We start from the raw sequence: 113,662 nt of genomic DNA on the forward strand, positions 1-113,662 counted from the left end.
CTGTTGGCATAGGTCGGCCACCGCCGACATGCGTTCTCAGTCTTTCGTCCGCCGCCGTTTCGCGGATGGTTATCCGGACGTCCCGGCCAATTACTGATCCAGAGGTGAGCTTTTTGGATAGGCTCGAGGCTCACCAGGGCCACGCCCTAGACAAGACGGCGCCAAAACGTAGCCTAGTTTGAGGGCAGGGATCTATCATCGCTCCTGGCCAGCGACTCTGGCTGTGACCCCAAATCTCTTGCAGCAAGCACCCATTCGAAAGGTTCGACGATGAGTTGCATTTCCTTGCCCACCGCCAAGTCCGTGATCGAGGCCGCGACCGCGAAGGCGCAGGAAATCGGGCAGCCGATGAACATCGCGGTGGTCGACGACGGCGGTCACCTGGTGGCGTTCGTCCGGATGGATGGTGCGATCAAGGCCAGCATCGATATCTCGATTCGCAAGGCGCGTACCTCGATTCTGATGAATGCGCCGACGGGCGCGCTGATGCCACTGGTCCAGCCGGGCGCCGAGCTGTACGGCCTTGAGCAGACTTCAGGGGGCATGGTGATCTTCGGTGGCGGTATCCCCCTGACGGTCGACGGTGTCGTGGTAGGGGCGATCGGAGTCAGCGCGGGCAGCGTCGAGCAGGACTGCACTGTTGCGCAGGCAGGCGTCGACGCTCTCTAACCGGCAGTGATGGCGTCGACAAGGACGGGCCACTCCGGCCGGACGGCGGCTCTCAGGTAAGGCCCATCCAGACCGACGAATGTGTCGCAACGGCGTACCGCAATTCGCTTCGCAGCCAGACGTTTCCGCGTCGCCTCGGCATCGGGGACGGTGAACAGCACAAACGGCGCGACGCCATCGGTGACCGTGATACCCACCGACCGTAATCCGGCCACCATCTCGCTGCGCACCTGCCCGACCCGCGTCGCAGCGGCCTGTGCCTCGGCGATCGCCTCCGGTGCACAGCACGCCGCGATGGCCTCCATCTGCAGTGTCCCGACCGGCCAGTGCGGCCGCTGCGACGTCAGCCGGGCCAGCAGCGCCGGCGCTGCGAGCGCATAGCCGACCCGCAGACCGGCCAATGCCCAAGTCTTGGTGAGGCTGCGTAACACGAGCACGTCGTCGAGGTCACCGTAGGCATCGCCGGCCACCGATTCTGGTTCGCCGGGGACCGCATCGGCGAAAGCCTCGTCAACGACCACAATCCGCCCGGGCCGCCGCAGGGCGAGAATCTGCTCGCGCGGATGAAGAACCGAGGTTGGATTCGTGGGATTGCCGACGATGACCAGATCCGCTTCCTCGGGCACGGCGGCATCGACCAGCTCGAACGGATCCGGCAGCGTCACATGACTTATCGGGATCCCGGCCGCGGTGAGGACCGCGTCGGGCTCGGTGAACGACGGCGCGATCAGTGCGGCGAGCCGGGGCCGCAGGTTCGGCAACAGCGCGAATCCTTCGGCGCCACCGGCGAGGAGGAGCACTTCGTCGACGGCGCGGCCGTGTCGGGCGGCAACCGCTGCGACGGCACGCCGGTGGTCGTCCCCGCCCGGGTAGCGGCCGAGGTCGGCCAGGCGGGCGGCCAACCGCTCGATGAGCCACGGCGGCGGCGCCGCGGCGCGAACGTTGACGGCGAAATCGACCATGCCCGGCGTCGCCGCCTGGTCACCGTGGTAGCGCGAGGGCAGGTGCATCACAGCACGGGAAGGAGCTGTCGGACGAGGCCCGCCGAGACCGCCGCGACGCCCTCGGCGAATGCGCCGAAATCGACCGCGGAATCACGACCGGCCAGGTCCGACAGTGCGCGGATGATCACCCATGGCACCCCGAACACTTCGCAGACCTGGGCTACCGCACCACCTTCCATCTCGATCGCGAGGGCAGCGGTGTCGCGGTGTAGCCGATCTCTGGTGCTTTCACAGTGCAGGTACTGATCGCCGGTCAGCACAGTGCCGTACGCGATGTGCGGTGGGCGGTCCCGGCCGCCGGCCGCCGCCGCCAGCGACGGCAACGTCACGACGTCGAGGTGGGCCCTTATCCGCGCGAGGATGTCGGGGGCCATGCGGTAACCGAGCTCATCGGTCGGGTTGATGAACGCGACGTGCCCGGCCTGGTACATGAGCAACTGCTCATTCTCGATGCGTCCGACGTCATGCTGGATCACCCGGTCGGCGATCACGACGTCGCCGATGTGCAGGGCCGGGTCGAGACCGCCGGCGACACCCGACAACACGATGACACGGCAGCCGAACCTCTGCGCCAACAGCGTTGTCACGATGCCGGCGTTGACTTTTCCCATTCCGGCGCCGACCAGCACGACCTGGTGGCCGTCGAGCACACCCTCGTCGAACCGCAGCCGGGCCACCTCGACCGTGGTCACGTCGGTCAGCACGTCGCGCAGGTGGGCCAGTTCCTCCGGGATGGCGCAGATCAGCCCGATCATGCGAGGTGGGCGTGCTCAGTGGCGGTGAGCGCTACTGAGCACGCCGAAATCGCGATCAGGAGACGTCGACCCAGTCCAGCGTCCGCTGGACGGCTTTCTGCCAGCCTGCGTAGCCTTCGGCCCGCTTCTCCTCGGACCAGGTCGGTGTCCAGCGCTTGTCCTCCTGCCAGTTCGCCCGCAGATCATCGGGGCTGCCCCAGAAGCCGACCGCCAGCCCCGCCGCATAGGCCGCACCGAGGGCAGTCGTCTCCGCCACAACCGGTTTCACCACGTCGACACCGAAGACGTCGGCCTGGATCTGCATGCACAGGTCATTGGCGGTGATACCCCCGTCGACCTTCAAGACTTCCAGGTGCACACCGGAGTCTCGCTCCATCGCGTCGACGACATCGCGGCTCTGGTAGCAGATCGCCTCCAGAGTGGCGCGCGCCACGTGCGCGTTGGTGTTGAACCGTGACAGCCCGACGATCGCGCCGCGGGCGTCCGAGCGCCAGTACGGCGCGAACAGCCCCGAGAACGCGGGCACGAAGTACACACCGCCGTTGTCCTCCACCTGCCGGGCCAGCGACTCGCTCTGCGCGGCGCCGCTGATGATGCCCAACTGATCCCGCAGCCACTGCACGGCCGACCCCGTCACCGCGATCGAACCTTCAAGGGCGTAAACGGGTTTCGCGTCACCGAACTGGTAGCAGACCGTGGTCAGCAACCCGTTCTCCGAGCGGACGATCTTCTCACCGGTGTTGAGCAACAGGAAGTTACCGGTGCCGTAGGTGTTCTTCGCCTCGCCGGGGGCCAGGCAGACCTGTCCGACCATCGCGGCCTGCTGGTCACCGAGAATGCCGGTCACCGGCACCTCGCCACCGAGCGGGCCGGTCGCCAGCGTCACGCCGTAGGGTTCCGGTGATGACGACGGTTTGATCGTCGGCAGCATCTGACGCGGAATGTTGAAGAACGACAACAGTTCGTCGTCCCAGTCAAGGGTCTCCAGATCCATCAGCATGGTGCGACTGGCGTTGGTGACGTCGGTGACGTGCACGCCGCCGCGAGGTCCGCCGGTCAGATTCCACACCACCCAGCTGTCGCTGTTGCCGAAGATCGCGTCACCGCGTTCCGCGGCTTCGCGGACCCCGTCGACGTTCTCCAGGATCCACTGCACCTTGCCCGCGGAGAAGTAGGTGGCGGGTGGCAGCCCGGCTTTCCGGCGGATGACGTCACCACGGCCGTCCCGGTCCAGCGCTGACGCGATCCGGTCGGTCCGGGTGTCCTGCCAGACGATGGCGTTGTAATACGGCCGGCCGGTCTTCTTGTTCCAGACCAGCGCGGTCTCACGCTGATTGGTGATACCCAGTGCCGCAAGGTCGCTCGGCTGCAGATTGGTGTCGTTGAGGACCGAGGTCAGCACCGACGAGGTGCGCTCCCAGATCTCCACCGGGCTGTGTTCGACCCAGCCGGCCTGCGGCAGGATCTGCTCGTGCTCTAACTGATGACGGCCCACTTCGGCGCCGGCATGATCGAAGACCATGGCGCGGGTACTCGTGGTGCCCTGATCGATGGATACGACAAAATCAGCCACATTGCTCCTTTGACGAGTGGAACTCACTTAGCGCACCGGGCAGGCCTCGACCACGTCGGCCACGACGCTTGAACCGGTATTCGGGATTCGTCCGCCGCGCTCGAACGCTACACCCGCCTGCGCTCCCGTCACAGGCGTTTGTGCCTGCAACGGCTCCGATTTCCGTTTCGGTGAAGGCCCGCCCCCCGTCAGAAAGCGCACATCCGCCGGCGAGGACCTATCGCAGCAGCCGCCGGACTGGTGAAACATCAAGGCGCCGTGACGCTCTTGTGATGTCGTCAGCAGTTCGACGGCCGCTGCGGTGATCAACGCCCGGGATGGGGCATCAGGTATCAATGGGATCTGCTATCCCTGGCGCGCGATCAGAAAAAGCCTTGCGCCTTGTTGCTGTAGGAGACGAGCAGGTTCTTGGTCTGCTGGTAGTGATCCAGCATCATCTTGTGGTTTTCGCGACCGATACCGGACTGCTTGTAACCGCCGAACGCGGCGTGCGCCGGGTACTGGTGGTAGCAGTTCGTCCACACACGCCCGGCCTTGATATCACGGCCGGCCCGATAGGCGGTGTTGCCGTCACGGCTCCACACCCCGGCCCCGAGGCCGTAGAGGGTGTCGTTGGCGATCGACATCGCATCGTCGTAATCGGTGAACGACGTCACCGCGACAACGGGTCCGAAGATCTCCTCCTGGAACACCCGCATCTTGTTGTGGCCGGTGAAAATCGTTGGCGCAACATAGTATCCGCCGTTGAGGTCGCCGCCGAGCTGCGTGCGCTCACCGCCGGTGACCACCTGCGCACCCTCGCTCTTGCCGATCTCGATGTAGGACAGGATCTTCTCCAGCTGGTCGTTGGAGGCCTGTGCGCCGATCATCGTCTCGGTGTCCAGCGGATCGCCCTGCCGGACAGCCTTGGTGCGGATCGCGGCCTGGGCGAGGAACTCGTCGTAGATATCGGCCTGGATCAGCGAGCGCGACGGGCACGTGCAGACCTCGCCCTGGTTCAGGGCGAACATCGTGAAGCCCTCGAGGGCCTTGTCCTGGTAGTCGTCGACCGCGGCCATCACGTCGTTGAAGAAGATGTTGGGGCTCTTGCCGCCGAGTTCCAGGGTGACCGGGATCAGGTTCTGGCTGGCGTACTGCATGATCAGCCGACCGGTCGTGGTCTCACCGGTGAAGGCGATCTTGGCGATCCGGTTGCTCGACGCCAGCGGCTTACCGGCCTCGACGCCGAACCCGTTGACGATGTTCAGCACGCCCGCGGGCAGCAGATCGCCGATCACCGAGATCAGGTAGAGGATCGATGCCGGGGTTTGCTCGGCGGGCTTGAGGACGATGGCGTTGCCGGCGGCCAGCGCGGGCGCCACCTTCCAGACCGCCATCAGGATCGGGAAGTTCCACGGGATGATCTGACCGACGACGCCGAGCGGCTCGTGGAAGTGATAGGCGACGGTGTCGTCGTCGATCTGGCTCAGTGAACCTTCCTGCGCGCGGATGGCTCCGGCGAAGTAGCGGAAGTGGTCGACCGCCAGCGGGATGTCGGCGTTGAGGGTTTCGCGGACCGGCTTGCCGTTGTCCCAGGACTCGGCAACGGCGATCGACTCGAGGTTCTCCTCGATGCGGTCGGCGATCTTGTTCAGGATGATCGCGCGCTCGGCGGGCGAGGTCTTACCCCAAGCCGGGGCAGCCGCGTGGGCGGCGTCGAGCGCCTTCTCGATATCGGACTCGTCGGACCGGGCCACCTCACAGAAGACCTCGCCGGTGACCGGGGTGGGGTTCTCGAAGTATTTACCGGCGGTGGGCGCCACCCATTCGCCGCCGATGTAGTTCTCGTAGCGCGGCTGGAAAGACATCACGGAGCCTTCAGCGCCGGGACGCGCGTAAACAGTCATGGGAAAACCTCTCGTGCATAGAGACGACAAATGTGTCGGTCGTCACTCAGGGTAGAAAAAACAGGGTTGCACCACCGTTGCACCCCGCGAGCAGACGCAAACTAACCCCGTTTGGCCTGGAAAAGGGCCACTTTATGTCTGTTCGCGGGGGGTCTCAGCCCAACTCGAAGTCGAGCCCGGCGAGATGCCCGCCGGCCTGCGCACGCCCCACCGGTCCGACCGCGGCGCTGGTGTGCAGCACCTGCCAACCGTCGCGGTCGTCGCGGCCTTCCGGCGAGTCCAGCCAGCGCCGCAGCGGAGCCAGGTTGCCCCGGTGGCATTCGGCCAGGACCGCACCCCGCACGCTGGCCGACAACTGGGTGCGCAGCCGGGCGATCGACGGCGACACCGATTGCGGAAGCAGTGGGCCGTGGTAGGCGGCGAGCGCCGATTCGACATCGCCGATGTCCAGCGCGTCGAACACCTCACCGATATCGCTGGTGATCGGCATGAGCAACCGGTACGGCCGCGATTCGAGGAGTTCGGCCCCGATCACCTTGCGCAGCCGCGACATCTCGGCGCGCACCGTCACCACGTCGAGGTCCCTGTCGTCGAGCAGGACCGCGAGGTGATCAGCACTGAGCCCCTCGGGGTGGCGGCTGAGCAGGACGAGGATGTCGGCGTGCCGGCCGGTGAGCATGGCAGCCCGCAGGTGACCGTATTCGTCGGTGGTCACCCACCGGGGCCGATCGGCACCGAGCACGACCAGGTGGGGTTTGCGGGTCGCCGGTTGCACGGTGGTGCCGGTCAGCCGCAGCAGCGCCAAGTGGTTCTCCACCGCGAGCGCCGTCGCCCGCACCAACGCCAGGGTCTGCGCGGCAGCGGCCTGCGGTCCCCCGGTCAGGTCGATCGCACCGAGCAGGGCGCCGGTATCGGGATCGTGCACCGGGGTCGCTGTGCAACTCCACGGCTGGACGATGCGCGAGAAGTGCTCTGAACCGTGGATCTGGAGTTCGCGATCCAGCGCCAGCGCCGTTCCGGGCGCGTTGGTGCCGGCACTGCGCTCACTCCAGTCCGCGCCGGGCACGAAATTCATCGCCTCGGCCCGCCGACGGGCCTTGGGGTCACCCTCCACCCACAACAACGTGCCGTCGGCCGCGGTGACGGCAACGACGACACCGGAGTCGACGGCGTCGTCGACGAGCAGTCGACGGATCACCGGTAGCGCCGGGGCCAACGGATGTGCGTCGCGCAGTCGGGCGATACTCAGCGCGGCCGACGACGGGCGCGCACCGTCCAGATCCGGATCGACGCCCTTGGCCAGGCTGCGCTGCCAGCTCTTCGCGACGACGGGCCGCACCGTGGTGGAATCCAACGTGGAGACGTCGACTTCACCGGAGACGAACAGTTCGTGCACAGCACGCAGGGCCCGGGAGGACTCCCGGCCGCTGGGACCTCTTAACGTTCGCACCGTGTTCACGCTCCTGGCAGCGCCGGGCCCCATAATGCCCGGCCGCGTGCCGACACCATAGTCCCAATCCGAGCTCGATGGCACCTACCTGTGGAGATTTCTTGGTGGTTGCTGTGCGGCCCCGAAGGCTCTCCACACCTGGCGGGGCCGCACAGCGGTCTGGTGCCGCCACCGGCAGCGGGTCAGTGCGCACCCCAGGCATTGGCGGCCCGCCGGTCGGTCTCGGCGACTTCGTCCGCACCGTCGCGGACAGCATTGCCGAGCCGGGTGAGGATGTCGTTGAGCGCGGCGGCGGCCTGGTTCCAGTTGGCCTGTTCGACGCGGTAGGCCGCGGCGGCCTCGCGGGTCCAGGCCTCCTGCAACGGGGCGATGCGCGCGACCAGGTCGCCCAGCGCGGCGTTGAGCCGAGCCGATGTGACGTGGATGTCCCCACGCACGGAATGCTCGATCGCGGCGAAATCGTAGGACAGCACGGGATCCATAACCTGCTCCTCTGACTGGTCGATCGGGTCAGGAGACCCGCAGGTCCGCCGCGGTGGCGCCGATCTGCTGGGCATGCTGCTCCGCGGCCTGCGTCAGGGCTCGCTCGTTGTACCGGATGGTCTCGGCGATGGTGTCCAGCGCCTGGCACAGCCGAGTGGATTCCGAATTCCACTGCTCCACAACATTTTTGAACCGAGTCGCAGCGGCGCCACTCCATACCGATGGCGGTACTGCGGCCATCCGCGCGATGAATCCCTGTAGCAACGCGCGGATCTCCGCGGATCGCGAATCCGTCGCCGCGGCAACAGTGCGCATGAGCGCGAAGTCGGTCGCCAGTGCGCCCTGCGATGCCGGTGAACTCATCTCTGCCCCTAGTGCGTTCGCTGTGCGGGTTGTTCCGCACCATCTTTCTATTTGACTGTTGCCGAGCCCATTTGGTTCCCATTGCGGCGAAGGAAAATCGCGATCAACGAATCTCGTGCGCCGACCGGACCGCCTCGTCGCAGGCAGCGCTCACGTCCAACGAGGTCACCGCGCTCTGGCATCCGATCGCAATCCGCGTACCGCCGTCGACGACCACCGCCCACCGGATATCGTGGCCCGGCCTGATCTCCCGGTACGTGATGGCCGCCCGGCCGGCCCGCTCGTCGCCAGGATCGAAGTCGACGAAGATTCCCGCCGGCTCCGCGTCGATGCCCCGGCGGAGTATTGCCGCCGCGGCAGCCAGGCTGTCATCCCGCACAGCCGCCTGCGTCAGGTGCAACACCGACTCGCCGTCGGTCGGCGATACCACTTCCACCCGAGCCGAACCCGGGCCCGTGGTGATCCGTCGAACCGACCAATCTGCCGGAATCTGCATCGTGACATGCCCTTCCACCAATGCTGCCATCAACACAGTCGGAGCACCGACGGAATCGGCGTCCCCCGCACCGGCCCAGATCCCAGTCCCCAGGGCGGCCGCCGCGGCAACGGCACCAGCGGCGGGGAGCAGTCGGCGGCGCCCCCGCCCGGATGCCTCGACGGGGCCCTCATCGCAGTCCACCATCGCTGTCACCGCATCGAACAGCCGGCTGTCCTCGACTCGGCGCACCACGCGCCCCTCGCCGCGCAGCCGGTCGACGATCTGGACGGCCAACGCGTCCGCGCCCGGTATCCCGGCCGGGGCATCGAGCCATACCGGCGCCCGTCCGGAATTCCGAAGTACCGCGCGCACCACGGAATCTGCGACGTCAGGCGGGGCGGCAGCCCGACGCAGAACACCCGACAGCGCACCGCCATCGGCGGTGATCGTGACGATATGCGGTCCGATCTCCACCAGCGGCGCAACGCCGACTACCCCGGCCAGCAGCCAGGACCGCGGTCTGATGCTGACCTCGGAGCAGAGTCGGCGCGCGACTTCACGCACCGGGCCGATCCGCGTGGCGGGCCACCACGACGGGTGCACCAACACGGCGGGGGCATCGGCGTCCAGCAGCGGTTCGAGTACCGCACACCACACCTCGTCGAGTGCCACGGGCCGGGCGCCGACCAGAACCACCGCATCGTCACAGTCGAGTGCTGCCACGGCCAGCACCGCGTCACCCGACTGCGCCGATTCGACTGCGCCACTGGATAATCTGCGCACATGGACCGGTCCGATCTCACATACGGTGCCCACGGTCAACGCGACGCGGTCCACGCCACCTGCACCACCTGCTCGGGCGCCGCGCCGGTCGACAACGTGCCCCGCCCTGGCGGCAGTGGTCGCGCTCGAACCGCACCCAACACCGCCCCCTCCTCCGGGGATCCGCTCAGCTGCAAGCCCACTGCGCCGAGGTCGCGCACTGCGGCGAGGACCGGCTCGTAGAGCGCCCGCGCCGCGCCGGCGTGACGCCGGGCGATCACCATATGCAGGCCGATGTCCGCGGCATGCGGGAGCACCTCAAGGATGGGTGCCAGCGGGTTTGCGCCTGCGGTCGCGACCAGGTCGTAGTCGTCGACCACCAGGTAGATGTCGGGACCGGTCCACCAGGTCCGACCGCGCAGCTGGTGTTGCGAGACCGTGGCATCCGGTATGCGATCGCGCAGCAAGGACGTCATCGCGGGCAGCTGCGCCAGCACCGCGGCGGGCGTCGCGAGGTAGCCGGCGAGCCGGTCGAACGCCACCTCGTCGAGCAGTGTCCGCCGCGGATCGACCAATATCACCTGCGCCTCCAGAGGCGTTGTGGTGCGCAGGATCTCGCGGCACAGTACCCGCAGCGCAGTCGTCTTGCCGCTGCCCGGGTCACCGAGAATCACCAGGTGCGCTCGGGCGAGGTCGACCGTCACCGGGGCCAGCCGGCTCTCGCCGATACCCAGCAGCATCGCCGAACTGTCGGTCACCGCGGCCTCTCCGAGCAAGCCGTCGTAGTCAACCCGGCCGGGCAGCAACCTGATTGCCGGTGCGCACCGATCGCCGTGGCGGCTTCTGAGCAGCTCGGCGACAGCGGCCGGGTCGGGCGGTACGGCCGCCACGAAAGGCAAACCGCCCGGTGCCAGCCCGTGCCCGGGCCGGCCCGCCGGTACGGCCCGCGCGCGTGTGCGATCGACCTCGGAATCCGCCGGATCGCCGAGCCGTAACTCGATGCGGGTACCCAGTTGGTCCTTCAGCGCGGGGCGGATATCTGCCCAGCGCGCAGCGGTCATCACCACATGCACACCGTGGGACAGCCCTTCTGCGGCGATCGCCGTGATCGCCTGTTCCAGACCGTCGGCGTCCTGGCGGACTGCGTGCCAACCGTCGACCGCGAGGAACACCTCGCCGTAGCCATCCGGTCTGTCGCTCGTGGCGGCGTACTGCCTACCGCGAAGTACCGCGGCGATCTCGGCGACTGTCCGCCGCGCCAGATCTGGATCGTGTCGTCCCGCGACGGCGCCGACATGCGGCAGATCCTGCAGACAGGCGAGTCCGCCGCCGCCGAAGTCCAGACAGTAGAACGTGATCCGGCCCGGGTCGTACTGCACCGCCAACCCCGTCACCAGCGTGCGCAGCAGCGTCGATTTACCCGACTGCGGACCGCCGACCACCGCGACGTTGCCGGCCGCACCGGACAGCTCCAGCGCCAGTGCGCTGCGGCGCTGGTCGAACGCGTTGTCGACCAATCCGACCGGCACCGTGAGATCGCCGCCGTCCCGGGGTTCGGCGAGCACCGCAGTCAGCGCCGGCGATTCCACCAGTGGCGGCAACCAGATCCGATGTGCCGAGGCTCCATACCCGACCAGCCCGGCCAAGACGATGTCGGCGACACTGCTCGCCGGGCCGGCGCGCTCGTCAGGATGCGCCGGGGCGACGATCCGTCCCACGGGGGCCGCGGTGAACACTGTCGGTACCGTCACCGGCACCAATTGTGACGCGGCCGGCGGGCTCGCCGTTGGTCCGGACACATATGCGGCCTGAAACCGGATCGGCTCGGCAGCAGCGATTTTGAGATAGGCCGCACCAGGAGCACCGGGTAGCTCGTAGGCATCGGGCACTCCGATGGTCATCCGGGATTCACCCGCCGAGAGCGTCTTCAAACAGATCCGATACGACAGGTGCGCGTCGAGGCCCCGCAACCGGCCGTCGTCGAGACGTTGACTGGCCAGCAGCAGGTGCATGCCCAGTGACCGCCCCAACCGGGCGATCGCGACGAAGACGTCGAGAAACTCCGGTTGTTGAGCCAGCAGCTCGGAGAATTCGTCGACGATGATGAACAACGCCGGAAGCGGGGCGCCCGGCCGGCCGGCGCGGCGGGACCGCTCGTATTCGGTGATGCTCGCGAGGTTGCCCGCGCTGCGCAGGATCTGCTGTCGTCGGTTGATCTCACCGGTCAGCGCATCGCGCATGCGGTCCACCAGATAGGCCTCGTCGGCAAGGTTGGTGATGACCGCGGAGACGTGGTTGGCCCGATCGAGGCCGAGAAACGTCGCCCCGCCTTTGAAGTCGATCAGCACGAGGTTGAGCGCCTCGGGCGGATGGCGCGCGATCATCCCGAGGGCGATCGTCCGCAGTAGTTCGGATTTACCTGAGCCGGTGGCACCGACGCAAAGCCCATGCGGACCCATCCCGCCGTGCGCCGCCTCCCGGATATCCAGTTCGAGCGCGGCCCCGTCCGGCGTGGTCCCCAGCGGGACCCGCAGCCGATATTGATCGACGTTGGCCCACAGGGATTTCCAGTCTTGACCGACCGCAGAGGCGCCGACCAGCTCCCGCCACCCGCCTCCTGTCGCAGGCACATCCCCAGGGCCGGGCCGATGGCCTGCCAGACGTCGCGCGCAGACGACGGCATCCTCCGGCGACAGCAGGTCCGGCCGCGCAACGTCGACGGCACCGTCGGGGCCCGTGACGATCAGTTGGGTGGGTGTCACCCGCAGGCCCGGTTCCACCGCGTCGCCGGGGCCGATCCTCAGCACCGTGACCTCACCGGCGGGCGCCTCGCCGCTTTCGACACCGTCGGCGATGACGACGGCGCAGCGACCCAGCGGACATGCCGCCAGGGCGGCGGCCAGACTCGGATAGACCAGCCTGAGTGAGCCCACCTCGTCGACGACACTGGGATGTCGATGGTGCGGCAGCCATTTCAACCAGTCCCAATGATCCGCAGCGCGGGCATCGACCGCGGCGAGCACCACCAGATCGGCGGGGCTGTGCAGGACCGTGAGCTGACAGACCATGGCTCGTACCAGCGAACGAGCATCGGAGCTTTCACCGTCGATCGTGACGACCGGAGTTTCCGGCAGCGCGATCGTGACCGGCGTCGAGGCCACCGTCGAATACGCCAGAAGGAACCGGCGCAGTGCCGTCCACGTCACCGGATCAGCCCGGTCGTCGGGTTCGGACTCCGGCCCGATCGGCACCGTCTCCGCTGCCACGGCTCCCACCCCGATCCGCACCCGGCCGAAGTCGGCGTCACCGCGCTGGCGCTCCCACATCCGCGGCCCGCCCACAAATGTCCACAAGGCATCCGGCGCCGGGTGGCGCGCCCACAGCCACTCACGTTGTGCCAGCGCACTATCGACGAATGTGGCAGCCAGCCCCCGCAGGTGCTCCAAATAGCGGGTACGGTCGGCATCCAGTTCGGCCGCCCGCTGCCTGCTGCCGCCCTGAATCGCGGAGACAACGGCAGAGCCGACCATCATGATCGGAAACAGAGCGAACATCGGGTTGCGGGGTATCGACGCCCCCGACATCACCACCGCGGCCACCATCCCCAGCCCGGCCAGCAGCGTCACCGCGGGCATCAGCAGCCGGACCAGGGTGCCGGCGCCACCGGACCGGGGCACGGGTGGCGGCGCCGCGACAGCTATCTCGTTCACCGGCCTCCTGTCGTTATCGACGGACCGTAGGCGCGACCACCCACCGCCGCAATTCACCTGTGCATCGATGTACACACGGCCGGGTCCGCCGCCGTTAGCGTCACCGCGTGATCGCGGGAACCGAAGGCGATATGTGTCGAGTGTCCGTCTCTGCCGGCGCTATTCAGGCCGATATGGCGTTGCCATCCACGGTCCCGGTGGGGCAGCTGATCCCCTCGGTCTACGACATCCTCGGCGGAACCGGTCGACCACCAGCCGTGTTTCCACTCGGTTTGTATCCGCCGGGCAAGGCGGCACTGAACCCGTCACAGTCGTTGTCCCAACTGGGAATTGGCGACGGAACCCTGTTGATCTTGGCGCCGGTCGGATCGGAGACGGCAGCCGACCCGGTGGTGCAGGCCGCAGATGTGGTCGAGCGCGCCGCCGAGGCCGAACCGGGCGCATGGACGTCGTCGCAGTCGCGACTGGCCGCCCTGCTCATCGTGATCGCCCTGGCCGGGACGACGGGTTTGGTGGTGGTCCCCGACGGGTTCGGAGCGCCCAGCCTGCTGCTGGGCGCGACAGCAACCGCGGCGACGGCCACGATCGCCACCCGCGCCACTCGGCATGGCCGCACCACCCTGCTGGCGACGATCACCCTGGGAGTTCTCATCGCCGCGGCCGCTCTCGTCTCGACGCTGTTCGACCTCCGCGCATCGGCAGCGGGCGCGGTACTGGCCACGATGTCGACCGCCGTGTTGAACGTTCCCGGCCGACTGACCGTGATGGTGGCCGGACTCTCGACATCGATAGGCGGAGATCTCGATCCCGATACCGCCCGGTCCAGCGGTGAGCTCCGGAGCAGGTCGGCGCGCGCCCAGCAGGTGCTGACCGCGCTCGTGATGGGTGCGTCGTTCGCTACGGCATCGGGCGCCTTGGTGATCGTCGACGGCCGAGACCCGCCCGATTTCGTTCTCGCCGGGACCCTCGCGGTGCTGCTGATTCTGCGGTCCCGGGTGCATCACCATCTCCTCCGCCGGTCGGGCCTGCTGTTCGCGGGAACACTTTCCACCACAGCACTTTTCGTGGCGCTGTGGTGGACCGACCCAGGGTTGGCCCCATGGCTCTGCGGTGCAGCAGCCGTGCTCGCACTCGCCGCGATCTGGCTCGGGTTCGCTCCGCCCGCCGCCGCCAGTGCACCACCGCTGCGGCGGTGTCTGGACCTGCTGGACTGCCTCGCGGTGGCGGCTCTCATACCGTTGGCTTGCTGGAGTTCCGGCGTGTTCGACCTCGTCCGCGGGATGAGCCTGTGAGGCCCTGTCGAGCCGTCAGTGTCGCGACGGTCGGCATGATCACCATTGCGCAGTGCTGTGCACCGCCGGCCCGCGCGCTCACTCCCCCGCCGATCGACAGCAGCAGGTTGCCCGCTGCGGCGCTGCCCGCGCCACCGCAACCGACCGAGCAACGCGAGATGTGCACGGTACCCAGGCAGACCCGCGCGACGTCGCCGGCGGCCAACCCACTGCATACCCTCGACATGACCTCGGTGTGGCGACTGACCCGCGGTGAGGGGCAACGGGTTGCCGTCATCGACACCGGAGTGAACCGGCATCCGCGGCTGGCCCATCTCGAAGCGGGCGGTGACTACGTAGCGGCGGGCGACGGCGCCCAGGACTGCGACGGACACGGCACGATCGTGGCCGGCATCATCGCCGCGGCACCGGACTCGACAGACCAGGTGGGATTCGCCGGCCTGGCCCCCGCTGCGACCGTGCTCTCGATCCGGCAGTCCAGTACGAAATTCGGCCCCACCGCGAATCCGTCGGTCACAGGGTTCGGCGACGTCGACACGATGGCGATGGCCGTTCGCACCGCGGCCGACCGCGGCGCGACCGTCATCAACATCTCGTCGGTGGCCTGCGCGGCCGGCCCCCTCGACGACCGTGCCCTCGGCGCCGCACTCGCCTATGCCGTCGATGTGTTGGATGTCGTCGTGGTCGCCGCCGCAGGCAATGTGGGTGGTGCGAGCCAATGCCCCAAGCAAACCGAGACCACCGGATTGAGCTGGGACACTGCCACTGTCGCGGTCAGCCCGGCCTGGTACGACGACTATGTCCTGACGGTCGGCGCCCTCGGGACCGACGGATCCCCGTCGTCGTTCAGCCTCGCCGGACCGTGGGTCGACGTCGCGGCCCCCGGGGAGGACATGGTGTCACTGGATCCCGCGGGGAGCGGGATTGTCGACGGGCTGACCGTGTTCGACCGCGACATCCCGATCTCGGGAACCAGTTACGCCGCACCCGTGGTCAGTGGACTGGTCGCTCTGGTGCGCGCCAGGTTTCCGGAACTGACGGCCCGCCAGGTGATGCAACGGATCGAGGCGACCGCCCATCGACCGGCGGCTGGATGGAATCCGGTGGTGGGAAACGGCACCATCGATCCGCTGGCCGCGGTCAGCTCCGACTCGATCAGCTCAGGTACCCCGGTGACCGAAGCTCGACCGATCGACCTCCCACAGGCACCCGCGACGGCCCGCCGCGCCAGCCGCGCCGCGCTCTTGGGCGCCGGCGTTTGCGCGGCGGTGGCCGCCGCAGCGCTGGCCCTGTCAGCCGCCCGCTCCCGGCGGGCCGCTCGGCTGGACATCACGCGCGAGTAGTGCGGCGTCCCTGCGCAATTCCGGTCCCGACGGGAGCATCGTCACCAGCGGCCACGGTGCGGCCTCCGGATGATCGGGCAGCCCGAGCACCCGGGCGGCATCGGTATCGGCGACCGGGTAGCGCACCCCGGTATCGGCGACCAGCGATCCCGTCACAGCGGCGGCACCCGTCGAGCCGATGTAGGCGCTCCGTCCCGGCGGTAGGAACACCGCATCGACCGCGGCGCCGGCGCCGTCGCCCTGCGCCAGTGGAATCGGCACCTGCGTCTCCCGCAGCGGTAGCCCGCTACCCGCGTAGAGGGCGGCTTTGCCCGCCAGCCAGGAAGCGCACAGGACCGGGACATCGTCGGCCAACAGTGCGCCCACCCGATCGGGAAACTCCGCAATCGGAAGTATCCCGAGTGTCGGCATATCGGATACGGCCGACGGCGCAACCGCGGTGATGTCGGCACCGGGCCGTGCCGCGGCGAACTGAATGAGATCCGCCGCCACGGCACCGATACGTTGCACACCACCGGCGAGGACGACGAAATACTCAGTGGCCGAAGCCTGTTCGACGCGGAAGACATCGCCGACAGCAAATCCGGGGAGCGCCAGCGGTCCGTGACTGCCGCGGTCCGGGATGACCGGCGCCGCGATCGGCGGCAGTTCCGGGATCACGTTCAGTAGTGCCTGGGACGCAGGTCGCGGGGTACGCCCATCGAGATGCAGGGCACGAACAGTCACGGCGTCGGTCATGTCGATGAGCGCCCGGCTGCCGTTATAGAGCAGGTAGGTGCTACCGGAGCGACTCGACACCAGCACCGACTCGTCCACGGGCAGTGCCCGGGTCTTCCCCTCGCTGGACAGCGGCCCGGCGATCACGGTGGTGGCCGGGCTGTCGCACACCGTCCAGCCGGATTCCTGCGCCGATAACGCCGGGCCGATGGCCGCCGGTGCGCCCGGAATACCGAGTAGCGGTCCGCGTTCGACTCCTGCCAGGTCGGCGGCCGCCACCTGGCGAGGGGCGTCGTCAACACCGGTGATCAGCCGCGCCGAGGTGAGGTTCATGACGGGATGGACCGTGGCCCCGACCCGGACATAGAGCGCCCCGGAAGCCCGGTCCATCAAGATCGAATCGTCACCGAGACCCGCGGCCGGCTTGATCCAGCCGAACAGTGCACAGCCTGCGACCCCGAGCACCGCCAACAATGCGCCCACATAGAACGAAACGGATTGCAGCCGAACCGGGTCGGCGTCTGCATCCGATTCGCCGAGCAGGACCGCACGCTCGAGCCTGCGCATCAGGAACCGGTGGCCACTCAGCTGTAGCCGGGCGCTCGGGTACCGTGCCACGGCCTCACGCTAGACGCGCGGCAGCACTAGGTCCGTCAGCGATCCACAGGCTGGCGCCATCGCCCGGCAGTGTCCCCTGTTACCCGCACCACATTCGGCGCGCAGTGTGAGCCCTTCGTCATGACCGAAAATGATTTGACGCGTGACCTGGCCGACCTTATCGTCATTACCAAACGAACTTTTACTCATTACACCTTTGAGGAGGTGCCTCATGCTGATGACGAAGCCCGCTCTCGACAATTTCCGGCTCGGCCTACTGTTCGCGGTCGGGTCCGCGTTCACCTTCGGCATGTCCGGCCCCTTCGCAAAATCGCTCATGGAAGCCGGTTGGAGCCCGACAGCGGCGGTCACCGCGCGACTCGCCCTCGGCGCCGTCGTGATGGCGATCTTCGCGACAGTGGTCAAACCGGATTGGTTCCGCGAAGCGATCGCGCATTCGAAGACCGTGGTGGTTTACGGCCTGATCCCGATCGCGGGTGCCCAACTCTGCTACTACAACGCCGTCGCGCACGTCTCCGTCGGCGTGGCACTTCTGCTGGAATACACCGCACCACTGCTCGTGGTCGGCTGGCTCTGGGCCACCACCCGGCGCAAGCCCAGCAACAAAACACTCGCGGGTGTCGGCCTGGCCGTCGCCGGAATCATGATGGTGCTCGGCATCATCGGCGAACACGGGTTGGCCGGCGCCCACATCAATGCCATCGGCATCGCGTGGGGCCTCGGCGCGGCCGTCTGCGCGGGCTTCTACTTCATGATGAGCGACGAAGTCAGCTCCGATGGCACCGGCCTGAACTCGATCACACTGGCTGCGGGCGGGCTGATCGTCGGCGCCGCGGCGGTGGCACTGCTGGGCCTGACCGGCATCATGCCGCTGACGTTCACCACCAACAATGTCGTCATCGCCGGCATCACCACCTCGTGGCTGGTCCCCGTGATCGCGCTCGGCGTCGTCAGCACGGCCGTCGCCTACACCCTGGGCATCCGCGGCGTCGCCCGGTTGCGGCCGAGCTTCGCCTCCCTGGTCGGCCTGGCCGAGGTGCTCTTCGCCGTGCTGTGGGCGTGGCTGCTGGTCGGTGAGGCGATGACCACCGCGCAGGCTTTCGGCGGTGCCGTGGTGCTGGCCGGTCTGGCGCTCGCTCGCCAAGGCGATAAATCGGGCGTCGTCACCGCCGCGACGTGGCCAGACGCCGGCGTCGTCGAGGATCTCAGCACTGCACGTTTCGAGCTGCCGCCCGTCGCTTTGCGGACCCCGGACGGTAGCGGCCGTTAAACTGCTGACGTGATGACTGACCGTTTCCGCCGTACCGCCGTGGGCGCCACCGTCATGGCTGCCGTCCTGGTGACCGCGTCGACTGTGCTACCCACACAGTTCGGCGTCCCCAAGGCGCATGCCGCGTGCTCGGATGTCGAGGTGGTCTTCGCCCGCGGCACCGATCAGCCACAGGGCCTCGGGCGGGAAGGGCAGGCATTCGTCAACGCCCTCAAGCCGCAACTGGGCGGGCGCTCGCTCGGGGTGTACGCGGTGGTCTACCCCGCAACCTACGACTTCCTCGCCGCCGCCGATGGCGCCAACGATGCCAGCGCCCACATCCAGGGCACGATGGCCGACTGCCCGGCCACCAGGATCGTCCTGGCCGGCTATTCACAAGGCGCGGCCATCGTCGACGTGCTGGCCGCGGTTCCGTTCCCAGCCATCGGATTCAACGCGCCGCTGCCTCCCGACGCACCCGATCACATCGCCGCGCTGGCAGTCTTCGGCAACCCGAGCACCAGGCTCGGCCTGCCGTTGACCGCCAGCCCGGTCTACGGATCGCGGTCCATCGATCTCTGTATCGCCGGCGACCCGATCTGCTCCGACGGGAACGACGTAGCCGCACACAGCAACTATGTCTCCGCCGGACTGGTCCAGCAGGGCGCGAACTTCGTCGCCGGGCTCCTCTGACGCGTCCGTCAGAGATCGCCCGCGATTTCGGTCGTGTCCTAGCCGTGTGTGAGAATTAGTTCTATGAGCTCAGTAACGGCTGCTGCAGCAGCTTTCCGGTTTTCGGCGCCTGCTCGCAGGCTGTTGACCGCACTCGCGGCCCTGCCCGCGGCGGCGATACTGCTCATTGCCCCCGCCGTTGTCCCCACGCCCGCGGGCATCCCGTCGGCCAGCGCCGATCCCTGCCCCGACGTCGAGTTGGTGTTTGCCCGCGGCACCAGCGAACCCGCCGGAATAGGCCGGGTCGGGCAGGCCCTCGCAGACAGCCTCACACCACTGCTGGGCAACCGCACCCTCGGCACCTACGGGGTGAACTACCCGGCAACCTACGACTTCCTGGCAGCCGCCGACGGTGCCAACGATGCGACCGCCCACATTCTCTCCATGGCGCAGACCTGCCCGTCGACCCGGATCGTGCTCGGCGGCTACTCGCAGGGCGCTGCTGTGGTCGACATGCTCGGCAACATCCCGCCGCTGGGCAACAAAGTCGGCGAAGTCGGGTCGGCAGCACCTCTGCCCGGCAGCGTCCTGGGCAATATCGCCGGCGCCGCCGTCTTCGGCAACCCCTCCGCCAAATTCAGTGTGCCGCTCACCAACAGTGCTCTGTTCGGGGGCCGCTCCATCGACCTGTGCAGCGACGGCGACCCGATCTGCAGCGACGGCCGCAATCCATTCGCCCACACCCATTACGAGTCGAGCGAGTTCCCCGGCCAGGCAGCCAACTTCATCGCCGGTTTGGTGTAGCTCGCCCTCTCCTGAGAATTCTCCGGCCATGTCAGTTACTTCGTTAGCATGAGCCTATGAGCCGGCTGCGAACTTGCTGCGCAACACTGATCTCCGCCATCACGGCGGCAGCGACGCTTTTTGTTGCTCCCACCCTGGTGACCGGTATCGGTATCCCGTCTGCTTCCGCAGCGTGCCCCGATGTCGAGGTGATCTTCGCCCGCGGCCGACTCGAACCGCCGGGTGCCGGCCAGATCGGCAATGCGTTCGTCAGTGGGCTGCGATCGAAAACCGGCAAGAACATCAACCTCTACTCGGTGCAGTATCCCGCCGACAATCAGGTCGATATCGGCGCCAACGACATGAGCCAACGCATCCAGAGCACTGCCGCCACCTGCCCGAACACCAGAATCGTGCTCGGCGGTTACTCCCTTGGCGCCGCCGTGACCGACGTGGTGCTGGCCGTGCCGATGGGCTTCATGGGATTCAAGAATCCGCTGCCCGGCGATATGAGCGACCACATCGCAGCTGTCGCCGTCTTCGGCAACGGGTCGCAGTGGGTCGGCCCGCTCAGCAATTTCAACCCGGTCTACGGCGACCGGACCATCGAGCTGTGCCACGGCGACGACCCGATCTGCAACCCGACGGATCCCAACAACTGGCAGGACTACTGGCCGCAACACCTGGCCCCGGCATATATCGGAGCCGGAATGGTCGACCAGGCCGTCGACTTCGTGGCGGGCCGGCTCTGAGCTACTACAACGGGGGACGCACGACCTTGGTCACCTGGATCCGCTCCGCCAGCTGATCGTCGCTCGGATAGTCGACGCCGATCATCGTCAGTCCCTTTGCGGGCGCCACGCTGTAATCGTTGGCACGCCGGGCCGCACCAAGCAGCCCACTCACCCAATCCCGTTGCCTGCGTTGCTCCCCCACAGCCGTCAGCACACCGATCAATGACCGGACCATATTCCAGCAGAACGCATCCGCGGTTACCGACGCGGTGATCAGATCGCCGTCGCGGACCCAGTCGAGGCGTTGCAACTCCCTGATGGTGGTGCCGCCTTCCCGGTACCGGCAGAACGCAGCGAAGTCGTGTAGCCCCAGCAGATCGCGCGATACCTCGTTCATCGCGTCAACATCGAGCGGCCGCGGCCAAGGCACGACGAAGCGGGCCAGCTCCGGCTCCACACCGTGGTGGGCCGTCGAGATACGGTAGATGTAGTGCCTACGTAGTGCCGAGAACCGCGCGTCGAATCCTGTTGGCGCCCTGACGATATCGCGAACCCGGACATCGTCTGGCAGGATCCGCCCCAGCCGTCGGACCAGAGACTGGAACTCCGGGTCCTGTGGGCGCGGCGTCCGTGGGTAGGCCCGCGCGATCGCATCGGCCGGGATGTCGACATGCGCGACCTGCCCGGTGGCATGCACACCGGCATCAGTGCGGCCGGCCACCTTCAGTTCCACCGCCACCCGGAATACCAGCGACAACGCGTCACCGAGCACCCCGGCCACCGTACGCTGACCGACCTGCGCCGCCCACCCCGCGAAATCGGTTCCGTCGTAGGCAATGTCCAGGCGCAGACGAATATGCCCGCCATCGGAGTCGATGGCGGGCATATTCGGTGCGTCTGCGTTACTTGGCGTCATCCTCGGCCGGAGCCGCATCAGCCGCTTCCTCTGCGACCTCGGCGGTCTGCGCGTCGGCGATCGATTCATCCTCGGCTTCGACCTCTTCGAGCGGGGTCTCGGCGGCCTCCTCCACGGGGGCTTCCTCGGCGACCGGCTCGGCCTTCTTGGTCGACGCGACGCGACGGGCCCGATCGGCCTCCGAGGTCACCGTCTTCTCCCGGACCAGCTCGATGACGGCCATCGGCGCGTTGTCGCCCTTGCGGTTCTCCACCTTGATGATGCGGACATAACCACCGGGACGATCAGCGAAGAACGGGCCGATCTCGGCGAACAAGGTGTGCACGACATCCTTGTCGCGGATCTTTTTCAGCACCTCACGCCGGTTGTGCAGCGTGCCCTTCTTGGCATGGGTGATGAGCTTCTCCGCGTAGGGCCGCAGCGCCCGCGCCTTGGGCTCGGTCGTCTTGATCCGGCCATGCTCGAACAGCGAGGTGGCCAGGTTGGCCAGCAGCGCCTTCTGGTGCGAGGACGACCCGCCGAGGCGAGGACCCTTTGTGGGCTTGGGCATTGCGACTATCTCCTAAATGGGGCCGGCCCCCGTATCAGGTAGGGCCGGGACGGATTGTGTTAGAGCTGTTCGGTTTCGGCGAAGTCCTGGTCGGTGTCCAGGTCATAGCCGGCATCGCTGTTCCAGGTACCGGTGGCGACGTCATAGCCGGCAACCTCGGACGGATCGAAGGTGGCCGGACTGTCCTTGAGCGAAAGACCCAGCTGGTGCAGCTTGATCTTGACCTCGTCGATCGACTTCTGGCCGAAGTTACGGATGTCCAGCAGATCGGATTCCGTGCGGGCGACGAGCTCGCCGACGGTGTGCACACCCTCGCGCTTGAGGCAGTTGTACGACCGGACGGTCAGGTCCAGATCGTCGATCGGCAGCGCGAAGCTGGCGATGTGATCCGCCTCGGCCGGTGACGGGCCGATCTCGATGCCCTCGGCTTCGATGTTGAGTTCGCGGGCCAGACCGAACAATTCGACCAGCGTCTTACCGGCCGAGGCCAGCGCGTCCCGCGGAGTGATCGAGTTCTTGGTCTCGACGTCGAGGATCAGCTTGTCGAAGTCGGTGCGCTGCTCGACGCGGGTCGCCTCGACCTTGTAGGTCACCTTCAGCACGGGCGAGTAGATGGAATCGACCGGGATACGGCCGATCTCGGCGCCCGAGGCCTTGTTCTGCACGGCGGGGACATAGCCACGGCCACGCTCGACGACGAGCTCGACCTCCAGCTTGCCCTTGTCGTTCAGGGTGGCGATATGCATTTCGGGGTTGTGCACGGTGACACCGGCCGGCGGGACGATATCGCCCGCGGTGACCTCACCCGGGCCCTGCTTGCGCAGGTACATGGTGACCGGCTCGTCCTCTTCGGACGAGACGACCAAGCCCTTGAGGTTCAGGATGATGTCGGTGACGTCTTCCTTGACCCCCGGCACGGTGGTGAACTCGTGCAGCACGCCGTCGATGCGGATGCTGGTGACCGCTGCGCCCGGAATGGACGACAGCAGCGTGCGCCGCAGCGAGTTGCCCAGGGTGTAGCCGAATCCCGGCTCCAGGGGCTCGATGACGAACTGCGAGCGGTTGTCGGCGATGACCTCTTCGCCCAGGGTGGGCCGCTGAGAAATCAGCATGGTGTTTCCTTCTCCTTCTCGGCACCCACTATTTGATGCCGATAGATGGCCCCTGGACCCGCGCCCTCGTGATGAAGGCGCGGAGCCGGGGGTACTGCCTTACTTCGAGTAGAACTCGACGATCAGCTGCTCGGTGAGCGGAACCTGGATCTGAGCACGCTCGGGCAGCTGGTGCACGAGGATGCGCTGGCGCTCCCCCACGACCTGCAGCCAACCCGGGATCGTGGTCTGGCCGGCGGCCTGGCGGGCAGCTTCGAACGGCAACGTGTTGATCGACTTCTCGCGGATGTCGATGATGTCGTACTGCGACACCCGGTAGCTGGGGATGTCGACCTTGACGCCGTTGACGGTGAAGTGACCGTGGCTGACCAGCTGGCGAGCCATGCGACGCGTGCGGGCGAGCCCGGCGCGGTACACCACGTTGTCCAAGCGGCTCTCGAGGATACGCAGCAGGTTCTCGCCGGTCTTGCCCGACAGGCGGTTGGCCTCTTCGTAGTAACGGCGGAACTGCTTCTCCATCACGCCGTAGGTGAAGCGGGCCTTCTGCTTCTCCTGCAGCTGCGTGCGGTATTCGCTCTCCTTGATGCGCGCGCGGCCGTGCTGGCCGGGCGGGTAAGGACGCTTCTCAAAGGACTGATCTCCGCCGATGAGATCGACGCCGAGGCGACGCGACTTGCGGGTCGCGGGTCCGGTATAACGAGCCATGTCTCTCTATCTCCTCTAGACCCGGCGCCGCTTGGGCGGGCGGCAGCCGTTGTGCGGCTGCGGCGTGACATCGGAAATGGCGCCAACTTCGAGGCCGGCCGCCTGCAGTGAACGAATAGCAGTCTCGCGGCCCGAACCCGGGCCCTTCACGAAGACGTCGACCTTCTTGACGCCGTGCTCCTGCGCCTTGCGGGCAGCGTTCTCGGCGGCGAGCTGAGCGGCGAACGGAGTCGACTTACGCGAGCCCTTGAAGCCAACGTGACCCGACGACGCCCAGGCGATGACGTTGCCCTGGGGATCGGTGATCGAGACGATGGTGTTGTTGAACGTGCTCTTGATGTGTGCGGCGCCGTGCGGGACGTTCTTCTTTTCCCTGCGACGGGTCTTCTGCCCCTTCTTGGGAGCAGCGCCACCCTTCTTTGCTTGTGCCATCCGGGGTTACCTGGCCTTCTTCTTGCCGGCGATGGTGCGCTTCGGGCCCTTGCGGGTGCGCGCATTGGTCTTGGTCCGCTGACCGCGCACCGGGAGGCCGCGGCGATGCCGCAGGCCCTGGTAGCAGCCGATCTCGATCTTCCGGCGGATATCGGCCTGGACCTCGCGGCGCAGGTCGCCCTCCACCTTGAGGCTGGCTTCGATGTACTCGCGCAGCTGACCGAGTTGATCGTCGGTGAGGTCCTTGGTGCGCAGGTCCCGGCTGATGCCGGTGGCTTCCAGGATTTCCTGGGAGCGGGTACGGCCAATGCCGTAGATATAGGTCAGGGCGATCTCCATGCGCTTGTCGCGCGGGAGATCGACGCCCACTAGACGTGCCATCAGGCAGTGATTCCTTTTCGTTGCGGAGGTCTGATCCCAGTCCGTTCCCCGTCTTTACGGGGTCCGGCCTCCGTGCCGGACGTGAATGAGAGGCCCATCTCTAAAGATGCCAGCCACTCACTGGTACTGGGAGTTCTGCATTCAGTTGTGGGGTACTGCTGCGATCTGACGGGGACTTAGCCCTGGCGCTGCTTGTGGCGCGGATCAGAGCAGATCACCATGACCCGCCCGTGCCGGCGGATCACCCTGCACTTGTCGCAGATCGGCTTGACGCTCGGGTTCACCTTCACGGCTGTCGCGATCCTGTCTTTGTCTGGAGTGATAGGGATTCAAGCTGATATTCGCGGCCTGAATTTCTTACTTGTACCGGTACACAATGCGGCCACGGGACAGGTCGTAGGGAGACAGCTCCACTACCACTCGGTCCTCGGGCAGGATGCGGATGTAGTGCTGCCGCATCTTGCCGCTGATGTGCGCGAGCACCTTGTGTCCGTTTTCCAGCTCAATGCGAAACATCGCATTGGGCAGGGGCTCGACCACGCGGCCCTCGACCTCGATGGCTCCGTCTTTCTTGGCCATACTTTCCGGCAATCCTCTGTTCTGCTTCGGGTTCTTCTCTGGTTTCGTATCTGAATGCTGTTCGTAGCGCGCCGTGCTCGGCGCAGCATCAGCTCCGACTGCAAATAACGTAAGCCAGGAGTCGGAAATTCCGAGAACTTCTACAACAGGCACGCAAAGAGTCGGCGCGAAAACCGCACCGTTGATCTACGATACCCGCTCGGCGGCCAGGCTCCAAAACTGCCGCCACCAGCGACGGGCAGCGGATACAGGGATCGTAGCGGGCAGCCGGGCTGCGGCAAGTCGGCCCGCCGGCGGCCACCGAGGTGGTGGAGTCGCCGACGGCGTCCGGAATCGATCGGGCCGCCCCGCTTACCCAGCGGGACCCCGGCGGTTTCGCCAACCGAGTAACGCCGCTTCCCACCTGTGACTACCGCGCCTGCCCGGCGCATACTTACAAGCGATGACCGGATCTGAAAAACAGGCCCCAAAACCCATAATTCTCTCCGTCGACGACGATCCCTCGGTATCGCGAGCGGTCGCCCGTGATCTGCGTCGGCACTACGGCGAGAGCTATCGGATCGTGCGGGCCGAGTCGGGGCCTGACGCCCTCGACGCCCTGAAGGAACTCAAACTGCGGGGCGAGACCGTCGCGGTCTTCGTCGCCGACTACCGGATGCCGCAGATGAGCGGGATCGAGTTCCTCGAGCAGGCGATGGACCTGTTCCCGCTGGCCCGTCGCGTGCTGCTGACCGCCTACGCCGACACCCACGCGGCGATCGACGCGATCAACGTCGTCGACCTGGACCACTATCTGCTCAAACCGTGGGATCCGCCCGAGGAGAAGCTCTACCCCGTCATCGACGGTCTCCTGGATGCCTGGCGAGCGGCCGGCGACCGACCCATCCCCCACACCAAGATCATCGGGCATCGATGGAACGCCCGGTCGGCGGAAGTGCGGGACTTCCTGGCCCGCAACCGGCTGCCCTACCACTGGTTCATGGCCGATGAGCCCGAAGGTCAGCGAATGCTGGAAGCCGCGGGACTGGACGACCGAACCCTGCCGGTGGTCATCACCGAACAGGGCCAACCCATGGTCAACCCGTCCGAGACCGAACTGGCCGACCGGCTGGGCCTGTCGACCACCCCGTCCGAGGAGTTTTACGACCTCGTCGTCATCGGTGGTGGCCCCGCCGGCTTGGCGGCCGCGGTCTACGGCGCCTCGGAGGGTCTCGACACCGTCCTGATCGAACGCACCGCCACCGGTGGCCAGGCGGGACAAAGCTCCCGGATCGAGAACTACCTGGGCTTCCCGGACGGGGTGTCGGGCAGTCAGCTGGCCGACCGGGCCCGTCGGCAGGCCGAGAAATTCAACGCCGAGCTGATCACCACGCGGGAGGCCGTCGCGCTGGAAGTCAACGGACCGGTGAAAACCATCAAGTTCGCCGACGGCACGTCGATCGACGCACGCGCGGTGATCCTCGCGACCGGAGTCTCCTACCGGCAGCTGCAGGCCGAAGGTTGTGTGGATCTGACCGGTAAAGGCATCTACTACGGCGCCGCGAATTCGGTGGCGTCGGAGTGTGAAGACGAAGACGTCTACATCGTCGGCGGAGCCAATTCCGCCGGCCAGGCGGCGATGTACCTGTCGCGCGACGCCAGATCCGTCACCCTCGTGGTCCGCGGCCCGTCGTTGGAAGCGTCGATGTCCTACTACCTGATCCAGCAGATCGAGGCCAACCCCAGGATCACCGTCCGCACCTGTACCGAGGTTCAGCGCGCCGCAGGGGACGGCCACCTGGAGAACCTCTATCTGGTGAACCGGAATTCAGGGGCGGTCGAGGAAGTCAGCGCCGCGCGGTTGTTCATCTTCATCGGCGCGGCCCCGCTGACCGAATGGCTCGACGATGTCGTCGCCCGCGACGATCACGGATTCATCCTGGCCGGACCCGATCTGAAGGCCTGCTCCCGGTGGCCGCTGGAACGTCCACCACATCATCTGGAAACAAGTGTGCCCGGTGTGTTTGTTGCAGGAGATGTGCGTTCGGAATCCGCCAAGCGGGTTGCGGCCGCCGTAGGCGAAGGATCGATGGCGGTGATGCTCGTCCATCGGTATCTGGCCGAGGCGTAGAGGCAGGGCGAAATAGCCCCTGAGCTGTGAAAGGACGGTAGGACTATGGGTGATCGGTGTCTACCCGAAGAATTGCGGACATTGTTCTTGTTCGAGTCGCTGTCCGACGAGCAGCTGGCCACGTTGTGCAAAAACGGCCATATCGCCACCTTCGAGCCGGGCCCGATCTGCGTCGAAGGTGAGCCCGCGACGTGCTTCTACGTGATGATCGAGGGCGAATTGGTGATGTCCAAGCGCTCCGGCGGCGACGACATCGAAACCAACCGCACGTCGCAGCGCGGCGTGTACTGCGGCGCCTGGAGTGCCTTCGTACCGGATGTGCCGCAGCTCTACGAGTCCTCGGTCCGGGTCACCAAGCCGTCGAAGTTCTTCGTCCTCGACGCCCACGCCTTCGGTCACTTCGTCAAAGAAGAGTTCCCGATGGCGGTCCATCTGCTCGACGGCCTCAAGGTCGGCGGGCTGCGGCAGCGGCAGATCATCGACCAGCGGGAGAAACTGCTCGCGCTGGGCAACATCACCGCGGGCCTGACCCATCAGCTCAACAACCCGGCCGCCGCCACCGCTCGCGCCGTCTCGGACCTGCGGGAAAAAGTCGCCGGGATGCGGCACAAGTTGGCGATGCTGGCCGACGGCAAGTTCAGCCCGGAAGGTCTGCGCGTCCTGGTCACGATTCAGGAGGAAGTCGCCGAACAGGTGGCCAAATCCAAGGCCCAGGAGCTCACCGCGCTGGAGGCCTCCGATCGCGAGGACCAGATCGGTGACTGGCTCGACGACCACGACATCGTCGGCGCCTGGGACTATGCCCCGACATTCGTCGACGCCGGGCTCGACACCGACTGGCTGGAACGCATCTCCGCATCGATCGACGAGGTCGACGCGTCCGCGTCACTGCAGGGCGCGATGGGCTGGCTGAAGTACACCATCGACTCCGAGCTGATGATGAATCAGATCACCGAGGCGTCCAAGCGCATCTCTGCGCTGCTGGCCGGTGCGAAACAGTATTCGCAGATGGACCGGGCACCGTTCCAGGTCTCCGACATCCATGAGCTGCTGCACAGCACGCTGATGATGTTCGCCGACCGGATCGGCAAGGACAAGCCCATCAAGTGTGTCAAGGAGTACGACAAGACACTGCCTGAAATCCCTTGCTTCCCAGGCGATTTGAATCAGGTATGGACGAACATCATCGACAATGCCATCCAGGCGATGAGCGGCAGCGGCACCTTGACGGTACGCACCATGCGCGAAGGCGATATGGCGCGCATCGAAATCTGCGACACCGGACCGGGCGTGCCCGAGGACATCAAGGGCCGGATCTTCACGCCGTTCTTCACGACGAAGCCATTCGGCGAGGGCACCGGCCTCGGCCTGGATCTGGCGTGGAAGATCGTCGTCGAGAAGCACCATGGCGATCTGCGCGTGCGCTCGGAGCCCGGCGACACCCGCTTCATCATCCTGTTGCCGCTGCAGTCCCCCGTAACCACCGAGGCCACCGACGCCGACCTCAAGGCCGCGGAAGCCTAATCCTCCTCCGCGGCCCGGTGACCGCCCGCATCCGGAATACCCGCCGCAACCTCAGAGGTTGCCACCACCATGACCAAACCTGATCTCGGACGTTTCGGCGTATTCGGCCGCGGCGCCAGCCCCGCGGAAGCCAAGGACATCGAGGCGCTGGGCTACGGCGCCCTGTGGGTCGGCGGTTCACCGCCCGCCGAACTGGAATGGGTCGAACCGATCCTGGCGGCGACCACGAACCTCAAGGTCGCGACCGGCATCGTCAATATCTGGACAGCCGCGGCCAAGCCCGTCGCCGAGTCCTTCCACCGCATCGACAAGGCATATCCGGGGCGCTTCCTCCTGGGCATCGGTGTCGGGCACCCGGAGGCGCACGCCGAATACCGGAAGCCCTACGACGCTCTCGTCGAATACCTCGACGAACTCGACGGGTACGGCGTGCCCGCCGACCGCCGAGTGGTCGCGGCACTGGGGCCGCAGGTGCTGAAGCTCTCGGCCCGACGCAGCGCCGGCGCGCATCCCTACCTGACCACGCCCGAGCACACCGCGCAGGCCCGCGAACTGATCGGACCGGACGCATTCCTGGCCCCGGAGCACAAGGCCGTGCTGACCACCGACGCCGAAGCGGCCCGGGCAGTCGGCCGCAAAGCGCTGGAGATTTATCTGAACCTGGCGAACTACACGAACAATTGGCGCCGGCTCGGCTTCACCGATGGCGATATCGCCAAGCCCGGGAGTGACGCTCTGGTCGACGCCTTCGTCGCCTACGGCACCCCGGCCGCCATTGCCGCCCGGCTCAACGAGCATCTCGATGCCGGTGCGGACCATGTGCCAGTCCAGGTGCTGACCTCACCTGAGAAGCTGGTGCCTGCACTCGCCGAATTGGCTGACGCCTTAGCTCTCCCCTAAGTCAACCCCTGGCATCCGCCATCGAGAGGATTCACGCTGTAATGACCGAATCGCATGATCTAAAAACGGACGTGGCACTCAAACCCGACCTCGGCCGTTTCGGAGTATGGACCGGCGGCCCGGTAACTCCGGAGCAGGCAGTCGAGATCGAGAAGCTCGGGTATGGCGCAGTCTGGGTGGGCGCCTCGCCGGCAGCCGACCTGTCATTCGTCGAGCCGATCCTCGAGCGGACCGAGACACTGCAGGTCGCCACCGGGATCGTCAACATCTGGTCGGCGCCCGCGGCAGAGGTCGCGGAGTCCTACCATCGCATCGAAAGCGCCTATCCCGGAAGGTTTCTGCTCGGCGTCGGCGTCGGGCATCCCGAACACACCCAGGAGTACAAGAAACCCTACGACGCCCTGGTCGAGTACCTCGACGAGTTGGACGCGGCGACGGTGCCGACGAGTCGGCGGGTGATCGCCGCGCTGGGCCCGAAGGTTCTGCAGCTTGCGAAAGACCGCAGCGCCGGCGCACATCCGTACCTGACGACCCCGGAGCACACGGCGCAGGCGCGCGAACTCGTCGGCAACACCGTGTATTTGGCGCCCGAGCACAAGGTGGTCCTGACCACCTCACAAGAAGGTCAAGCGGAGGCAGCCAGAGAACTCGGCCGCAAGACGGTCGGCTTCTACTTGGACCTGAGCAACTACGTGAAGAACTGGCGGCGGCTGGGTTTCACCGCCGACGATGTAGCCAAGCCAGGTAGCGACAAGCTGATCGACTCCGTCGTCGCGCACGGCACGGCAGAGCAGATCGCCCACCGCCTGAACGAGCATCTAGACGCGGGCGCCGATCACGTCACCATCCAAGTCCTCGGCGATCGCGAGCAACTGATCCCCACGCTTGCCGCGCTGGCCGGACCACTCGGGCTCTGAGCGCCCCTCGCTGAGGGATTCGGCGCGCTTTTCGTCACTCGTGAGCGACGAAGAGCGCGCCGAATTCTTTTGCCAGCATGAGCCTGATTTCGGCGTGTTCGTGACCGCTCAGCGGCGGTGCGCACGCCAAAATCGCTGCCCCTTGCGTGGCGCCCGAAGTATTTACTAGGATATCCAAGTATCTCACTCGCCCAGCTCACCGGGATGGATCATGACCACGCAGATTCCGCATTTCATCGATGGCAAGCGCACGACGTTGGACTCGACCCGGACCGCCGATGTGCTCAACCCGAGCACGGGTGAGGTGCAGGCGCAGGTCGTGCTGGCGTCGACAGCTGATGTCGACGCCGCCGTCGCCGTCGCCGTCAAAGCGCAGAAGGAATGGGCCGCCTGGAACCCGCAGCGCCGGGCGCGGGTCATGATGAAGTTCGTCGAGCTGGTCAACAAGAACGCCAACGAACTCGCCGAACTGCTGTCCCTGGAACACGGCAAGACCCTCGCCGACTCCCTCGGCGATATTCAACGCGGCGTCGAGGTCATCGAATTCGCCATCGGCATACCGCATCTCCTCAAGGGCGACTACACCGAAGGCGCGGGCGGCGGCATCGACGTGTACTCGCTGCGCCAGCCCCTCGGCGTGGTCGCCGGGATCACCCCGTTCAACTTCCCGGCGATGATCCCGCTATGGAAAGCCGGTCCCGCGCTGGCCTGCGGCAACGCGTTCATCCTCAAGCCCTCTGAGCGTGACCCATCGGTACCCGTGCGGCTGGCCGAGCTGTTCCTGGAAGCCGGCCTGCCCAAGGGTGTCTTCCAGGTGGTCCAAGGCGACAAAGAGGCCGTCGACGCCATCCTGCATCACCCCGAGATTCAGGCCGTCGGGTTCGTCGGCAGCTCCGACATCGCCCAGTACATCTACTCGACCGCCGCGGCCAACGGCAAGCGTGCGCAGTGCTTCGGCGGCGCCAAGAACCACATGATCGTGATGCCCGACGCCGACCTCGACCAGGCCGTCGACGCGCTGATCGGAGCGGGTTACGGCAGTGCAGGCGAACGCTGCATGGCCATCAGTGTCGCCGTTCCGGTGGGCAAGGAGACTGCGGATCGGTTGCGCGCCAGGCTCGTTGAACGGGTCAACAACCTGCGGGTCGGCCACAGCCTCGATCCCAAGGCCGACTACGGCCCACTGGTCACCGGCGCCGCACTGGCGCGGGTCAAGGATTACATCGGCCAGGGTGTGGAAGCGGGCGCCGAGGCAGTCGTCGACGGCCGCGAGCGGGCCAGTGACGACCTGACGTTCGGCGACTCGAGCATCGAAGGCGGCTACTTCATCGGGCCCACCCTCTTCGACCACGTCACCACCGACATGTCGATCTACACCGACGAGATCTTCGGTCCAGTGCTCTGCATCGTCCGGGCCGACACCTACGAAGAAGCCCTGGCTCTGCCGTCGGAGCACGAGTACGGCAACGGCGTGGCGATCTTCACCCGCGACGGCGACACGGCGCGCGACTTCGTCTCCCGGGTGCAGGTCGGTATGGTCGGCGTCAACGTGCCGATCCCGGTTCCGGTGGCCTACCACACCTTTGGCGGCTGGAAGCGCTCCGGGTTCGGCGATCTCAACCAGCACGGACCCTCGTCGATCATCTTCTACACCAAGGTCAAGACGGTCACGCAGCGGTGGCCCTCCGGCATCAAGGATGGCGCCGAGTTCGTCATCCCCACCATGAATTAGAGCGCGCGATGGCTATGCAGATGTTCGGCCTCAACGAGGACGAACGCGTGATCGTCGAGACGGCGGGTGCGTTCGCCGCCAAGCGGATCGCACCGCACGCGTTGGATTGGGATGCGGCCAAGCACTTTCCGATCGACCTACTACAGGATGCCGCCGAACTCGGCATGGCGGCGATCTACTGCTCCGAGGATGTGGGCGGCAGCGGATTGTCCCGACTCGATGCTGTCCGGATTTTCGAGCAGCTCGCCAGTGCGGATCCGACCATGGCTGCGTTCATGTCGATCCACAACATGTGCGCGTGGATGGTCGACAAGTACGGCACCCGCGAACAGCGCAAGACCTGGGCACCCAAGCTGGCATCGATGGAGGCGCTGGCGAGCTACTGCCTCACCGAGCCCGGAGCAGGATCCGATGCCGCCGCCTTGCGCACCAGGGCGGTCAGGAGCGGTGACTCCGCGGGATCAGACTGGGTGCTCGACGGTGTCAAACAGTTCATCTCGGGAGCCGGGGTGTCCGACGTCTACGTCGTGATGGCCCGAACCGGGGGGGACGGTCCACGCGGCATCTCCGCGTTCGTGGTCGAAAAGGACACGCCGGGGCTGAGTTTCGGCGCCAACGAGGAGAAGATGGGCTGGAACGCCCAACCCACCGCACAGGTCATCTTCGACGGCGTCCGGGTACCTGCCGACGCCATGCTGGGCGGCCCGGAAGGTGAGGGCACCGGTTTCGCGATCGCGATGAACGGGCTCAACGGTGGGCGGATCAACATCGCCGCCTGCTCACTCGGTGGGGCTCAAGCCGCCTATGACCGGGCAGCTGCCTACGTCAGAGATCGGGAAGCGTTCGGCGGCTCACTGCTCGACGAGCCCACCATCCGCTTCACCCTCGCCGACATGGCGACCGGTCTGGAGACCTCGCGATCCCTGTTGTGGCGAGCCGCCGCCGCGCTCGACGCCGGCGACCCCGAGAAGGTCGAGTTGTGCGCGATGGCCAAGCGCTACGTCACCGACACCTGCTTCACCGTCGCCGACCAGGCACTGCAGCTGCTCGGCGGCTACGGATACCTCCGCGAATACGGCATGGAGAAGATCGTCCGTGATCTGCGGGTGCACCGGATCCTGGAGGGCACCAACGAAATCATGCGGGTGGTGATCGGGCGGGCAGAAGCCGCCAGAGCCCGCGCCAGCGCGTAGAAGGGGTTCATCGATGAGCACAGTGGCATTTCTCGGTCTGGGCAACATGGGCGGTCCGATGGCCGCGAATCTGGTCGCGGGTGGACACACCGTCCGGGCCTTCGATCCGGTACCGGCGCTGGCCGAAGCGGCAGCGAGCAAGGGCGCCAAAACTTTTGGCAGTGGCGCCGAGGCTGTCGCCGACGCTGACGTGGTGATCACATCACTGCCCAACGGCGACATCGTCAAGCGCTGCTACGCGGAGGTACTCCCGGCCGCCAAGCCAGGCGCGTTGTTCATCGATACCTCCACGATCTCGGTGGACGACGCGCGACAGATCCACGCAGACGCGATCGCCGCAGGCTTCCAGCAGATCGATGCCCCGGTGTCCGGTGGCATCAAGGGTGCGACGGCTGGCACGTTGGCGTTCATGGTCGGCGGCGAAACCGATGCGGTCGAGCGGGCCAAGCCGGTGCTAGACCCCATGGCGGGCAAGGTGATTCACTGCGGCGACGCCGGCGCGGGCCAGGCCGCCAAGGTGTGTAACAACATGGTGCTCGCGGTGCAGCAGATCGCAGTGGGTGAAGCATTCGTCTTGGCCGAGAAGCTGGGACTGTCGGCGCAGTCGCTGTTCGACGTGATCACCGGCGCCACCGGCAACTGCTGGTCCGTGCACACCAATTGCCCTGTGCCCGGACCGGTTCCGACGTCCCCGGCCAACAACGACTTCCGGCCCGGGTTCGCGACCGCATTGATGAACAAGGATCTCGGTCTGGCCATGGCCGCGGTGTCCTCGACCGGGTCCGCGGCGCCGCTGGGCACCCACGCCGCCGAGATCTACGCCGAGTTCATCGGTGCTGCCGCCTCCAACGCCGACAAGGACTTCAGCGCCGTGATCGAGATGCTGCGCAGCTCCTAGAAATCGCCGGCGCTGCGGCGCATCGTCTCGATCGACGACACCAGTGCCCGCGACTCCGCCTCCGAAATACCGACGTCGGCGAACACCTTTTCGTTCAGTGTCACCGTCGCATCCTCGACGGTGGATCGGCCGAGGGCGGTGATCGACACCAGCGTCGTGCGGCCGTCGGTGGGGTGCGGAATGCGTTGCACCAGACCGTTGGCTTCCAGCCGGCGAATCGCATGCGTGACGCTGGTGACGTGGACTTGCAGCCGGTCCGAGGCCTTCGTGATGGGCAGCGCACCACTGCGACTGAAGGCCAGTAGCCGCAGCAGTTCGAACCGCGAGAAACTCAGGTCGTAGGGACGCAGCGCGTTCTCCACCTTGGCCAGCAGGATCTGATGTGCCCGCATCACCGATGTCACCGCCACCATGCCGTCGGCGACATCGCCCCAGCCGGCCCGCTCCCAGTTGGCACGGGCCTGCCGGATCGGGTCGCCGTTCTCGGCAGGCTCCGGCGGGATGGGGGTTTCGGCTGGGTCAGGCATCCGCCCATTCATACCGCATCTGCCCGGCGGACAACGACAATCCAGCGCCTCCCGCGTCGGTGTCAGATGCTGCGCTGCAGCAGCACATCGCCGGTATCGGCGGAAACCACTTGCACCGCAACGATGTCCTCGATCGGCATGGATGTGCTGCCGCTCGTCACCGCGGTGGTGCCGGATAGCGCCATCCAGGTCGCCAGCTGAGTGTGGTTGCCGTCGCGACCGACGGCGACCATCGCCAGTTTGTCGCCGGCGTCGGCGTCCTCGCGCTCATCTGCGGAGTCCCGCTCATACGTGCAGGCCATCTCGACCCTGGTCCCCCAGCCCTGGCTGGTCAGCGTCACCGTGGCATCCAACGACGACGGCATCACCGGCGTCATCGTCAGCGCGGCCGCCGATACCCGCGGCGGGTCGGCAGCCGGTACCACCTCGCCGGGCCGGATCGCGACGAAGACGCCGACCGCCAGTACAACGGCGGCCGCGGCGGCCACACTCCACGTCAGCCACCGGGTCCGGCGCCGCCGCCGAGTCACCTTGTCCAGCAGCGCAGTCAGCACCTCGGGTCGCAGCGGCGGCGGTTCCGCCGGTCGGTCATCGTCGGCGCCGGCCATCTCGCCACGGTCGAGCAGAGTCAGCAGAGCGGGAATCCCGCTCAGTTCCGCTACGGCGGCCCGGCAGGAGGGGCAAGCAGTCAGGTGATTCTCGTACTCGCGGCGCTCGGTGCTCGACAGCGAACCCAGCACATACGCGGCATCCCACAGCGCGTAGTGGTCCTGCGTGTCGGTCGTCGATACGCCAGCGTCCCGGTGGTCGGCCGTCATCGCGTCACCCCCATCTCCTGCAGCGTCAGCCGCAGCGCCCGGACGGCGTAGTGCAGCCGCGACTTCACGGTCCCCTCGGCAATGTCGAGGTCGGCCGCAATCTGCGCTGTCGTCCAACCCAGATAATAGGACCGCCGGATCACCGCACCGTGTTCGGCGGACAATTGCGCCACCGCGTCCCCGATCAGCAACCGGTCCAGTGCGGCGTTCACCTCGTCGGGTCCGGTGTTCTCCGGTTCGCCCGCCGCTTCCAGGTTGCCCGACTCTTTGCGGAATCGCGCGCTGCGCCGCTCGTCGATGATCATGTTGCGCGCAACGGTGAACAGCCAGGCCCTGGCCGAGCGTTCGCTGTCCTCGGTCACCTCGGGATGTGCCCATGCGCGGAGCAAGGTTTCCTGCACGACGTCCTCGGCGCGGGCCCGATCACCGGTCAGTCGCACCGCGTAGCGCCACAACGCTGCCGCGTGCTCGTCATAGAGCACCCGCATCAAAGCAGTCTCTGGATCGTCGCGACCACCCGAGGCCCTGTCTAGGCTCACGTCAACCTCCCGCCAGTGACACGCACGGGGAGGCCGATCGGTTCATCTAGAGAGCGGTCAGAATCCTGGGGCCGTCCTCGGTGACCGCGACGGTGTGTTCCCAGTGCGCCGCGCGTGTCCCGTCGGCTGTGACGACGGTCCATTCGTCGTCGAGTACGACGGTCTTCACTGTGCCCAGCGTGAGCATCGGCTCGATGGCCAGGACCGATCCCGGCGCCAGCACGGGCCCGCGGCCGGGCGCCCCTTCGTTGGGCAAGAAGGGGTCCATGTGCATCTGCCTACCGATGCCGTGGCCACCGTAACCAGCGACGATGCCGAACTTCCTGTCGTAGCGGACTTCGGCGGCTCTGGTGCCGAGCTCGATGGCATGCGAGACGTCGGACAGGCGATTACCGGGAATCATCGCCGCGATACCGGCTTCCATCGACTCCCTGGTCGCCGCGGACAGCGCCGCGTCGACCGGTATCAGCGCGCCGACCCCGAAGGTGATCGCCGAATCGCCATGCCAGCCGTCCACGATGGCGCCGCAGTCGATCGAGACCAGGTCCCCCGGCGCCAGCTTCTCGCCGGCAGAGGGGATGCCGTGCACCACCCGGTCGTTCACCGACGAGCAGATCGAGGCCGGATAGCCGTGATAGCCCAGGAACGACGGGGTTCCGCCGCCGCCGCGGATGACGGCTTCGGCGATCTCGTCGAGATCTTTGGTCGATACTCCCGGTGCGGCGGCCTGGTTGACGGCGGCCAAGGCGGCAGCCACCAGAGCTCCCGCGACGGCCATCGCGTCCAGCTCCCCCGCGCTACGTTGCGGGACGACCTTGCGGCTGCGCAGTCCGGGCAGGGACACCATCGACAGACTTAGCGGCCGAGGGCACGCAATGCGCGGGCGAAAACCTCGTCGACCGGGCCGACCGCATCGACAGTCTTGAGCTCGTGGGCGTAGAAGTCCAGCAGTGGCGCCGTCTCGTCGCGGTAGACCTTCATCCTGTTGAGGATGACGTCATCGGTGTCGTCGGCCCGGCCGCGTTCCTTGAGTCGCTTGAGCAGCTCGTCCTCGGAGACCTTGAACTCGACGACCGCGTCCAGCTTGAGGCTGCGGCGCTCCAGCATGTCGTGCAGCGCTTCGGCCTGCTCGACCGAGCGGGGGAAGCCGTCGAGGATGAAGCCGGCGGCGGCATCCTCGTCGTCGAGCCGGTCGTCGACCAGAGCGTTGGTGAGGGTCGCGGGGACCAGGTCACCGGCGTCGAGGTACTTCTTGGCCTCCAGGCCCAGCGGGGTACCGGTACTGATGTTGTGCCGGAAGAGATCGCCAGTGGAGATCTGCGGGATTCCGAGCTTTTCCGCCAGCTGTACCGCCTGCGTACCTTTGCCCGCACCGGGCGGTCCAAGCAAAACGATTCTCACTTGAGGAACCCTTCATAGTTGCGCTGCATGAGCTGGCTTTCGATTTGCTTAACAGTGTCCAAACCGACGCCAATCATGATGAGAACCGCTGTACCGCCAAACGGCAAGTTCTGGATGCCGCCGCCATTCCCGAAACCGAGGAAGACGTTGGGCAGAACGGCAATCAGACCCAGGTAGATCGACCCGGGCAGGGTGATTCTGCTCAGCACGTAACGCAGGTAGTCCGCGGTCGGCCTGCCCGGGCGGATGCCGGGGATGAAGCCGCCGTACTTCTTCATGTTGTCGGCTTGCTCGTCGGCGTTGAACGTGATCGACACGTAGAAGTACGTGAAGAAAATGATCAACGCGAAGTAGATGCCGATGTAGATCGGGTCGGTGGAGTTGCTGAGGTGGTTGGCCACGAACTTCGACCACCAGCCTGTGCCGGGATTGCTGCTGTTGCTCTCGACCAGCTGGGTGATCAGGTGCGGGATGTAGATCAACGAGGACGCGAAGATCACCGGGATGACGCCGGCCTGGTTGACCTTCAACGGCAGATAGGTCGAGCTACCGCCGTACATGCGGCGGCCCACCATGCGCTTGGCGTACTGCACCGGGATACGGCGCTGCCCCTGCTCGACGAACACCACGCCGACGATGATCACCAGTGCAGCCACGCACACCGCGGTGAACACCAGGCCGCCGCGGCTGTCCAGGATCGACTTGCCTTCGGCCGGGATCCGGGCCGCGATGCCGGCAAAGATCATCAGCGACATGCCGTTGCCGATACCGCGCTCGGTGACCAGCTCGCCCATCCACATCACCAGCGTCGCGCCTGCGGTGAGCACCAGCACGATGACGACCAGCGAGAAGATGCTCTGGTCGTTGATGATCTCCAGGTTGCAGCCCTGCAGAAGGTTGCCGCTGGCCGCCAGCGCCACGATGCTGGTGGCCTGCAGGATCGCCAGGGCGATCGTCAGATAACGCGTGTACTGCGTCATCTTGGCCTGGCCGGACTGGCCCTCTTTACGCAGCTGTTCGAACCGCGGGATCACCACCCCGAGTAGCTGCACGATGATGCTCGCCGTGATGTAGGGCATTACGCCCACCGCGAACACCGTCAGCTGCAGCAGGGCACCGCCGGAGAACAAGTTCACCAGGGAGTAGATCTGCGCGGAGTCGCCGCCGCTGACCTGCTCGATGCACTGGTGCACGTTTTTGTAGTTCACCCCTGGCGACGGCAGTGAAGCACCAGCGCGGTAGAGGATAACGATGCCCAGCGTGAACAGAATCTTTCGCCGCAAGTCGGGTGTCCGCAGCGCAGAGATGAAAGCCGAGAGCACTCTTCCTCCTGGGCAGCCGGGCTCTATCGCGGCGTGCCATTGGGGCTGGCCTTGCCAGCGTTTGGTAGTCCTGCGTCTTGCGCCGAAACCGGCAGGCCACACGACCTACGGACTCACGCGTCAAACAGTCTACGAGAGTAACAGTTGGCCAAGTTAAACCACTCATCGCCAGCGCCCCGCGAACCCACAGGGGTTGCTCAGATTCGCGGGCGTACCCTCGACCACAGATCGTTATACAGACTAATTAACAAGCTCAGCATGGGAGGCTTCACGATGGCACGAACCGACAATGACACCTGGGACCTGGCGTCAAGCGTAGGTGCCACCGCGACGATGGTCGCCGCCGCGCGGGCGTTTGCCACCAGGGCCGACAATCCGGTGATCGACGACCCGTTCGCCGAACCCCTGGTCAAGGCGGTCGGCGTCGACTTCTTCACCAAAATCGCCACCGGTGAACTCGGCATGACCGATCTGGACCCGGACGGGACCGGCGGCGTGGGCAACATGAACCGGTTCGCCGACGGCATGGCCGCACGCACCCGGTTCTTCGACGACTTCTACGCCGACGCCGGGAAGGCCGGGATCCGGCAGGCCGTCATCCTGGCGTCGGGACTCGACGCCAGGGCCTACCGCCTCAACTGGCCGGCGGGCACGGTCGTGTTCGAGATCGATCAGCCCGAGGTCATCGAGTTCAAGACGAGAACGCTGGCCGATCTCGGCGCCGAGCCGACGGCAGATCGTCGCGCCGTCCCGGTCGACCTGCGCAACGACTGGGCGACCGCCCTGCGCGACGCCGGCTTCGACACCACCGCGCCGACTGCGTGGATCGCCGAGGGGCTGTTCGGCTACCTACCGCCCGAGGCGCAGGACCGGCTGCTCGATCAGATCGACACGCTCAGTGCGCCCGGCAGCCGGCTTGCCGCCGAAGGCGTCGTGCACGATGCCGACCTGGATGAGGGCGAAGCGCGCCAGAAGATGCAGGCGGCATCTGATCAGTGGCGGAAGCACGGATTCGACCTGGACTTCTCCGAGCTGGTCTACCTCGGCGACCGTGCCGACGTCACGGACTATATGGAAGGCCACGGCTGGACGACCTCGGCGATCACAGCCAGGGATCTGATGATCAAACACGGCCTCGCCGTCCCCGAGGACGGCGATGTGCACTTCGCCGAGATCATCTACAGCACGTCGACGAAGTAGTCCCGACCGATGGAACGCACGGATGCCGACACCTGGGATCTCGCCTCCAGCGTCGGCGTGACCGCGACGATGGTCGCGGCCGCGCGGGCGCTGGCCACCGCAGAACCCGACGCCATCATCGATGACCCCTATGCCGCGCCCTTGGTACGGGCAGTCGGGATCGACTTCTTCACCCGGATGGTCGACGGCGATATCACCCTGCCCGAAGGACAAGGCGAGAACTCGGCGGCCGCCGATGGTGTCCGGCTGATGACCGACGCCATGGCGGTGCGTACCCGCTTCTTCGACGATTTCTTCATCGCAGCGGGCGCGACGGGTATCGAGCAGGCAGTGATCCTGGCCGCCGGCCTCGATTCCCGCCCCTACCGGCTGCCGTGGCCGCCACACACAGTCGTCTACGAACTCGATCAGCCTCGGGTGGTGGAGTTCAAGTCCTCGACGATGGCCGCACTGGGCGCCGAGCCGACCGCGCATCGGCGCGTCGTCGCCGTCGACCTGCGTGACGATTGGCCGACAGCGCTGCGCGAACAGGGTTTCGACCCGGGCCGTCCGTCGGCGTGGAGCGCCGAGGGGCTGCTGATGTATCTGCCGCCCGACGCCCAGGACCGGCTGTTCGACCACATCACCGAACTCAGTGCCCCTGGCAGCCAGGTGGCCACCGAATTCCACAGCGGCAACTTCGGCGCCACTCTTGGGGAACGTGCCAAGGACATCATCGGGCAATGGGGCAGCCAGGGATTCGACCTCGATATCGGGCAGCTCTTCTACGACGGCGCCCGCAACCATGTCGTGGACTACCTGCAGGCCCGCGGCTGGGAGGTCACCACCCGGAGCCGGCCCGACCTGTTCGCCGATTACGGCCGTCAGTTCCCCGATCAGACATCGATGGCACCGCTGCGTGACTCGGTAGCCGTCACCGCACTCCGCAAGTAAGGAAACCCATGGCAGAGCACAGTTCTGTACGTTCCGACGGTGACAGCTGGGACCTGGCCTCCAGTGTGGGCGCCACCGCGACGGCCGTCGCGGCCGGTCGCGCCGTCGCCTCGCAGGGCCCCGACGCCCTGCTCGACGACCACTTCGCCGAACCGCTGGTTCGGGCGGTCGGCCTCGAACACTTCGTTCGCATGGTCGACGGCGAGGTGTTCCTCGAAGACGACCCGGTACTGAGCCGGCAGGCGATGAAGGAGCAGATCACGGTTCGGACCCGGTTCTTCGACGACTTCTTCACCGACGCCGTCGGCACCGGCATCCGCCAAGCCGTCATCCTGGCGACCGGTCTCGACACCAGGGCCTACCGGCTGACGTGGCCGGCCGGCACGGTCGTCTTCGAGGTCGACCAGCCGCAGGTCATCGAATTCAAGACCCGCACATTGACCGAACTGGGCAACTCCCCTTCGGTCGACAGCCGCACGGTGGCCATCGATCTGCGCGAGGACTGGCCGACGGCATTGCGCGGGCAGGGTTTCGACGCGAGCGTGCCGACCGCGTGGATCGCGGAGGGCCTGCTGCCCTACCTGCCGCCGGAAGCCCAGGACCGGCTGTTCGACAACATCACCGCGCTCAGCGCCCCGGGCAGTCGGCTGGCAACCGAGCATATGAACATGTCGACCCTGCCGGATGACTGGGCGGAGAAGCTCACCGAACGCACGCGTCGACTGGGATCCGGCCTCGACCTGGCCGGGCTGTTCTACACCGGTGAGCGCAACAGTGCCGGTGACTATCTGACCTCACACGGTTGGGAGGTCACCGTCCGGTCGACCGAGCAGTCGTACGCCGCCAACGGCTTCGCGCTGCCCGACGACGAGCTGACCCGACTGGTCGGTGACTCGGGCTATCTGTCGGCGACTCTAAAGTAGGTGCCATGGCTGGCAGTGGATCGCAAAGACAAAGCGGAGACACGTGGGACCTGGCGTCGAGCGTCGGCGCCACCGCAACGATGGTCGCCGCAGGGCGCGCCGTCGCGACGGCCGACCCGCGCGGCCTGATCGACGATCCGTTCGCCGATCCACTGGTCCGCGCGGTCGGGATCGACTTCTTCACCAAGATGCTCGACGGCGAACTCGATGTCACCCAGTTCCCCGACGGCTCACCGGAGCGGGTGCAGGCCATGATCGATTCAATGGCGGTGCGCACCAAGTACTTCGACGACTACTTCACGGCGGCGACAGGCAACGGTGTTCGGCAGGCGGTCATCCTGGCGTCGGGCCTGGACTCGCGGGCGTACCGGCTGCCGTGGCCGGCCGGCACCGTGGTCTACGAGATCGACCAGCCCAAAGTCATCGAATTCAAGACGCAGACCCTGGCCGATATCGGTGCGGAGCCCACCGCAACGCACCGCACCGTCGGTATCGATCTGCGTGAAGATTGGCCTGCCGAGCTGGCGGCGGCGGGTTTCGACCCTGCTCTCCCGACCGCCTGGCTGGCTGAGGGGCTGTTGATCTACCTGCCACCCGCGGCGCAGGACCGACTGTTCGACCAGATCACCGCGTTATCTCCGCCAGGTAGCACCGTCGGTACCGAATACGCGCCCGGCATCGTGGATTTCGATGCCGAGAAAGCCAGCGAGATGTCGGAGCCGCTGCGCGCGCAGGGGCTCGACATCGACATGTCCGCCCTGGTCTACGCGGGCCAACGCAGCCATGTCATCGAGTACCTACGCGAATTGGGTTGGCAGGTCACTGGTACGTCGCGAACGGAGCTCTTCGAGAACCTGGATCTGCCCGAGGTGCCGCCCCGTGAGGGCGGCGACCCGCTGGGCGAGATCGTCTACGTCAGCGCCAACTTGACCTGACCGGTGCCGGAGGTCAGAACCGCGACTCCCCCAGCCACAGCACGGTGGTTCCCGTCACCGAAGCCTGTGCCTGACTGACCATTCCGACCACGGATCGGCCGAGCAGTCCCGCGATTGCCCCGGGCAGCGACGCCGCCGGCATCGACGACGGCCGCGGCTTCACCCGCTCCAGCAGCGACGAGCCCGGATAGTTCACCACCTTGACGTCGTCGTCCTCGTCCAGGCCGGCCAGTACCTTGGCGCGCCGGAGCGCCGTCCGCAGGCCGCCGAGCTCGTCGACCAGCCCATGCCCCAGCGCGTCGGCACCGGTCCACACCCGGCCGCGGGCCACCGCGTCCACCGCGTCCACGGTCAGAGACCGGCCCTGGGCGACCCGCTGCACGAAATCGGTATAGAACAACTCGGTTTCGGCTTCGACATGCGCATGCTGCTCGGGAGTGAACGGCGCGTTGACCGACCAGGCGTCGGCGTTCGCGTTGGTGCGGACACCGTCGGTGCCGACGCCCAACCGGTCCTTGAGACGGCGGGCCACGAGCTTGCCGGTCAGCACACCGATCGACCCAGTGATCGTGCCGGCATTGGCCACGATCGCGTCGGCAGCCATCGACACGTAATAGCCGCCGGACGCCGCGACCGCACCCATCGACGCGACTACCGGGGTGCCCGCCTTGCGGGCTCGCACCACCTCCCGCCAGATGGTCTCCGACGCAGTCACCGAGCCGCCGGGGCTGTCCACCCGCAGCACGATCGCCGCGACGGCGTCGTCGGCAGTGGCCTCCCGAAGCGCGGCGGCGATGGTATCTCCACCGGCGCTGGAGTTCCCGAACGGCGACAGTTGCGGACCGCCCCGCCCGCTGACGATGGGTCCGGCCAGGGTGACCACGGCGATCGTCGGCTTCGTCTTACGGCCGGGAACCGGTGGCAGCTGCGGGCCGTTACCCGAGGTGGCCTTGGCGTACCGGGCCAGGTAGAGCCGCCGCGGCGCATCGCCGGAGTCCGGATCGGCGTCGCTGTCGACATCCACGGTCTCCGGCGAAATCCCTTCGGCGCCGACCCATTCCGCGATGCGGGCGTACGCCTCGTCGCGGAATCCGATGCGGTCGACCAGGCCGCCGGTGACGGCATCGCCGCGCAGCAGCGGCGCCTGGTCGGCCAGCACATCGACAGCCGCCGGGTCGATGTTGCGAGAGACCGCCACTGCCTCGCGCACCTGGGCGTACAGGCTTTCCACCAGTCTGGTGTCGGCCTCCCGGTGTGCATCGGTGTAACTGTTCTGGGTGAAAAGGTTTGCCGCGGACTTGTATTCGCCACGGCTGACGAACTGAGCTTCGATACCGGCCTTGCCGAGCGCGTCGCGCAGGAACGTCGCGTTGGTGGCAAAGCCGACCAGCCCGACGGTGCCCGAGGGCTGCATCCACACCTCGCCGAAAACCGACGCCAGGTAGTACGACAGTGTCCCGGGATAGGTCTCGGCCCACGCCAGCGACGGCTTGACGGCGGTGAACGCCGCGATCGCCTCCCGCAACTCCTGCACCGGGCCCGCCGCCGCGGCCGGGATCTGGATCCGGGCGATCAGTCCGGCCACTCGAGGGTCCTCAGCCGCTCGGTGGATCGCGGCCACCGCCTCACGGAGTAACAACGGCCGACTGGACCCCAGTACGCCTGACAGCACTGCCAACGGATCGAATCCCCCGGTCTCCGAGGGCACGACCTGCAAGTCCAGTTCGAGCACACAGCCTTGCGGAACACCGTGGTGACGGGCGGTGTCCACGTGGCGGGCGAGGGCGCGGACATCGGACATACCGGGGATTCCGGAGAGAGCGAACATTCTTCGAGACTACCGACGGCGCGAACGTCACCGAAGGTCGCCGAGGTCACCCAGGCCACCGTCGTACGGTGGTCGGATGAGGTTCTCGATCTCCATTCCCCAACTCGACGACGGTGTCTTCGACGGCGCCGGGCTGCGGTCCTATCTGCGCCGGGCCGAGGACCTCGGCTTCGAGGGCGGCTGGACGTTGGAGCAGACCGTCGGGCCCGGCCCGTTGATCGCCCCGATGGAACTGCTGGCCTACGGCGCGGCGTGTACCGAACGGCTACGCCTCGGGGTCGCCGTCCTGATCACCTCACTGCACGACCCGCTACAACTCGCGTCAATCGCAACCGCCGTCGACCGGCTGTCCCACGGCAGGCTGGACCTCGGTGTGGCGCCGGGAGGCGGCTTTCGTCAGTTCGACGCATTCGGGGTGGATGGGGCGACGTTCATCAGCTCGTTCACCGAAGGTCTTGAGTTGATGAAGGCCGCCTGGTCCGATAAGCCCGAAGTGACGTTCCACGGCAGATTTCGCACTGTCGACGACGTCACGGTCACGCCGAAGCCCGTTCAGCGGCCGCATCCGCCGTTGTGGTTCGGCGGCCACGCACCCAAGGCTCTGGCCCGCGCAGTCCGACTCGGCGATGCCTTCATCGGCGCGGGGTCCTCGACCATCGCCGACTTCGCCGATGTGGCGGCGGGCATTCGCCGCGAGCTCGAGAAGCAGGACAAGGACCCGGCGCGGTTCACCATCGCCAAGCGGGTCTATCTGATGGTCGACGATGACCCCGGTCGGGCCCGCGACCGCGTGCTGGCCGGGCTGAACCGCATCTACGGGCCGCGTCCTGGCAACGCCGATATCGCGATATCGGGCACCCCCGCTCAGGTGGCCGGCGCGGTCGCCCAAGTCATCGACGCCGGCGCGCAGATGGTGCTGCTCAATCCCATCGGCGCCGGAGTGGCCGAGGACCGTGAGCAGCTGGAACGCCTTGCTGCAGAGGTTATTCCGCAGTTCGGCTGAGCCGCAGAACCGAGCCCGTCACCGTCCGAGCAGCGCGGCGTGTTCCGGGCAGTAGACGCCGGTGGCGGCCCGCAACAGGCCCCCTGCCTGGCCGCGACTGAGGCCGCCGCTTTGCAGCTGTCGCACCACGCCTCGAACGACCGGCACCGGATCGACACTGCTCTGCAGACCGGTGTTCAGCATGTTGCAGATGCTGTGCCCGACGTCGGGCAGGCTCACCCCGGGCTCGGGCGGAATCCCCAGCTGCGTAACCGCATCCGCGAATGCGTCGTCCTCCGGCGTGGCCCCCGCACCCGCGGCGCTCGACAGGGCCGTCAGACTCAGGCAGGCCCCCACCAGGAATGCGGTGACGGTACTGCTGCGACGGTGGCGAATCATTCCAGCTCCTCGGTCTCGACCGCAGCAGCGTAAGCGCTGCCGCGTCACAGTGTCATCTCCGGGACGGCACCGCGCGTTACGGTGTGCGGACTCGGTTCGGTGCCGGCCCACGCCCGCGAACAGAAGCAAAAAGTCCCCGACACGCCGAGCGTGCGGGGACCCTTGCCTGTTTTCGCGCGTTACAGCTCGGTGGCGCTGCCGCCGGCGGCGGTGATCGCCTCGCGGGCACTGCCGCTGAACTTGTTGGCGGTGACGTCCAGCTTGACGGAGAGCTTTCCGTCGCCGAGCACCTTCACCAGCGTGTTCTTCCGAACCGCGCCCTTGGCCACCAGTTCGTCGATCCCGACGGTGCCCCCCTCGGGGAACAGCCGCGACAGGTCACCGAGATTGACCACGGCGTACTCGGTGCGGAACCGGTTGCGGAAGCCCTTGAGCTTGGGCAGCCGCATGTGGATCGGCATCTGCCCGCCCTCGAAGGTCACCGGCACGTTCTTACGCGCCTTGGTGCCCTTCGTGCCGCGGCCGGCGGTCTTACCCTTGCTGCCTTCGCCACGACCGACGCGCGTCTTGGCCGTCTTCGAACCGGCGGCCGGCTTCAGGTCGTGAAGCTTGATCGGACTGCTCATTTCGCAACCTCCTCTACCTCGATGAGGTGGTGCACGGACTTGATGAGTCCGCGCGTCTGCTCGTTGTCCTCACGGACCACGGACTGCCGGATCTTGCGCAGTCCCAGGGTCCGCAGGCTCTCGCGCTGCTTCCAGCGGGCACCGATGATGCCGCGCACCTGGGTGATTTTCAGGTCTGCCATGGCTACGCCGTTCCCTCACGCGCTGCCGTGGCGGCCAGCGCTTCGCTCTCCCGACGTGCGCGCAGCATTGACGGCGGCGCGACGTCCTCGATCGGCAGACCACGACGGGCCGCCACCTCTTCGGGACGCTGGATCATCTTCAACGCGGCCACCGTGGCATGAACCACGTTGATCGCGTTGTCGCTGCCCAGCGACTTGGCCAGGACGTCGTGGACGCCGGCGCATTCCAGCACCGCGCGGCACGCGCCGCCGGCGATGACACCGGTACCGGGGCTGGCCGGCCGCAGCATCACAACGCCTGCCGCAGCTTCGCCCTGCACGGGGTGCACGATGGTGCTGCCGATCAGCGGGACACGGAAGAAGTTCTTACGAGCCTCCTCGACGCCCTTGGCGATCGCGGCAGGCACCTCTTTGGCCTTGCCGTAGCCGACACCGACCATGCCCTTGCCGTCGCCGACGATGACCAGCGCGGTGAAGCTGAAGCGCCGACCACCCTTGACGACCTTGGAGACGCGGTTGATGGTGACAACCCGCTCCAGGTAGTTGCTCTTCTCGCCGCCGTTGTCGCGGCCGCCGCGGCCGCCGCGGTCGTCACGACGACCACGGCCGCCGTCACGGTTGTCGCGACCGCCGTCGCGGCCTCCGCCGCGCGTGTCCGCTGTGCCGGCGGCTCCGGCACTCGAGGCCGCCACGGCGCCCTCGGTTGACGTCTGCTCCGCCATCATGCGGTCCTTCCGTTGATATGCACTAGAACTTCAGTCCGTTCTCACGGGCAGCGTCGGCCAGTGCCGCGATCCGCCCGCCGTAGGTGTTTCCGCCGCGGTCGAACACGACGGCGTCGATACCGGCTGCCTTGGCACGTTCGGCGATGAGCTGACCGACCCGGACGCTGTGCGCCTTCTTGTCGCCCTCGACGCCGCGGACATCGGCTTCGATGGAGGAGGCGGCGGCCAGCGTCGTACCGGTCAGATCGTTGACCAACTGGACGTGGATGTGCCGCGACGAGCGGTTGACCACCAGGCGGGGCCGCTCAGCGGTGCCGGTGACCTTCTTGCGCAGGCGATTGTGCCGACGCAGGCGCGCAACCCGGCGCGTGGCCGAGATGTTCTGCCCCACCGGCTTGTGCACGCCGTTAGTGGTGGATTTTCCGTTTTGAGTAGATGCCTGAGCCATGACTACTTACCTGTCTTTCCGACCTTGCGGCGGATCTGCTCACCCTCGTAGCGCACGCCCTTGCCCTTGTACGGGTCGGGGCGACGCAGGCGGCGGATGTTCGCCGAGATCTGGCCGACCTTCTGCTTGTCGATGCCGGTGACCGAGAACTTCGTGGGGGTCTCCACCGCGAAGGTGATGCCCTCAGGAGCCTCGATGACGACGGGGTGGCTGTAGCCGAGCGCGAACTCCAGGTTGCTGCCCTTGAGTACGACGCGATAGCCGACGCCGAAGATTTCCATCTTCGTCGTGTAGCCCTCGGTGACACCGGTGACCAGGTTCGCCACCAGCGTGCGGGACAGGCCGTGCAACGACCGGCTGCGCCGTTCGTCGTCGGGACGGGCGACCACGATGGCACCGTCTTCGGCCCGGGAGACCGTGATGGGCTCGGCCACGTCGAGCGCCAAGGTGCCCTTGGGCCCCTTGACCGATACGTTCTGGCCCTCGATGCTGACGTCTACACCAGCTGGGATCGGGACCGGCTGCTTACCAATACGCGACATAGTTCCGTTCTCCTATCCCGCTACCAGACGTACGCGAGGACTTCGCCGCCGACGCCCTGACGGGACGCCTGGCGGTCGGTCAGTAGACCCGAGGACGTGGAGATGATCGCCACGCCGAGGCCACCCAACACGCGGGGCAGATTGGTGTTTTTTGCATAGACGCGAAGACCGGGCTTGCTGACCCGGCGGAGGCCGGCGATGCTGCGCTCACGGCTGGGGCCGTACTTGAGCGAGACCACCAGCGACTTGCCCACGCGGGCATCTTCGGTGCGGTAGTCGTTGATGTAACCCTCGCTCTTGAGGATCTCGGCGATGTTCGCCTTGATCTTCGAGTGCGGCAAAGTCACCTCGTCGTGATACGCCGAGTTGGCGTTACGCAGACGCGTCAAGAAGTCTGCGATTGGATCCGTCATTGTCATGACAGCGGTGTCACCTTCCTCGCAGCGGTTCCCTGCACATACTGTGCGGGCCTACTGCGCACCTTTAACTAGGGTCTGTGGGCCGGAGTGTTCCGGTTACCAGCTGGACTTCTGGACGCCGGGCAGTTCGCCGGCATGTGCCATCTCGCGCAGGCAGATGCGGCACAGCCCGAACTTGCGGTACACCGCGTGCGGACGGCCACAGCGGTTGCAGCGGGTGTAACCGCGCACCGCGAACTTCGGCTTCTTGTTGGCCTTGTTGACCAATGCCTTCTTTGCCATCTGCTCAGTTCTCCTTGAACGGGAAGCCGAGGGCCCGCAGCAGCGCCCGACCTTCATCGTCGTTAGTCGCCGAGGTGACGACGGTGATGTCCATGCCACGGGGACGGTCGATGGAGTCCACGTCGATCTCGTGGAACACCGACTGCTCGGTCAGACCGAAGGTGTAGTTGCCGGTGCCGTCGAACTGCTTGGCCGACAGGCCACGGAAGTCACGGATACGCGGCAGCGCGATCGAGATGAGCCGGTCGAGGAATTCCCACATCCGGTCGCCGCGCAGGGTCACCCGCGCACCGATCGGCATGCCTTCACGCAGTTTGAACTGGGCGATCGACTTGCGGGCCTTGCGGATCTCCGGCTTCTGGCCGGTGATCAGCGCCAGGTCGTTGACCGCGCCGTTGATCAGCTTCGCGTCGCGGGCGGCGTCACCGACACCCATGTTGACGACGACCTTCACCACGCCCGGGATCTGCATCACGTTGGCGTAGTTGAACTCGGTGTTCAGGGCGGGGCGGATCTCTTCGCGGTAGCGGGTCTTCAGCCGCGGCTGTGTTTTTTCCAACGGATTGGTTTCAGTCTCAGCGGTTGTCATGTCAGATGTCCTTGCCATTGCGCTTGGAGACGCGGACGCGCTTGCCGGACTCCTCGTCGGTGCGGTAGCCGATGCGGGCCGGCTTGCCGTCGGAGTCGATGACCATCACGTTGGACACGTGGATCGCGGCTTCCTGGGTGACGATGCCGCCCGAGGACGCGCCACGCTCGTTCTGCGAGACGGCGGTGTGCTTCTTGATCCGGTTCACGCCCTCGACGAGGATGCGGTTACGGGTCGGGAACGCCTGCAGGACCTTGCCCCGGGCGCCCTTGTCTTTGCCTGCGATGACCAGAACGGTGTCGCCCTTATGGATCTTCATCTACAGCACCTCCGGAGCCAGCGAGACGATCTTCATGAACTTCTTCTCGCGCAGCTCGCGGCCGACCGGGCCGAAGATGCGGGTGCCACGCGGATCGTTGTCGGCCTTGATGATGACGGCCGCGTTCTCGTCGAACTTGATGTAGCTACCGTCGGCGCGGCGGCGCTCTTTGACGGTGCGGACGATGACGGCCTTGACCACATCGCCCTTCTTGACGTTGCCGCCGGGGATGGCGTCCTTCACGGTCGCCACGATGACATCACCGATGCCGGCGTAGCGGCGCGACGAACCACCGAGCACCCGGATGCACAAGATTTCCTTGGCACCCGTGTTATCGGCGATCTTCACCCGCGATTCCTGCTGAATCACTAGATCTCCTCGACCTGGTTACTGTGTGCACGGCAGATGCCGACCTGACGTGCGCGGTCTTGTTACTGAAGCGGCCACCCAAAGAGCACGCAGGGTTCGTGATGAACCGAGGTCTGCTCAAGGCAACCCCTAGATTCTAGGGGACGACCAGGTAATACCCAAATCGTCCCAGGTCGGCCTCAGAACCGGTCGACCACGCACCGGAATCCGATATGCGTCGTCGAGCTGTCCTGGGACTGGGGCGAACGGGCGGCGGGACGGTATCGGTGGCAGTACTCCGGCGCGCACAGATGCGATCCACCCTTGAGGGCCTGATTCACCGCCGGGTCCGCAACGGCGGGCGGCGGGCAGCAGGAGGCCTGCGGTGCGGACTCCCCCGGCCGATGGTGTGCACCGAACCACCTCTCGTACCTGGTGGAAGTCCATTCCCAGACGTTGCCGATCATGTCCACCAGGCCGAGTCCGTTGGCCGGGAACGCGCCCACCGGGGACGTGCCGACCCAGCCCGCGGCACCGTCGTTGCGGTAGGGAAAGCGCCCCTGCCAGGTGTTGGCCATCAGCACCCCGCCAGGCGCCGGCTCATCGCCCCAGGCGTAGACGGAGGTGGCCCCGCCACCAGCGGCGTACTCCCACTCCGCTTCGGTGGGTAACCGCCGGCCCGTCCACCGCGCATAGGCGACGGCGTCGGGATAGGCCACCTGCACCACCGGGTGGTCGAGCCGGTCCTGCACCCCGCTGTCCGGCCCGAAGGGGTGTCGCCAGCACGCGCCGGGCGTCCAGTCCCACCACTGCCGCCAGTCGCGCAGGTCGACAGGGGCCGCCGACGGCCGGAAGGTGAGCGCACCCGGCAGGAGATCCGCCTCGGCAACCCCGGGATAGAGCGCCGGGTCCAGCGGTTGTTCGGCGACGGTGACGTAGCCGGTCGCGTCAACGAAGTCGGCGAACTGCGCGTTGGTGACCGGGTGGCGCTCCATCGCGAACGACGACACCGTCGCGGTACGGCACGGTGCTTCCTCGGGGTAGAACCGCGTCGACCCCATCTGAAAGGACGCGCCTGGCACTTCGATCAGCTCGCTGAGCACGTGTTCAGGGTATTCGGATGCCGAAGTTCGCCATCAGCTGCGACTCTGCGGCGTCGAATCCCGCCGTGTCGCCGGGCCCCTGCAGATGGATGGCAACCAGATAGTTCTTCGTGTTGGTCCAGATGTGCGCGATGCGGTCGCGGAATTCGACTGCCTGTCCCGGCTTGTCGGCCACACTTCCCATCAATCGCTGCCCGCTGTAGCCACACAGATCGCCAGGGAGAACACTGAGGGAGCTGTACTCCTTGTTTCTGGTGATGCTGTCGGCGTACTTCTTGAATGCGGCCTCGGGTTCCAGATCGGTGGCCGCGATCGTGACGGTCGCCGACATGCGGTCCGGTCCTGGCATCGTCGCAGCGATATCACCCTCCCCCGACGACGGCAGGAATCCGGCGGGCACCGCCACCACGATGTTCGGCGCGGCCGGATCGGCGACGTTGGCCGCGAAAGTGACGGTTCCCGTGTTGTCCGCCTTGCAGGTATCGGCGTTCGGCGGCAACGGGGTTCGCGTGGTGGGTTCGACACCGTAGGCCGGCATCTCCACGGCGTCCGACGACGTCGTGGACACCGAGGTCGGGCCGGGCATCCCCGCGGTGGCCGGCGGTCCGGCGGATGCAGTGGTGGTGGTGAGCTCGGTCGCGTCCCCGCCGCAGCCGGCGACGAGCAACGCCGAAGCCACCGAAACCGCGCCAAACCAACGCATGTCAGTCTCTGGCGAAGGCTGCCGCCAGTTCCCTCTCGGTGTCGATGTACGGCGTCCCAGAGGTGTCGACGACGACTTTGACGATGGTGCCGCCGGTGAACGGGTACGGCGCCTGATAGGCGCTGCACACCGCCTGCCCGTCGTTGCGTCCGACGCCCACTCCACCGCCTGCCAGCCCGAACATGCCGGGATGGATCTGCACACCACCAAGGGTCGTCACCACCTCGTCGTCGATGTAGAGCGAGAGTTCCCCCAGCGGGGTGTGGCTGCCCTCGACGGTGCCGGTGCGGTCATAGCGAACCCCGAATACGTGACTGCCCAACGGAACTGGATCCGCTGACCACATGCGCTGCTCGAGCTCGCCCATGAAGTTGTAGACGTAGTTCAGCTGGCCGTTCTGGATGAACAGCACGTGCCCGCCGTGGCCGGCGCCGTGTTTGAACAGCACCCCTGCGGCGTCAGGTGAATCGACGACCACCTCGGCGAGCACCGAGTAGGACTGGCCGCGCAGTTCCACCGCCGCTCCGATCCCGACCTCGGCGGTACCCGGGTAATAGGTGAAGTTCTTGCGGTCCACCGACAGGTAGGGCCGCGGACGCATCATCGTCTCGAGAATGTTCAGATCGGCCAGTGGGAGGCCGTTGTACTTCTGCGCCTCCGAGAACCACAGCGCCTTCAGCTCCGCCAATTTCTCCGGCTGCTCGGCGGCCAGGTCGCGGCACTGACTGCGGTCTGAGGCAATGTGATACAGCTCCCAGCGGTCGTCGTCGAAATGGCCCCAGCCGGCCGGGCTGGCGGCGTGAACAGTGTTGGCGAACCAGCCCTGATGCCAGATACCGCGGGTGCCGAGCATCGTGTAGAACTGGGTGGTCTTGCCCGTCGGCGTATCCGAATTCTGCAGTGCTGCACGGAAACTGACACCTTCGAGCGGTTTCTGCGGAATACCCCGCACGGTGGCGGGCGGAGTGATGCCGAGCAGGTCCAACACCGTCGGGGTGATATCGGCGACGTTGACGTAGTTGTCGTGCACTTCACCTTGTGCCGCAATGCCGTTGGGCCAGGAGATGATGGCCGGATCGGCGATACCACCTTCGTGGGAGGCGTAGCGCTTGAACAACTTGTAGGGCGTGTTGAAGGCCATCGCCCAGCCGGTCGGATAGTGGTTGTACGTCGCCGGTTCGCCGAGCTGATCGAAAAACCGCATGCTTTCCTCGACGGTGTCGATATAGCCGTTGAAGAACTTGACCTCGTTCACCGATCCGTTGGGGCCGCCTTCGCCGCTGGCGCCGTTGTCGGAGATCACCACGATGATCGTGTTGTCCAGCTGGCCGGACTCTTCCAGATAGTCCAGGACCCGGCCGATCTGGTCGTCGGTGTAGCTCATGAACCCGGCGAACACCTCGGCCATCCGGGAGAACAGCCGCTTCTCCTCGTCGTTCAGCGAATCCCACGGGCGCACGGTGTCCTGCAGTGGCCACGCTTCGCCGTTGGCGCCGGTGGCCTCCGCGTACGGATTGATCGGCGACAGTTCGGTGTCGGACGGGACGATGCCCATCCGTTTCTGGTTCTCCAGCACGATTTCGCGGTACTGCTCGTACCCCATGTCGAAACGCCCGGCGTAGCGGTCGGCCCACTCCTTGAACACGTGGTGCGGTGCGTGTCCCGCACCGGGACAGACATAGGAGAACCATGGCCGGTCGGGCGCGATCACCTTGGCGTCGCGGATGAATTCGATGGTCCGGTCGGCGATGTCCTTGGAGAGGTGATAGCCCTCTTCCGGGGTCGCGGGCGGCGCCACCGGATGGTTGTCGTAGACCAGCTCCGGATACCACTGGTCGGTCTCGCCGCCCATGAAGCCGTAGAAGCGCTCGAACCCACGCGAGAGCGGCCAGTGCCGTTTGGTCGAGGCGAGATTGGACTCCTCCAGCGGCGTCAGATGCCATTTGCCCACGCAGTAGGTGTTCCAGCCCCGCTCGGAGAGCACCTCGGGCAGCAGGGCGGTCTCGAACGGAATGCGGCCGCTGCAGTTGGGGAATCCGTCGGTGAACTCCTCGATGGTCGCCATCCCGACGCTGGTGGGATTGCGCCCCGTCAGCAGCGACGCCCGGGTGGGCGAGCACAAGGCGGTGGTGTGGAACTGCGACAACCGGACACCGCGTTCGGCAATCCGGCTCATATTCGGCATATCGACCAGGCCGCCGAAACAGTCCCAGGTGGCGATCCCGGTGTCATCCCACACCAGGTAGAGCACGTTCGGTGCCCCCTCAGGAGCGGTCGGCGCCGCGAACGGACCCCAATCTGGTTCTGAATCACGGATATCGAGCTCGATCTTGCCCTGGAACTCAGTGGCCATCGAAGACTCCGTTCTCGTTGTGGCGGAGTCGCCTTCGCTATCCCACCGTCGCCCGCACAGTACACCGACTATTACTCACCAACAGGGCAATCGCCGACGGCGCCCGCCACGGCCAGCCGTCCCTGCTATCGCTTCGGCACCGGCTCGTTCACCCGGTACAACCGCCAGTTCGGCTGGCTGTCACCATCGTTGGGAATTTCCAGTTCCAGCGTCGCGATATCGGCGCCGGTCTCATACAGCGTGGGATAGCGCCGGTTGAGCGCGTCGGCGGTACCGCGGCCCGACGGCGGCACCGCGAGTAGGTATTTCACCCCCAATTCCGAGGGGCTGTTGAGCAGCGCGGTGAAGTCCGGATCCGAGGGGATGACGAAGGTATCAGGGCGCTCCGATGCCGCGATGATCGCGAATCCGTAGATGGTGTCGGTGATCACCGAACTCTTGGGGAGGTTCAGCCCCTCCAGGTACCGCGCGATCTCGCGTTCGGTGGAGAACGACGCCGCGATCCGGTGTTCGAGCGCCTTCTGGTCGCTGACACTGTCCGGTTGGGGCGCCAGCACCGCCCCGAGTGCGTATTCCTGGGGAGCGTATTTCGGCTGGCCCATCCCCCAGGCCGTGATCGGGATGGTCAGTGCGAATGCGACGGCAACCGGTACGTAGCCGAGCCAAAGCCGTCGCGGCCGCGGTTCCGGCGGAGCCAGCGGCGGTGCGTATCGACCGCGGCGCTTCGCGGGCACCAACACCCCGTCGGGCACGGCGAGGATGGCCAGACAGGCGGTGAGCGGAATAGCGATGATGTAGAACCGCAGGAACGGGAACGTCGACCCCGATGCATAGCTGTAGGCCTGGAATGCCAACGCCGAACCGTAGATCAGCAGCGGAACCAGCAGCACGGGCCAGTTGGGTCGGCCCCACCGGCGGATCACCGCCCAGGCTGCGATCGGGACCAACGTCGGCGCCAGGAGGAAGGTGCAGGTAGCCGCGAACCCTAGTCCCGTGCCGAAACTGGGCTTCGTCTGACCGGATTGCTCGAGGATGGCACTGTTGCCGTACTGCGAGGTGAACTGCGCGAAAGCTTCGCCGGTGATCAGCCAACTGACGGCCGCCCACCCGACGAACGACACGAAGCCGGGCACGCTGACCATGATCAGATCGAGCATTGCCCTGCGGACCCGCGGTTCCTTACGGGCCCGCCGGTAGGTGGTGATGCCGACCAGGAAACCCGCCGAGGCGATACAGGCCACCGCGTCGTAGCGGGTGAGATACGCCAGACCCATGGCGATCCCGCCCGCGGTGACCAGATGGTGGACGTCGTCGTCGAGCGTCCACAGGATCAGCCGCCGGACCGCCCAGGACATGAAGAAGATGAACGGCGCCTCGCTCATCCCATTGGAGCCGTAGAAAAGGATCATCGGATTCAGCGCGAACAGCGCGGTGATGGCCAACGTGTAGCCGCGCGGTAAGCCCCGGTCGACGCCCATCGTGAGGATCTGCGCGACAGCGGCGGCCATGAAGAACGCGGACATCATCGTGCCCGAGTACGCCCGTGCGGCGATATCAGGCCACAGTGGTGCGAACAAGATCGGCGGAACCTGGGCCAGCGCCGTCAGCGGGGTGAAGATGAAGCCGATGGCGGCCAGGTGTGGGTCTCGGCTGAACACCACGGCCTGTGCGGCCGATACCCGGGACAGCGCGTCGCCGAGGATGAATCCGTTCTGCACCTGTAGCCAGTACCCCACCGCTAGGTAGATCGCGAACGCGATGAAGAAGGCCGAGAGCTTGAGTCTGCGGTCAGACCAGCCGATCGTGGTCATGTCTTCTCGGCCGACTCCGCGTCGAGTTCGTCGAGGTCGACCTTCGCGGTCAACCCGTGGAAAGTCTTCTCCCAGTAGGACGGATTGCGGATCATCTGGTAGACGCCCTTGGCGGCGGCGACGCTCATCATCACCCAGAAAACGGGCACCGTGAGAGCAGGCACCAGTAGATCCGACCGGTCGTCCTCGCGCAGGGCGATCAGGTTCATGTACAGCGTCGCCGCGTTGCCGAGTACCAGCGCAACCAGCGCCGGGAAGTAGATGACCGGCGGGAACACGTCTTCGACGATGCCGGGCTGACCGAGGAACCACAGTGCGGTGATCAACCAGAACAGCAGATTGAGCACCGCGATGATCGGCGTGCCGGCCAGCACCAGATTGAACCGGACGAAGTTGCGAAAGCCGATGGTGCGCAACAGCCGGATCGGTCGCCGGATCTGCACCAGCCAGGTCTGCAGGTAGCCCTTGTACCAGCGGGAGCGCTGCCGGATCCAGTTGATTCCGTCGCTGTTTGCCTCTTCGAGCGTGATCGAGTCGATGACGGCGGTGCGATAGCCGTTCGCGGCGATGCGTAGACCGAGGTCGGCATCTTCGGTGACGTTGAACGGATCCCAGGCGCCGATCTTGTCCATCACCTCTTTACGGAGGTGATTTGAGGTGCCGCCCAACGGGATCGGCGATGAGCTGCCCATCATGCCCGGCAGCAGGTAGCCGAACCACAGACCGTACTCGGCGGTGAACCATCCGGTGAGGATGTTCTGATGCCCGTTGTGGTACACCAGCTTCGCCTGGATGCAGGCGACCGTGTCGGGCAGGATGCTGAACGCGGTCACCACGCGGCGCAGCTGAAGCGGCTCGGGAAGATCCTCGGCGTCGTAAATGGTGATGATGTCGCCGGTCGCGAAATGCAGGCCGTAGTTACAGGCCTTGGGCTTCGTGCGGGGCTCGGCCGGCGGGACGAGACAGAGGCTGATCGCATCGGATTCGGCGCAGTTCTTCGCGGCCGCGATGGTGACGTCGTCGTCCTCCTCCAACAGCAACAGCACCTGGAGCTTGTCGGTCGGGTACTCCAGCCGCGCCATGGCGCCGATCAGGTCACCGACCACCTCCGGCTCGTTGTAGGCCGGCACCAGGATCGTGTACTTGGGCAGGTCGGCATCCGGGATCTCGCGGGCTTCTTCCTCGGTGATCTCGATTGCCCGCGACGCCAGCCCCTGCCGGAAGATCATCAAACGATCACCCATGGTCAGCAGGTAGCCGAATGTGCAGACCCCGATCAGACCGACCGCGGTTTTCATCGGATCCCAGATGGCGCAGCCGATCACGATGATCAACAGCGCCCACAGGACCGCTCGCTGGCGTTTGGTCACCGGAATCGAGGCCGACCCCAGCGGGTCGTCCTCGCGCAGCCCGTTGATCGCGCGGTCGAGCCGGTACATCCGGGTTTCCTGGCTGACCTCAGGGTCCGGGCCGGTAACCGGGTCCTCGGTATGAGTGCTCATTGCGAACTCCCCAATGCGCCGAACTGGGCGGCCACCAACTCACGACCGAACTCGGTCAGCAGGTCGGCGTCTTTGTAACTCGGCGCGTTCTCGTCGAGGACGGCGTTCCCGCGGAACAGCAGCGTGAACATCGTGCGCAGCGTCGACATCAGAGTGCCGGTCGGCGTCGGGAACGGCGCGTTCTGATCGTGGTTGTCGACGGCGAAAACGGTGATGCGCTGGCTGAGACTGCTGCTGCCCCACGCGAAGCGCAGCGAGTTCCAGGTGATCAGCAGGTTGTCGTCGACCACCGAGAGCAGTTGCCCTTTCACGCCGTAGCCGAGGTCCACGGTCCGGGTCACGCTGAACCGGGAGTCGGTCAGGCCGTAGACCATCCGGCCCGGGTACACCTCAAAGGAGAACGGTCGGTTACTGACGATGTTGTCCACCATGACGGTCCGGGGACGGGAGAACTTGTCGAAACGCGGGTCGCCGACATCCGCGGTCATCGCCTGCCGCACCAGCACGGCATCGGTGCCGTAGAACCGATCCACCTGGCGATAGTTGATGCGGCCCGTGGTCTGCCACCCCGCGGGCGCTACCACCGGTTGGCCGAACGTCAGCTCGCCCGGAGCGGCCCGGCTGATGACCGTCGAATCCGCCTGTGGGGGAAGGTGAACCACAGCGAGTGCGACGGCCACCGCGATCACCAACGGCACGGCGGACCAGACCTGTTTGGCGGCAAGAGGTTCCACCTTGCGGTCCAGCATGCGCTTGGGCGTGCCGCGGCGGGCCCGCAAGTACATGGCGAGTCCGACCACGATGATCGAGGTGTAGGCCGGGACCTGCTGGTAGACGAGCAGTGGCGCATCGGGGAAGAACGTGTACATGACTGCCAGCACGGCGAGCCCGACAGCCAGCGACGCCAGTAGGCCCAGTAACCCGCGCCGGTGCGTTCGGCCCACCGCGATCGCGGTGGCGGTGCTCGCGATGGCCATCGTTGCGGCACCGGCGGCGAAGTTGCCGCCGCCGAACACGATCACCATCAGGTAGTACGGCAGCGGGAACACCATCAACAGCAGGTACCAGACCCACCCGAATCGGGTCACCGGGCGCAGCCCGAACAGCACGATGCTGCTGCTCAGCACGAACAGCCACATCGCCACCAGATCGAGGCGCAGCAGGTGGAAGTACAGATCGAAGCGGGCCAGCAGGACACCTTTGACCAGCAGCGCCAGCACCAGGCCCATGATCCCGACGATGATGTCGGTCTGCCGGTCGTGGATCGGCAACTCGTCGCGATTACGGCGAGCAACCCCGATGGCAACCAGCATCGCCGCGATCGGCACGACCCAGACGTAGCCGCCGACCCCGCCGTGTCGGGTGGTGTAGGCCAAGCTGACCAGACTCGGCCAGAATGCGACCGTCGTACTGCCGAGTATCAACAACCACCGCAGCGCCACCCTGATGAACGGATGCGTGCCGTAGTACCGCTCCGAAAAAGACGGGACCTTCGGCGGATCGGTATCGGCGGGTGCGATCGCGGTCACGGTTAGCCCTGGGGTCGTCTGCTACGCAGGACGATCAGTCCCGCGCCCACGACGACCAGCGCAACCACCCCGGCACCGATACCCAGGTACAGCGCTGTCCGGTTCTGGCTCGGTCCTTCCGGCGCGGCGGCCACATCGGTGGACAGCTGCATCGGCGGGCGCCCCGGCGCTTCGATCAGCGCGTTCCCGTTCAGACGCGACCAGTGCTCGACGTCGGAGTCGAGCCATATCAGCAGACCGTCGAGCTGATCGGGCGCGTTGTTCGAGGTGGCGATCAGCAAGGTGCGCTTTCCGTCGAACATCGTCTGCAGCGAGCCGAACGGCGAACCGGGGTCCAGCGTGAGCTTGCCTTCGGCTCCGCTGCCGTCGACGTTCTGAACAGTGAGCTCGCCGGAGGTGTTCGTGGCGACCGGCAACGTGATCGACGAGTCGGTCCAACCGTCCGCGGCGACCAGCACTGCGGGCCCTTCCGAGGAGATGGCCTCGGGGACGGACTTGACGGCGGTCTCGATCGGCAGTGCGCTCAGACGCTGCAGGCCCACCAGAATCGAGACCGCGCGCCGGGTGTCGTCGAAGCTGTCGCCGATGCCAACCTGCACCCGTGGCATGAACGCCTGCGGCAGTGCCTGGAATCCACCGGGTACCGGCGGGATGGACAGTGCACTCTGGATCGCGCTGTCTCCGTCGATCGTCAGAGTGATCGGCTGGAACTCGCCGCAGCGGCCGGTGTCACCGCTGATGTTCAGCGCGACACCGAGGTTCGTATAACGCTGCAGCAACCGGTCGGGGATGTTCACCCAGCGGTTGATCGAGCCGCTGCTGTCGGCGGGCCAACGGTCGATCACCTCGCCCCCGATGGCGGCAATCAGCTGACCGCCGATCGTCGGCGGGAGCGGGGTGTAGGAACCCTGCAGGTGTATCCGGATGTCGTGGGCCGGCCTGCCCAGGCGGGTCTGGTCCAGCGCGATGGAGACCTGTGGCGACAGTGCCGTCGCGTTGACGCCAGGCTGGCCGAGCTGGCGCATCGTCGTGTTGTCGGCCGCGAGTTGGGGGCTCGAGCGCAGTGGCCCGACAACGGCTTTCGAGCTCAGTGCCAGCCGGCTCAGACCGCTGGACATCAGCCGGCTCTGATTGGTCAGCTCACTGGCGGGTCCGCTGATGATCAGCGCGGGGACTCCGACATCGCCCACCAGCGAAATGCCGGCGTCGGGGTCTTCTCTGATGACGACGTTGCGCTCCATCGGTTGCGACGGTTGTGGCGGAGCGGTCTCGCCCTGGCCCAGCGGCGAAACCGTCACAGCTGTGTTCTGTTTGCCGTAGTGCGCCACCACCGCTGTCGCAAGCCGGATGGCGGCATCGGATTCGGCACGCGTCGGTGTCGGTGACACAAAGAGGTTGATGCGCTGCAGGATTGGGGGCAGGAAATCGGCAATGGCTTTCGGCGGATTCTCCGAACCCGAGTAGACGATGCCGGCGTCGGTCAGCCGCAGCGGGTTGGTCGGATCCAGGCAGTAGCCGGCGATTGGCGACAGGTAGGTACGCAAGGTCAGTGTCACCGCGTTGTCCTCGACGGCAACGCCGTCGAGTGGAATGGTGATCGGCAACCGGTCCACATTGGGCAGGACCACCCGTGACAGCGTCCGGTTGCCTTGCGTCACAGTCAAAGTCCCGCTGCCCAGATTCACCGGTAGCTCGGCCACCGCGGTCAGTTCCGACGGCACCAGCCCTGGTGGGACGGGAAGCGTGATCGAGGTGACGCCCTGGGAACCGTAGAAGGCCAAGGTGGAATCGGCCCCGACCTGCTCGAGTCCGAGGCGGGGGAAGTCCGCAACCAGCCCGCCGTCGCCGGGAGCTGACCATGCTTGCGGCGAACTGATACCGACAGCAACCGTAGCCGCACACAGTGCCACCAGCGCGCGAACAGTCCTCCAAGCAGCAATCACCGCCGAATCGTAATGGGAATTCTTAACCCCCGCAAACAACCCGCCAATATTCGCCAAAAATAAAGGCAAATGGGCGCCAATGAAGATCGCGGCACCCTAGGCGGCCCAGAGAGGGCCCAAAGAGGGCTTCCACCAGTAGCTTTCCCAGAGCGCAGCGGCGGCGGCACCGGAATGCAGGTTCACATCAGGCAGCGGTACAGTGACACTTCACGTGCCACGAATTGATAATCCAGCAAAGTGTGTTGCTAGATTATCGACAGCAAGCGCCGATGCATTACCGGGCACTCCCCGCCTCTCCCGGCCAGACAGACGATCGCGCGCCGCAGTCTAACCTGAAAATGCCACTCACCGATGGTATTCGCGGCCGGTAACGTACCGCCGTGCATCAGACGTCCACGCCACCGGACGCTCCTCGGCAACGACGTACTCGCCGCCACAGCATTGCTGCAGGCATTTGCCAGATATGTTCGCCAGTTCGCCTCGACACCAGACAAAGGCAAAAGCTCCCTACACGCGGTGCGTGCGGGAGCTTTCACGTGGTAAAGCGTTTGCGAGCTACTACTTGGCGCGCTCGAGGACCTCGACCAGGCGCCAGCGCTTGGTCGCCGACAGCGGCCGGGTCTCCATCAGCGAAACCCGGTCACCGATACCGGCGGTGCCGTTCTCGTCATGCGCCTTGACCTTGGTCGTCGTACGAATGATCTTGCCGTACAACGGGTGCCGGTGACGCGCTTCGAGCTCGACCACGATGGTCTTCTGCATCTTGTCGCTCACCACGTAGCCGATGGCGGTCTTACGACGGCCGCGCGGCTTCTCGGTGACGGGCGTGTGCTTCTCGCCAGTTGTCTCTGCCATTACGAATCCTCACCATCGGGTCCGGAGGCCAGACCCAGTTCACGTTCGCGCAGCACTGTGTACACACGCGCAATTTCCTGTCGCACCGTACGGAGCCGACGATTGTTGTCGAGCTGGCCGGTGGCCATCTGGAAGCGCAGGTTGAACAGCTCTTCCTTGGACTCGCGGACGCGCTCGGCCAACTCTTCGTCGGTGAGCTCGCGCAGTTCGCCAGCAGAGATTCCCACTGCCATCAGAACTGCTCCTCTCGGGTAATGATGCGTGCCTTGATCGGCAGCTTGTGGATTGCGCGGGTCAGTGCTTCCCGGGCAATTTTTTCGTCGGGGTAGCTCAGCTCGAACAACACGCGTCCGGGCTTCACGTTGGCGATCCACCATTCCGGCGAGCCCTTGCCGGAACCCATGCGGGTCTCGGCGGGCTTCTTGGTCAGGGGACGGTCGGGGAACACGTTGATCCACACCTTGCCACCACGCTTGATGTGGCGGTTGATGGCGATACGAGCTGCCTCGATCTGGCGGTTGGTGAGATACGTGTGCTCCAGCGCCTGGATGCCGTAGTCACCGAAGCTCACCGCGGTGCCGCCACTGGCGATCCCGCGCTGGCGGGGGTGGTGCTGCTTACGGTGCGCGACCTTGCGGGGAATCAACATATCTAGCTCTCCGTGCCTTCTGCTGCCGGCGCCGGGGCGGCTGCAGCCTCAGTGACGGCCGGCGCCTCAGTGGCAACCGGCGCCTCTGCCGGGTTTTCGGTAGCCGCCCGACCGGCGTCGGTGCTCGTCGCGGTGGTGCCCGAGGCACCGCTGCGACGCGGCCGGGTGGCGCCCGTCGGACGCTCACGACGCGGACGGTCAGCGCCCGCGGGAGCGGCGGCGGTCAGCTCACGCTTGCCACCGACGATGTCGCCCTTGTAGATCCAGACCTTCACACCGATGCGGCCGAAGGTGGTCTTTGCCTCGTAGAGGCCGTAGTCGATGTCCGCCCGCAGGGTGTGCAGGGGAACGCGACCTTCGCGGTAGAACTCCGAACGGCTCATCTCAGCCCCGCCGAGGCGGCCCGAGCACTGCACCCGGATGCCCTTGACGTTGGGCTGGCGCATCGCCGACTGGATGGCCTTGCGCATCGCACGGCGGAACGCCACGCGGTTGCTGAGCTGCTCGGCGACACCCTGGGCCACCAACTGGGCGACCGACTCGGGGTTCTTGACCTCGAGAATGTTGAGCTGAACCTGCTTGCCGGTCAGCTTCTCCAGGTCCGCACGGATGCGGTCGGCTTCGGTGCCGCGGCGGCCGATGACGATGCCGGGACGCGCGGTGTGGATATCGACGCGGACCCGGTCACGGGTGCGCTCGATCTCGACGTCGGCGATACCGGCGCGCTCGAGGCCGGTGGCCAGCAGCCGACGGATCGCGACGTCTTCCTTGACGTACTCCGAGTACTGCTTGTCGGCGTACCACCGGGACTTCCAGTCGGTGGTGATACCGAGCCGGAAGCCGTGGGGGTTGATCTTCTGGCCCACTACTGCGAGCCTCCCTTCGCTTCGTCAGAAGCCTCAGCAGTCTTGGCAGGTGCGGTCTTCGCGGCGGCAGCCTTGCTGGCCTGCGCACGACGCGAGCGCGTGGCGCTGGCCGACGTGGAGCCCCTCTGCCCGCTCTTCTTATCGGGACGGCTCTCGACGATCACCGTGATGTGGCTGGTGCGCTTACGGATCCGGTACGCCCGGCCCTGCGCCCGCGGCCGGATGCGCTTGGCAGTCGGACCACCGTCGGCGAAGACCGTCGCGACGACCAGGGTGGCCGGGTCGAGACCTTCGTTGTTCTGCGCGTTGGCCGCTGCACTGGCGATCACCTTGGCGACCGGCAGGCTGGCGTCCTGGGGAGCCCAGCGCAGGATGTCCAGCGCTTCGGCCACTGACTTACCGCGGACCAGGTCGATGACCCGGCGCGCCTTCGTCGGGGAGATGTGCACGTAGCGTGCCACCGCCTGGGCGGACGGATACGCGACTGTTGCAGATGGAGTACTCATTACCGCCGCTTCGCTTTCCGGTCGTCCTTGATGTGACCCTTGAAAGTCCGCGTCGGAGCGAACTCGCCGAGCTTGTGCCCGACCATCGACTCGGAGACGAACACCGGCACGTGCTTGCGACCGTCGTGGACGGCGAAGGTGTGTCCGATGAAGTCGGGGATGATGGTCGACCGACGGGACCAGGTCTTGATGACCTGCTTGCTGTTCTTCTCGTTCTGAACGTCGACCTTCTTGAGCAGATGGTCGTCGACGAACGGGCCCTTCTTCAGGCTGCGTGGCATCGCTGGCTACTCCTAGCGCTTATTCTTGCCGGTGCGCCGGCGTCGGACGATGAGCTTGTCGCTCGGCTTGTTGGGCTTGCGGGTGCGGCCCTCGGGCTTACCCCACGGGCTGACCGGGTGGCGACCACCGGAGGTCTTACCCTCACCACCGCCGTGCGGGTGGTCGACCGGGTTCATCACCACACCACGGACGGTCGGGCGCTTGCCCTTCCACCGCATCCGGCCGGCCTTACCCCAGTTGATGTTCGACTGCTCGGCGTTTCCGACCTCGCCGACGGTGGCGCGGCAGCGCACGTCGACACGGCGGATCTCACCGCTGGGCATCCGGAGGGCGGCGTAGCTGCCTTCCTTGCCCAGCAGCTGGATGCTGACACCGGCGGAGCGGGCCAGCTTGGCACCGCCACCGGGACGCAGCTCCACAGCGTGGATCACGGTACCGGCCGGGATGTTGCGTAGCGGCAGGTTGTTACCCGGCTTGATGTCGGCGTTCGGCCCCTGCTCGATCGTGTCGCCCTGATGCAGACCCTGCGGCGCGATGATGTAGCGCTTCTCGCCGTCCAGGTAGTGCAGCAGCGCGATGTTCGCGGTGCGGTTGGGGTCGTACTCGATCTGCGCGACCTTGGCGTTGATGCCGTCCTTGTCGTGGCGACGGAAATCGATGACGCGGTAGGCGCGCTTGTGACCGCCACCCTTGTGACGGGTGGTGATCCGACCGTGTGCGTTGCGGCCGCCGGTGCTGTGCAGCGGGCGAATCAGCGACTTCTCCGGAGTCGAACGAGTGATCTCGGCGAAATCGGAGACGCTGGAGCCGCGACGACCCGGGGTCGTCGGCTTGTATTTGCGAATTGCCATGTCTTATATGTCCTCTGTGCTTCCGCCCCGGCTAGGCCGGTGCTCCGAACAGATCGATCGGCTTGCTGCCGGGGGCCAGGGTCACCAGCGCACGCTTGGTGCTCTTCCTGGTGCCGTAGCCCGCGCGGGTGCGCTTGCGCTTGCCCTGCCGGTTCAGCGTGTTCACCGAGTCGACCTTGACCTTGAAGATCTTCTCGATCGCGATCTTGATCTGGGTCTTGTTCGAGTCCGGGTGCACGACGAACGTGTACACGTTGTCCTCGATCAGCCCGTACGACTTCTCCGAGATGACCGGGGCCAGGATGATGTCGCGGGGGTCAGTGATGGTTGCCATCAGACTGAAGCCTCCTGCTTGCTGTTGGAGCTGATGTACGCGTCCAGCGCTTCGACACTGAAGATCACGTCATCGGCGTTGAGCACGTCGTAGGTGTTGAGCTGATCCGGCGAGATGACATGCACACCGGGCAGGTTCCGCACGCTCTTGGCGCCGACCTCATCGCTGCGGCCGATCACGATGAGCACCTTCTTGTTCTCCGTCAGAGTCGACAGGAACGTCTTGGCACTCTTGGTCGACGGAGTCTGCCCTTCGACCAGTTCGGTGATCGCATGGATGCGCTCGTTGCGCGCCCGATCAGAAAGTGCGGAGCGTAAAGCCGCGGCGATCATCTTCTTCGGGGTGCGCTGGCTGTAGTCACGCGGCTGCGGGCCGTGCACGACACCGCCACCCTTGAACTGCGGAGCACGGGTCGAGCCCTGACGGGCGCGGCCGGTGCCCTTCTGCCGGTACGGCTTCTTGCCGCCGCCGGAGACCTCACCGCGGGTCTTGGTGGAGTGCGTGCCCTGACGCTTGGCGGCCAGCTGCGCGGTGACCACCTGATGCATCAGCGCGATGTTGGCTTCCACGTCGAACAGTTCGGCAGGCAACTCGACGCTGCCGTCCTTCTTGCCCGCGGGCGTCTGAACATCAATCTTGAGAGCCATGACTACTTCTCACCTCGTTTGATCGCGCTGCGCACCATGACCAGTCCGCCGTTGCGACCCGGGATGGCGCCCTTGATCAACAGCACGCCGTTCGCGGCGTCGACCTTGTGCACCTTCAGGTTCTGCGTGGTGATCTTGTCGCTACCCATCCGGCCCGACATCCGGGTGCCCTTGAAGACACGACCCGGGGTGGCGCAGCCACCGATCGAGCCCGGCCGGCGGTGCACGGCCTGCGCACCGTGGCTGGCGCCCTGGCCCTTGAAGCCGTGACGCTTCATGGTGCCGGCGAAGCCCTTGCCCTTGGAGGTACCGGTCACGTCGACGTAAGCACCGTCGGCGAAGATCTCGGCGGTCAGTTCCTGACCGACCTCGTAGTCGGCGGCGGCGGCCTCGTCATCGAGCCGCAGCTCGGCGAGGTGCCGACGCGGGTTGATACCAGCGGCAGCGAACTGACCGGTGACCGGCTTGGTCACCTTGCGCGGGCTGATCTCGCCGTAGGCGAGCTGCACGGCGCTGTAGCCGTCGAGCTCTTGGGTACGGATGCGGGTCACCACGTTGGGTCCGGCCTTGACGACCGTGACCGGCACAACCTTGTTGTTCTCGTCGAACACCTGCGTCATGCCCAGCTTGGTGCCCAAAATGCCTTTTCTAGCCATTTTTCTCGGGTCTCCTACTGAATGTTGACGTCGACGCTGGCCGGCAGATCGATGCGCATCAGCGCGTCGACCGTCTTCGGCGTGGGATCGAGGATGTCGATCAGGCGTTTGTGGGTGCGCATCTCGAAGTGCTCCCGCGAGTCCTTGTACTTATGCGGGGACCGGATGACGCAGTAGATGTTCTTTTCCGTCGGCAGCGGCACCGGGCCGACCACGCTGGCGCCCGTACGGGTGACCGTCTCGACGATCTTGCGCGCCGAGGCGTCAATCGCCTCGTGGTCGTAGGCCTTGAGCCTGATGCGGATCTTTTGTCCCGCCACGCTTGTCCTACCTCACTAATACTGGGCCCATTCGGGCCTGGCCTGGTCACAGCGCTGTTCGCGCTTGTACGCCGCCGCTGTTTACCTGTCTCTGGTTCACCGGCCCCCGCGGTCGGGTGTGTCGCCCTCACGCAGCCTTGACCGCTTCGAAATATTCATCGCGATCTAAGGTGGGACCGGACGCGCCCGTAAGGGCGCCGGTCGTAGCCCTGGCGAGCGAACCCGGCTCAAGGCAACCCGAACAGTATGCCTCAGAACCGGGCGTGCTCCAAATCCCTGGTCAGCTGACCGGCCCCGAGGATATTACTGCCGAGTAAGATCCGTCGGATGGGCACTTCCACCGTCACATACCGCACATGGCAACGGCTGACCGGGCGTCCGGGCGGCAGTCGGCTGTTCTCGGTGGCCGCGATGGCCCGCGTGCCGTATTTCGCTACGGTGCTCCCCCACGTCGAGCGGATGGAACCCGGTTTCGCGCAGGTCGCGGTTCCTAAATGGTTCTTCGTCCACAACCACTTGCGCACCGTGCATGCGATCGCGTCGTGCAATGCCGCGGAGGTGGCGATGGGCATGCTGATGGAAGCCACGGTGCCCACTACTCATCGTTGGATCCCGAAGGCGATGACTGTGCAGTACCTGGCGACGGCGACCACCTCGCTGCGCGCCACCGCCCGGGTGAACCCGCCGGACTTCAGCCTGCTCACGGCCGGCGTCGAACTGGTGGTGCCCGTCAGCATCACCGATCGCAGCGGCGCCGAGGTCGTGCACGCCGAGATCACTACCTGGGTGACGCCGGTCGGCTGACGGGGCCGTAGGTGCCGTGCCCCTCGCGCACCTGGTCGCCGTCGAAGATCAGCACCTCGTTGACCAGCCCGCCCCGTTCGTTGCGGTAGTTGATCACCAGGACGGACTGTCCCGCGTACACACCCACGACCTCGAACCGCAGCGCGGGCACCAGCGCCAGCGCGGTGGTCCAGTAGGTGCGAAGCGCCTCCTTCCCGCGCACGACTCCCCCGGTCTCGGGCAGTACCTGGGCCGCGACGGGCGAGGTGAACTCGACGTCGTCGTGGAAGTGCTGGAGAACGGCCTCGACATCGTGGCGGTTCCAGGCCTGCACCCAGTCGTTGGCGAAGGACTGCGGATCAGGAGTGCTCATCGCGCACCTCGAAGTTCGCCGGCGCCGGCCCAGAATCCGCACTGGTGATCCTCGGCGAATGTCGTGATGACCCGGCTGCCGCCAGGCTGGAAGGACATGGTGGGTCGGGCCTGCACGTGGGTGTCGACCTGAGGCCAGACCGGCATCCCGGTCATCCCGGGCACCCCGGTACTGACGAATTCACTCCAGTACCCGATCATCTCGTCGGACAACTTCTGTTGTACCGGGTTCAGCGGCGGTGCGCCGCCGACATCGAACAGATAGCGCAGTTCCAGGGAGTGGCTGGCTCCGATCGGGAACGGTACGTGGCGCAGCGCTTCCGGCGCAGGTGCATCGGGATCGTTGAATTCGTAGGCATAGACGGGCGCGGCGGCCGCGAGATCACCGGCCATCCGGTCCGCCAGGCAGGCGAACACCCCGTCTGTCACTGCCGCCGAGTAGGCCCGCGCCACGCTGCCGCCATACCGGGACAACGGATAGTGCTCCGCGACCGCGGACCCGTCGGCACCGAAGGTGTCGGACAGTTCTTTCGGATACTCCGCAGCCGTGGGCAACCGGCCGTTGCGCAGGTACTGGATGGCCGTGAACAAGGTGAATTCGTCATGGTTGGTACCGATCAGCACCGGTACCCGCGCCGCACCGCCGGACGCGGCCGCCGTGACGGGGTCCACCGGCAGCGTCGATGTGCCCGTGACAGGTCCGGTGAGCCCGTCCGCACCGATGTGGAAGTACCACGGCGGCGCCTCCAGCGCGCTCGGCGGCAGGGCGCGCAGGCACGCGGCCGCAGTCGCCGGATCGGGACAGCCCACCGAGCGGGCGTAGGTCAGGCTGCTCTGCTCCGCGGTCGCCAGCGGCGCCTGGGCCTGACACGGGCCGCTCTGGATGATCGCGGCCCGGAACAGCCCGGCCGATTCGGGGGCCACCAGGTGATCGCAGACCGACATTCCGCCCGCCGATTCTCCGGCGATTGTGACCTTGGCCGGGTCGCCGCCGAAACCGGCGATGTTCTCCTTGACCCAGCGCAGCGCGGCCTGCTGGTCCTGCAGCCCGTAGTTGCCGACCCGGCCTGGTTCGCCGAGGGCGGGATGGGCGAGGAAGCCGAGCGCCCCCAACCGGTAGTTGACGGTGACGACGACGATGTCGCCCTTGGTGGCCAACGCGCGGGCGCCGTACAGATCGCTGCTGCCGTTGATGAACGCCCCGCCGTGGAACCAGACCATCACGGGGCGCCCTGCCGCCCCGGCAGGCGACCACACATTCAGCGACAGGCAACCCTCACCGGTCATCCTGCCGAAATCGGGGTCCTGGGAGGTGTCCTGGATGCAGCGCGGACCCGTCTTGCTCGCATCGCGCATGCCCGGCCAGGTCAGCGGCGGCTGCGGCGGCTGCCAGCGCAGCGGACCGACGGGATCTGCCGCGTACGGGATGCCTTCGAACAGCTGATAATTCGAGCTCACCAGGCCGCGTACCACGCCAGACTTGGTTTTCACCACGCCGGCCGCCAGCCCGGGATCGGCGGGCTGAACCTCGGCCGGGCCCATCGAGTCCGACGGCGACGGGTCGGCGTCGTGTCCGCAACCGGCCACCACCGCCATCACCAGGACTATCGCCGCAAGAGCCTTGAGGCATCGACGGGACGGTCCAAGCGGCACGCGTCCGAGGGTAGACGAGACGATTGTTGGGCAAAGTGCTGACGGAACGGCCGTCGCTCCACAAGACTGAACTTGACGGCCGTCAAGTAACGATGACGCAGATGTGAGGAGACCACGCATGAGCACCCCGACGCAGGAGCACAAGGCCAGTGACGAGGGACAGGTGCTGGCCGATCCGACGGCGTACAGCGACGAACCGCGACTGCACGCCGCACTGACGAACCTGCGGGCCAACGAACCCGTCGCCTGGGTGGACAACGCGCCGTACCGGCCCTTCTGGGCGATCACCAAACATGCCGACATCATGGCGATCGAGCGGGAGAACAACCTCTTCGTCAGTGGCCCACGCCCCCTGCTCATGCCTGCCGATGCCGAGGACCTGCTCCAGGCGCAGCAGGATGCCGGCATCGGGCTGCGCACATTGATCCACATGGACGATCCGCATCACCGCGACGTGCGCAAGATCGGCGCCGACTGGTTTCGGCCAAAAGCAATGCGCGCCTTGAAACTTCGGGTCGATGAGCTGGCCAGGCGCTACGTGGACCGGATGCGTGATATCGGCCCCGAATGCGATTTCGTCACCGATATCGCGGTCAACTACCCGCTGTACGTGATCCTCTCGCTCCTGGGCCTGCCCGAGGAGGATTTCCCGCGGATGCTGCAGCTCACCCAGGAGATGTTCGGCGGCGACGATGCCGAGCACCAGCGTGGCGGCACCCCCGAGGACATGCTCGCCGTCTTGATGGACTTCTTCACGTATTTCGCCAGCCTGACTGCGTCGCGGCGCGCGCACCCTACCGACGACCTGGCCTCGGCCATCGCCAACGGCCTGATCGACGGCGAGCCGATGTCGGATATGGACACCGCGTCGTACTACGTCATCGTGGCCAGCGCGGGCCATGACACCACCAAAGACGGGATCTCCGGTGGCCTGCGCGCCCTGATCGACTATCCCGACCAGCTGGCCCGGTTGCGCGATGATCCGGCGCTGATGCCCACCGCGGTCGAGGAGATGATCCGGTGGACGACGCCGGTCAAGGAATTCATGCGTACCGCCACCGCAGACACCGAGGTGCGTGGCGTGCCGATCGCGCAGGGTGAATCGGTGTACCTGGCCTACGTCTCGGGCAACCGCGACGAGGAGATCTTCGACGAGCCGTTCCGGTTCGATGTATCGCGAGATCCCAACAAGCACTTGTCATTCGGTTACGGGGTGCACTTCTGCCTCGGCGCCGCACTGGCCAGGATGGAGATGAACAGCCTGTTCACCGAGCTGGTGCCGAGGCTGGAATCGATCGAATTGGCCGGGCCGCCTGAGCTTTCCGCAACGACGTTCGTCGGCGGCCTCAAGCATCTGCCGATTCGGTACTCGGTCCGGTGATGCCCGTTCTCCTGCCGTACACATGCAGGAATCCCTCCACGGAAGCCCGGACGCACTCGCCGTAGTCGATCCCGGCCAGGGTGGACATCTTGACGGTGACCAACGGACCCAGCAACAGGGAAATCGCTGCGACACTGTCGTATTCGCCGAGTTCGGCCGCCGCCTGCGGGCTGTCGAAGATGGCGTCGAAAGGTGCCGCATACTGCTCCAGATCACCGCCAAGGGCGACCCAGTACATCGCAGACAGCATCATCGGGGTCTGCCCGATCAGGTCCGCCCAATCCTGTAGCAGTCGGGTGAGCATTTCCCGCAGGGTGCCGTCTGCCGAGGGTATCGGCGCGGGTGGCAGCACACTCTGGAAGGCCGCCGCCAGCAGATCGTTTCCACTGGGAAAGGGGCGATACGGCGTGGCGCGCGCCGCGTTTGCCCCACGGAGCACTGCATCGACGTGACCGCACCAGGCCCCTCGGACCGCAGCAGTGCCGTCGCGGCTTGGAGTAGCCGGGCGCGGGAACGCGCCGGGCGCGGATCGACGCGCCCGTTACCCATGCGCCATCCATCGTGGGCCATTCGCGGCGCAGATCCTGTCCCTACGTCCGCCGATCATCGGTGGCCCCTTCGTCTGCCGGTGAGATCCAGCGCATCCGTCACGAGCCCCGGTCTGACCAGACTACCGATCCGGCAGTGGCCGAAAGGGCCAATGCACACCCAAGCGACCACGCCCGCAGAGCCGATCCACCCGGTCGCGACTACCCTGGCCATGGTGCGATTACTGCTGGTCAACCCGAATACGACCGCGTCGATGACGGCGGCGATCGCCACGAGCGCGGAGGGCGTCGCCCGCCCGGCGACGCTGATCGAGGCGGTCAACCCGGACCAGGGACCGGCCAGTATCGAGAACGACGACGACGAACTCCGTTGTGTGCCAGGGCTCCTGGCTCAGATCAGGACCGCAGCTGCTCGGCCCGGCGCCCAGCGGCCCGACGCCTACGTGGTGGCGTGCTTCGGTGATCCGGGCCTGGCGGCAGCGCGCGATCTCGTCGACGTGCCGGTGCTCGGCATCGCCCAAGCCGCGATGCATGCCGCCGCCCTGGTCGCAGGGACGTTCTCCGTCGTCACCTCGATGTCGGCCACCGTGCCCCGCGGTTGGGAGCTCGCCAAGGCCTATACCCCGGCAGCCTGTCTCGGGGTGTACGCCACCGATATCCCAGTGCTGCGAATCGATTCGGACCCCGCCACCATCGATCCCATCGGCGACGTCTGCGCCAGGGCACTGGCCTCCGATGGCAGCCGCTCGATCGTGTTGGGTTGTGCGGCGATGGCGCGGTTCGCCGAGCCGCTGCGGCAGCGTCTGGGTGTTCCGGTGATCGACGGCGTGGTGGCGGCGACCCTGCTGGCCGAGGCGCTGGCCCCGCTCACCGACGCCTGATCCGACTGTCGCTAGCCGGCTTTGACGAACTCCGCGGCGCGGTGCGCGAGCATCACCGTCGTCGCGTGCGGTCCACGACTCGGTATCGACGGCATGATCGAGCCGTCGATGACCCACAGCCCGGCCACCCCTCGCACTCTGCACTGCGGGTCCAGCACCGCCATCGGGTCGTCCGCGGCACCCATCGGTGCGCTACCGCACAGGTGCTGCGATGTCGACCAGGCCGGAGGTCCTACTTCTGTTGTCCCACTCACTAATTCGCGAGCCAGCTCGGCCCCCAGTGCCAGCGCGGTCACATCGGCCGGCTCACTGTCGTAGCGGTGCGCGATGTGCGGCGGCACTGCCGGATCGGCGGACACCAGGGTGAGGCGGCCACGGGCACGCGGTTTCATCAGCGCCACCCCGATATGTGGCCAGTCGGGACGGCCCGCGGTCCCGTCGCCAACCATCGCGACGAAGCCGCCGGTGTAGGGCCGGATCTCCAGGTCGTCCTCAGTACTCAGCGCGACCTCCAGAACCGGCCGCCCCGGCGCCACCACCCAGTCCGTCGGCAGCACCCACTCCGGGTGATCGGCACACCTGGCCCCGACGGGGGCCGGCAACACCACCGGAACGCCGACGCCCCGCAGCACCGTCTCGGGGCCCACTCCCGACAACATCAGCAGGTGCGCGGAGCCGATCGCACCGGAGGACAACACGATCCGGTCGGCAGTCAGCGTCTCCGGCCCGCCCGCACCCGTCACGTCGACGCCGCGCGCGCGACCGTCGACGATCCGGATCCGAGTCGCCCTGGTCCCGCTGCGCAGGTCGAGGTTGGGCCGGCCCAATACCGGCTGTAGGAATGCCGCGCCGGGGCCAGTGCGCACTCCGTCGACGATGTTCAACGGCACGGCTCCGATCCCGGTCGGCATCCCCGGGCCCACCGGTTCACCATTCAGGTCGGGCAGCCACCGGTAGCCCGCTGATTCCACCGCATCGACGAAATACGCTGTACTGCCGATTATTTCGTGAGTTCGGCGAACCGGTACCGGCCCGCTGGCGCCGTGGAAGGGGCCGGCGAAATCCAGATCGGTCTCGATGGCCCGAAAATGTGGCAGCACATCGGCCCAGGCCCAGCCGGGTAGGCCCCAGTCGTCGTAGTCCCGCGGCAGGCCCCGGCAGAAGTAGCCGCCGTTCACCGCCCCTGAGCCACCGACGGTCGCACCCCGCACGATCGGCACCGTGCGCGGCGGGGATTCGGTGATCAGAGCCGCGAACCTGGCCACCAACGGGCTGGCCGATCCGATGGGAAGTTGCCACCCGTTGGACGTCAACGCGGCGACCCCGGCGTCCGACGGCCCGGGGCCCGCGTCGATCACGCGAACCAGACACCGCGGATCGGCCGAAAGCTGCTCGGCGACCACAGATCCGGCGCTGCCCGCGCCCACGATCAGGACATCGCTGTGGGAACCGGGGATCAATTCATCTGTGCTCAAGTCACGTCAGGTTCGGATCTGGGGCTTGAGCGGGCCGATGTTGCGTTCCCGCACCACACCGGTCCACAGTCCGGCGCCGTAGGCCAGGTCATCGAGTCGTTTGAGCACCAGGTAGGCGATCAGGCCGATCGGTTTGACATCGTCTTCGACGTTGCGCCGCCGGCTCAGCCAGTCGACCACTCCGTCGACGACCGCGGCGATCAGCACCACGCGGCGACACCGCCTCGACACCGTCGCGGCCAGCAGGGCCACCGGCCAGTAGTGCCGGCAGATCGCCGAAGCCAACTGCAGCGCCGCCGAACCGATACCGCGGGCGGCCACGAAGGCGACATCACGGCGCTGCGCTTCGGGCACATTCAAGGCGTTGTTGACCTTGTGGCCGGTTACGATCACGGCGAAGAACGAGGCCGCATATCCCAGCCTGGACCCGAGCGCCATCAGTACCCAGACCACCATCGTCCACCCCGAGATCACCAGCGGGGCCGTCTTGTCTGGATGGCGGATGGCCAGCGGCGCAGCGGAAGTTCCGTAGAAAGCCTTGCGCGACATCCAGTCCCGTAGCTTCGTGCGGTGCTCGTGGGCCACCAGGGCGATGGGTTCGTAGCGTAGCCGTGCGCCCGCCTCGACGAAACGCCAGCAGAGGTCGACGTCCTCGCCGGAGGGCATGCCCTCGTCGAAGCCGCCCATATCCTTGAGCGCCGAGGTCCGGCAGATTATCGCCGCGCTGGGTACATAGGACACCGGCCCGTAGGGAATGACGGGCGCCTCCCGCTGGCCGAGGTCCAGCGAGGATCGGACCGCCTCGTAGCGGGCCACCAGGTTCTCGGTCTGGGACAAACCGACGATCCGTGGAGCCACCAGTGCCACCGCGGGGTCACAGAAGTGGCCGAGCAGCGCTTCGAGCCAACCGCGGCGCGGCACCACGTCGGAGTCGAGGAAGGCGACGTAGTCGGTGACACAGGACGCCAGCCCGGTATTGCGCGCCGCGGCCGGGCCCCTGCTCACCGCATGCCTGGACACCTCCACATCGCAGTAGGCGGAGGCAGCGGATTCCATCAAGTCGGCGGGCAGCAGGGGTATGACGGACCCGTCGTCGACCACGATCACCCGGAGCCCGCGCAGGGCGGACACCAGCCGTCGGACACCGGTTGGGTTGTCCCGTACCGGGATAACGATGGTCACATCACGGTGCGAGGGACCTCCGGCCGGCCGCGGATGCGCCACGGTCGCATCGAGTAGTGTGCGCGCCAACTGGGCGCTGACGGCATCGTGCACTTCGAGGCGGCCCCCCGCCAGTAGCGTCTGAGCCGCGGGCGCCAGACGCAGCAACCGGGTGGGCGAACCGCCGAGCAACGCCGAGCCGGAGCCGAGCACACGGACTCGGCGGTCGACCTGCACGGCAAATCCATCAGGCAGCCGGGGCTGTGTCATATCAACAGTCCGTCGGACCGTGGTTGCCAACGGCCGATCCGGTCCGAACAGCCTTGAACCATCTCGTCGAACAGGCGCGCGCCGTCGGTCGCGGTCGCCGTGGTCGGATCGCCCAGCACTCCCACCTCACTAACTGCCGCGACACCCCCGCGGCGCATGCTCGGCAGCAGTTCGACAAGTGGCGCACTGTTGCCAGGACGAGAATCTTCGATTCTGACGTCCGAAGGCGAAATATATAGCAATACAGATGTTTCGGTGTGGCCCGCATGGGCATCGCCCCCCTGAACCGAGCAGGAGCACCAACTGGCGTCGCGACCTTCGAACCGCAACCGGCGGACCGCCGCCGCCAGGGCGCCGACGTTCCCGCCATGGCCGTTGACGAAGACCAGGCGGCTTGCCCAGTTGGCTGCCGACCTGCCGAACTCCAGCAACAGGTGTTCCAGCGCCTCCGTGCCGATCGAGATGGTGCCGGGAAACGCCTCGTGCTCGCCGCTGGCCCCGTAGGCGATGGCGGGCGCCAGCAGGTAGCCGGGGTGCGAGGACTGCCGCTCAGAGGTGCACTCTCCCAAGCGGGTGACCACCGCACGAGCCACCGCCGACGCAATGCGGGTATCGGTGTCCAGAGGCAGATGCGGTCCGTGCTGTTCGGTGGATCCCACCGGGATGACGGCTACTTGGGGCGTGCTCTGTAGCTGCCTCTGTACCTGTCTCGAGGTCGAGTTCCCAAGGTCGCTGGCGAAAGCCACCCGCCGATGGTAGGCCCAATTAACCTGGCGTGCCCCGATTGTTGATGCACCCGACGGATTTCTTTCGGACTTCATCGGAGTCGCCCGGCCCGGAGATTCACGTCAGTCCCGTAGGCCACGTCCGTACCACGGTTGACGGAGGTCTGCACGGCCCGCGTCAGGTCGCGGGCTATCCCTGTTCGGCCTTGCCTGACAGCGCAGGGACCCCGAGGGTACGGGTGAAGCCTTCGGGAATCAGGATGTCGTCGGGGCCCAGATCGTGAATCGATGCCTTCCCGAGACCGCGTAACGCCGAGTCGATACCGCCGTGCAGGATGTCGAGAACGTTCTCGACGCCGGCCTGACCGTTGGCGGCGAGGCCCCACAGGTAGGCCCGCCCGATCATCACCGCCCTGGCGCCCAGGGCGACGGCCTTGACCACATCGCTACCCCGGCGGATGCCACCGTCCAGCAAAACCTCGATCTGGTCACCGACCGCCTCGGCGACCGCGGGCAGGCATCGGATCGCCGCCGGCGTGCCATCGAGGTTGTTGCCACCATGGTTGGACACCGAGATTGCCGAAACCCCGGCGTCGACAGCACGTTTGGCATCGTCGACGCGCACGATGCCCTTCAGCATGAACGGGCCGCCCCATTCTTCGCGAAGCCAGGCGATGTCCTCCCAGGTGGGCGGCGGGGTGCCCATCCACTGGCCGTAGGCTTCGAAGAACGTCGGGCCGGCCTCGCCACGCTTGGCCTGATTGGGGACTCGCAGGTCAGGTGGCTGCATCGTCTTGCCGAAGCGCAGGAGCCAGCCTGGCTTGGTGATCACCTCCGGCGCCATCTTCAGCATCGTCTTGAGGTCCACCCGCTCAGGGATGGACGGACTGCCCCAATCCCGACCGTGGCTGAAGCTCCAGTCGGTGGTGGCGATCATCCCGACGGCGCCGGCGTCCTTGGCGCGCTGGACCCGCTCGGCGATCGCGTCGCGGCCGCCGAGCCAGTAGATCTGGAAGAACACCTTGCCGTTGGCGGCCACCACGTCCTCGACGGGCTTGCTCGCGAACGATGACAGCCCCATCGCGGTGCCGCGGGCCGCCGCGGCCCTGGCGACGGCGACCTCACCGTCGGGGTCCACCGCCTGAACCCCCGTCGGCGAGATGATGACCGGCATCGAAATATCCTGGCCCATAACGGTTGTCGACATATCGCGCTTTTCCAATGCGCCGACGACATGCGGCGCGAAGCCCAGCTCGGAGAAAGACGCGACGTTGTCGGAGACGGTCACCCCCTTCTCACTGGCGGAGATCAGCGATGAATAGACCGATTTGGGTAGCCGCTTCTTCGCCCGCTGCTGGGCGATGGCGACGGTTTCGAACCAGGTATCGCGTGCCATGGGTTACACAGGACTTTCGTTACAAGCGCGGGCCGGCGGTTGGGCGGGCGGGCGCACGGACAGGGTGAGCGAAACCGGACCGGACTTACGCTTGCCGGTGCGGGAGTGGTCGACGGAGGACTTCGGCTTGTCGCGCTCGGCGGCGAGTGCGGATTCGCCGTAGCCCTGGACGCATTCGGGGTCGGGACCGTCCAGAGGCAGACCGGTGAAGAACTTGGCGGCCATGCAGCCGCCACGGCAGGCGTCGTAATGACCGCAGCCGCTGCACGCGCCCGCCGACTGCGGCTCACGCAGCTCACGGAACAGCTGCGAATTCTGCCAGACGTTCTGGAACCCTCGCCCAGAAGCAGTGTCCGACAAGATATTTCCGGCCAGGAACTTATCGTGGATGGCGAACGGGCAGGCATAGACATCGCCGACCGGATCGATCAGGCAGACCACCCGGCCCGCACCGCACAGGTTGAGGCCGGCCAACGCGCCCGGTGCACCCAACCCGGACAGGTGGAAGAACGAATCTCCGGTCAGCACGCCGTCCCCACGGGCCACCAGCCAGTCGTAGAGCTGAACCTGCTGCGCCGAGGTGGGATGCAGGTCGTCCCAGACATCGGCGCCGCGACCCGAGGGCCGCAGACGGGTGATCCGCAAAGTGGCTCCGTAGCGGTCGGCCAGATCCTTGAAATCGTCGAGCTGGTCGACGTTGTGCCGGGTCACGACCACCGAGATCTTGGCGTCTCGGAAACCGGCGGCGGCGAGATTCTCCAGCGCCTTGATGGCCATCGCGAAAGAGCCCGGGCCGCGCACCGCGTCGTTCACCTCTGCGGTGGCGCCGTCGAGGGAGATCTGCACGTCGACGTAGTCACTGGCGGCCAGCTTGGCGGCCACCTCCGCGTTGATCCGCACCCCGTTGGTGGAGAACTTGACGCCGACGTGGTGGGCGGTCGCGTAATCGACCAGCTCCCAGAAGTCCGGCCGCACAGTCGGTTCCCCACCGCCGATGTTGACGTAGAACACCTGCATGCGTTCCAGCTCGTCGATGATGTCCTTGCACTGCTGCGTGGACAGCTCGCGCGGATCGCGCTTGCCCGACGAGGACAGACAGTGCACGCACGCCAGGTTGCAGGCGTAGGTGAGCTCCCAGGTCAGACAGATGGGCGCGTCGAGACCTTGTTCAAACTGGTCGACCAACCGGGGCACCGGAAGAATGGAAGTCACGAATCCGCCGAACCTTTCTCACAGGGAACCAACATGTTCGACGCGGCGAGCACGCCGAATGCATGCAGATAGGGGGCAAGCTGAGCATCGTCGATACCCGCTGCGCGACATGCGGACCGCATATCACCGTGGTCGTCCAACGACTGGACGACCTCGAGGATCGTGCGGTTCTTCAGGAATGACAGCTTGCGGGTGCCGAAGTGGTAGAGCAGTGCGCCGAACGGCTCCGGCCGCACCGCGACCGACGGGTGCAGACGCCACCCACGATCTGGATCGAATGACCCGGAAGCGTCGACGCCGGGTGCGGCCGGGGCGGTGTTCACGGTCAGTAAACCCCGCACATGCCGTCGATGGAGACCTCCTCGACGAGGGACTCCGTCACCAGCTCGGCGTCGGTGCTGACCTGCTGATCGTGTTCCATGATGAGACCGCCTTTCGTCGTGTGACACTCGACACATCGAGTGGTGCGGCCAAATATATGGCATCGAGTGCCAGAAGGGAAGATGAATCGCAAAATGGGCCGGACGACGAGGATGAGATAGACACTGAGGAGGCCGACGATGCAGCGGAGGTGGCATGACGCTTGAGACCGGTTCCCGCCTGGGCCGACGGCCCAGCACCACCCGCGGCCACATCGCTGACGTGGCCATCGATCTGTTCAGTGCCCGCGGCTTCGACGCGGTCAACGTCGACGACGTCGCGGCGGCGGCCGGAATAGCGCGCCGCACGGTGTTCCGGTACTACGCCTCGAAAAACGCAATTCCCTGGGGCGACTTCGACGTTCACCTCGCGGATCTGCAGGATCTCCTTGATGCCGTCGACGAGAACGTGTCGCTGCGCGACGCGCTGCGCGGGGCTCTGCTGGCGTTCAACACCTACAGCCCCGAGGAAGCGGTCCGGCACCGCGAGCGGATGCGGGTGATTCTCGAGACCGCCGAACTGCAGGCCTACTCGATGACGATGTACGCAGGCTGGCGCGAGGTGATCGCCGGCTTCGTTGCCCGTCGATGCGGACGACCCGTCGACGATCTCGGCGCACAGAGCGTGGCCTGGATGATGCTCGGGGTGGCGCTGGCGGCCTACGAAAACTGGCTCGGCGACGACGCCGTGGCACTTCCGGATGCGATCGGCGAGGCCTTCGACGCCGTCAGTTCCGGATTGGATGCGTTGGAACGCCGATGACCGCGCCGTTGGTCGAGGTGTTGCGCAGACAGGGTCGGATCTGTGCGTCGCTGGGTTCGCCGATGTACGGCGAACTGCTCGAGCTGATCGCCGCCGACGTGGAGTCCGGCGGGGTGTTCGCCGAGGTGCTCGACGGGCATCAGGACGATCCCATCGGATCTGCCATCGCGCTGCGGCTGGTCGGCGGGCTGCACCGGCTGGTCTTCGACGCCGCCGCGCCCGAGCTGAACCGGTGGTATCCCAGCGTCGGCGGCGCCTGGGATGGCGCGGCAGCCTGGGGTGATATCACCGGCGCTGCGGCGACGCATCGCCAGCGGTTGCGCGCCGCCCTGGGCAGCGTGCCGCAGACCAACGAGGTGGGTCGATCAGCCGCCCTGATCGGCGGCCTGCTCCGCATCGTCGACCAATCGCCTATGCCGGTAAGGCTTTTCGAGATCGGCGCCAGTGCGGGCCTGAATCTGCGTGCCGACCAGTACCTGTACCGCTACGCCGACGGACAGTGGGGCCCCGCCGGCTCCCCGGTGGTGATCGAGGATGCCTGGGAAGGCATGCGGCCACCCGAGGTACCGCTGCGGATCGTCGAACGCCACGGCTTCGATATCGCGCCGGTGGACGCGATGAGCGATGACGGACGACGGACGCTACTGAGCTACGTATGGCCGGACATGCCGGCGCGGCTGGACCGGTTGCGCGGTGCGATCGACATCGCCCGGCGCGTGCCGGCCGGGCTGGACCGGATGTCCGCCGCCGACGCGGTGGCTGGGCTGCGCCTGGTGCGCGGCACCGTGACGGTGTTGTGGCATTCGATCACCTGGCAGTACCTGAGTGCGAACGAACAGGACACCGTCACCGCGCGCGCCGCCGAACTCGGCGCACGCGCCGATGCGGCAACACCGTTTGTCTGGCTGAGCCTGGAACCGATCCGCCGCAACCCCGATGCCCGGCACGAGTTCCTGGTCCGGGCCCGGTGCTGGCCCGAAGGCACCGACGAGATCCTGGGTTCCTGCTCGCCGCACGGCCCCCCTGTGCACTGGGACTAGCGAGTCCTTCCTCCGCGAGTGCGTGTCCCCCACGCGACGCGCGGTGAATTCCCGTCAGTTGCGTACTCGCCCAGCGCCGACCCAGAGTGCACAGCGCCAACATAAGGGTACGGATTCCGTCGTATATCGCCGCACTGACCACGAAATTCGCAGTAACGGAACGGCTGACTCACCGAATTCGCTGACCAAATCGTACTTTTGAAAAATTGGGTGGAATTCACCACATCGTGCGGAATTCGTACTACCGTCGAAGAGGTTGAGCTTGCAGCCGTGGGTCGACATCCGTCCCGGCACCCCGAAGGCACCCGCCGTCCAACCGTCGAGAACATGACGACCACATCGAACATGTTCGTACACAACATTTTAGGGGGTGCTATGACCGCGGTCGGCACCATCAGACTGTACCGGCCGGCACCGGAGACCATCAGCGAGTCGGAGCGGTGCGGCAGAGCACAGTTCACTGTGCGCAACGCCGGCACGCCGAGGATTCAGATCGCGGTATGCGGCGAGATCGACGCCGTCAACGGCCGCGCACTGGGCTATTACATCGAGCGGCACACGGGGACCTCGCGGCAGCTGATCCTCGACCTGCGGCCCGTCGACTTTTTCGGCAGCCAGGGCTTCACCGCCCTGTACTACGCGAGTGTGCACTGCTCCCGCAGTGACGTCGACTGGATCGTCGTCAGCAGCCCGCCGGTGCAGCGAATCCTCCGGATCTGCGACCCGGACGGCGAGCTGCCGGTCATCGACGACATGGCCGCCGCCGTCCACCGCCTCGACCGGTTGGCCGTGTCGCGACGCCGGATGCACTCGACGGGCTAATCGTTCGGAGCTTCAGCCCAGGACGGTGGAGATCGCCGCTCCCGAGGCGATCTTGCTGCGCGCCTTCATCACCTTGCCGGGCATTCCGCCGCCGACCACGCCGGCGATCACACCGTCGCGCTCGTAGTACGCCAGGAATTTACGGCCGTCGTCTTCGACCACATGCACGATGTCATCGGCCTCCGGCTCGCCGAGGCACTGGATCTTGACGTCGTACTGATCGCTCCAGAAGTAGGGAACTACGACGACCTCGGGCGGCTCCTGACCGAGCAGCACCGGCACCAGCACTCTGGCCTGTTCGGCGACATTGCTCCAATGCTCAACGCGCGCTTGATGTCCCGTCGCATCCTGCCAGGAAGCCACATCGCCGAGCGCCCACACATGGGGAGCGCTCGCGCGTCCGACGTTGTCACAGACAACTCCGTTGTCCACGGCGATACCGGTATCGGCCAGCCAGTCGGTAGCCGGACGTGAACCGATGCCGACGACGACCATGTCGGCGGCGAGCTCGGTGCCGTCGCTGAGCACGACCTTCTCGACGTGCCCGTCGCCGAGCACCTCGGCCACTCCGACACCGGTGCGGACGTCGACACCCTCGGCGCGATGCAGCCGGGCGACCAGCGCACCGATCTGCTCGCCGAGGACGGACGCCAGCGGCGTTGGCTGCGGTTCCACCATCACCACGTCGACCCCGAGACCGCGCAGGCTTGCGGCGACCTCACAGCCGATGAAGCCGGCACCGACCACCACGGCGTGCCGCGCGGAGCCGGCGTGTTCGCGCATCGCCTGGCTCTCGTCGAAGGTACGCAGCACCCGGATACCGTCCAGGTCGGGAAACGACGGAATGCGGCGCGGGACCAGCCCGGTGGCGATGATGAGCTCGTCGTAGTCGAGCACCGAACCGTCGGCCACCGTGACCGTCTGGGCGACGGTATCCACTCCTGTGACTGCCGATCCCAGCAGCACGGTGATGTTGTTGTCGTCGTAGAACTCGCGGGGTTTGAGCGTGACGTTCTCTACCTCCCCCCGCAGCACGTCCTTCGACAGCGGCGGCCGGTCATAGGGAAGGTGGATCTCGTCACTGACGATCGTCACCGGGCCAGCGTATTCCGCACGGCGTAGTTGTTCAGCGGCCCGCGTCGCAGCCAGTCCGCCACCAACAATGACTACACCTTTGCGCCGCACGCCGTTTTCTCCCACGGGAGTTTCTTACACGATCGACGAGACTGATGGTCTACCACCCTGCCCGCAGCGCTGCTCTCATCCTTCGGGTCGTACCCGGTCGATGATGTTCGAAAGCACGACGATGCTCTCACTGCGCTCGATATCCGCGCTGGAGCGAATCTTCTCCAGCGCGGACTCCAGATGGCGCATGTCGCGGGCCAGCACATGCAGGATGGCATCCGAGGTACCCGTAACCGTTGCGGCGCTGACCACTTCGGGGATATCCACCCACGCCCGGCGCAACTCGTCGGGGGCGATGGTGCCGTGGCAGTAGACCTGCACGTAGGCCTCAGTGCCCCAGCCGAGAGCGTTGCGGTCGACCACGGTGGTGAACCCACGGATCACTCCGCTGTCGAGCATGCGATCCACGCGGCGCTTGACCGCGGGCGCCGAGAGGTTGACCCGGGCGCCGATCTCCGCGAACGTCGCTCGCGCATGCTCGGCGAGCTCAGAGAGGATCCGCTCGTCGGTGTCATCGAGACGATCCATCGCAGCCTTCCTCACCGACACCTGCCCGATACAGGCCTGACGCAACAAACTGCCATAAATCAGTGTTGAGTGCAATAAATCGTGGCCGAACACGCAACATGTGAAGATTGATTGCGCAATTGGTGGACCATACGATTCACTCATGACGATCTCCGATGTCGCCGCCGCCTCGACGCCCATATCGCAACGCATTCCGAGCACCCGCCACTACGCCATGACCCCGCCGGCGCACTTCGCCGTCGAATACGCCATCAACCCCTGGATGGACACCTCCACAGCGGTTGACGTCGAACGCGCTCTGCGGCAGTGGAACACCCTGCGCCAGACGTACCTGGACCTCGGTCACACGGTGGACCTCGTCGAGCCGGTAGCCGGCCTCCCCGACATGGTCTATGCCGCCAACGGCGGGCTGATCGTCAATGGCGTCGCTATCGTCGCGCGCTTCAAATTCCCGCAGCGCGACGGCGAATCCTCGGCCTACGCCGAGTGGATGACCGCCATGGGACACACCCCCCGGTACACCAAACATCTCAACGAAGGCCAGGGCGATCTGCTGGCCGTCGGCGGAATATTGTTGGCCGGCACCGGGTTCCGCACCGATGAGGGCGCGCATGCCGAGATCGCCCAGCTCACCGGACTCCAGGTGGTCACCCTGCATCTGGTCGATCCGCGGTTCTACCACCTCGATACCGCACTGGCGGTGCTCGACGGCACGACGATCGCCTACTACCCGCCGGCGTTCACCGAAGCCTCCCGCGCACAGTTGGCACAGCTGTTCCCCGACGCGATCGAGGTCGGCAGCGCGGACGCGTATGCGCTCGGCCTCAACGTGGTCTCCGACGGTAAGCACGTGGTGCTACCCGCCGCCGCGACCGGATTCGCCGAGCAACTGCGCCAGGCCGGCTTCGACCCGATCGGCGTCGATCTGTCCGAGCTCCTCAAGGGCGGCGGGTCCGTGAAGTGCTGCACATTGGAGGTGCACCCGTGACCACGGTCGAGACTGATGTCGTTCTTGCCGGTACACCCGGTGCGGTGACCGCGGCCGCGATCGCGGTGGATGAGCAGTACGCCGCCCACAACTATTCGCCGCTGCCGGTCGTCGCGACCTCCGCGGAGGGCGTCTGGATCACCGATGTCGAGGGCCGCCGCTACCTGGACTGCCTGGCCGCCTACTCGGCGGTGAACTTCGGCCACCGCAACCCGCAGATCACCGCGACAGCACATGCCCAGCTGGACGCCGTGACCCTGGTCAGCCGGGCGTTCCACTCAGATCGGCTCGGTCCGTTCTGCGCCGCGCTGGCCGCGCTGTGCGGCAAGGACATGGTGCTGCCGATGAACAGTGGCGCCGAGGCCGTCGAAAGCGGTATCAAGGTGGCCCGCAAATGGGGCGCGGACGTCAAGGGCGTCCCCGCAGGCCGCGCGAATATCGTGGTCGCGGAGAACAACTTTCACGGCCGGACCATCAGCATCGTCAGCTTCTCCACCGACGAGTCGGCCCGCAGCGGGTTCGGTCCCTTCACACCGGGCTTCCGGACGGTGCCCTTCGGTGACGCCGGTGCACTCGCAGACGCGATCGACGAGAACACCGTCGCGGTGTTGCTCGAACCCATCCAGGGCGAGGCCGGCATCATCGTCCCGGCCGCGGACTATCTGCCCAGGGTGCGCGAAATCTGCACCGAACGCGCAGTTCTGATGATCGCCGACGAAATCCAATCCGGCCTGGCCCGCACCGGACGGACCTTCGCATGCGACCACTGGGGCGTCGTACCCGATATCTACCTGCTCGGCAAGGCACTCGGCGGGGGCGTCATGCCGTTGTCTGCGGTGGTCGCCGACGCCGACATCCTCGGCGTCCTGCACCCCGGCGAACACGGATCGACCTTCGGCGGCAATCCGTTGGCCGCCGCCATCGGCACCACCGTGGTGTCGATGCTCGCCGGCGGCGAATTCCAAACCCGCTCAGCCGAACTCGGCGAGCATCTGCACGCGCGGCTGCGGGGCCTGATCGGTCAGGGAGTTCTCGGCGTGCGCGGGCTCGGCCTCTGGGCAGGCGTGGATATCGATCCGGCGCTGGGCACCGGTAAGACGCTCAGCCTGCTCCTGGCCGAGCGCGGCGTCCTGGTCAAGGACACCCACGGCTCGACTCTGCGGTTCGCACCACCCCTAGTCATCTCCGCCGACGAGATCGACTGGGCTGTTGACCAGTTCGCCGCCGCGCTGGAGGATGCTCGGTCCCGCACAACAGATCGCACCCGCTAACGCATTACCGGCGGCACCACGCCCCATCAGATCGGGCACCGACCGGCCCGCCTGATTTTCAGCGCGAGCAGACGCAAACTACCAGCCAAAACCGCGATTTTGGTACCAGTTTGCGTCTGCTCGCCAGGAAGGTCAGTACTTGGCGGTGCCTCGATCGACGGCGATCTGCGACCCGGAGATGGTCGCCGAGCCATCGCCGGCCAGCCAGGACACCACATCCGATACCTCTTCGGGGGTCATGAACTCCTTGAGTCCCTTCTTGCCCGCATGGTTGACCGGGTGGTACGGCATCGGCGAGAAGCTATGCAGGAAGGCCGGGTATTTCCCGAAGATCTCCATCATCGCCTCAGGCTCGACCATCGGGGTGTCGATCGAATACGGATGGATGGAGTTCACCCGAATCCCGTACTCCCCCACCTCGATTGCCAATGCGTTGGTCAGACCGACCAATCCGTGTTTCGACGCCGAGTAGTGGCCGTTACCCGGCGTCGCCTTCAGACCCGCCGATGAGCTGACGATGATGATCGATCCGCCGTTGCCGGCCTCGATCATCGCGGGCACCGCTGCCCGGATGGTGCGCCAGGTACCCGACAGGTTGACGTCGATGACGGTGTCCCACTGCTCCTCGGACATTTCGAACATCCGGCCCCAACTCAACACGCCGGCGTTGGCGACCACGACGTCGAGCCGGCCGAACTGCTCAATGCCCTCGGCGACCAATTCCCGCTGCGCGGCGAGATCACGGATGTCGACAGCGCGGGCGAGCACTTTGCGGCCGGTTGATTCCACCGCCGCCACCGTCTCGGCCAGGTCGTCTGAGGTCGGCATCGGGTAGGTGATGGTGCCCGAGATCGGCCCGCAGCTGTCGATCGCGATGATGTCCGCGCCGTCCTCCGCCAACCGCACCGCATGCGCCCGTCCCTGGCCGCGCGCAGCTCCGGTGACAAAGGCCACCCGTCCTTCAAGTGATCCGCCAGTTGCCACCGTCATCAGTCCTTTCGAAAGCCCGCGCCCAGGCTAGCAGCCAAACTGGAACGTGTTCTAGAATTTCCCCGCGTGCGCCGCCGCCACTACAGCTCGGAGATGATCTGCTGCCGCTTCGCGGTGTACTCGGTGTCGGAGATCGTGCCCATGGCGCGCAGTGTTTCCAGCTCCTGCAACCGCTGCGCGGTGGACGGCGCCGGCGCGGTCGGGAATAGAGCCGAAGGCCCAACGGCCCCCGAAGGCGCGGCGGCGGCCGGAGCCGGCTGCGGTGCGGCCGAGCCCTGCTGCGCAGCGGCGCGGCGCACCACGTCCAACACCTGCTGACGCACCGCGGGATTCGAGCGAATATCGATCGTGCCATTCATCGGCACATTGTTGGCCTTGAGAATCTGCATGATCTCCATCAGCGGAGCGGCTTGTCCGGACAGGTCATAGGTCCGGTTGTCCTCGGCCAGGGTGAACTGCGCCGGGACCATACCGCCGACCAAAGCGCTTCGCTGCCAGTCGATCTCGTAGGAATTGGTCGCCGGATCAACCAGGACCACGAGTTTGCGGTTGGTGATCAGCGGGAGCCGCGTCACCGACGCGATCACCCGGTCCTGGGTGTTGAATGCCGTGATCCCCGGCCCCTCGATATGCAGATCGACCTTCACCAGCGGTTGCTCGTTGATCCGGGTACCGGTCTCCTGAATGCCAACAACCTGGGCCAGCGCCAGCACGCCCCGCTGCTCCAAGAATTGGGACTTTGCCGCAGATTTCGCCCCGTAGCTGGTCAGTGCAAGAGCGATCAGGATATCGGCAGCCGTGATCAGCAGACCCACGTAGAACATCCAGCCGATATACGAACGCTCCTCATGGCCGAGTGCGAAGTACACCACCAGGAAGATCGGCCCGACTAAACCGCCGCACAGCAGCACCCACAGCTGGGATTTCAGATAGCGAAACAACATGTCGGTGCCTCCGTCAGATGCGGTCTACAAGTGACTTCGGCCAAAGGGTAGCCCCGCGGCCGCCCTACCGATCCCAAGATCCGTCAGGACGGCGGCAGCGACGAATCGACACGCTCAGAATCGACAGGCTCAGAAGAACGGCCACAGATGCGGCGGCCCGAAGGACGGCAATCCGATCGATGGCGGAGGGGGCAACGAGATCGACGGCAACGACATCAGATCCGGCGGCGGCGGCAGCACCAGCGGCGGCAGCTTCGTCAAGTCGGGCGGCGGCGGCAGCTTCGTCAGGTCCGGCGGCGCTGGCAGTGCGATCGGCGGCAGGCTACGCAGCCCTGCCAGAATGTCGGGCATCTGCAGAGTGGGCAACGTTTGAAGGCGCGAGACGGCAGTCGCCACCGCGGCATCCGGCGGTGGCGCCGCCATCACAGCCAGCAGGGCGCTCACCGGGTCGAGGGTGGCGATGTTGCCGTTGTTTTGGTTGTAGGCAGAAGCCAGGATGAGATCACCGACGATGGACGAGGCGCCGGCGAACACCGACCCAGCCGTGCCCGTCACGCCACCGACGATGTTGCCGGCCTGCTGGGCGTTCTGAGCGGCCAGCGGCGCGGCCAGGACCGCGTTCCAGTCGATGTTGGGCCAGCCGACCGCCGGCGCGTCACCGGTGGGCCAGTCAATCTTCGGCAGGCTGAAGTCCGGAATCGATGCGGCCGACTGCGAAGTTTGGCCGAAAGCCATCGCATTCTCCGCGGGTGCAGGAGCGGCGGAGAACATGGCGGGTGCCGGGCTCGGAGCGGGCGGGGGTGGCGGCGGCTCGGGTACGGGCGCAGGCGCGGAGGCGACGACCGACGGCGTCGACTCGGAGGGCACAGCGGCAGGTTTGTCGGAGTACTTGTACGTGGCAATGAACAAGCCAATGGCTGCCACCAGCGCAACCAGACCAGCGCCTCCGATAGCCATGGCTGCCCGCTGATTACGGGGAGATGATGACCAATGAGTGGGCGCCGGTTCCGCCACATCGACAACTTCTGTCACTGTCTGGGCCTTCCCAATCGTTTGCTGAGACTATCACCCCTGGCAGACATACGAAAGCGGCGCTCACCCGAGGGTGAGCGCCGCTCTGTAGTGCTGAGGAAACTAGATCACTTCAGGATCTTGGTAACCCGGCCGGCGCCGACGGTACGGCCACCCTCGCGGATCGCGAAGCGCAGGCCGTCATCCATGGCGACGGACTGGATCAGCTTGACGGAGATGTCGGTGTTGTCACCGGGCATCACCATCTCGGTGCCCTCGGGGAGGGTCACGACGCCGGTCACGTCCGTGGTACGGAAGTAGAACTGCGGGCGGTAGTTGTTGAAGAACGGCGTGTGACGGCCGCCCTCATCCTTGGACAGGATGTAGACGCTGCCCTCGAAATCGGTGTGCGGCGTGGTGGTGCCGGGCTTGACCACAACCTGGCCACGCTCGACGTCTTCACGCTTGACACCACGGACCAGCAGACCGACGTTGTCGCCGGCCTGGCCCTGATCGAGCAGCTTGCGGAACATCTCGACACCGGTGACGGTCGTCTTGGTGACGGTCGGCTTGATACCGACGATCTCGACTTCTTCGTTCACGTTGATCACGCCACGCTCGACGCGACCGGTGACCACGGTGCCGCGGCCGGTGATCGTGAAGACATCCTCGACGGGCATCAGGAACGGCTTGTCGGTCTCGCGGATCGGGTCCGGGATCGACTCGTCGACTGCGTCCATCAGCTCTTCGACGGACTTGACCCACTGCGGATCGCCCTCGAGGGCCTTCAGCGCCGACACCTTGATGACCGGGGCTTCCTCGTCGAAGTCCTGGGCGGCCAGCAGTTCGCGGACCTCCAGCTCGACGAGCTCGATGAGCTCTTCGTCGTCGACCATGTCGGCCTTGTTCAGCGCGACCAGGATGTAGGGCACGCCGACCTGGCGGGCGAGCAGCACGTGCTCGCGGGTCTGTGGCATGGGGCCGTCGGTGGCGGCGACCACGAGGATTGCACCGTCCATCTGGGCGGCACCGGTGATCATGTTCTTGATGTAGTCAGCGTGGCCGGGGGCGTCGACGTGTGCATAGTGACGCTTCTCGGTCTGGTACTCAACATGGCTGATGTTGATGGTGATGCCACGCTGACGCTCCTCGGGCGCATTGTCGATCTGGTCGAATGCGCGCGATTCGTTCAACGCCGGGTACTTATCGTGCAGAACCTTGGTGATTGCTGCGGTAAGCGTGGTTTTGCCGTGGTCAACGTGACCGATGGTCCCGATGTTGACGTGCGGCTTCGTCCGCTCGAACTTCGCCTTCGCCACTTCTGTGTCCTCCTGGACTTGTTGGTGCTTTTGGTTAAGCAGATGTACAGAAAAAATCAGTTTTCAGTTGTGTGGTCCCGAGAAGAAGCCGGGGCGCTATTCGCCCGTCGCCTTCGCGATGATTTCCTTCGACACGTTCGCCGGAACTTCGGCGTACGAATCGAAAACCATGGAGTAGTTCGCCCGGCCCTGAGTCTTCGACCGAAGGTCGCCGACGTAGCCGAACATCTCCGACAGCGGAACCTGCGCCTTGACGACGCGCGCACCGCTGCGCTCCTCCATGGCCTGGATCTGACCACGGCGGGAGTTCAGGTCGCCGATCACGTCACCCATGTAGTCCTCGGGTGTGGTGACCTCGACGGCCATGACGGGCTCCAGGATCACCGGCTGCGCTTGCGCGGCAGCCTTCTTCAGGACCTGAGACCCTGCGATCTTGAATGCCATTTCCGATGAGTCGACGTCGTGGTATGCGCCGTCGAGCAGGATGAGCTTCAGGTTCACCAGCGGGTAGCCGGCGAGCACGCCGTACTGCATGGCGTCCTGCGCACCGGCATCCACCGACGGGATGTACTCGCGCGGGATGCGACCGCCACTGACCTTGTTCTCGAACTCGTAGGTCGCGCCATCCTCGCCGACGAACGGCTCGATGCTGACGAGGACCTTCGCGAACTGGCCGGAGCCACCCGTCTGCTTCTTGTGCGTGAACTCGACCTTGTCGACTGCGCGCTTGATGGTCTCCTTGTAGGCGACCTGCGGCTTGCCGACGTTGGCCTCGACCTTGAACTCGCGACGCATGCGGTCCACCAGGATGTCGAGGTGGAGCTCGCCCATGCCACCGATGATGGTCTGGCCGGTCTCGTGGTCCTGGTTGACCTTGAAGGTCGGGTCTTCCTCGGCCAGCTTCTGGATGGCCAGGGACAGCTTCTCCTGATCGCTCTTCGTCTTGGGCTCGATGGCGACCTGGATGACCGGGTCCGGGAAGGTCATCGACTCGAGCACGACCTGCTGGCTCGGATCCGAAAGGGTGTCACCGGTAGTGGTGTCCTTCAGACCGATTACGGCGTAGATGTGGCCGGCGGCGGCGGTCTCGACCGGGTTCTCCTTGTTGGAGTGCATCTGGAAGAGCTTGCCGAGACGCTCCTTCTTGCCCTTGGTCGCGTTGATGACCTGGGCACCGGAGTCGACCTTGCCCGAGTACACCCGGACGTAGGTCAGCTTGCCGAAGAAGGGGTGCGTGGCGACCTTGAACGCCAGCGCCGAGAACGGCTCGTCGGTCGACGGCTTGCGGATGACCTCGACGTCCTCTTTGCCGGGGGCGTGGCCAACAGCAGCCGCCACGTCCAGCGGGGTCGGGAGGTAGTCGATGACTGCGTCGAGCATGGGCTGCACGCCCTTGTTCTTGAACGCGGAACCGCACAGGATCGGGTACGCCTCGGAGTTGATGGTCAACTTCCGGATGGCACCCTTGATCTCCTCGACGGAGAGATCCTCACCACCGAAGTACTTCTCCAACAGCGCCTCGTCGGTCTCGGCGACCGCTTCGAGCAGCTTGGTGCGGTACTCGTTGGCCTTCTCGACCAGGTCTTCCGGGATGTCGATGGTGTCGTAGGTTTCGCCGAGCTTGGTCTCGCCGCGCCACACCTTGGCCTTCATCTCGACCAGGTCGACGACACCCTCGAAGCCACCCTCGGAACCGATGGGGAGCTGGATCGGGAGTGCGTTGGCGCCGAGACGCTCCTCGATGGTCTTCACGGTGAAGTAGAAGTCCGCACCGATCTTGTCCATCTTGTTGACGAAGCAGATGCGCGGCACGTCGTACTTGTCGGCCTGGCGCCAAACCTGCTCGGACTGGGGCTCGACGCCCTCTTTTCCGTCGAAGACGGCGACAGCGCCGTCGAGCACACGGAGGCTGCGCTCCACCTCGACGGTGAAGTCGACGTGCCCGGGGGTGTCGATGATGTTGATCTGGTTGCCGTCCCAGAAGCACGTGGTGGCAGCGGAGGTGATGGTGATACCCCGCTCCTGCTCCTGTTCCATCCAGTCCATCGTGGCGGCACCGTCGTGCACCTCACCGATCTTGTAGCTGATACCGGTGTAGTAGAGGATGCGCTCGGTCGTCGTCGTCTTGCCGGCATCGATGTGCGCCATGATGCCGATGTTGCGGACCTTGGTGAGGTCGGTCAGCACGTCCTGTGCCACGGCGGTGTTCCCACTCTTTCGCTAGTTCGGTTGCTGTGTCAATTACGCCCGGCGCGGCCCAGTAGTGGGCGCCCGCCGGCTCATAATCACCAGCGGTAGTGCGCGAAGGCCCGGTTCGCTTCGGCCATCTTGTGGACGTCTTCGCGCCGCTTCACTGCGGCACCGAGGCCATTGCTGGCATCCAGCAGTTCGTTGGCGAGACGCTCCACCATCGTCTTCTCGCGGCGCTGCCGGGAGAAGCTGACCAGCCAGCGCAGGGCCAGCGTGGTCGAACGCTCGGCACGGACCTCGACGGGCACCTGGTAGGTGGCGCCACCGACGCGGCGGCTACGCACCTCAAGGGCGGGCTTGACGTTGTCGAGTGCGCGCTTGAGGGTGACGACCGGGTCAGTGCCGGTCTTGTCGCGAGCCTGCTCGAGCGCACCATAAACAATGCGTTCTGCCAGCGATTTCTTCCCATCCAGCAGCACTTTGTTCACCAGCTGGGTGACCAGCTGCGAACCATAGACCGGATCGTTGACCAACGGCCGCTTCGGTGCGGGCCCCTTACGCGGCATTAGCTCTTCTCCTTCTTGGCGCCGTACTTGCTACGGGCCTGCTTGCGGGCCTTGACACCCTGGGTGTCAAGCGAGCCGCGGATGATCTTGTAACGCACACCCGGCAGGTCCTTCACACGACCGCCGCGGACCAGCACCATCGAGTGCTCCTGCAGGTTATGACCCTCGCCCGGAATGTAGGCGGTCACCTCGACCTGACTCGTCAGCTTGACGCGCGCCACCTTCCGAAGTGCCGAGTTCGGCTTCTTCGGAGTGGTGGTGTACACGCGAGTGCACACACCGCGGCGCTGCGGGCTGCCCTTGAGGGCCGCGGTCTTGACCTTGGCGATCTTGTCGCGGCGACCCTTGCGGACCAGCTGCTGGATGGTTGGCATGTACCGGCTTTCTCTGTTGCTTCTTCGTTGCTACTAAGTCTTGAGTCTTCTGTACTGCTGTTATGCGCGGTCCACGTACCCCGCGACCGGGCGTGTCGCATGCGCCCGCACCGAATCGAATCTGATTCAATTCCCGATGCTTGGCATGCGAATTGGCCCGGCCCGCGCGCATCCCCACTGCTAAACAGCGAGGTGCGCCAACTCCCGGCTAGGCACGAGCTACCACAATACCAGGACGGGGCACCCCGACAAAACCTGCGCTGACAGCGCAGAGCAGCGACGTAATCCCAGGTCAACGCTAGCGGCGATGCTCCATGCCGACAGCCAACCGCAACACCATGTCGGAGAAGACCACGTCGGTATCCACGTCATCCATGACGCCGGTCATCTCCAGAAGCACGAAACCGTGCAGTGCCGACCAGAATTCCAACGCCGCGTAGAACGCGTCCTCGCCCTCGAGTCCGTAGGAGTCCAGGACTGCGATGACCGGGCCCGCGGCAGCTTTGGTCGCGGCGGAGTATTCGGGGTCGTCGCCGCCGAACGGCATGCGGGTGAATGCCGAATATCGACCGGGGTGGTGGTGGGCGTAGCTGCGGTACGCGCCGGCCATCACCAATACCGCGTCATCGCGGGTGCGGCCCTGCCCGACGGTGTTCAGCATCTCGATGATGTCGCCGATCACCCGCATCCGGACGGTGCGGCGCAGGTCGTCGAGGCTGTGTACGTGGTTGTACAGCGACGGGCCCTTGGTACCGAGGTGGTTGGCCAGCGCGTTGATCGTCAGCGCATCCCATCCCTCGCGATCGAGAAATGCCAGTGCCGCGTTCACGATCACGTCGCGGCTGAGTTTGGCGGTCCTGGCAGCCGGGCGCCCTCCCGTGCGCGACCGGGATGCCCCGGTCGGCGGGTCGGGCCGTGTTGCCATGGATTCGTCCTTCGTCTCGATGACCTGACGGTCAGCGAAGAACAATAGTCGAGTCGACGATGCCGGCGAGGAGCCCGGTGACCACCAACTTGGGCGTTCCCGCTGCGCTTGCGGTGGGCATTTGTGAATCGTGGGCGGAAAATCAGCGCCTGAACCGCCACAGTTTCACGAACGCGAACTTCGACAAACGAAAGAGCCGGACCCGTAGGCTCAGCCCCACAGGCTTGGCGGTACCCGGGGAAGGACGCAACAGTGAAGCGGTTGTCTGGAGCTGTGACGGCGGCCTTCTGCGCTGCCGTCCTGGTCGCCGGCGGGGTCGGTGTTCCATCCGCCGCGGCGAAGAACGGCGACACCCACATCACGTCGATCGGATCGGTCCAGACCGTCGACTGCAATAACGCCACCCTGTTGATCAACGGGGCGGGCAACACCATCACCGCGGTCGGCAGCTGCTGGGCGGTCACGATGCAGGGCTCCGGAAACACCGTGATCGCCGACAACGTGGTCAACGACATCACCGTTTACGGCTTCGACCAGACCGCGCTGTACAAAACCGGCGATCCGTTCATCGTCGACCGCGGCCGCGAGCTCGGCATGGTCAACCGGATCGACCGCATTCCTGCGTAGTCGGCGTATCTGCACTGCCATTCACCACGAGAATCGAGGAAGCATGCGCACCTACCGTTCGGCGGCTCTCATCGGTGTCGCCGCAGCAGCGGTGATCAGCCTGGCCGCATGCGGTTCGAACAGCAGTGACACCAACAATCCGACCGCGACGGCCGGAGCGTCGGGCGCCCAGGTCGAGGTCGGCAACACGATCAACTACGGGTCCTTCGGCACGACAGCCGGTATCGACTGCGCCGACGGCAAATCGCTCAATGTCGGCGGTTCGAACAACACGTTGACCGTCAAGGGAACCTGCGCGTCGGTGAACGTCGGCGGCGCCGACAACAAGATCACGCTGGAGAAGGTCGACAAGGACCTGTCCGTCGTCGGCTTGAACAACACCGTCGCGTACAAGGACGGCGACCCGAAGGTCGACAACCTCGGCTCGGGAAATGTGATCAAGAAGGGCTAGCTTCGGGCCGTCAAGCCCGGGCAGCCCCGTGGCGGCCCGCACCGTCGGCGAACTGCTTGGCACCGGCCAGCGATTCGGCGGCCACGCGCGACATGCTGCCGAATTCGACGTCCATTGCCGCCGATTCGCTCATCCCCCACTGCCCCAGCAGCGACAGCCGGTCGGCGCGCAGACACTGTTGCGGCAGGACCGCGAGTTCGGCGGCCAGTTCCTCGGCCCTCTGGCGCGCCTGCCCGGTGGGCACCACGCGGTTGGCGAGGCCGATGGCGAACGCCTCCGCCGCGTCGACGCTGCGACCGGTCAGGACCAGGTCCATCGCGCGGCTGTGGCCGATCAATCTCGGCAGCCGCACGGTCCCGCCGTCGATCAGCGGCACGCCCCAGCGTCGGCAGAACACCCCGAATATCGCGCTGTCCTCGACGACGCGCAGGTCGCACCACAGCGCCAGTTCGAGACCGCCGGCGACGGCGTAACCGCTGACCGCGGCGATCACCGGCTTGGACAACACCATCCGGGTCGGCCCCATCGGCCCGGGCCCGCTGCGATGGACCGGATTGGAATCAGGTGTGCCCATCGCCTTGAGATCAGCTCCGGCGCAGAAGGTTCCGTTGTCGCCCCAGAGCACGGCGACCGATGCCGAGTCGTCAGCGTCGAACTCTTCGAACGCCGCGTGCAACTCCGCAGCCGCCGGTCCGTTGACGGCATTACGCGCCTGCGGACGATCCATGATCACCGTGGTCACCGCGCCGCTGCGCTCGACCCGCACTCCCCCGCTCATGTCTACTTCGCCTCCATCAGTTCGGTGTGTTCCCGCCGGGCTCCCAGCTCGGCGGCAAATTCCTGGTAGGCCACCCGCAACCGGTCACCCGGCCAGTCGTGCGGCAGCAGTTCGTCCGGCAACATCGGGTCGGCCAGCAGGTGGCGGACCATGGCCGCGGCTGTGGCGAATCGCCCTGGCACATCAGCGGCTTTCGACATCTCCGCCATCTCCTCGAGCAACCGGTTCGCGGTGTCGGACCAGCCCGGCAGATCCCACAGTTGATCTGCGAGCTCAACCGGAGCGTCATCGGAACTTCGCAGCACCCGGACCCAGCGGTGGATCTCGTCGCCCAGCTCGACACCGAGGTTGTCCGGGCGCAACCAGACGCCTTCGCGAAGCTCACCGAATCTGCTGTCCTGCAGCATCTTTCGCAGATCAGCGCGGTCGCGTGCGGCGATCCCGACGCTGGTGACCACCAGCGTCGTCCAGACACCGTCCCAGATTCGAAGCCTGGGCGCGAGCGCCTCATCCTGGCGGCGCTGCCGTGCCAGCAGCCGATCGGAGAGCCGGTAGCCGTCGGCGGACCGGACGAGGTCGCCGGTGCCCACCATCCTGGTCAGCGCAACCCGCAAAGTGGACTCTCTGATATCGAAATCTGCGGTAAGCCTGATCAATTCGGCGGCACTGGCCCACGCCGGATGAGCGCCCAGCAGCACCGAGAGGACGACCGAGCGAGCGGTCATCCTGGTTTCGGTCGTCACCTCACACCCCGGATGCCTGGCGTCCGTGATCGCCGAACGGCTCGTCGCGGTGACGCACCGCCTCACGGAAACCGTGCTCGACGGCGTCGGCGACGAAGGCGTGCCCCTCGGGCGTGTGCCTGGCGACACCGTCGAACACCGTGCTGACCATCTGGCTGGTCGCCACGCCCTGGTTGAACAGCGCCGTGTTCAGCGCCAGCTTGGCCATGATGAGTTGATTGACCGGCATCGCGGCGATCCTGGAAACCAGTCGCTCGGTGCGCTCGTCGAGATCCTCGGGGTCGGCCGCCTCGACGGCCAGACCCCAGTCGGCGGCCTGGGCTCCGGTCAGGCAATCACCGGTGAACAGAAGACGTTTGGCGCGTTGGTCACCGAGGCGATGGGCCCACAGTCCGGCAGCCGGCACCCCCCAGACCCGCATCGGTGGATAACCGATGATGGCATCGGTGGCCACGATCATCTGGTCGGCGTGCAGGGCGATATCGGTGCCGCCCGCCACGCAGTAACCGTGGATCTTCACCACTGTCGGCTTGTCGGCGTGCATCAGGCTGGCGAAGCCGCGGACGAACCGGCTCATCATCTGATAGTCGATCATCGGATCCCACGGAGCGTCGGGCCGGTGGTTGACGCCCTGTGTCTTCCCGTCGAGCACGGTACCGCGGTAGCGCCCGGTGCCCCCTGCCGATCCGGTGCGGTCGGCGTACGCGGACAGGTCGAACCCCGAGCAGAAGCCCTCTCCGCGGCCGGACACCAGGATGACGTGCACCGCGGGATCCAGGTCCGCGCGCTCCACGAGGGCCGACAGTTCCAGTGGCGTGTCGGCGACGATCGCGTTGCCTTTATCGGGGCGGTTGAACGTGATTCGGGCAACCCGGTCGGTGACTTCGTAGGTCATCGTCTTCAGGTTGTCGAAGTCGACTGAGGTCATCCCTTGACCATGGCGCGCTCGATGATCGGCCCGAGGTCCAGCCCGGTCGGCATCGTGCCGAATGCGCCACCCCATTGCCCGCCGAGTCGAGTGGCCAGGAACGCCTCGGCCACTGCCGGGTGGCCGTGGCGCACCAGCAGCGAACCCTGCAGCGCCAGGCAGATGTCCTCGGCGATCTTGCGGGCCCGGTACTGGATGGCTTCAAGATCGCCCAGCTGTGTCCGCAACGACTCGACATGGGTATCCAGGCGCGCATCCTGGCCGGCGGACAGGCCGAGCTCGTCGAAGAACACCTCGATGCATTCGGGTCGAGTTGCCATGGCGCGCAATGTATCCAGCGCGCTGACGTTGCCCGATCCTTCCCAGATGCCCATCAGGGGGGCTTCGCGGTACAGCCTCGGCATACCGGATTCCTCCACATAGCCGTTGCCACCGAAGCATTCCATCGCCTCTGCCGCGTGCGGGGTGGCCCGCTTGCAGACCCAGTACTTGCTGGCGGCCAGCCCGATGCGACGCAACAGCGTCTCGCGCTGGTCGCCGCGCACCGCTTTGTCGGTGGCCCCGGCCATCCGCATCGCGACCATGGTCGCAGCCTCGGCCTCGACAGCCAGATCGGCCAGCACATTACGCATCAACGGCTGGTCGATCAGATACTCGCCGAAGGCTTTTCGATGCTGAGCATGGTGGATCGCGCGGGTCAGCCCCGACCGCATGCTGGTAGCACTGCCCAGGGTGCAATCCAATCGGGTCAGGTTGACCATCTCGATGATGGTCGCGACGCCGCGGCCCTCCTCGCCGACGAGCCACGCAGTGGCGCCGTCGTATTCGACCTCACTGGAGGCGTTGGCATGGTTACCGAGCTTGTCCTTGAGCCGCTGCAGGAACATCCGGTTGCGGGTCCCGTCCGGCAGGACGCGCGGCAGGAAGAAACACGACAGGCCGCCGGGCGCCTGGGCGAGCACCAGGAAGATATCGGACATCGGCGCCGAGGTGAACCATTTGTGGCCGGTCAGGCTGTAGGAACCGTCGGCGTTGGGATTGGCGTTTCGAGAAGCGCGAGTGGTGCCGGCGCGAACGTCGGAGCCGCCCTGCTTCTCCGTCATCGACATGCCCGCGGTGATACCGGCTTTCGTCGAGGGTGTCTTCAGTTCGGGATCGTATATACGGCTGGTGAGCAGCGGTTCGTAGGTTTTGCCGAGTTCGGGGTTGCTGCGCAGCGCGGGTACGACGGCGTAGGTCATCGAGATCGGGCAGATGTGCCCGGGCTCGACTGTCCACACCGAATTCTTGGCCGCGCGGACCACATGCGCGCCGGCCCTGTCGTCGGCCCACGGCGCGGCATGCAGCCCGTGACCGATCGCGACCGTCATCAGCTCGTGATAGGCGGGGTCGTATTCCACCTCGTCGATGCGGTGGCCGTAGCGATCGTGGGTGCGCAGCACCGGCTGGTTGCGGTCGGCGAGTTCACCCCACCGGATCGCTTTCGCGCTACCCGACAGTGCGCCCAGTTCGAAGACCTCGTCGGCGCCCCATTGGCCGCCTTCGCGAGCCAGGGCCTCCATCAGAACCGGCGAGGTGGCCGGGTTGTGGTCCAGCAGAGTGGGGACCTGGTTGGTGACGACGTGGGTGTCTGACATGAGCTCCATGTTACATTTTGTCGACAGCTGCACAAGAGTCGTAACATGACCGCCGGGGTCGCGACCGGGAATGCTGGACGCCATGGATCCCAACACCGCGGTGCCTGCCGCATCTCTTGCCCTCGATCACGAGCCGGTGCCGGCCGATCAGTCGGTGCGCGGCAAGCCGACCACCGCCGCCGTCGCCCTCACCCAGTTCGGTGGCCTGCAGGTCGGCGTCTGGGAGATGACGCCCGGCGTGATGACCGACGTCGAGGCCGATGAGGTTTTCGTCGTGCTATCCGGTGCGGCGACAGTCGAATTCGCTGACGACACCAAGACGCTCACGCTCGGTCCCGGCGATGTGGTCCGCCTGGCCGCGGGTTCCGAGACGGTGTGGACGGTGACCGAGACGCTGCGCAAGGTGTACCTGACCTAGCGCGAGCAAAGAAATCAGGCCGCGCGCTCGAGGTGACTTCTCATCCGAGCCACGAAGCCCCACTGATCCCGAAAGATGTCGTGCGCCACGATCGGGACCACCGTATAGCGGCAGTCCTGAATCGCCGCCGTGCGAATACGGTCTGCCAACATCTCTGTCGCACCTGAATGCCACGCGATGCTGTCGTACTCGGCCACCACCCGTTGTTCCGGCCAGGCAAAGTCGACCCGCCATACCCGCCCCTGCACATCGACGATCTCATACTGCAGTTCGGGCAGCGGAAGTCCGCCGTCGATCATCACCATGCGGGCCATGCTTTCCATCGGCGACTCAGCACGGGAGTCTGCCAGCGGCAACAACTCTCGCGCCTTGACCACGCCCCGTCGGCCCTTCTGCTCTTCGAGTGCGGCGGTCGTTGCGCCCACGTCGCACGTCCCACTTCGCAGCGCGGCATCGAGTGTCGCCAGAGCGCGGGGCCGCCACTGAGTTCTGGCCACCTCGACAGCGGTCCAGGCGGGCGCGGTGGCCAGGCGGCCCTGGACCCGTTTCAAGGGTGCGCCGAGACGCTGGTGCACCATCAGCGAAGCGCTGGGCCGCATCCGGACGCCGGGGTCGAGTACATGCATCCGCACTGAATCCTCGTTACCGAAGCCGTAAAGCGTTGCCGCAGTGTGCATACACGCCACGACGGGCCTCCCGGTCGATAACTCCAGGGCCGCAAGCCGCCCAGGCAGGTCGGGCTCGACCAACGCGTAGACCCCGTGCCAGACCCGCACTATCGCACCGGCCGCCACGTGCCGGGCCAGTGTCTTCGGATTCATCGTCGCGAGCAACTGTTCGCGGCTTGCCAGACCGCCATTGGCGGCGAAGACCTCGTGAATGAACACCCGGCGATCGTCCGCACCATACCGCGCGACGGGTAGTCACCGCTGTGGATAAACCCGCCCACCAGACGTAAACAACCCCCCACACGCGGGGTGTGGGGGGTTGTTTACGTCTGCTCGCGCAGAGACTAGCTAGCGGTAATCGCTGTAGCCGTAGTCGTCCAACGGCACCGCGGCACCAGTGGCCTGGCCGAAGTCTGGGCTGTAGTACTGATCCTCGTAGGACGGGATCGTGTACGCCGCAGCGCGGGCTGCCTCGGTGGGCGACACCTGGATGTCCCGGTAGCGGGCGATACCCGTACCGGCCGGGATCAGCTTGCCGATGATCACGTTCTCCTTCAGACCCATCAGCTTGTCGCTGCGGCAGTTGATCGCCGCATCGGTCAGCACGCGAGTGGTCTCCTGGAACGACGCCGCCGACAGCCACGAATCGGTGGCCAGCGACGCCTTGGTGATACCCATCAGCACCGGGCGACCCGCTGCGGGCTCGTTGCCCTCAGCGACCACGCGACGGTTCTCGGACTCGAACTCGCTGCGCTCGGTCAGCGATCCGGGCAGGAACTCCGTCGCACCCGAATCGATGATCGTCACGCGACGCAGCATCTGGCGAACGATGACCTCGATGTGCTTGTCGTGGATCGACACACCCTGAGCGCGGTAGACCTCCTGGACCTCGTTGACGAGGTGCACCTGCACCTCGCGCGGGCCCATGACGCGCAACACTTCGTGCGGGTCGGCGGAGCCTTCCATCAGCTGCTGCCCCACGACGACGTGATCGCCGTCGGCGAGCAGACGCTCGCTGCCGTCCTCATGCTTGAAGACGCGCAGCCGCTGACGCTTGGAGAGCTTGTCGTAGACAACTTCTTCGCCACCGTCGTCGGGGACGATCGTCATCTTGTAGAACTTGTCGCTCTCCTCGAGGCGCACCCGTCCGGTGACGTCCGCGATCGGGGCCCGGTTCCGCGGAATGCGGGCCTCGAACAGCTCTTGGACGCGGGGCAGACCACCGGTGATGTCGTCACCGACGCCACCCTGGTGGAAGGTACGCATGGTCAGCTGCGTGCCGGGCTCGCCGATGGACTGCGCGGCGACGATGCCGACGGCCTCACCGATGTCGACCAGCTTGCCGGTGGCCATCGAACGGCCGTAGCAGGTGGCGCAGACGCCGGTGCCCGTGGTGCAGGTCAGCACGGAGCGGACCTTCACCTGGGTGATACTGGCAGCCAGCAGGGCATCGATCGCCGGGTCACCGAGATCGTGACCACGCTCGACGACAACCTTGCCGTTGCCGTCGACCGCGTCGGCGGCCAGGGTGCGGGCGTACGCACTGGTCTCGACGTGTGCGTCGCGGATCAGCGAGCCGTCAGCCTGCAGTTCGGCAATCGTGACGACGACGCCACGCTCGGTGGTGCAGTCGTGCTCGCGAACGATCACGTCCTGCGACACGTCCACCAGACGACGGGTCAGGTAACCCGAGTCGGCGGTACGAAGCGCGGTGTCGGCCAGACCCTTACGGGCACCGTGGGTGTTGATGAAGTACTCCAGCACCGTCAGGCCCTCGCGGAACGAGGACTTGATCGGACGCGGGATGTACTCGCCCTTCGGGTTGGTCACCAGGCCCTTCATGCCGGCCAGGGTGCGGGTCTGGGTCAGGTTGCCCGTCGCGCCGGACTTCACGATCGTCATGATCGGGTTGTCCTCGGGGTAGTACGCCTCAAGCGCCTTACCCACCTCTTCGGTGGCTTCCTGCCAGATCTTGACCAGGCCGTCTTTGCGCTCGGTGTTGTTCAGGGCACCGCGCTGGTACTTCTTCTCGATCGCGTCGGCTTCGCCTTCGTAACGCTCGAGGATCTCCGCCTTCTGCGGCGGCACCAGCACGTCGGCCATCGAGACCGTGACACCCGAACGGGTGGCCCAGTGGAAGCCGGCGTCCTTGAGCTTGTCGACGGTCTGCGCGACCACGATCATCGGGTAGCGCTCGGCGAGATCGTTGATGATCGCCGCCTGCACCTTCTTGTGCTGCTGCTTGTTGACGAAGGGGTAACTCTTCGGCAGCAACTCGTTGAAGATCACGCGACCCAGCGTGGTCTCGGCGATCCAGGAAAGCCCTGGGCGCCAACCGTTTTCACCGAACAGCTCGGTCTCGACCTCGACCGGCGGACGCAGCTGCGTCAACCGGATCTTGATCTTGGCCCGCACGCTCAGCGCGCCACGATCCAGAGCCATGATGGCCTCGGCCGGGCTGCTGTACACACCGAACTCCGGCTGATCCGTGGCGGCCGCGACGTATTCGCCGGTGTCGCCGGGGATCTCGGTGGTCAGGAAGAACAGACCGGTCACCATGTCCAGACGGGGCATGGCCAGCGGCCGGCCCGACGCCGGAGACAGGATGTTGTTCGACGACAGCATCAGGATGCGCGCCTCGGCCTGCGCCTCCGCGGACAGCGGAAGGTGCACAGCCATCTGGTCACCGTCGAAGTCGGCGTTGAACGCCTCGCAGACCAGCGGGTGCAGCTGGATGGCCTTACCCTCCACCAGCTGCGGCTCGAAGGCCTGAATACCCAAGCGGTGCAGGGTAGGTGCGCGGTTCAGCAGCACCGGGTGCTCGGCGATGACCTCTTCGAGGACATCCCACACCTGGGGACGCTGACGCTCGACCATGCGCTTGGCGCTCTTGATGTTCTGCGCGTGGTTGAGGTCAACCAGACGCTTCATCACGAACGGCTTGAACAGCTCGAGCGCCATCAGCTTGGGCAGACCGCACTGGTGCAGCTTGAGCTGCGGGCCGACCACGATGACCGAACGGCCGGAGTAGTCGACGCGCTTGCCGAGCAGGTTCTGGCGGAACCGGCCCTGCTTGCCCTTGAGCAGATCGGACAGCGACTTGAGCGGACGGTTGCCGGGCCCGGTGACGGGCCGGCCGCGACGGCCGTTGTCGAACAGCGCGTCCACCGACTCCTGCAGCATCCGCTTCTCGTTGTTGACGATGATCTCGGGGGCACCGAGGTCGATCAGTCGCTTGAGGCGGTTGTTGCGGTTGATCACGCGGCGGTACAGATCGTTCAGGTCGGAGGTGGCGAACCGGCCACCGTCGAGCTGAACCATCGGGCGCAGTTCCGGCGGGATCACCGGGACGGCGTCGAGCACCATGCCCATGGGCGAGTTGCGGTTCATCTGGAACGCCGCGACGACCTTGAGCCGCTTGAGCGCGCGAAGCTTCTTCTGGCCCTTGCCGTTCTTGATGGTGTCGCGCAGGCTCTCGGCCTCGGCGTCGATGTCGAAGTTCTCGATGAGCTTCTTGATCGACTCCGCGCCCATCGCGCCGGTGAAGTACTCGCCGTAGCGGTCGACGATCTCGCGGTAGAGGTTCTCGTCGACGATCAGCTGCTTGACGGCCAGCTTGGTGAAGGTGGTCCAGATCTCGTCGAGCCGGTCCAGCTCACGCTGGGCCCGGTCACGCAGCTGGCGCATCTCACGCTCGCCGCCGTCGCGCACCTTGCGCTTGACGTCGGACTTGGCGCCCTCGTCTTCGAGCTCCTTCATGTCGGCTTCGAGCTTCTGTGCCCGGGCCTCCAGGTCGGAGTCACGCTGGTCTTCGACGGCCTTCTTCTCGACGACCATTTCGGCTTCGAGCGTGGAGAGCTCGTTGTGGCGCATCTCGGTGTCGACGCTGGTGATCACGTAGGCGGCGAAGTAGATGATCTTTTCCAGATCCTTCGGCGCCAGGTCCAGCAGGTAGCCCAAGCGCGACGGAACGCCCTTGAAGTACCAGATGTGCGTGACGGGTGCGGCCAGTTCGATATGGCCCATCCGCTCACGGCGCACCTTGGCACGGGTCACCTCGACGCCGCAGCGCTCACAGATGATGCCCTTGAAGCGCACGCGCTTGTACTTGCCGCAGTAGCACTCCCAGTCGCGAGTCGGTCCGAAGATCTTCTCGCAGAACAGGCCGTCCTTCTCTGGCTTGAGCGTGCGGTAGTTGATGGTCTCCGGCTTTTTGACCTCGCCGAAGGACCAGTTGCGGATGTCGTCCGCGGTGGCAAGGCCAATGCGGAGTTCATCGAAGAAGTTGACGTCGAGCACGTAACTTCCTTTCCCCTTGCGGGTTTAGATATCTAACGAGCTATATAAACAAGGGCCGCCCAGAATCAGGCGAGATCCTCAACAGAAGCAGATTCGTTGCGCGACAAGTTGATTCCCAGGTTGGCGGCAGCGCGTTCCAGGTCCTCGTCATCGCCGTCCCGCATCTCGATGGCAGCACCATCGGATGAGAGCACCTCAACGTTGAGGCACAGCGACTGCAGCTCCTTGAGGAGCACCTTGAACGACTCCGGGATGCCCGGCTCGGGGATGTTCTCGCCCTTGACGATCGCCTCGTAGACCTTGACGCGGCCGACGGTGTCGTCGGACTTGATGGTCAAGAGCTCCTGCAGCGTGTACGCCGCGCCGTAGGCCTGCATGGCCCAGCACTCCATCTCACCGAATCGCTGACCACCGAACTGCGCCTTACCACCGAGCGGCTGCTGGGTGATCATCGAGTACGGACCGGTGGAGCGCGCGTGGATCTTGTCGTCGACCAAGTGGTGCAGCTTCAGGATGTACATGTAGCCGACCGTCACCGGGTACGGGAACGGTTCACCACTGCGGCCGTCGAACAGCTTCGCTTTACCGTCGGCGTTGACGAGCACGGTGCCGTCACGGTTGGCCAGCGTGGAGGCCAACAGGCCCTGCAGCTCACCTTCCTGAGCACCGTCGAACACCGGGGTGGCGGTCTTGGTGTCCGCAGGCGCCGAGTACAGCTCCTCAGGGAGCTTCGACGCCCACTCGGGCACACCACTGGCAACCTCGATGTTCCAGCCCGTCTTGGCGACCCACCCGAGGTGGGTTTCCAGGATCTGGCCGATGTTCATCCGTCGCGGCACACCGTGCGTGTTCAGGATGATGTCGACGGGGGTCCCGTCTTCCAGGAACGGCATGTCCTCGATCGGCAGGATCTTGCCGATGACGCCCTTGTTGCCGTGGCGTCCGGCGAGCTTGTCGCCGTCGGAGATCTTGCGCTTCTGGGCCACGTAGACGCGGACCAGCTCGTTGACGCCGGCGGGCAGCTCGTCGTCATCCTCGCGGGAGAACACGCGGATGCCGATGACCTTGCCGGATTCACCGTGCGGCACCTTCAGGGAGGTGTCACGGACCTCGCGGGCCTTCTCGCCGAAGATGGCGCGCAGCAGGCGCTCTTCGGGAGTCAGCTCGGTCTCGCCCTTCGGGGTGACCTTGCCGACCAGGATGTCGCCGTCGCGGACCTCGGCGCCGATGCGGATGATGCCACGCTCGTCGAGATCGGCCAGCACCTCATCGGAGACGTTCGGGATGTCCCGGGTGATCTCCTCGGCGCCCAGCTTGGTGTCGCGGGCATCGATCTCGTGCTCCTCGATGTGGATGGACGTGAGCACGTCCTCCTCGACCAGGCGCTGCGAGAGGATGATGGCGTCCTCGTAGTTGTGGCCTTCCCACGGCATGATCGCCACGAGCAGGTTCTTACCGAGGGCCATCTCACCGTTCTCGGTGCAGGGTCCGTCGGCGAGCACCTGGCCGGCCTCGACCCGCTGACCACTGTCGACGATCGGGCGCTGGTTGGCGCACGTGCCGTGGTTGGAGCGGGCGAACTTACGCATCCGGTAGGTCTGACGACTGCCGTCGTCGGCCATCACGGTGATGTAGTCGGCCGAGACCTCTTCGATGACGCCCGTCTTGTCCGCGACGACGACGTCGCCGGCGTCGATCGCGGCGCGCAGCTCCATACCCGTGCCGACCAGAGGTGCCTCGCTGCGCACCAGCGGAACCGCCTGGCGCTGCATGTTGGCACCCATCAGGGCGCGGTTGGCGTCGTCGTGCTCGAGGAACGGGATCATGGCCGTGGCCACCGACACCATCTGGCGCGGCGAGACGTCCATGTAGTCGACCTCGGTCGGGATGACGTTCTCGACCTCGCCACCCTTACGACGAACCAGAATGCGGTCCTCGGTGAACCGGTCCTCGGCGTCGACCGGTGAGTTGGCCTGCGCCACGACGTGGCGGTCCTCCTCATCGGCGGTCAGGTAGTGGATCTCGTCAGTAACGACACCCTCGACGACCTTGCGGTACGGGGTCTCGATGAAGCCGAACGGGTTGACCCGCGCGTACACCGACAGTGACCCGATCAGGCCGATGTTCGGGCCTTCCGGGGTCTCGATCGGGCACATGCGGCCGTAGTGGCTGGAGTGCACGTCGCGAACCTCGAGGCCGGCACGCTCACGGGACAGGCCGCCGGGGCCCAGCGCCGACAGACGGCGCTTGTGGGTCAGACCCGACAGCGGGTTGTTCTGATCCATGAACTGCGAGAGCTGGCTGGTCCCGAAGAACTCCTTGATCGCCGCCACGACGGGACGGATGTTGATCAGGGTCTGCGGCGTGATGGCCTCGACGTCCTGGGTGGTCATCCGCTCACGGACAACGCGCTCCATGCGGGACAGGCCGACGCGGATCTGGTTCTGGATCAGCTCGCCGACAGTACGCAGACGACGGTTGCCGAAGTGGTCGATGTCGTCGACCTCGACGGGCACCTCGGCGCCACCAGGAGCGGTCATGAAGGCAGGCTGTCCGTCCTGGGCGTCATGCAGGCGCACCAGGTACTCGATGGTCGCGACGATGTCCTCTTCGGTCAGCGTCGAGCTGGTGATCGGCTTGCCCACGTTCAGGCCAAGCTTCTTGTTCACCTTGTAGCGGCCCACGCGGGCCAGGTCGTAGCGCTTCTCCTTGAAGAACAGGTTCTCCAGCAGGGTCTGCGCGGACTCCTTGGTCGGCGGTTCGCCCGGACGCAGCTTGCGGTAGATATCCAGCAGCGCCTCATCGGGGCCGGCGGTGTTGTCCTTCTCCAGCGTCGACATCATGATCTCGGAGAAGCCGAACCGCTCGGTGATCTGCTCGTTGGTCCAGCCGAGTGCCTTGAGCAGCACTGTGACGGGCTGGCGGCGCTTGCGGTCGATCCGGACACCGACGGTGTCGCGCTTGTCGACGTCGAACTCCAGCCAGGCGCCACGACCCGGGATCACCTTGACGCTGTGCAGCGTCTTCTCGGTGGACTTGTCGATGGTGTCGTCGAAGTAGACGCCCGGGGAACGGACCAGCTGGGACACCACGACACGCTCGGTGCCGTTGATGATGAAGGTGCCCTTTTCGGTCATCATCGGGAAGTCACCCATGAAGACCGTCTGGCTCTTGATCTCACCGGTGTTGTTGTTGATGAACTCGGCCGTGACGAACAGCGGGGCCGCGTACGTCATGTCCTTGTCTTTGCACTCGTCGACCGGAGCCTTGACCTCGTCGAAGCGCGGATCGGAGAAACTGAGCGACATCGAGCCGGAGAAATCTTCGATCGGCGACAATTCGGCGAGCACCTCTTCGAGTCCGCCGACGGGATCGACATCACCGCGGGCGGTGGCGATCGAGCGCCACCGGTCCGAGCCGATCAACCACTCGAAGGAATCGGTCTGCACGTCCAGCAGCCCCGGAACCTCGAGCGGTTCACGGAGCTTTGCGAAGGAAATGCGGTTTGGTGCTCCAGGTACCGATGAGTTCGAAATACCTGTATTTGTCTGGCGGGAGACTGCCAAGATGCGTCCTTCCAGCACCTCACGCGATTACCGGGTGCCTGCTGCAAGGGTGCGGCCGGACCGTATATCGCTTGTGTATCTGCGTTGGTTCGGCTGGTTGACGACTGTCCGGGTCACAGCCGGGCACGCAACTAGATCACCGAGCAGGGCTCAGGCTAGGACCCAATATGTGCAAATCGGGTCGAATGCGGGTCGGAGGCGGTTAGTGGGCAGGAGGCAGCCAGCGCAACGTCCAACAATAGCGCAGGACGGGCTATTCCTCAACTACCACACATCAGGGACGAAAAGGCACTGGCTGGCGTCTCGTTCAACCCATTCAAACATGCTGCGAAACAGATTGGCCCCTCGTTGCGCTTCCGTCAAGAGGTGACGCGCCTTTGGTGGGGATAACTTGCCGGCTCCCTGGCTGCGGGTGCATCGTCAGGCCGCGAGCCCGGCCCGTGCGGATGCCACGGCGGCGGCCACCGCCGCTTGCGGCTGCCGAGTGGGGGTGATCCATCCGTTGACACCCTTGACCGAGGCCCGATTCAGCAGCTGCTGGTAGAGATCGGCGGAGACGGTAGGGGTGCGACTGAGCAGAAACCCGCTGCACCCGGTCGAATCAGTGACGATGGCCCAGCTGTAATCCGGGGCGACGTCGACGATCCAGTAGTTGCCGGGGGGCGCGTCCGATGGGGACCCGAAGAAGGTCACGTTGAGCTTGTTGTTGCTCGCGTCCACCGGCAGGGCGGTGCCGACGATCGTCGACTCCGGTCCGTTGTTGAAGAAGTAGTTGCCCGAATTCTCCACTTTGATGGACCCGTCCGGATTGAGGCTGTACACGGCGGTGGTGTTGACCAGGCCGATGGAGAAGAACTGCTTCACACTGCCCACCTCGTACCAAGTGCCGAGGTATTGGTTGACATCGACGACCGGCGAAGGACCGAGCACCACCGCGGCAGTGGGACCCATGACGATGTACTGATCCGGCTCGCCGTAGATGCCGTACAGCGGATCGCTGGGCCCCCTGCCGGCGTAGAGGTCGTTGATCCAGCCGGTGGCCAGTGTGTAGACGGCGGCGGTGTTGCCCGGCGGAGAAGGCCTGATCAGGAGCTGACTGATGGCGTCGATGATCGGAACCCCCCCGATCAACGAGTCGACGTGGGAGCCGTTGGCGAGGACGTCTCCGACGAACTGGCCTGGTCGCAAAGCCACCAGGTCGTTGGTGGTTTGGCCGTAGGCATTCCAGGGCTGCGGCGGTGCCGCGATCTGGTACACCGGAATGTCGCCCAGCGCCTGCAAAGCGGGCGCGAAGGTGCCGTTCGACGAGACGCCGTCGTACATCACGACACCGAGAAGCTTGTTATCAGCCGGCGCGACAGCGCCGGCGTAGAAGCCGCCCGCGGCGGCGGCCAATCCCCCGCCGGCCGAGTGTCCGGTCAGGACGAACTGCTCTGGCAGGACACCTTCGTAGCCCGCGGCGTTGGCGCTGATGTTCAGCGCGGAGCGGCTGGGGTCGATGAACAACGCGGCCACCCCCTGCGCCATTTGCACGCTGTTGAGCGTGCAGCCGCTGCAGGTAAAGAAGGGGAACGACGGGATGTTCGGCACCACCACAATGCTGTTGGTCTGCTGAGCCTCCTGCGTCGCCAACGCGCTGTACCAGGATTTGTCGCCCAGGAAACCGTGCTGGAGATAGATGACCCCCTGTGCCTGCACCGAGCCGTCCGCCTGCGTCGGGAAGTACCAGTCAGCGGCTCCCGTGTAGACGCTGGAACCCACCGGAATGTCGAGATTCGAGTGCCCGACCTTGACCCCGGTGACGCCGCTCGACGAGGAGCCCGCCGCGGCCGTGGCTTGCGCCGGTGTCGGGGCGGGCAGCATCGTCGCGGAACGTGCCGAAGTCCGGGCCGCTTTGGGCGCTGGCGCCAGCTTCGCCGGTGAAACTGCCAGCGCCCCAACAGTTTTTGATGCACGCACATCCGCGGCGACGACCGCCGTCTGTTGGGCTGTGGCCCGCTTGGGGGTGGCCGCTTTCGATGGATTGGACGATGCCGAATGACTGCTGGACGCCGACGTACTGGACGAGCCCGTATCAGCAGCGGCGGTGCCGCAGCCGACGGCCAGGGCAGCTCCGATACCGACACCTAGCGCAGCTGCGACAAGCCACCCACGGAGATGCCCCATAGATGACCCCTTTGTCGAACGTTGACGCCAACGTAACCCGCGGGTGATGAGCTCCGTTGCATTACGCACAAATATGAATGCCCGGGCAGCCGGACATTCATATTTGTTGGTGATTCTTTGAGGTGTCAGGCCTCGCGCTGCGCCGGGATCGACGCAGTGGGTGCGTCATCCTCGGCATCGCCGCGATGGCGAGCATCAGCGGCTTCCTGGTCCGCGGCCTCGCGGGCCTTGTGGTACTTGCTGGTGCCTTCGAGGTCTTCGAGGATGGCCTGCTGGGCGTTCGGCGGCAGGGTGTGCATGATCTCGCGCACCCGGGCCTGACGGCGATCCACCGCCTGGCGGTGCGGCATTCCCGGGGTGGCGATGATCTGCGGCGGCACGCCCTCGATCTCCTCGACACCACCGTCGTGGTGACCGGCGTCGACCATGGCCTGCTCCTCGGCCATCTGCGACTCGTCCTTTTCCTCCGACATACCGATCGGCCCGATGCGCCGACCGTTGAGGAACTGACGCACCACCGGCTCATCGGAGGTCAACAGCACTTCACGCGGACCGAACATCACCAGGTGCTTACGGAAGAGCATGCCGATGTTGTCGGGCACCGTGCGGGCGATGTTGATGTTGTGCGTCACGATCAGGATCGTCGCGTCGATCTGGGCGTTGATATCGATCAACAACTGGCTCAGGTACGCGGTACGCACCGGATCCAGACCCGAGTCGGGCTCGTCGCAGAGGATGATCTGAGGGTCCAGCACCAGTGAGCGAGCCAGCCCGGCGCGCTTGCGCATACCGCCGGAGATCTCGCCGGGGAACTTGGTCTCATCGCCGCCCAGGCCGACCAGGTCAAGCTTGTCCATCACGATCTGACGGATTTCGCTTTCCTTCTTCTTGGTGTGCTCACGCAGCGGGAAGGCCGTGTTGTCATACAGGTTCATCGACCCGAACAGGGCGCCGTCCTGGAACATCACGCCGAACAGGGTGCGGATCTCGTAGAGCTCCTTGGCCGAGCACTCCAAGATGTTCGTGCCGTCGACGATGATCTTGCCGCGCTCCGGGCGAAGCAGGCCGATCAGCGACTTCAGGAAGACCGATTTACCCGTACCCGAGGGGCCCAGCAATACGCTGACCTCGCCCGGCGGAATATCGAACGTGACGTCTTCCCAAATTCGCTGGGATCCGAAGGACTTCGTCAGTCCCTCAACCTGGATGCCAATGCCCACGCGAAATCCTTCCGAATGATCAACCCCACCACCTGCCTCCCGCCTGTGGCTTGAGTCACTGTAGCGCACGGGAGATTCAGCTGATGCCTTTGTGTCATTACATGACCCGGCATCGGCCGGCACGTGTCCCGGGCCGGTGGATTTGCCACATTCGCATGCCCGCGTGACGCCGACGCCGCCGTCTACACGGGCCTGGAGACACGAAAAAGCCCCCGGGAAATCCCGGGGGCTTTTTGCGTGGAGACGACTACTTGACGGTGACCGAAGCGCCGGCAGCCTCGAGCTTGGCCTTGGCATCGTCGGCCTGGTCCTTGTTGACCTTCTCCAGCAGCGCCTTGGGCGCGCTGTCGACCAGGTCCTTGGCCTCTTTGAGACCCAGGCCGGAGACGATCTCGCGGACGACCTTGATGACGCCGATCTTCTTCTCGCCGGCACCTTCGAGGATGACGTCGAATTCCGACTGCTCCTCGGCGGCGTCGGCGGGAGCGGCAGCTGCTGCCGGGCCGGCAACGGCGACGGGGGCGGCCGCGGTGACGTCGAAGGTCTCTTCGAACGCCTTCACGAACTCCGAGAGCTCGAGCAGGGTCAGTTCCTTGAACGCATCAAGCAGTTCGTCAGTGCTGAGCTTTGCCATGGTGTGTATCCCTTCTGGATTTCTGAAACAGGTAGTTGGGTCTGGTTTATTCGGTTGTGTCTGCGACAGCGTCGGTGGCCTCCGCGGCGGGAGCCTCCTCGGCTGCTACTGCCTCTTCGGCAGCAGGTGCCTCTTCGGCTGAGCCCTCGGAAGAAGGAGCCTCCGGGGCGCCTTCGGTCTCGGCCCGCTTGTCCTGCAGGGCCGCGACGAGTCGGGCAACCTGCGACAGCGGCGCCTGGAAGAGCCCCGCGGCCTGACTCGTCTTGGCCTTCATCGCGCCGGCCAGCTTGGCCAGCAGGACCTCACGCGACTCCAGGTCGGCGATTGCCTCGACCTGGGCGACGGACAGCGCAGCGCCGTCCATGTAGCCACCCTTGATGACCAGCGCCTTGTTTTCCTTGGCGAAGGTCTTCAGGGCCTTGGCGGCGTCGACCGGTTCACCCTTGATGAACGCGATCGCCGTCGGCCCGGCGAACAGTTCGTCGAGGCCCTCGACGCCCGCATCCGACGCCGCACGCTTGACCAGCGTGTTCTTGGCGACGGAGTAGGTTGCCGTGGCTCCGAGCGAACGACGCAGAGCGGCCAGGTTGGCCACCGTCAAACCGCGGTACTCGGTGACGACGGTGGCAGTCGAGGCCTTGAACTGCT

Annotated in this window: 115 protein-coding genes and 1 pseudogene (1 of these 116 only partly in view); 30 read left to right on the plus strand and 86 right to left on the minus strand. The window is 66.0% G+C overall.

Going from position 1 to position 113,662, the window contains the following annotated elements; all coding sequences use genetic code 11:
- Positions 1-270 precede the first annotated feature (270 nt).
- The gene (locus H7J73_RS15375) at positions 271-669 is read left to right on the plus strand and encodes a GlcG/HbpS family heme-binding protein (protein WP_264068317.1); all 399 of its coding nucleotides are present in this window, start codon (positions 271-273) and stop codon (positions 667-669) included.
- Here the strand turns inward: H7J73_RS15375 and cobC are convergent.
- The 10 genes from cobC to eccCa all read right to left on the minus strand — a co-directional run bounded on the left by cobC (position 666) and on the right by eccCa (position 13,133).
- On the minus strand, positions 666-1,679 hold the full coding sequence (gene cobC, locus H7J73_RS15380; protein ID WP_264068318.1) for an Rv2231c family histidinol phosphate aminotransferase CobC: 1,014 nt from the start codon (positions 1,677-1,679) through the stop codon (positions 666-668). The genes H7J73_RS15375 and cobC overlap by 4 nt on opposite strands.
- Positions 1,679-2,428, minus strand: coding sequence for a 5'-methylthioadenosine/adenosylhomocysteine nucleosidase (locus H7J73_RS15385; protein ID WP_264068319.1), 750 nt, complete (start codon positions 2,426-2,428; stop codon positions 1,679-1,681). Before H7J73_RS15385 ends, cobC begins: the two co-directional genes overlap by 1 nt.
- A 55-nt stretch (positions 2,429-2,483) precedes the next feature.
- Positions 2,484-4,001 (minus strand): glycerol kinase GlpK, encoded by a 1,518-nt coding sequence (gene glpK, locus H7J73_RS15390; protein WP_264068321.1) that lies wholly within the window; start codon positions 3,999-4,001, stop codon positions 2,484-2,486.
- 27 nt (positions 4,002-4,028) lie between these two features.
- Complete coding sequence (locus H7J73_RS15395; RefSeq protein ID WP_308207419.1) at positions 4,029-4,337, minus strand: DUF779 domain-containing protein; 309 nt, start codon at positions 4,335-4,337, stop codon at positions 4,029-4,031.
- 26 nt (positions 4,338-4,363) lie between these two features.
- The gene (gene adh / locus H7J73_RS15400; RefSeq protein ID WP_264068323.1) at positions 4,364-5,887 is read right to left on the minus strand and encodes an aldehyde dehydrogenase; all 1,524 of its coding nucleotides are present in this window, start codon (positions 5,885-5,887) and stop codon (positions 4,364-4,366) included.
- A gap of 154 nt (positions 5,888-6,041) precedes the next feature.
- Positions 6,042-7,346, minus strand: coding sequence for a GAF domain-containing protein (locus tag H7J73_RS15405; RefSeq protein ID WP_435405500.1), 1,305 nt, complete (start codon positions 7,344-7,346; stop codon positions 6,042-6,044).
- 173 nt (positions 7,347-7,519) lie between these two features.
- Positions 7,520-7,819: a WXG100 family type VII secretion target gene (locus tag H7J73_RS15410; protein ID WP_264068325.1), complete on the minus strand. Its 300-nt coding sequence runs from the start codon at positions 7,817-7,819 to the stop codon at positions 7,520-7,522.
- A 28-nt stretch (positions 7,820-7,847) separates the two neighbouring features.
- The gene (locus tag H7J73_RS15415) at positions 7,848-8,183 is read right to left on the minus strand and encodes a WXG100 family type VII secretion target (protein ID WP_264068326.1); all 336 of its coding nucleotides are present in this window, start codon (positions 8,181-8,183) and stop codon (positions 7,848-7,850) included.
- Between the two features lie 103 nt (positions 8,184-8,286).
- On the minus strand, positions 8,287-9,498 hold the full coding sequence (locus tag H7J73_RS33705; protein WP_264068327.1) for a type VII secretion-associated protein: 1,212 nt from the start codon (positions 9,496-9,498) through the stop codon (positions 8,287-8,289).
- The gene (gene eccCa, locus H7J73_RS15425) at positions 9,480-13,133 is read right to left on the minus strand and encodes a type VII secretion protein EccCa (RefSeq protein ID WP_264068328.1); all 3,654 of its coding nucleotides are present in this window, start codon (positions 13,131-13,133) and stop codon (positions 9,480-9,482) included. The genes H7J73_RS33705 and eccCa overlap by 19 nt, the downstream gene beginning before the upstream one ends.
- A 107-nt stretch (positions 13,134-13,240) precedes the next feature.
- Here eccCa and eccD point away from each other — a divergent pair, with 107 nt between their 5' ends.
- Together eccD and mycP are read left to right on the plus strand one after the other, a co-directional pair.
- Positions 13,241-14,425 carry a type VII secretion integral membrane protein EccD gene (gene eccD, locus H7J73_RS15430; RefSeq protein ID WP_264068329.1) on the plus strand — a complete coding sequence of 395 codons (1,185 nt, stop codon included), beginning with the start codon at positions 13,241-13,243 and terminating at the stop codon, positions 14,423-14,425.
- A 35-nt stretch (positions 14,426-14,460) separates the two neighbouring features.
- Positions 14,461-15,768, plus strand: coding sequence for a type VII secretion-associated serine protease mycosin (gene mycP / locus H7J73_RS15435; RefSeq protein WP_264068543.1), 1,308 nt, complete (start codon positions 14,461-14,463; stop codon positions 15,766-15,768).
- On the opposite strand, the gene eccB is transcribed toward mycP, so the two are convergent.
- Positions 15,718-17,103 carry a type VII secretion protein EccB gene (eccB, locus tag H7J73_RS15440; protein ID WP_264068330.1) on the minus strand — a complete coding sequence of 462 codons (1,386 nt, stop codon included), beginning with the start codon at positions 17,101-17,103 and terminating at the stop codon, positions 15,718-15,720. The genes mycP and eccB overlap by 51 nt on opposite strands.
- A gap of 217 nt (positions 17,104-17,320) precedes the next feature.
- On the opposite strand from eccB, the gene H7J73_RS15445 reads away from it, so the two are divergent.
- The 4 genes from H7J73_RS15445 to H7J73_RS15460 all read left to right on the plus strand — a co-directional run bounded on the left by H7J73_RS15445 (position 17,321) and on the right by H7J73_RS15460 (position 20,559).
- A complete protein-coding gene (locus H7J73_RS15445; RefSeq protein WP_264068332.1) occupies positions 17,321-18,373 on the plus strand; it encodes an EamA family transporter in 1,053 nt (350 codons plus the stop codon).
- 12 nt (positions 18,374-18,385) lie between these two features.
- Positions 18,386-19,045: a cutinase family protein gene (locus H7J73_RS15450; RefSeq protein WP_435405501.1), complete on the plus strand. Its 660-nt coding sequence runs from the start codon at positions 18,386-18,388 to the stop codon at positions 19,043-19,045.
- Positions 19,046-19,108: 63 nt separating this feature from the next.
- Complete coding sequence (locus tag H7J73_RS15455; protein WP_264068333.1) at positions 19,109-19,828, plus strand: cutinase family protein; 720 nt, start codon at positions 19,109-19,111, stop codon at positions 19,826-19,828.
- 56 nt (positions 19,829-19,884) lie between these two features.
- Positions 19,885-20,559, plus strand: a complete 675-nt coding sequence (locus H7J73_RS15460) for a cutinase family protein (RefSeq protein WP_264068334.1) — start codon at positions 19,885-19,887, stop codon at positions 20,557-20,559.
- A gap of 4 nt (positions 20,560-20,563) precedes the next feature.
- On the opposite strand, the gene truA is transcribed toward H7J73_RS15460, so the two are convergent.
- The 8 genes from truA to infA form a co-directional block, all read right to left on the minus strand.
- Positions 20,564-21,457: a tRNA pseudouridine(38-40) synthase TruA gene (gene truA / locus H7J73_RS15465; RefSeq protein ID WP_435405509.1), complete on the minus strand. Its 894-nt coding sequence runs from the start codon at positions 21,455-21,457 to the stop codon at positions 20,564-20,566.
- The gene (gene rplQ / locus H7J73_RS15470) at positions 21,444-22,007 is read right to left on the minus strand and encodes a 50S ribosomal protein L17 (RefSeq protein WP_264068336.1); all 564 of its coding nucleotides are present in this window, start codon (positions 22,005-22,007) and stop codon (positions 21,444-21,446) included. Before rplQ ends, truA begins: the two co-directional genes overlap by 14 nt.
- A 59-nt stretch (positions 22,008-22,066) precedes the next feature.
- Positions 22,067-23,119: a DNA-directed RNA polymerase subunit alpha gene (locus H7J73_RS15475; protein WP_264068337.1), complete on the minus strand. Its 1,053-nt coding sequence runs from the start codon at positions 23,117-23,119 to the stop codon at positions 22,067-22,069.
- Between the two features lie 99 nt (positions 23,120-23,218).
- Complete coding sequence (gene rpsD, locus H7J73_RS15480; RefSeq protein ID WP_264068338.1) at positions 23,219-23,824, minus strand: 30S ribosomal protein S4; 606 nt, start codon at positions 23,822-23,824, stop codon at positions 23,219-23,221.
- Between the two features lie 15 nt (positions 23,825-23,839).
- Positions 23,840-24,256 (minus strand): 30S ribosomal protein S11, encoded by a 417-nt coding sequence (rpsK, locus tag H7J73_RS15485; RefSeq protein WP_005140014.1) that lies wholly within the window; start codon positions 24,254-24,256, stop codon positions 23,840-23,842.
- Between the two features lie 6 nt (positions 24,257-24,262).
- Complete coding sequence (gene rpsM, locus H7J73_RS15490) at positions 24,263-24,637, minus strand: 30S ribosomal protein S13 (RefSeq protein WP_264068339.1); 375 nt, start codon at positions 24,635-24,637, stop codon at positions 24,263-24,265.
- 176 nt (positions 24,638-24,813) lie between these two features.
- Positions 24,814-24,927 (minus strand): 50S ribosomal protein L36, encoded by a 114-nt coding sequence (gene rpmJ, locus H7J73_RS15495; protein ID WP_003879483.1) that lies wholly within the window; start codon positions 24,925-24,927, stop codon positions 24,814-24,816.
- Between the two features lie 67 nt (positions 24,928-24,994).
- Entirely contained in the window at positions 24,995-25,216 is a 222-nt protein-coding gene (gene infA / locus H7J73_RS15500) for a translation initiation factor IF-1 (protein ID WP_003418601.1), read from the minus strand.
- 442 nt (positions 25,217-25,658) lie between these two features.
- Between infA and H7J73_RS15505 the strand changes: the two genes are divergently transcribed.
- The 7 genes from H7J73_RS15505 to mmsB all read left to right on the plus strand — a co-directional run bounded on the left by H7J73_RS15505 (position 25,659) and on the right by mmsB (position 34,490).
- Positions 25,659-27,326: an NAD(P)/FAD-dependent oxidoreductase gene (locus H7J73_RS15505; RefSeq protein ID WP_264068340.1), complete on the plus strand. Its 1,668-nt coding sequence runs from the start codon at positions 25,659-25,661 to the stop codon at positions 27,324-27,326.
- A gap of 45 nt (positions 27,327-27,371) precedes the next feature.
- Positions 27,372-28,850, plus strand: coding sequence for an ATP-binding protein (locus H7J73_RS15510; RefSeq protein ID WP_264068341.1), 1,479 nt, complete (start codon positions 27,372-27,374; stop codon positions 28,848-28,850).
- 69 nt (positions 28,851-28,919) lie between these two features.
- On the plus strand, positions 28,920-29,750 hold the full coding sequence (locus tag H7J73_RS15515; RefSeq protein WP_264068342.1) for an LLM class F420-dependent oxidoreductase: 831 nt from the start codon (positions 28,920-28,922) through the stop codon (positions 29,748-29,750).
- 41 nt (positions 29,751-29,791) lie between these two features.
- On the plus strand, positions 29,792-30,667 hold the full coding sequence (locus tag H7J73_RS15520; protein WP_264068343.1) for an LLM class F420-dependent oxidoreductase: 876 nt from the start codon (positions 29,792-29,794) through the stop codon (positions 30,665-30,667).
- A gap of 211 nt (positions 30,668-30,878) precedes the next feature.
- The gene (locus H7J73_RS15525; RefSeq protein ID WP_264068344.1) at positions 30,879-32,399 is read left to right on the plus strand and encodes a CoA-acylating methylmalonate-semialdehyde dehydrogenase; all 1,521 of its coding nucleotides are present in this window, start codon (positions 30,879-30,881) and stop codon (positions 32,397-32,399) included.
- 20 nt (positions 32,400-32,419) lie between these two features.
- On the plus strand, positions 32,420-33,592 hold the full coding sequence (locus H7J73_RS15530; protein WP_264068545.1) for an acyl-CoA dehydrogenase family protein: 1,173 nt from the start codon (positions 32,420-32,422) through the stop codon (positions 33,590-33,592).
- A 13-nt stretch (positions 33,593-33,605) separates the two neighbouring features.
- Positions 33,606-34,490 carry a 3-hydroxyisobutyrate dehydrogenase gene (gene mmsB, locus H7J73_RS15535; protein WP_264068345.1) on the plus strand — a complete coding sequence of 295 codons (885 nt, stop codon included), beginning with the start codon at positions 33,606-33,608 and terminating at the stop codon, positions 34,488-34,490.
- Here the strand turns inward: mmsB and H7J73_RS15540 are convergent.
- The 6 genes from H7J73_RS15540 to secY form a co-directional block, all read right to left on the minus strand.
- On the minus strand, positions 34,487-35,017 hold the full coding sequence (locus H7J73_RS15540; protein WP_264068346.1) for a MarR family winged helix-turn-helix transcriptional regulator: 531 nt from the start codon (positions 35,015-35,017) through the stop codon (positions 34,487-34,489). The genes mmsB and H7J73_RS15540 overlap by 4 nt on opposite strands.
- A 62-nt stretch (positions 35,018-35,079) precedes the next feature.
- A complete protein-coding gene (locus H7J73_RS15545; protein ID WP_264068347.1) occupies positions 35,080-35,835 on the minus strand; it encodes an anti-sigma factor family protein in 756 nt (251 codons plus the stop codon).
- A complete protein-coding gene (locus H7J73_RS15550) occupies positions 35,832-36,323 on the minus strand; it encodes a sigma-70 family RNA polymerase sigma factor (RefSeq protein WP_264068546.1) in 492 nt (163 codons plus the stop codon). Before H7J73_RS15550 ends, H7J73_RS15545 begins: the two co-directional genes overlap by 4 nt.
- A 97-nt stretch (positions 36,324-36,420) precedes the next feature.
- On the minus strand, positions 36,421-37,221 hold the full coding sequence (gene map, locus H7J73_RS15555; RefSeq protein WP_264068348.1) for a type I methionyl aminopeptidase: 801 nt from the start codon (positions 37,219-37,221) through the stop codon (positions 36,421-36,423).
- A gap of 8 nt (positions 37,222-37,229) precedes the next feature.
- Positions 37,230-37,775: an adenylate kinase gene (locus H7J73_RS15560; RefSeq protein ID WP_264068349.1), complete on the minus strand. Its 546-nt coding sequence runs from the start codon at positions 37,773-37,775 to the stop codon at positions 37,230-37,232.
- Entirely contained in the window at positions 37,772-39,097 is a 1,326-nt protein-coding gene (secY, locus tag H7J73_RS15565) for a preprotein translocase subunit SecY (protein ID WP_264068350.1), read from the minus strand. Before secY ends, H7J73_RS15560 begins: the two co-directional genes overlap by 4 nt.
- A gap of 273 nt (positions 39,098-39,370) precedes the next feature.
- On the opposite strand from secY, the gene H7J73_RS15570 reads away from it, so the two are divergent.
- Genes H7J73_RS15570 through H7J73_RS15585 form a run of 4 tightly spaced genes read left to right on the plus strand, consistent with a single transcriptional unit; the run spans position 39,371 to position 43,088 of the window.
- Complete coding sequence (locus tag H7J73_RS15570) at positions 39,371-40,297, plus strand: class I SAM-dependent methyltransferase (protein WP_264068351.1); 927 nt, start codon at positions 39,371-39,373, stop codon at positions 40,295-40,297.
- 9 nt (positions 40,298-40,306) lie between these two features.
- Entirely contained in the window at positions 40,307-41,230 is a 924-nt protein-coding gene (locus tag H7J73_RS15575) for an SAM-dependent methyltransferase (RefSeq protein ID WP_264068352.1), read from the plus strand.
- 8 nt (positions 41,231-41,238) lie between these two features.
- Positions 41,239-42,153 (plus strand): class I SAM-dependent methyltransferase, encoded by a 915-nt coding sequence (locus H7J73_RS15580; RefSeq protein WP_264068353.1) that lies wholly within the window; start codon positions 41,239-41,241, stop codon positions 42,151-42,153.
- A gap of 5 nt (positions 42,154-42,158) precedes the next feature.
- Positions 42,159-43,088: a class I SAM-dependent methyltransferase gene (locus H7J73_RS15585; RefSeq protein WP_264068354.1), complete on the plus strand. Its 930-nt coding sequence runs from the start codon at positions 42,159-42,161 to the stop codon at positions 43,086-43,088.
- Between the two features lie 13 nt (positions 43,089-43,101).
- On the opposite strand, the gene sppA is transcribed toward H7J73_RS15585, so the two are convergent.
- Positions 43,102-44,916, minus strand: coding sequence for a signal peptide peptidase SppA (sppA, locus tag H7J73_RS15590; protein ID WP_264068355.1), 1,815 nt, complete (start codon positions 44,914-44,916; stop codon positions 43,102-43,104).
- Positions 44,917-44,992: 76 nt separating this feature from the next.
- On the opposite strand from sppA, the gene H7J73_RS15595 reads away from it, so the two are divergent.
- The gene (locus tag H7J73_RS15595) at positions 44,993-45,919 is read left to right on the plus strand and encodes an LLM class flavin-dependent oxidoreductase (RefSeq protein WP_264068356.1); all 927 of its coding nucleotides are present in this window, start codon (positions 44,993-44,995) and stop codon (positions 45,917-45,919) included.
- 18 nt (positions 45,920-45,937) lie between these two features.
- Here H7J73_RS15595 and H7J73_RS15600 read toward each other — a convergent pair whose 3' ends face one another.
- The 29 genes from H7J73_RS15600 to rpsJ all read right to left on the minus strand — a co-directional run bounded on the left by H7J73_RS15600 (position 45,938) and on the right by rpsJ (position 67,687).
- On the minus strand, positions 45,938-46,297 hold the full coding sequence (locus H7J73_RS15600; RefSeq protein ID WP_264068357.1) for a DUF732 domain-containing protein: 360 nt from the start codon (positions 46,295-46,297) through the stop codon (positions 45,938-45,940).
- Positions 46,298-46,476: 179 nt separating this feature from the next.
- Positions 46,477-46,923, minus strand: coding sequence for a 50S ribosomal protein L15 (rplO, locus tag H7J73_RS15605; protein WP_264068358.1), 447 nt, complete (start codon positions 46,921-46,923; stop codon positions 46,477-46,479).
- Complete coding sequence (gene rpmD, locus H7J73_RS15610) at positions 46,920-47,105, minus strand: 50S ribosomal protein L30 (protein WP_264068359.1); 186 nt, start codon at positions 47,103-47,105, stop codon at positions 46,920-46,922. The genes rplO and rpmD overlap by 4 nt, the downstream gene beginning before the upstream one ends.
- A 2-nt stretch (positions 47,106-47,107) precedes the next feature.
- Positions 47,108-47,827: a 30S ribosomal protein S5 gene (gene rpsE / locus H7J73_RS15615; protein WP_264068361.1), complete on the minus strand. Its 720-nt coding sequence runs from the start codon at positions 47,825-47,827 to the stop codon at positions 47,108-47,110.
- A 25-nt stretch (positions 47,828-47,852) separates the two neighbouring features.
- Positions 47,853-48,278, minus strand: a complete 426-nt coding sequence (gene rplR / locus H7J73_RS15620) for a 50S ribosomal protein L18 (protein ID WP_264068363.1) — start codon at positions 48,276-48,278, stop codon at positions 47,853-47,855.
- 2 nt (positions 48,279-48,280) lie between these two features.
- Entirely contained in the window at positions 48,281-48,820 is a 540-nt protein-coding gene (gene rplF, locus H7J73_RS15625) for a 50S ribosomal protein L6 (RefSeq protein WP_264068364.1), read from the minus strand.
- Between the two features lie 20 nt (positions 48,821-48,840).
- Positions 48,841-49,239 (minus strand): 30S ribosomal protein S8, encoded by a 399-nt coding sequence (gene rpsH / locus H7J73_RS15630; protein ID WP_264068365.1) that lies wholly within the window; start codon positions 49,237-49,239, stop codon positions 48,841-48,843.
- 96 nt (positions 49,240-49,335) lie between these two features.
- Complete coding sequence (locus H7J73_RS15635; RefSeq protein ID WP_083736047.1) at positions 49,336-49,521, minus strand: type Z 30S ribosomal protein S14; 186 nt, start codon at positions 49,519-49,521, stop codon at positions 49,336-49,338.
- A 4-nt stretch (positions 49,522-49,525) separates the two neighbouring features.
- Positions 49,526-50,110 carry a 50S ribosomal protein L5 gene (gene rplE, locus H7J73_RS15640; protein WP_264068367.1) on the minus strand — a complete coding sequence of 195 codons (585 nt, stop codon included), beginning with the start codon at positions 50,108-50,110 and terminating at the stop codon, positions 49,526-49,528.
- 1 nt (position 50,111) lies between these two features.
- On the minus strand, positions 50,112-50,429 hold the full coding sequence (gene rplX, locus H7J73_RS15645) for a 50S ribosomal protein L24 (RefSeq protein WP_264068368.1): 318 nt from the start codon (positions 50,427-50,429) through the stop codon (positions 50,112-50,114).
- Positions 50,430-50,798 (minus strand): 50S ribosomal protein L14, encoded by a 369-nt coding sequence (rplN, locus tag H7J73_RS15650; RefSeq protein ID WP_264068369.1) that lies wholly within the window; start codon positions 50,796-50,798, stop codon positions 50,430-50,432. It lies immediately after the preceding gene.
- 179 nt (positions 50,799-50,977) lie between these two features.
- On the minus strand, positions 50,978-51,880 hold the full coding sequence (locus H7J73_RS15655; RefSeq protein WP_264068370.1) for a formylglycine-generating enzyme family protein: 903 nt from the start codon (positions 51,878-51,880) through the stop codon (positions 50,978-50,980).
- 4 nt (positions 51,881-51,884) lie between these two features.
- A complete protein-coding gene (locus tag H7J73_RS15660) occupies positions 51,885-52,583 on the minus strand; it encodes a hypothetical protein (RefSeq protein ID WP_264068371.1) in 699 nt (232 codons plus the stop codon).
- A 1-nt stretch (position 52,584) separates the two neighbouring features.
- A complete protein-coding gene (locus H7J73_RS15665; RefSeq protein ID WP_264068372.1) occupies positions 52,585-54,936 on the minus strand; it encodes an arylsulfatase in 2,352 nt (783 codons plus the stop codon).
- 125 nt (positions 54,937-55,061) lie between these two features.
- Positions 55,062-56,747 carry a glycosyltransferase family protein gene (locus H7J73_RS15670; RefSeq protein ID WP_264068373.1) on the minus strand — a complete coding sequence of 562 codons (1,686 nt, stop codon included), beginning with the start codon at positions 56,745-56,747 and terminating at the stop codon, positions 55,062-55,064.
- The gene (locus tag H7J73_RS15675; RefSeq protein ID WP_264068374.1) at positions 56,744-58,249 is read right to left on the minus strand and encodes a glycosyltransferase; all 1,506 of its coding nucleotides are present in this window, start codon (positions 58,247-58,249) and stop codon (positions 56,744-56,746) included. Before H7J73_RS15675 ends, H7J73_RS15670 begins: the two co-directional genes overlap by 4 nt.
- Complete coding sequence (locus H7J73_RS15680; RefSeq protein ID WP_264068375.1) at positions 58,246-59,778, minus strand: hypothetical protein; 1,533 nt, start codon at positions 59,776-59,778, stop codon at positions 58,246-58,248. Before H7J73_RS15680 ends, H7J73_RS15675 begins: the two co-directional genes overlap by 4 nt.
- Before the next feature lie 2 nt (positions 59,779-59,780).
- Positions 59,781-61,721: a hypothetical protein gene (locus H7J73_RS15685; protein ID WP_264068376.1), complete on the minus strand. Its 1,941-nt coding sequence runs from the start codon at positions 61,719-61,721 to the stop codon at positions 59,781-59,783.
- A gap of 558 nt (positions 61,722-62,279) precedes the next feature.
- The gene (rpsQ, locus tag H7J73_RS15690) at positions 62,280-62,576 is read right to left on the minus strand and encodes a 30S ribosomal protein S17 (RefSeq protein ID WP_264068377.1); all 297 of its coding nucleotides are present in this window, start codon (positions 62,574-62,576) and stop codon (positions 62,280-62,282) included.
- Positions 62,576-62,809, minus strand: coding sequence for a 50S ribosomal protein L29 (rpmC, locus tag H7J73_RS15695; protein ID WP_264068378.1), 234 nt, complete (start codon positions 62,807-62,809; stop codon positions 62,576-62,578). The genes rpsQ and rpmC overlap by 1 nt, the downstream gene beginning before the upstream one ends.
- Positions 62,809-63,225 (minus strand): 50S ribosomal protein L16, encoded by a 417-nt coding sequence (gene rplP / locus H7J73_RS15700; protein WP_264068379.1) that lies wholly within the window; start codon positions 63,223-63,225, stop codon positions 62,809-62,811. Before rplP ends, rpmC begins: the two co-directional genes overlap by 1 nt.
- Positions 63,226-63,227: 2 nt before the next feature.
- The gene (gene rpsC, locus H7J73_RS15705) at positions 63,228-64,091 is read right to left on the minus strand and encodes a 30S ribosomal protein S3 (RefSeq protein WP_264068380.1); all 864 of its coding nucleotides are present in this window, start codon (positions 64,089-64,091) and stop codon (positions 63,228-63,230) included.
- Positions 64,091-64,597: a 50S ribosomal protein L22 gene (rplV, locus tag H7J73_RS15710; protein ID WP_264068381.1), complete on the minus strand. Its 507-nt coding sequence runs from the start codon at positions 64,595-64,597 to the stop codon at positions 64,091-64,093. Before rplV ends, rpsC begins: the two co-directional genes overlap by 1 nt.
- Entirely contained in the window at positions 64,597-64,878 is a 282-nt protein-coding gene (gene rpsS, locus H7J73_RS15715; RefSeq protein WP_264060403.1) for a 30S ribosomal protein S19, read from the minus strand. Before rpsS ends, rplV begins: the two co-directional genes overlap by 1 nt.
- Before the next feature lie 12 nt (positions 64,879-64,890).
- The gene (gene rplB, locus H7J73_RS15720) at positions 64,891-65,730 is read right to left on the minus strand and encodes a 50S ribosomal protein L2 (protein WP_264068382.1); all 840 of its coding nucleotides are present in this window, start codon (positions 65,728-65,730) and stop codon (positions 64,891-64,893) included.
- 31 nt (positions 65,731-65,761) lie between these two features.
- Positions 65,762-66,064, minus strand: coding sequence for a 50S ribosomal protein L23 (rplW, locus tag H7J73_RS15725; protein ID WP_264068383.1), 303 nt, complete (start codon positions 66,062-66,064; stop codon positions 65,762-65,764).
- Positions 66,064-66,711, minus strand: a complete 648-nt coding sequence (gene rplD, locus H7J73_RS15730) for a 50S ribosomal protein L4 (protein WP_264068384.1) — start codon at positions 66,709-66,711, stop codon at positions 66,064-66,066. Before rplD ends, rplW begins: the two co-directional genes overlap by 1 nt.
- Before the next feature lie 2 nt (positions 66,712-66,713).
- Positions 66,714-67,367, minus strand: coding sequence for a 50S ribosomal protein L3 (gene rplC / locus H7J73_RS15735; protein WP_264068385.1), 654 nt, complete (start codon positions 67,365-67,367; stop codon positions 66,714-66,716).
- Positions 67,368-67,381: 14 nt separating this feature from the next.
- Positions 67,382-67,687 (minus strand): 30S ribosomal protein S10, encoded by a 306-nt coding sequence (rpsJ, locus tag H7J73_RS15740; RefSeq protein ID WP_003925843.1) that lies wholly within the window; start codon positions 67,685-67,687, stop codon positions 67,382-67,384.
- A gap of 327 nt (positions 67,688-68,014) precedes the next feature.
- On the opposite strand from rpsJ, the gene H7J73_RS15745 reads away from it, so the two are divergent.
- A complete protein-coding gene (locus H7J73_RS15745; RefSeq protein WP_264068387.1) occupies positions 68,015-68,491 on the plus strand; it encodes a hotdog fold domain-containing protein in 477 nt (158 codons plus the stop codon).
- Here H7J73_RS15745 and H7J73_RS15750 read toward each other — a convergent pair.
- Complete coding sequence (locus tag H7J73_RS15750; protein ID WP_264068388.1) at positions 68,466-68,843, minus strand: nuclear transport factor 2 family protein; 378 nt, start codon at positions 68,841-68,843, stop codon at positions 68,466-68,468. The two genes, H7J73_RS15745 and H7J73_RS15750, sit on opposite strands and share 26 nt — an antisense overlap.
- Entirely contained in the window at positions 68,840-70,438 is a 1,599-nt protein-coding gene (locus tag H7J73_RS15755; RefSeq protein ID WP_264068547.1) for a carboxylesterase/lipase family protein, read from the minus strand. The genes H7J73_RS15750 and H7J73_RS15755 overlap by 4 nt, the downstream gene beginning before the upstream one ends.
- A gap of 175 nt (positions 70,439-70,613) precedes the next feature.
- On the opposite strand from H7J73_RS15755, the gene H7J73_RS15760 reads away from it, so the two are divergent.
- Positions 70,614-71,876, plus strand: a complete 1,263-nt coding sequence (locus H7J73_RS15760; RefSeq protein ID WP_264068389.1) for a cytochrome P450 — start codon at positions 70,614-70,616, stop codon at positions 71,874-71,876.
- On the opposite strand, the pseudogene H7J73_RS15765 reads toward H7J73_RS15760, so the two are convergent.
- Positions 71,842-72,425 (minus strand): annotated as a pseudogene (locus H7J73_RS15765) (TetR/AcrR family transcriptional regulator). The gene H7J73_RS15760 and the pseudogene H7J73_RS15765 sit on opposite strands and share 35 nt — an antisense overlap.
- A gap of 151 nt (positions 72,426-72,576) precedes the next feature.
- Between H7J73_RS15765 and H7J73_RS15770 the strand changes: the two are divergent.
- Complete coding sequence (locus H7J73_RS15770; protein ID WP_264068390.1) at positions 72,577-73,305, plus strand: aspartate/glutamate racemase family protein; 729 nt, start codon at positions 72,577-72,579, stop codon at positions 73,303-73,305.
- Between the two features lie 11 nt (positions 73,306-73,316).
- On the opposite strand, the gene mftG is transcribed toward H7J73_RS15770, so the two are convergent.
- The 7 genes from mftG to mftA form a co-directional block, all read right to left on the minus strand.
- Entirely contained in the window at positions 73,317-74,765 is a 1,449-nt protein-coding gene (mftG, locus tag H7J73_RS15775; protein ID WP_435405510.1) for a mycofactocin dehydrogenase MftG, read from the minus strand.
- Positions 74,766-74,786: 21 nt separating this feature from the next.
- Complete coding sequence (mftF, locus tag H7J73_RS15780; protein WP_264068392.1) at positions 74,787-76,211, minus strand: mycofactocin biosynthesis glycosyltransferase MftF; 1,425 nt, start codon at positions 76,209-76,211, stop codon at positions 74,787-74,789.
- Entirely contained in the window at positions 76,208-77,032 is an 825-nt protein-coding gene (gene mftE / locus H7J73_RS15785) for a mycofactocin biosynthesis peptidyl-dipeptidase MftE (RefSeq protein ID WP_264068393.1), read from the minus strand. Before mftE ends, mftF begins: the two co-directional genes overlap by 4 nt.
- 94 nt (positions 77,033-77,126) lie before the next feature.
- On the minus strand, positions 77,127-78,332 hold the full coding sequence (mftD, locus tag H7J73_RS15790) for a pre-mycofactocin synthase MftD (RefSeq protein ID WP_264068394.1): 1,206 nt from the start codon (positions 78,330-78,332) through the stop codon (positions 77,127-77,129).
- Between the two features lie 3 nt (positions 78,333-78,335).
- Complete coding sequence (mftC, locus tag H7J73_RS15795) at positions 78,336-79,544, minus strand: mycofactocin radical SAM maturase (RefSeq protein ID WP_264068395.1); 1,209 nt, start codon at positions 79,542-79,544, stop codon at positions 78,336-78,338.
- Positions 79,541-79,885 carry a mycofactocin biosynthesis chaperone MftB gene (gene mftB, locus H7J73_RS15800; RefSeq protein ID WP_435405502.1) on the minus strand — a complete coding sequence of 115 codons (345 nt, stop codon included), beginning with the start codon at positions 79,883-79,885 and terminating at the stop codon, positions 79,541-79,543. Before mftB ends, mftC begins: the two co-directional genes overlap by 4 nt.
- Positions 79,870-79,965: a mycofactocin precursor MftA gene (gene mftA, locus H7J73_RS15805; RefSeq protein ID WP_264068396.1), complete on the minus strand. Its 96-nt coding sequence runs from the start codon at positions 79,963-79,965 to the stop codon at positions 79,870-79,872. Before mftA ends, mftB begins: the two co-directional genes overlap by 16 nt.
- A 155-nt stretch (positions 79,966-80,120) precedes the next feature.
- Between mftA and mftR the strand changes: the two genes are divergently transcribed.
- The 3 genes from mftR (at position 80,121) to H7J73_RS15820 (ending at position 82,588) form a co-directional block, all read left to right on the plus strand.
- Positions 80,121-80,726 (plus strand): mycofactocin system transcriptional regulator MftR, encoded by a 606-nt coding sequence (gene mftR, locus H7J73_RS15810; protein ID WP_264068397.1) that lies wholly within the window; start codon positions 80,121-80,123, stop codon positions 80,724-80,726.
- Positions 80,723-81,766, plus strand: a complete 1,044-nt coding sequence (locus tag H7J73_RS15815; RefSeq protein WP_264068398.1) for a DUF2332 domain-containing protein — start codon at positions 80,723-80,725, stop codon at positions 81,764-81,766. Before mftR ends, H7J73_RS15815 begins: the two co-directional genes overlap by 4 nt.
- Before the next feature lie 327 nt (positions 81,767-82,093).
- Positions 82,094-82,588 carry an STAS domain-containing protein gene (locus tag H7J73_RS15820; protein WP_435405503.1) on the plus strand — a complete coding sequence of 165 codons (495 nt, stop codon included), beginning with the start codon at positions 82,094-82,096 and terminating at the stop codon, positions 82,586-82,588.
- A 12-nt stretch (positions 82,589-82,600) separates the two neighbouring features.
- On the opposite strand, the gene H7J73_RS15825 is transcribed toward H7J73_RS15820, so the two are convergent.
- Together H7J73_RS15825 and H7J73_RS15830 are read right to left on the minus strand one after the other, a co-directional pair.
- A complete protein-coding gene (locus H7J73_RS15825) occupies positions 82,601-83,788 on the minus strand; it encodes an NAD(P)/FAD-dependent oxidoreductase (protein ID WP_264068399.1) in 1,188 nt (395 codons plus the stop codon).
- A 60-nt stretch (positions 83,789-83,848) separates the two neighbouring features.
- Positions 83,849-84,301, minus strand: coding sequence for an Rv2324 family transcriptional regulator (locus tag H7J73_RS15830; protein WP_264068400.1), 453 nt, complete (start codon positions 84,299-84,301; stop codon positions 83,849-83,851).
- 142 nt (positions 84,302-84,443) lie between these two features.
- On the opposite strand from H7J73_RS15830, the gene ddaH reads away from it, so the two are divergent.
- Together ddaH and rocD are read left to right on the plus strand one after the other, a co-directional pair.
- Positions 84,444-85,289 carry a dimethylargininase gene (ddaH, locus tag H7J73_RS15835; protein ID WP_264068401.1) on the plus strand — a complete coding sequence of 282 codons (846 nt, stop codon included), beginning with the start codon at positions 84,444-84,446 and terminating at the stop codon, positions 85,287-85,289.
- Entirely contained in the window at positions 85,286-86,560 is a 1,275-nt protein-coding gene (rocD, locus tag H7J73_RS15840) for an ornithine--oxo-acid transaminase (protein WP_308207420.1), read from the plus strand. The genes ddaH and rocD overlap by 4 nt, the downstream gene beginning before the upstream one ends.
- 132 nt (positions 86,561-86,692) lie before the next feature.
- Here rocD and H7J73_RS15845 read toward each other — a convergent pair whose 3' ends face one another.
- From H7J73_RS15845 to H7J73_RS15880, 8 genes are all read right to left on the minus strand, one after another.
- Positions 86,693-87,550: a mycofactocin-coupled SDR family oxidoreductase gene (locus tag H7J73_RS15845; protein ID WP_264068402.1), complete on the minus strand. Its 858-nt coding sequence runs from the start codon at positions 87,548-87,550 to the stop codon at positions 86,693-86,695.
- Positions 87,551-87,630: 80 nt separating this feature from the next.
- Complete coding sequence (locus H7J73_RS15850) at positions 87,631-88,494, minus strand: SHOCT domain-containing protein (protein ID WP_264068403.1); 864 nt, start codon at positions 88,492-88,494, stop codon at positions 87,631-87,633.
- 129 nt (positions 88,495-88,623) lie between these two features.
- On the minus strand, positions 88,624-89,451 hold the full coding sequence (locus H7J73_RS15855; protein ID WP_264068404.1) for a hypothetical protein: 828 nt from the start codon (positions 89,449-89,451) through the stop codon (positions 88,624-88,626).
- A 182-nt stretch (positions 89,452-89,633) separates the two neighbouring features.
- The gene (tuf, locus tag H7J73_RS15860) at positions 89,634-90,824 is read right to left on the minus strand and encodes an elongation factor Tu (protein ID WP_264068405.1); all 1,191 of its coding nucleotides are present in this window, start codon (positions 90,822-90,824) and stop codon (positions 89,634-89,636) included.
- Positions 90,825-90,920: 96 nt separating this feature from the next.
- Positions 90,921-93,023 carry an elongation factor G gene (fusA, locus tag H7J73_RS15865; RefSeq protein ID WP_264068407.1) on the minus strand — a complete coding sequence of 701 codons (2,103 nt, stop codon included), beginning with the start codon at positions 93,021-93,023 and terminating at the stop codon, positions 90,921-90,923.
- 86 nt (positions 93,024-93,109) lie between these two features.
- Complete coding sequence (gene rpsG, locus H7J73_RS15870; RefSeq protein ID WP_264068408.1) at positions 93,110-93,580, minus strand: 30S ribosomal protein S7; 471 nt, start codon at positions 93,578-93,580, stop codon at positions 93,110-93,112.
- The gene (rpsL, locus tag H7J73_RS15875; protein ID WP_264068410.1) at positions 93,580-93,954 is read right to left on the minus strand and encodes a 30S ribosomal protein S12; all 375 of its coding nucleotides are present in this window, start codon (positions 93,952-93,954) and stop codon (positions 93,580-93,582) included. Before rpsL ends, rpsG begins: the two co-directional genes overlap by 1 nt.
- Before the next feature lie 298 nt (positions 93,955-94,252).
- Positions 94,253-94,879 (minus strand): TetR/AcrR family transcriptional regulator, encoded by a 627-nt coding sequence (locus H7J73_RS15880; protein ID WP_264068411.1) that lies wholly within the window; start codon positions 94,877-94,879, stop codon positions 94,253-94,255.
- Between the two features lie 252 nt (positions 94,880-95,131).
- Between H7J73_RS15880 and H7J73_RS15885 the strand changes: the two genes are divergently transcribed.
- A complete protein-coding gene (locus H7J73_RS15885) occupies positions 95,132-95,506 on the plus strand; it encodes a DUF3060 domain-containing protein (RefSeq protein ID WP_435405504.1) in 375 nt (124 codons plus the stop codon).
- A gap of 43 nt (positions 95,507-95,549) precedes the next feature.
- Positions 95,550-95,957: a DUF3060 domain-containing protein gene (locus H7J73_RS15890; protein ID WP_264068412.1), complete on the plus strand. Its 408-nt coding sequence runs from the start codon at positions 95,550-95,552 to the stop codon at positions 95,955-95,957.
- 10 nt (positions 95,958-95,967) lie between these two features.
- Here H7J73_RS15890 and H7J73_RS15895 read toward each other — a convergent pair whose 3' ends face one another.
- Genes H7J73_RS15895 through H7J73_RS15910 form a run of 4 tightly spaced genes read right to left on the minus strand, consistent with a single transcriptional unit; the run spans position 95,968 to position 100,043 of the window.
- The gene (locus H7J73_RS15895) at positions 95,968-96,735 is read right to left on the minus strand and encodes a crotonase/enoyl-CoA hydratase family protein (RefSeq protein WP_264068413.1); all 768 of its coding nucleotides are present in this window, start codon (positions 96,733-96,735) and stop codon (positions 95,968-95,970) included.
- 2 nt (positions 96,736-96,737) lie between these two features.
- On the minus strand, positions 96,738-97,460 hold the full coding sequence (locus H7J73_RS15900; protein WP_264068414.1) for a PaaX family transcriptional regulator C-terminal domain-containing protein: 723 nt from the start codon (positions 97,458-97,460) through the stop codon (positions 96,738-96,740).
- 19 nt (positions 97,461-97,479) lie between these two features.
- Positions 97,480-98,406 carry a crotonase/enoyl-CoA hydratase family protein gene (locus tag H7J73_RS15905; protein ID WP_264068415.1) on the minus strand — a complete coding sequence of 309 codons (927 nt, stop codon included), beginning with the start codon at positions 98,404-98,406 and terminating at the stop codon, positions 97,480-97,482.
- Positions 98,403-100,043: an acyl-CoA dehydrogenase family protein gene (locus H7J73_RS15910; RefSeq protein ID WP_264068416.1), complete on the minus strand. Its 1,641-nt coding sequence runs from the start codon at positions 100,041-100,043 to the stop codon at positions 98,403-98,405. The genes H7J73_RS15905 and H7J73_RS15910 overlap by 4 nt, the downstream gene beginning before the upstream one ends.
- 82 nt (positions 100,044-100,125) lie before the next feature.
- Here H7J73_RS15910 and H7J73_RS15915 point away from each other — a divergent pair, with 82 nt between their 5' ends.
- Positions 100,126-100,461: a cupin domain-containing protein gene (locus tag H7J73_RS15915; RefSeq protein WP_264068417.1), complete on the plus strand. Its 336-nt coding sequence runs from the start codon at positions 100,126-100,128 to the stop codon at positions 100,459-100,461.
- A gap of 14 nt (positions 100,462-100,475) precedes the next feature.
- Here H7J73_RS15915 and H7J73_RS15920 read toward each other — a convergent pair whose 3' ends face one another.
- The 7 genes from H7J73_RS15920 to rplJ form a co-directional block, all read right to left on the minus strand.
- Positions 100,476-101,282 (minus strand): type IV toxin-antitoxin system AbiEi family antitoxin, encoded by an 807-nt coding sequence (locus tag H7J73_RS15920; protein WP_264068552.1) that lies wholly within the window; start codon positions 101,280-101,282, stop codon positions 100,476-100,478.
- A gap of 195 nt (positions 101,283-101,477) precedes the next feature.
- Positions 101,478-105,428 carry a DNA-directed RNA polymerase subunit beta' gene (locus tag H7J73_RS15925; protein WP_264068418.1) on the minus strand — a complete coding sequence of 1,317 codons (3,951 nt, stop codon included), beginning with the start codon at positions 105,426-105,428 and terminating at the stop codon, positions 101,478-101,480.
- A 65-nt stretch (positions 105,429-105,493) separates the two neighbouring features.
- The gene (gene rpoB, locus H7J73_RS15930; protein WP_264068419.1) at positions 105,494-109,012 is read right to left on the minus strand and encodes a DNA-directed RNA polymerase subunit beta; all 3,519 of its coding nucleotides are present in this window, start codon (positions 109,010-109,012) and stop codon (positions 105,494-105,496) included.
- Between the two features lie 402 nt (positions 109,013-109,414).
- A complete protein-coding gene (locus H7J73_RS15935; protein WP_264068421.1) occupies positions 109,415-111,160 on the minus strand; it encodes a lipocalin family protein in 1,746 nt (581 codons plus the stop codon).
- Between the two features lie 125 nt (positions 111,161-111,285).
- Positions 111,286-112,380 (minus strand): ABC transporter ATP-binding protein, encoded by a 1,095-nt coding sequence (locus tag H7J73_RS15940; RefSeq protein WP_264068422.1) that lies wholly within the window; start codon positions 112,378-112,380, stop codon positions 111,286-111,288.
- Positions 112,381-112,627: 247 nt separating this feature from the next.
- A complete protein-coding gene (gene rplL / locus H7J73_RS15945) occupies positions 112,628-113,014 on the minus strand; it encodes a 50S ribosomal protein L7/L12 (RefSeq protein ID WP_264068423.1) in 387 nt (128 codons plus the stop codon).
- Between the two features lie 46 nt (positions 113,015-113,060).
- Positions 113,061-113,662, minus strand: partial view of a 50S ribosomal protein L10 gene (rplJ, locus tag H7J73_RS15950; RefSeq protein ID WP_264068424.1) — the 3' portion only. It continues 43 nt past the right edge of the window; the window shows 602 of its 645 coding nt (coding positions 44-645); its start codon lies beyond the right edge, outside the window; it ends in the stop codon at positions 113,061-113,063.

Source organism: Mycolicibacterium komossense (assembly GCF_025822605.1).
Classification (GTDB): Bacteria; Actinomycetota; Actinomycetes; order Mycobacteriales; family Mycobacteriaceae; genus Mycobacterium; species Mycobacterium komossense.

What these genes read in the sequence shown, in the direction of transcription:
- H7J73_RS15375 (WP_264068317.1), top strand. Translation starts at nt 271, where the DNA reads ATGAGTTGCATTTCCTTGCCCACCGCCAAGTCCGTGATCGAGGCCGCG.
- cobC (WP_264068318.1), bottom strand. Translation starts at nt 1,679, where the DNA reads ATGCACCTGCCCTCGCGCTACCACGGTGACCAGGCGGCGACGCCGGGC.
- H7J73_RS15385 (WP_264068319.1), bottom strand. Translation starts at nt 2,428, where the DNA reads ATGATCGGGCTGATCTGCGCCATCCCGGAGGAACTGGCCCACCTGCGC.
- adh (WP_264068323.1), bottom strand. Translation starts at nt 5,887, where the DNA reads ATGACTGTTTACGCGCGTCCCGGCGCTGAAGGCTCCGTGATGTCTTTC.
- H7J73_RS15410 (WP_264068325.1), bottom strand. Translation starts at nt 7,819, where the DNA reads ATGGATCCCGTGCTGTCCTACGATTTCGCCGCGATCGAGCATTCCGTG.
- H7J73_RS15415 (WP_264068326.1), bottom strand. Translation starts at nt 8,183, where the DNA reads ATGAGTTCACCGGCATCGCAGGGCGCACTGGCGACCGACTTCGCGCTC.
- mycP (WP_264068543.1), top strand. Translation starts at nt 14,461, where the DNA reads ATGATCACCATTGCGCAGTGCTGTGCACCGCCGGCCCGCGCGCTCACT.
- H7J73_RS15445 (WP_264068332.1), top strand. Translation starts at nt 17,321, where the DNA reads ATGACGAAGCCCGCTCTCGACAATTTCCGGCTCGGCCTACTGTTCGCG.
- H7J73_RS15450 (WP_435405501.1), top strand. Translation starts at nt 18,386, where the DNA reads ATGACTGACCGTTTCCGCCGTACCGCCGTGGGCGCCACCGTCATGGCT.
- H7J73_RS15455 (WP_264068333.1), top strand. Translation starts at nt 19,109, where the DNA reads ATGAGCTCAGTAACGGCTGCTGCAGCAGCTTTCCGGTTTTCGGCGCCT.
- H7J73_RS15460 (WP_264068334.1), top strand. Translation starts at nt 19,885, where the DNA reads ATGAGCCGGCTGCGAACTTGCTGCGCAACACTGATCTCCGCCATCACG.
- truA (WP_435405509.1), bottom strand. Translation starts at nt 21,457, where the DNA reads ATGACGCCAAGTAACGCAGACGCACCGAATATGCCCGCCATCGACTCC.
- rplQ (WP_264068336.1), bottom strand. Translation starts at nt 22,007, where the DNA reads ATGCCCAAGCCCACAAAGGGTCCTCGCCTCGGCGGGTCGTCCTCGCAC.
- H7J73_RS15475 (WP_264068337.1), bottom strand. Translation starts at nt 23,119, where the DNA reads ATGCTGATTTCTCAGCGGCCCACCCTGGGCGAAGAGGTCATCGCCGAC.
- rpsD (WP_264068338.1), bottom strand. Translation starts at nt 23,824, where the DNA reads ATGGCTCGTTATACCGGACCCGCGACCCGCAAGTCGCGTCGCCTCGGC.
- rpsK (WP_005140014.1), bottom strand. Translation starts at nt 24,256, where the DNA reads ATGGCACAAGCAAAGAAGGGTGGCGCTGCTCCCAAGAAGGGGCAGAAG.
- rpsM (WP_264068339.1), bottom strand. Translation starts at nt 24,637, where the DNA reads ATGGCACGTCTAGTGGGCGTCGATCTCCCGCGCGACAAGCGCATGGAG.
- infA (WP_003418601.1), bottom strand. Translation starts at nt 25,216, where the DNA reads ATGGCCAAGAAAGACGGAGCCATCGAGGTCGAGGGCCGCGTGGTCGAG.
- H7J73_RS15505 (WP_264068340.1), top strand. Translation starts at nt 25,659, where the DNA reads ATGACCGGATCTGAAAAACAGGCCCCAAAACCCATAATTCTCTCCGTC.
- H7J73_RS15510 (WP_264068341.1), top strand. Translation starts at nt 27,372, where the DNA reads ATGGGTGATCGGTGTCTACCCGAAGAATTGCGGACATTGTTCTTGTTC.
- H7J73_RS15515 (WP_264068342.1), top strand. Translation starts at nt 28,920, where the DNA reads ATGACCAAACCTGATCTCGGACGTTTCGGCGTATTCGGCCGCGGCGCC.
- H7J73_RS15520 (WP_264068343.1), top strand. Translation starts at nt 29,792, where the DNA reads ATGACCGAATCGCATGATCTAAAAACGGACGTGGCACTCAAACCCGAC.
- H7J73_RS15525 (WP_264068344.1), top strand. Translation starts at nt 30,879, where the DNA reads ATGACCACGCAGATTCCGCATTTCATCGATGGCAAGCGCACGACGTTG.
- H7J73_RS15530 (WP_264068545.1), top strand. Translation starts at nt 32,420, where the DNA reads ATGTTCGGCCTCAACGAGGACGAACGCGTGATCGTCGAGACGGCGGGT.
- mmsB (WP_264068345.1), top strand. Translation starts at nt 33,606, where the DNA reads ATGAGCACAGTGGCATTTCTCGGTCTGGGCAACATGGGCGGTCCGATG.
- H7J73_RS15540 (WP_264068346.1), bottom strand. Translation starts at nt 35,017, where the DNA reads ATGCCTGACCCAGCCGAAACCCCCATCCCGCCGGAGCCTGCCGAGAAC.
- H7J73_RS15545 (WP_264068347.1), bottom strand. Translation starts at nt 35,835, where the DNA reads ATGACGGCCGACCACCGGGACGCTGGCGTATCGACGACCGACACGCAG.
- H7J73_RS15550 (WP_264068546.1), bottom strand. Translation starts at nt 36,323, where the DNA reads ATGCGGGTGCTCTATGACGAGCACGCGGCAGCGTTGTGGCGCTACGCG.
- map (WP_264068348.1), bottom strand. Translation starts at nt 37,221, where the DNA reads ATGGTGTCCCTGCCCGGACTGCGCAGCCGCAAGGTCGTCCCGCAACGT.
- H7J73_RS15570 (WP_264068351.1), top strand. Translation starts at nt 39,371, where the DNA reads ATGGCACGAACCGACAATGACACCTGGGACCTGGCGTCAAGCGTAGGT.
- H7J73_RS15575 (WP_264068352.1), top strand. Translation starts at nt 40,307, where the DNA reads ATGGAACGCACGGATGCCGACACCTGGGATCTCGCCTCCAGCGTCGGC.
- H7J73_RS15580 (WP_264068353.1), top strand. Translation starts at nt 41,239, where the DNA reads ATGGCAGAGCACAGTTCTGTACGTTCCGACGGTGACAGCTGGGACCTG.
- H7J73_RS15585 (WP_264068354.1), top strand. Translation starts at nt 42,159, where the DNA reads ATGGCTGGCAGTGGATCGCAAAGACAAAGCGGAGACACGTGGGACCTG.
- sppA (WP_264068355.1), bottom strand. Translation starts at nt 44,916, where the DNA reads ATGTTCGCTCTCTCCGGAATCCCCGGTATGTCCGATGTCCGCGCCCTC.
- H7J73_RS15595 (WP_264068356.1), top strand. Translation starts at nt 44,993, where the DNA reads ATGAGGTTCTCGATCTCCATTCCCCAACTCGACGACGGTGTCTTCGAC.
- H7J73_RS15600 (WP_264068357.1), bottom strand. Translation starts at nt 46,297, where the DNA reads ATGATTCGCCACCGTCGCAGCAGTACCGTCACCGCATTCCTGGTGGGG.
- rplO (WP_264068358.1), bottom strand. Translation starts at nt 46,923, where the DNA reads ATGAGCAGTCCGATCAAGCTTCACGACCTGAAGCCGGCCGCCGGTTCG.
- rpmD (WP_264068359.1), bottom strand. Translation starts at nt 47,105, where the DNA reads ATGGCAGACCTGAAAATCACCCAGGTGCGCGGCATCATCGGTGCCCGC.
- rpsE (WP_264068361.1), bottom strand. Translation starts at nt 47,827, where the DNA reads ATGGCGGAGCAGACGTCAACCGAGGGCGCCGTGGCGGCCTCGAGTGCC.
- rplR (WP_264068363.1), bottom strand. Translation starts at nt 48,278, where the DNA reads ATGGCTCAGGCATCTACTCAAAACGGAAAATCCACCACTAACGGCGTG.
- rplF (WP_264068364.1), bottom strand. Translation starts at nt 48,820, where the DNA reads ATGTCGCGTATTGGTAAGCAGCCGGTCCCGATCCCAGCTGGTGTAGAC.
- rpsH (WP_264068365.1), bottom strand. Translation starts at nt 49,239, where the DNA reads ATGACAATGACGGATCCAATCGCAGACTTCTTGACGCGTCTGCGTAAC.
- H7J73_RS15635 (WP_083736047.1), bottom strand. Translation starts at nt 49,521, where the DNA reads ATGGCAAAGAAGGCATTGGTCAACAAGGCCAACAAGAAGCCGAAGTTC.
- rplE (WP_264068367.1), bottom strand. Translation starts at nt 50,110, where the DNA reads ATGACAACCGCTGAGACTGAAACCAATCCGTTGGAAAAAACACAGCCG.
- rplX (WP_264068368.1), bottom strand. Translation starts at nt 50,429, where the DNA reads ATGAAGATCCATAAGGGCGACACCGTTCTGGTCATCGCAGGCAAAGAC.
- H7J73_RS15660 (WP_264068371.1), bottom strand. Translation starts at nt 52,583, where the DNA reads ATGCGTTGGTTTGGCGCGGTTTCGGTGGCTTCGGCGTTGCTCGTCGCC.
- H7J73_RS15665 (WP_264068372.1), bottom strand. Translation starts at nt 54,936, where the DNA reads ATGGCCACTGAGTTCCAGGGCAAGATCGAGCTCGATATCCGTGATTCA.
- H7J73_RS15670 (WP_264068373.1), bottom strand. Translation starts at nt 56,747, where the DNA reads ATGACCACGATCGGCTGGTCTGACCGCAGACTCAAGCTCTCGGCCTTC.
- H7J73_RS15675 (WP_264068374.1), bottom strand. Translation starts at nt 58,249, where the DNA reads ATGAGCACTCATACCGAGGACCCGGTTACCGGCCCGGACCCTGAGGTC.
- rpsQ (WP_264068377.1), bottom strand. Translation starts at nt 62,576, where the DNA reads ATGGCAGAGACAACTGGCGAGAAGCACACGCCCGTCACCGAGAAGCCG.
- rpmC (WP_264068378.1), bottom strand. Translation starts at nt 62,809, where the DNA reads ATGGCAGTGGGAATCTCTGCTGGCGAACTGCGCGAGCTCACCGACGAA.
- rplP (WP_264068379.1), bottom strand. Translation starts at nt 63,225, where the DNA reads ATGTTGATTCCCCGCAAGGTCGCGCACCGTAAGCAGCACCACCCCCGC.
- rplV (WP_264068381.1), bottom strand. Translation starts at nt 64,597, where the DNA reads ATGAGTACTCCATCTGCAACAGTCGCGTATCCGTCCGCCCAGGCGGTG.
- rpsS (WP_264060403.1), bottom strand. Translation starts at nt 64,878, where the DNA reads ATGCCACGCAGCCTGAAGAAGGGCCCGTTCGTCGACGACCATCTGCTC.
- rplB (WP_264068382.1), bottom strand. Translation starts at nt 65,730, where the DNA reads ATGGCAATTCGCAAATACAAGCCGACGACCCCGGGTCGTCGCGGCTCC.
- rplW (WP_264068383.1), bottom strand. Translation starts at nt 66,064, where the DNA reads ATGGCAACCATCACTGACCCCCGCGACATCATCCTGGCCCCGGTCATC.
- rplD (WP_264068384.1), bottom strand. Translation starts at nt 66,711, where the DNA reads ATGGCTCTCAAGATTGATGTTCAGACGCCCGCGGGCAAGAAGGACGGC.
- rplC (WP_264068385.1), bottom strand. Translation starts at nt 67,367, where the DNA reads ATGGCTAGAAAAGGCATTTTGGGCACCAAGCTGGGCATGACGCAGGTG.
- H7J73_RS15745 (WP_264068387.1), top strand. Translation starts at nt 68,015, where the DNA reads ATGGGCACTTCCACCGTCACATACCGCACATGGCAACGGCTGACCGGG.
- H7J73_RS15750 (WP_264068388.1), bottom strand. Translation starts at nt 68,843, where the DNA reads ATGAGCACTCCTGATCCGCAGTCCTTCGCCAACGACTGGGTGCAGGCC.
- H7J73_RS15755 (WP_264068547.1), bottom strand. Translation starts at nt 70,438, where the DNA reads ATGGCGGTGGTGGCCGGTTGCGGACACGACGCCGACCCGTCGCCGTCG.
- H7J73_RS15760 (WP_264068389.1), top strand. Translation starts at nt 70,614, where the DNA reads ATGAGCACCCCGACGCAGGAGCACAAGGCCAGTGACGAGGGACAGGTG.
- H7J73_RS15770 (WP_264068390.1), top strand. Translation starts at nt 72,577, where the DNA reads ATGCACACCCAAGCGACCACGCCCGCAGAGCCGATCCACCCGGTCGCG.
- mftF (WP_264068392.1), bottom strand. Translation starts at nt 76,211, where the DNA reads ATGACACAGCCCCGGCTGCCTGATGGATTTGCCGTGCAGGTCGACCGC.
- mftE (WP_264068393.1), bottom strand. Translation starts at nt 77,032, where the DNA reads ATGAAGTCCGAAAGAAATCCGTCGGGTGCATCAACAATCGGGGCACGC.
- mftD (WP_264068394.1), bottom strand. Translation starts at nt 78,332, where the DNA reads ATGGCACGCGATACCTGGTTCGAAACCGTCGCCATCGCCCAGCAGCGG.
- mftA (WP_264068396.1), bottom strand. Translation starts at nt 79,965, where the DNA reads ATGGAACACGATCAGCAGGTCAGCACCGACGCCGAGCTGGTGACGGAG.
- mftR (WP_264068397.1), top strand. Translation starts at nt 80,121, where the DNA reads ATGACGCTTGAGACCGGTTCCCGCCTGGGCCGACGGCCCAGCACCACC.
- H7J73_RS15815 (WP_264068398.1), top strand. Translation starts at nt 80,723, where the DNA reads ATGACCGCGCCGTTGGTCGAGGTGTTGCGCAGACAGGGTCGGATCTGT.
- H7J73_RS15820 (WP_435405503.1), top strand. Translation starts at nt 82,094, where the DNA reads ATGACGACCACATCGAACATGTTCGTACACAACATTTTAGGGGGTGCT.
- H7J73_RS15830 (WP_264068400.1), bottom strand. Translation starts at nt 84,301, where the DNA reads ATGGATCGTCTCGATGACACCGACGAGCGGATCCTCTCTGAGCTCGCC.
- ddaH (WP_264068401.1), top strand. Translation starts at nt 84,444, where the DNA reads ATGACGATCTCCGATGTCGCCGCCGCCTCGACGCCCATATCGCAACGC.
- H7J73_RS15845 (WP_264068402.1), bottom strand. Translation starts at nt 87,550, where the DNA reads ATGACGGTGGCAACTGGCGGATCACTTGAAGGACGGGTGGCCTTTGTC.
- H7J73_RS15850 (WP_264068403.1), bottom strand. Translation starts at nt 88,494, where the DNA reads ATGTTGTTTCGCTATCTGAAATCCCAGCTGTGGGTGCTGCTGTGCGGC.
- H7J73_RS15855 (WP_264068404.1), bottom strand. Translation starts at nt 89,451, where the DNA reads ATGGCTATCGGAGGCGCTGGTCTGGTTGCGCTGGTGGCAGCCATTGGC.
- rpsG (WP_264068408.1), bottom strand. Translation starts at nt 93,580, where the DNA reads ATGCCGCGTAAGGGGCCCGCACCGAAGCGGCCGTTGGTCAACGATCCG.
- rpsL (WP_264068410.1), bottom strand. Translation starts at nt 93,954, where the DNA reads ATGCCAACCATCCAGCAGCTGGTCCGCAAGGGTCGCCGCGACAAGATC.
- H7J73_RS15880 (WP_264068411.1), bottom strand. Translation starts at nt 94,879, where the DNA reads ATGGCAACACGGCCCGACCCGCCGACCGGGGCATCCCGGTCGCGCACG.
- H7J73_RS15890 (WP_264068412.1), top strand. Translation starts at nt 95,550, where the DNA reads ATGCGCACCTACCGTTCGGCGGCTCTCATCGGTGTCGCCGCAGCAGCG.
- H7J73_RS15895 (WP_264068413.1), bottom strand. Translation starts at nt 96,735, where the DNA reads ATGAGCGGGGGAGTGCGGGTCGAGCGCAGCGGCGCGGTGACCACGGTG.
- H7J73_RS15900 (WP_264068414.1), bottom strand. Translation starts at nt 97,460, where the DNA reads ATGACCGCTCGCTCGGTCGTCCTCTCGGTGCTGCTGGGCGCTCATCCG.
- H7J73_RS15905 (WP_264068415.1), bottom strand. Translation starts at nt 98,406, where the DNA reads ATGACCTCAGTCGACTTCGACAACCTGAAGACGATGACCTACGAAGTC.
- H7J73_RS15910 (WP_264068416.1), bottom strand. Translation starts at nt 100,043, where the DNA reads ATGTCAGACACCCACGTCGTCACCAACCAGGTCCCCACTCTGCTGGAC.
- H7J73_RS15915 (WP_264068417.1), top strand. Translation starts at nt 100,126, where the DNA reads ATGGATCCCAACACCGCGGTGCCTGCCGCATCTCTTGCCCTCGATCAC.
- H7J73_RS15920 (WP_264068552.1), bottom strand. Translation starts at nt 101,282, where the DNA reads ATGAATCCGAAGACACTGGCCCGGCACGTGGCGGCCGGTGCGATAGTG.
- H7J73_RS15935 (WP_264068421.1), bottom strand. Translation starts at nt 111,160, where the DNA reads ATGGGGCATCTCCGTGGGTGGCTTGTCGCAGCTGCGCTAGGTGTCGGT.
- rplL (WP_264068423.1), bottom strand. Translation starts at nt 113,014, where the DNA reads ATGGCAAAGCTCAGCACTGACGAACTGCTTGATGCGTTCAAGGAACTG.